Genomic DNA, 98,655 nt, shown 5'->3' with positions numbered 1-98,655 from the left:
ACGGGTGGGCTGCTGAGTACGCACGCCACCCCACTGGTTGAGGGCGTCCTCATTCTCGGTGGCCGCCTGACGGTGGAAGCGGATTGTCTGTGGCGAGACCGGTTGGCAGGTGTCGACGTCGTCGGTAATGACCAGGCGGTGGCCATCGAAGGATTGGCCATCGTTAGCGCTCGCCCCGTTGCCGGACGCCACCTTGCCGCTGTTGTCGTCGTCGTCATCATTGCCGTCATCGTTGCCGGCGTATTCGAAGTAGTACCACAGACCTTCTTCTTCCAGCAGGCGACTGATGAAGTTGAAGTCGCTCTCGCGGTACTGCACGCAGTAGCTGCGCGCGGGATAGTCGCGGCGCAGGTCGAAGCGGTAGCAGCCCTGGGCCAGGGCATGGCCCTCGAACACCTGGGTGAGCACGTCGACCACCGAGCGATCCTGGAAGATGCGGCTGTCGCGGCCAAGCTTCAGCATCGCCAGCCACGGCACCAGGGTGAGCTGGTAGTAGGTGACGCCGCCGTCTTCGCCCAGCAGCGCCGCCTCGGCAACCAGGCCATGCAACTGGCGATAACCGCCATCGGCCTGCAGAATCGACAGCCTCGCCGGCTGCGCCATCAGCGTCTTGAGTTCGAGATCATTCTGCTGGGAGATGCAGTCGAGAGTATAGCTGAAGGGTTCACTGACGCGCTCCTCGCCGACCAGCCGATGCGGCAGCAGCGATGCCCCGGCGATGTCCAGTGTTAGCAGCCGCTGCGACGGCAACAGGTCGATATCGAAGGTGTCGAAAAGCGCCTCTGACATGGCATCGTCCCTGAAGGTCATGCATGGCACGAACGCACTCAAACGATCGTCGCTTGCCAGACGCGTGCCACGCTTATGTGGAGGGGACCTAATTTAACATGGATAAAAGTGAAACGTACCCCAGCGACACCGCTGTTCTGTGAGGGTTTGTTTCTGACGAAGGGGCTGGGGACAAGCAGTGCGGATAAATACGCCTGACTTTTACTTCCATCTTTTCATCTTCCCATCCTGCCCCTGCTCTATCACTGACACGCGTCTCTGGCTACCATCCACGCATTCATTCAGGAAACGACATAGGGAAGCACCATGCGTGATGGATTCCACTTCTACGAGCCGCACCAGGGCCACGGCTTGCCCCACGACCCGTTCAATGCCATCGTCGGGCCACGCCCGATCGGCTGGGTTTCCTCCCAGGATCGCGACGGCCACCTGAACCTGGCACCTTACAGCTTCTTTAACGCCTTCAATTACACGCCGCCGATCGTCGGGTTCTCCAGCATCGGCTACAAGGACAGCGTGCGTAACATCGCTGCCACAGGCGAGTTTTGCTGGCACTTGGCGACCCGCCCGCTCGCCGAACAGATGAATGCAAGCTGCGCGGCCGTCGCGCCCGAGGTGGATGAATTCGCGTTGGCCGGCCTCACGCCGCGCACTTCCCAGGTCGTTGACGTACAACACGTCGCCGAAGCGCGCGTCGCCTTCGAGTGTCGGCTGAGTCAGCTGATTCAGCTCCACTCCGCCGCTGGCGAGTCGCTCGAAACCTGGCTGGTGATGGGCGAGGTTGTCGGTGTGCACATCGACCAGTCACTGCTACATGACGGCGTCTATCAGACCGCCGAGGCGCGTCCCATCCTGCGCGGCGGCGGCCCCGCCGATTACTTCGAAGTCAGCGCCGAGCAGAACTTCAAGATGGCACGCCCCGGCTGATATCCCTGCTCATCTCGGTGGCTCGCGAAGGCTGGCCACCGAGCGCCCTCACATCCACAGTGCTCGCCGGGACGCGTGCCTCAGCGTGATACACTAGCGCCCAATTCCGTATTCGCAACGCAGGACACCCACATGTCCCTCGAAGACCTTCACCTGAATCTTCGCAATCTGACGCCCGAGGACTACCCACAGCTCAAGACGCTGATGGACCGGGTCTATCACGACATCGGCGGCGCCTGGCCCAAGCGCACCATCGAGCGACTGATCAGCGAGTTCCCCGACGGCCAGATCGTCATCGAGGACGATGAGACGCTGGTCGGCGTGGCTCTGACCGCGCGCGTCGACTACGAGGAATTTTCCAACCCGCATCGCTATGACGATCTGATGGATCAGCGGGAGATCATTCTCAACGCTCCCAAAGGCGACGCCATGTATGGCCTGGATGTGCTGATCGATCCGGCTTATCGCGGTTACCGGCTCGGCCGACGCCTCTACGAAGCCCGCAAGGATCTGTGTAAATCACTGAATATGCGGGCCATTCTCGCCGGCGGCCGAATTCCCAACTATCACCAGCACGCCAGCGAAATGTCGCCGGCCGAGTACCTGGATCAGGTCTCGCGCAAGGAGATCCACGACCCCATCTTGTCCTTCCAACTGGCCAACGATTTCCAGGTCAAGCGGCTGTTGCGCAAGTACCTGCCCGAGGACGAAAAGTCCCAGGGCTACGCGACCCTGCTGGAGTGGAACAACATTCTCTTCGAGCCCGCCGAGTCGGTGCTCGATACCCGCAAGACCCAGGTGCGAGTGGGCGCGGTGCAATGGCAGATGCGCGAGTTCTCCTCGGTGGAGGCGGTACTGCAACAGGCCGAGTACTTCGTCGATGCGTTGTCGGATTACCAGAGCGACTTCGCGGTCTTCCCGGAGCTCTTCAATGCGCCGCTGATGGGCCTGCAGGATCGTGCCGCCCAGCAGGATCAAATCGCGGCCATCCGTTTTCTGGCCAGCTTCACCGAACACTTCAAGACCGAGCTGTCACGCATGGCAGTGTCCTACAACATCAACATCATCGCCGGTTCGATGATCGAGGAGCACGACGATGGGCACCTCTATAACATCGCCTATCTCTTCCATCGCGACGGCGAGATCGAGGCACAGGCCAAACTGCACATCACCCCCCAGGAGCGCCGCGACTGGATCATCGAGGGCGGCGACGACTTGCGCGTCTTCGACACCGATGCCGGTCGAATCGGCATCCTGATTTGCTACGACGTCGAGTTTCCGGAGCTTTCGCGGCTACTCGCCGATCAGAGCATGGATATCCTCTTCGTGCCGTTCTGGACCGACACCAAGAACGGCTATCTGCGCGTGCGTCACTGCTCTCAGGCACGCGCCATCGAAAACGAATGCTACGTGGTATTGTGCGGCAGCGTCGGCAACGTGCCGTCGATCGAGAACATGGAGATTCAGTACGCGCAGTCCTCGGTGTTCTCCCCCTCGGACTTCGCCTTCCCCCACGATGCGGTGCTGGCCGAAACCACCCCCAATACCGAGATGATCATGTTCTCGGATCTCGACCTGACGCGTCTCACGGTGGTGCGCAACGAGGGATCGGTGACCAACTTGAAGGACCGGCGTCAGGATCTGTTCGACCTGCGCTGGCGCGACTGGTCATGGAAGTCGGGGGGCCGGCCATCTGGCTCGCGCCAGGAAGATACCTGAGTCGCTGGAGACGCGGGCAACGGCGGAGAGGAGCTCGACGATGAAATGGTGGAATGCCTGGCGCAGCGAGCGCCATCCCTTCCCCGCCGAAGCCTGGGACGAAGGCAAGGCGCGAGTGCCGTTATTGATGGCGCTCCCCGAGGACGACGCCCGGCGCCTCGGAGAGCGCGCCTGGGCGTTTCTACGCCGCAAGCGGCTTTCGCTCTTCGACGATGAATTGTTCGACCTGCCCGCGCGGCTGGCGCTGGTCGCCCAAGCCTGCCTGATGACGCTCTACTGGTCGGAGAGCGACGCCCGCGAGGCCTTCGCCAACGTCCATGAGATTCTCGTGCTGCCGGAGGCCTTCCGCCGCAAGGTCGAGGAGATGGACGAGGCTGGCGTAGTCCACGAATATGAAGACGAGCGCGTCGGCGAGACCTGGCACCAGGGCCCCATCGTCCTCGCCCTGTCGGATATTCAGGAAAGTGGCGGCTGGGGCGGCTTCAATGTCGTCATTCACGAATTCGCCCATAAGCTGGACATGGGCAACTCGCTGGACGCCGACGGCTTTCCGCCCCTGCCGCGCGATATCGACCCGCGCGACTGGCACCGTGTATTCACGGATGTATGGAACGACCTCCAGGCGCATCTCGAACGCGGCGAGGCCACACCCATCGACGACTACGCCGCCACGCATCCCGGCGAATGCTTTGCGGTCTGCTGCGAAGCATTCTTCACTGCCCCCGACGTCCTCAACAGCGCCTACCCCGAGCTCCACGCACTGCTGGGACGCTACTTCCGGCAGGATCCGCTGAAGCGCTACCCGCCACACTGAGTGCTCATGAAGCCTTGGATCCATCACGAAAAAGGCCTCGCCGCACGCATGCGGCGAGGTCTTTTGCATTGACCTAGGCAGTCGATTTACGGCGTCATTACTACCTTGATGCAACCATCCTGCTTGGCGTTGAAGTTGGCGTAGGCTTCAGGCGCCTGAGATAATGAATAGCGATGAGTGATGATGAACGACGGATCGATCAGGCCCTGCTCTACCGTTCTCAACAGGGGTTTGAGATACCGCTGCATGTGGGTTTGCCCGCTCTTGACCGATAACGACTTGTTCATCAACGCGTGCAGCGCGACGCCGTCAACCTTGTCGGTATACACGCCCGGCAGCGACAGCCGGCCGCCCTTACGCACCGACATGGTCATCTCGTTGAACGCGTTGGGGTGGTTTGCCTCGCCTGAATCCGCGCTACGGCGCGCGGCCTCGGGGTCACCCTGCCCGTGAGCTTCGGCACCGACACAATCGATACCGCAATCCGGGCCACGACCGCCGGTCATCTCGAGTAGCTTGCTGTAGACGTCGTCCTTCTCGAAATCGATAACCTCGGCGCCGGCTTTTTCGCTGGCCAGCTTCAGACGTTCCGGCACGCGATCGATGGCGATCACCCGTCCCGCGCCGCGCATCCAGGCGCTGCGGATGGCAAACTGGCCGACCGGACCGCAGCCCCAGATGGCTACAGTATCGCCGGCTTCCATGTCGCAGTTGTCGACCGCTTGATAACCCGTCGGATAGATGTCCGAGAGGAACAGCAGTTGATCATCGCGCAGATCGGATTCGACCTTGATCGGGCCGACGTCCGCGTAAGGCACGCGCACGTATTCGGCCTGACCACCGGGGATGCCGCCGAGCATGTGCGAATAGCCGAACAGCGCGGACGGCGAGTGGCCCATGGCACTGGCGGCCATCTCAGCGTTGGGGTTGGACTCATCGCATAGCGAGTAAAGGTGCTTGTTGCAGAAGAAGCAACTGCCACAGGCGATAGTGAAAGGCACCACCACACGATCGCCTTTTTTCAGGTTGTTCACCGCCGAGCCGGCTTCCACGACCTCGCCCATGAACTCATGACCGATGATGTCCCCTTCCTTCATACCCGCCATCAGGCCATTGTAGAGGTGCAGGTCGGAACCGCAGATCGCGGTTGCGGTGATCTTGATGATCGCGTCGCGCGGCTCTTGTATCGTGGGATCATCGACATTGTCGACGCGAACGTCGTGAGTGCCGTGCCAAGTCAATGCTTTCATGGTGACTCCTTGTCACTAGCTGACTCCGTGTCTGCAGCCCCCATCCGGCTGTCACTCACCGCTCAGGCGCCTGCACGAAGAAAAAATCCTTTAATTTCATACATTTAAATATTCATTAAACGTATTAGGCGTTTCTTCAAGCTAGAAAGGGGCTACCAGACTGTCAAGCGAACCGAAGCACGAACGTTACCGATCATATTTACCTTGAATTCCTCGACGCCGACGCGGACCACCGGCATCGAGCCCAGGCAAGCGGCCGACACGCTCACTGGCGAGTGCGGGCACGTTCGTAGATCGCTGGGGCGTCCTCGCCGTCTTTGTCACCTTCGCTGCCCTCATTGCTCTCGCCATCGGCAGCCGACTCGGCATCGTCCGAGTGACTGTCATCACCGTCGCCGACCACCTCGGAGAGGGTTTCCAGTGGCGATGACACCAGGTTCTCGAGCGCCTCGCGGATCGCCTGACCGACAACACTGCCAAAATCCACCGATCCAGGGTCATCAAGCGGTAAGCTCATTGGAATGTCGAGCTCTATGACGCCGTCGTCGCTCTTCAAGACACCGACCAGCGTCTTGAGCGGTAGGTCGGTAGCCGAGGCGTCGACCTCCTCGCCTAGCTCGAGGCGATGCAAGACGAGATGATTCTGAGAGTCTAGACTGCCCTGCTCGAGCCGGTAGTCAAGATCCAGCGTCGCCTGGCCACGCTCGACAGCGTAGCCACCGAACTCGCGCAGATAAGGATCTAAGGTCTCGAGATCGAGGCGCTCGAAGTGCAAGTTCAGGTTACCGTTCAGAGCGTCGCCGAGCGGATCGAAATCGCCCTCGATGCGCAGCGGAGAGCCATCGGCCACCTGCCCCTCGAGCGATAACTCACCATCGCCCGTCTGGTCCGAATTGAGCTGTCGCCACTCGCCATTCAGCGCCGAGAACTCGAGCTCGAACGGGCGCGGCAGGTGACGATCGCTGAAGGCCACCTCACCACGCTCGATGGCCAGGGTATCGAGTGCGTAGTGCATGCCTCCGTCTTCGGATCCACCATCTTCGGAACCACTATCTTCAGAACCACCCTCATCAGAATCACCGCTCGATGACGGCGGGCGCCAGGCGGTGAGATTGGTACCGAGTTGTTCATCAATCGTCACATCGATCCAGGGTGCCGCAAGCGACACCCGCTCGGCACTTAGTTCAGGCTGCGCGCTGGCAAACGTCAGCCCCTCCACGGCGAAGCGTTCGACACGGGCAATGGACTGGTCCTTCTCAGGGTCACGCATCTCGAGCCCTTCGATCGCACCCTGACCGTTGACGCGCATCCCGCCTTCATCTTCACTGGCCTGCCCCGCCCGTACGCGAATCTGCGCGCCCAGCGACCCCGCCGTTGGCTCGGCGCGAATAACGTGCGCCAGATAGCCCGACAGCGTGGTCAGCGGCACCTGGTCTACGTCGAGATCGATATCCACCGTCCATGGCGAAAAGCCCATCTCGCCCTCGGCATCAAGCGTGCCGCCATTCCAGTCCGCCTGACCGTTCAAGTCGAAGGGGCTCTGGGAAGTGTTGTCATAGCCGTGGAGCTTGAGATCGAGGTCTTCCAGACTCAGCGTCAGCGGCTCGTCGGGGCGTCGGTTGATCCAGTCGAGCCGGGCGTCGCTGGCGTTGAGTTGGTCGATGCGCAGCGGCATCGTCTCACCACCGCTGCCGCCATCGCCACCGAACAGTTGAACCAAGTTCCATTCACCACTCGAGCGCCAGATCAATTGCAACCGCGCCGCGTTGAGATCGATCCGCTCGAAGCGCCAGCCCGATGCGAACAGCGAGTGCCAGTCGAGGGTCGCCACTACCCGCTGGCTCGAGAAAACCGGCGTATCGGCCTGACCAGCAATACGTACCCCATCGAGAGTCACCTGGTGGCGCCACGGGGTGAGGGTGACGTTCTCGATGGTCACCTGGCGACCGCTACGCTCGGCCAGCGTCTGGGTGAGGCGCTTGTCGATATATGCCGGCAACGCCCACAACCAGGCGACCAGAAAGAGCAGCACCAGCACCGCGAGCACACTCAGCACCACGCCGAGGCGACGCTTGCGGACCGGTCGCGACGTGCTGCGATGGGAATGCGACATGTCAGTTGTCCGTTTTGTCAGCTGATGGATGAATACTCATCAGCGTGACATCGTCAGCGTGTACTCGCCAGTCGCAAGCCAGGCTAGCGGCAACGCCGGCTCATCGTTACAGTCGCTTTCGAGCATGGCGCGGCATGGATACTGCAAGAAACCAGAAAGGTATTAACCATTTCTGCGACTCATAGGATGTATCAACCATTTTGGCTCTATGTCGAATATCCATGTCGAATAGCAGCAGTAGCTCAATCACCTCCCAGGAGTGTTTCGTGGTCGATTTTACGCCCTCATCCTTGTTCTCCACCGAACGCCTGTCTCGATTGCACAGGGCTTTGACCGACATCAACGACGATGTTGTTCATCTAACTGCGCTTCCGGACACCGGCCTGGCGCATGATCATGTATGGATCTCTCGCGACACGGGCCCCGATTGGATAGCAAGACTTCCCAAGCAGAGCCAGATGCAGCTCGATCCGGAAACCAATCTAGACTATCAAGCGAACTGCTTTCGACGCGCCGCACAAAGCGGCCATACCCCGGACCTTCACGGTATCCTGCCGATCAGTGCCGACTTTCCCCGAGGCGGCTTGCTGGTCAGCGCCATCGAGGGACGGCCGGCAAAGTTGCCCGACGACGTGCCGGCAATCGGTGAGGCACTAGCAAACCTTCATGAGATAGCCTTGCCCCCGGTCGATGCGCGTCCACCCTTGGCCAGCCCGCGTTCGCCCTGGACGGCTATGCGCGACGAGGTGCTGGCCCAGGCCGCCTATCTTGATGACGCGCCGATTGATGAGGCGACAAGGCGGCGGCTCGACACCGAACTGACACTCTTCCACGATGATCGTGAATTGGCCGAGCGTATCGATGCCCAGCGCTGTCTGATCAGCTTCGATACGCATCCGGGCAATTTCCTTATCACGCCCGAAGGGCAGGCGGTACTGGTCGACCTGGAGAAGTGCCGTTACGGCCACCCTGGACTGGATCTAGCCCATGCGTCGCTGTATACGTCCACGACCTGGGACCCGGCGAGTCACGCCGTGCTGGATACCGCAAGCGTAGTGGACTTCTATCGCCACTGGTGGGCGGCACGCGCTACCAGCGATGACGCGATGGACATCGAGGCCCTGGTGGCCACGCGGCGCGCCATGTGGCTATGGTCGACCACCTGGTGCGCCAAGTGGCTGACACTTCACCACCAAGAACGGGATTCACTGGCACAAGGCGAGGACTGGTCCGCTGCCTTGAGCGAGGACCGGTTGATTGCACATGTAGAAGACCGAGCTCGACACTATCTTTCTGAATCCGTCATCAAACGGGTCAGCGACGACAATCATCGGCTTTCCCGCGAGCTGGCACAGACGTAAAAGCTGGCGTAAAACCGATTGCCGGATCGTGGATGCCACTTCCATGGCGTGTCATGAACACCCATTCGTAAGAGCACCATGTAAGGAACACCACCACGTGGCGACCAAGGCACGGGAACGCAAAGGGAAGGGAGCGCACATCGCATGAGAGATATTCGACGCTGGCTGGTAGCGGCGCTGGCACTCTTGCCGACGCTGGGTCACGCCTACGAGTTGTCCGACTGGGAATCGGTGACCCAGGCTGCCCGGGGGCAGACCGTGTACTGGAACGCTTGGGGCGGTGACCCGCGTACCAATGCCTATATCGATTGGGTGGCCGACCGGGTCGAGCAGCGCTACGGCATCGATCTGGAGCATGTCAAAGTAGGCGATACCGCCGAGGCCGTGACCCGCGTCGTGGCAGAGAAAGCGGCCGGCAACGAGGCTCAAGGCGCGGTCGATTTGATCTGGCTCAACGGCGAGAATTTCGCTGCAATGAAAGGCAATGAGTTGCTCTATGGCCCCTGGGCCGAACAACTGCCCAATTTCTCACTGACCGCACCCAAGCAGCATCCCGAGGTGCGCGAGGACTTCACGCTACCGGTCAATGGCTATGAATCTCCCTGGGGCCGCGCGCAGATCACCTTCTATTACGACAGCGCGCGTGTCGATGAGCCGCCGCGCAGCATGCCCGCACTGCTCGACTGGGCCAAGGCACATCCAGGTCGCTTCACCTATCCCCAACCCCCGGCCTTTTTGGGTACGACTTTTCTCAAGCAGGCGCTGCTGGCATTGACCGAGAAGCCCGAGGCACTCTATGAACCCGTCGACGAGGCGGATTTCGAGGCCGTCACCGCGCCGCTGTGGGAGTACCTGGATCGCTTGCACCCTTATCTATGGCGCGAGGGCAAGAACTTTCCCGCAGGGGGGCCGCAAATGCGCCAGCTCATGGGTGACGGCGCGTTAAGCCTGGCATTCACATTCACGCCCTCGGCACCGGCCGCCGCTGTGCTCGATCATCAACTGCCGCCGACTACGCGCAGCTATATACTCGACAACGGTACACTAGGTAACGTGCATTTCGTCGCCATTCCCTACAATGCCCAACACAAGGCCGGCGCGTTGACGGTCGCCAACTTCCTGCTGTCGCCCGAGGCCCAGGCCCGCAAGCAGGACCTCTCGATGTGGGGCGATGCCACAGTACTGGACATGTCGCAACTGAGTGCGTCACAGCAGGGGGCATTTGAACGCGATGGGCAGACGGCCGACAGCCTGCCGCCGCAGTCGCTGGGTGAAACATTGCGCGAACCCCATCCTTCCTGGATTGAACCGCTAGAGCAGGCTTGGCGGCAGCGTTACGGCGCCCAATGAGTCGAGCGACGAGTTATCGGTTTACTATCGGCGTGTTGCCCTGGCTGACCATCGCGTTGCTCAGCCTACCCGTGGTCAGCGGCGTGCTGGGTGCCATGGCACCCGCCTTCGGTTACTTGCCCGTACTGGGCGGCGATAGCCTGACATTGGCGCCCTGGCGACAGCTTCTCGAGGTGCCGGGCCTTGCCGACATGGCGCGACTCAGCTTCGTCACCGGCTTGGCCAGCGCGGCACTCTCGCTAGGTCTCGTGGTGCTCTTCTTGGGAAGCTTCCTGCATACCGCCCTGTATCGACGCATACAGCGCTGGTTATCGCCGCTGTTAGCGGTGCCCCACGCAGCGGCGGCGATTGGCCTGGCATTTCTGCTGACACCATCGGGATGGGTGGCGCGAGGCCTCTCACCGTGGGCAACCGGTTGGCAATATCCACCGGATTTTGCATTTCCCGGCGACCCTTGGGGGCTATCGCTGATTTTGGGTCTGGTCATCAAGGAAGTGCCCTTCTTGCTGCTGATGAGCCTGGCGGCGTTAGTGCAGTGCCAGGCTCACGAGCGCCTGAAAGTGGCCCGAAGCCTGGGTTATCGTCCCTTGACGGCATTTCTCAAGGTGGTTATGCCCGGGCTCTATCCCTTGCTGCGTTTGCCCATCTACGCGGTGATTGCCTTCGCTACCTCGACGGTGGATGTCGCCATGATCCTGGGACCTTCGACACCGTCCACGCTGGCAGTCTCGGTAGTCGGTTGGCTCAATGATCCCTCGCTATCGATGCGCTTCATGGCCTCGGCAGGGGCAATGTTGCAAATGCTGCTAACCCTGGCGGCGTTGTTGACCTGGTGGTTGCTGGAGCGGCTGGTGGCGCTCGTGAGCCAGAGTTGGTGGCGAGATGGGCGTCGTCAATGTGGCGAGCGGTGGCTAGGCGGCATGGCGCTGACGGCGATGCGTCTGGTATTGGGCTTGATGGTGGCAGGACTGGCCGGGCTAGCATTGTGGTCGGTGGCGGGCTACTGGCCATTTCCCCATTTTCTGCCGTGGCCGCCGACCGCACACAATTGGCAGGCGGCGGCGGACGATCTGGTCGCCCCAGTGTGGCAATCGCTGAGTGTCGCGTTTGCCGCCACTCTGCTGTCGGTGGTGCTGGTACTGGGTTCGCTGGAAGCGGAAACCCTGAAGCAGCGACCGCTACGGCCCTGGGCGCAAGTGGTTCTGTACCTACCGCTGCTGGTGCCGCCAGTGGCGTTCCTGTTCGGCCTGGTCATGATGCAAGCGCAATTCGGCATCCGCCCGGGCATGGCGGCGGTCATCGCGGGCCATGCGGTGTTCGTATTGCCTTATGTCTTTCTGTCGCTGGCAGAAAGCTATCGGCGCCTGGACCCGCGCTGGAGCCAGCAGGCGCGTAGCCTCGGCGCCGGGCCATGGCGGGTTTTCCTGCGCGTGCGTCTACCGCTGCTGTTGGCGCCGATCCTGACAGCGGCGGCGGTGGGATTCGCGGTGAGTATCGGCCAGTATCTACCTACCGTGCTGATGGGCGCCGGGCGCGTGGCGACGGTGACGACCGAAGCGGTCAGCCTGGCCAGTGGCGGCGACCGGCGACTCACCGCCATCTTCGCCCTGGCGCAATTGCTGTTGCCAGCACTGGGGTTCCTGCTGGCGATGCTCGTGCCGCGATACCTGTTTCGACGGCGGCAAGGGTTGCTGCCACGTGCTGATTGAAGGAAGGAGCAACACCATGGCGTCATTGATTCTCGACGACATTGTCATTGAACAGGACCAACGCCCCTTGCTGAGCCTGGATACCACGGTCGCGCCTGGAGACGTGGTCACCGTCATGGGTCCCTCCGGCGTCGGCAAGTCCACCTTGCTGGCCTTCATAGCAGGTTTCTTGAGCCCCGCCTTCACGCCCCGAGGGCGCATTCTGCTCGGCGAGACACGCCTCGATACCTTGCCTGCGGAGCAGCGTCACGTCGGGCTGTTGTTCCAGGATCCGCTGCTTTTCCCGCATCTCGACGTCGAGGGCAACCTCGCCTTCGGCATGGTACGCGAAGGCAGCCGACGACAACGCCGCGAGCGAATTCATGAGGCGCTGACATCGGTCGGACTGGAGGCATTCGCCAAGCGCGACCCCGCAACGCTCTCCGGCGGCCAAAAGGCACGGGTTGCCCTATTGCGGGTATTGCTGTCACAGCCGCGCGCTATCCTGCTCGACGAGCCTTTTTCCAAGCTGGACGCCGAACGTCGCGACGAGATTCGTCACTGGGTCTTCGAACGCGTGCGTCACTACCGACTGCCCACGCTTATGGTCACCCACGACGAGGCCGATGCCAGGGCGGCGGGTGGGCGTATCATCACGCTGGGTGACACCCCATGAGGCCGCCTCGCGAACTGCTTAGCGGCCCTATACCGAACGACACCCCCTTGCTCCTGGAAGAAAATACCAAGCTCCTCGAGTGCCTGGCATCGGCACTCGAGGCATCTGACCGGTTCGACGGGGTGAAGGACATGCAGCCGATGGCCGACACCGGCCTGGCGGTACTGGTCGACCTGGAGAAGTGCCGTTACGGCCTGCCCGGCTTCGACCTGGCCCATGCCAGCTTCTATACCTCGACGACCTGGGATCTGGTCAGTCGCCACCATCGTGAAGGTGCAACACGAATTCCGCGCGCTCGAGACGGCACTCACCGACTAATGATAATCGATCGAGGACAAGACTCGAACGCGCCCAGGGATCACTTCGACTTCTAATGCGGAAACATCACCATGGCCGAGACAGGACTAAGTCTGATCGTTGTGACCCTCAACGAGGCCGATATCATCGATGAAACCCTGGGTCGATTGCAGGGGCTCCGACATGCTGGCAGCGAATTGATAATCGTCGACGGCGGCAGCCAGGATGATACTCTCACCCGCGTCACACCGCTGGCCTCCCGGGTGATCCAGAGTCCACCAGGCCGGGCGCGGCAGATGAACGCCGGCGCCGATGCCGCGCGAGGGAACCACCTGGTTTTCCTGCATGCCGATACCCAACTGCCGCCGCATGCCGACCGGCTGGTTATGAACGCCCTGTCGCGAGATCACCGCTGGGGGCGTTTCGATATCCGGCTCCAGGGTCGTCACCCGATGCTGGGGGTGATCGCCTTTGCCATGAACCATCGATCGCGGCTGACCGGTATTGCCAGCGGCGACCAGACGCTGTTCATGACCCGCGAGGCCTTCGACACGGCCGGCGGTTTTCCCGATCAGCCATTGATGGAGGACATCGAGATGTCACGACGTTTAAAACGGCTTTCTACGCCCGCCTGCCTGCGCGAAAAGGTGACCAGTTCGGGCAGGCGTTGGGATCGAGACGGTGCCTGGACGACGATACGGCTGATGTGGCGGCTGCGCTTTCGTTATTGGCGCGGCGAGTCGCCGGAAACCCTGGCAAGGGAGTATCGCCATGTGCGCTGATACGCCCGACGACTTTCCGCTGGCGATACTGGCCAAGGCCCCGTTACCCGGCAAGGCCAAGACGCGACTAATACCGGCACTCGGGACACAGGGCGCGGCGCAACTGCAGGAACGCCTGGTACGCCATACGCTATCCATTGCGCTGGCGGCCACCACGGCTCGACGCATCGTCCTGTGGACAGCGCTCGATCACGCCCATCCGCTTTTTCGGGAACTGGCCGAGCGTCACGACATCGAGTGTCGCGCCCAGCCGGAGGGGAGTCTCGGCGACCGCATGCATTACGCTTTCCTCGAAATGGGCGAGCCGGGGCTACTGATCGGCAGCGACTGTCCGGCACTCACTCCCGCCCTATTGAAGCGCTGCCACCGCGTCCTGGCGGATCATGAAGTGGTCCTATTGCCGGCGGAAGACGGGGGCTATGCACTCATCGGCCTTCGCGAACCAGACAGCCAGCTCTTCTCCGGCATCGACTGGGGAACGGCAGCCGTCATGGATCAGACCCGGCAGCGGGTGGCCCGGTCAGGCGCCAAGTTGGCCTGTCCGGCACGGGTCTGGGACGTCGACCAGCCTGAGGATCTCGACAGGCTGGACGACGAATTTCTCACCCTATGACAAGACATGATGAACGACCACCATGACGCCCCGCCTTCACGGGGCTGTTGCCGGTCGCGCCGAAATCCTATGTAGTACCCGACGTTATGGACCCGCCGATATAGACAGAGTAAAAACGCCGCAACGCCTGGGTTTCAGTCGCGCTGAAGTCAACGAACTACGGCACAGTGAATTTCCTGTAAGGATATCGACCCAGGACACGACTCATGCGTATGAAAATCAGACTGACAAACAAGGTAGTATGGGCGTGCAGCTTGACACTCGGGATACAGACAGCTTTGGCATCCGATATCGAATTTTCAGCCCGCGACATGGCCGCCTGGTCGACGCGCGCTTTTGAAGGAGAGACGCGTTATTCGATAGTCCAGGATGACGGCGTCGAGGTGCTTCAAGCAAATGCGCAAGGCCAGGCCTCTGCCAAGTATCTGGAACGCGAGATCGATCTGCGCAAGACACCGTACCTGCACTGGTGCTGGAAGGTGGATACCCGCTACTCGGGACTCGATGAGCGCACTCAGGCCGGCGATGACTACCCTGCCCGATTCTATGTCGCGCGCAAGACGGGCTTTCTTCCGTGGCAGGTGCAATCCGTCAACTATGTATGGTCATCCAACCAATCTGTCGGCGCCAGTTGGGAGAATGCCTTCACGGATCGTGCCATGCTGCTGGCTCTGCAAGGTGAGCAGTCGCCACTCGGCGAATGGCGAGCGGAAGTCCGCGATGTCGGTGGCGATTTCGAGGCACTTTTCGGTGAGTCGGTCACCAGTATCGATGGCGTCGCCTTGATGAGCGACGGCGACAGCGCAGGCGGCAATGCCACCGCCTGGTATTACGCCGCTGGCTTTTCCGACTCGCCGGCCCCTCCCGACTGCCCGAATTGATACCAGGAGATTCATCATGTGGCATCTTATTTCGCGACTGATGAAAAGCGAGGCAACCGCTATCGAACGCACGGCGCAAGCGCAGCAGGAAGTGGACCGACAAGCCCAATACCTCGCGCTCTATCACTTCGAGGGGTGCCCTTTCTGCACCAGAGTGCGACGCGTCCTGCAGAGGCTGAATGTCGAACTTGCCTTGCACGATATCAACAGGGATCCCGAGGCGAGACAGGCGCTGATCACTGGCGGCGGCAAGAAGACCGTCCCCTGCTTACGCATCGAACGCGATGGAGCGATCACCTGGCTTTACGAATCCCGCGATATCATCGATTACTTGGAAAAAAGATTCGCCGCGATAGAGTGAATCGCGTATCGGCCTTCAAGACAGAGATACTACAGCCTTGAACACTTTGCTTCTCTGGACGCTGTGACATAAAAAAGATAGCGTGCCCAATGGTCGAGCCGGCGTTTTATTGCCATGATAAGCGATGATCATCGACCGGGAGATTCAGCATGGCGTCATGGCCCGATTCGTCACAAAGCGACACCTCAAAGCCATCCGCTGAACGCCAGCGCCGCCTGGCGGCAGTGCGTCCGCGTCTGCTTGCCTTCGCGCGTTTGCAGCTTCGCGATGCCTCTGAAGCGGATGACGTCGTCCAGGAGGCGCTGATTACCGCCGTCGAGAAAAACGCTCGCTTCGAAGGAAAATCCGGCTACGAGACCTGGGTATTCGGCATTCTAAAAAACAAGATCCTGGATGCACTGCGAGCCCAGAAGCGCCATGGGAAATGGCAACCCTGGTCCGACGACGGCGTCGAGGCAGCCATCGAGCAGCAATTTCAAAGTTCGGGAAGATGGACGGATGTTGCACGCCCCAGCAGTTGGGGCGATCCCGAAAACACGTTATTCAGCGAACGCTTCTGGCAGGTCTTCGATAGCTGCATGATTGCACTCCCCGATAACATCGCCAAGATTTTCACCATGCGTGAACTCATGGGACTTTCTACACATCAGATATGCGAGGAAGCAGGGATCAAGGAAAATAACTGCTGGGTCATCCTTCATCGCGGCAGACTTTTATTGAGAGCATGTCTGGAGAAAGGATGGCTATCGGAGGCCAATAAATGAGAATGGTGATGTGTCGCGAAGCCACGCGTCTCATGTCGAAGAATCTTGATGCACCGCTTGGATTTCAGGAACGAATGTCGTTGAAATTTCATCTGGCCATGTGCGGCGCCTGCAGGAAATGCAACCAACAATTCCAGTTGATTCATGATGCAGGAAAAGCATTCGAAGAAAAGGCATCGTCACCGCCATTCGACACGAACGATCAGACGACATGACGCTGCATGAAAGCGATGACATGCTTGCCGGTGATCCTCTGACGGCATTATTGCAGCCCGTTTTCATGGGTAGTGATTTCCACCATGCCGCCAAGCAATGCGGCGACTGGTTTCTGTCTCACGAACATGCGATAGCCCCGAGCTTCCACCTGGTCACCGAAGGCCGCTGCCGACTCACCTGGCACGATGGAGGTGAAGAACGCCTGCAGGAAGGAGACCTCGTATTCTTTCCCGGCGATACGCCGCATCGTCTTGCGCCAGAGTACGTATCTGGCTCCGAGTCGCAGCAAATAGTCTCGCTGAGTAGCACGACGACCGGTGTCGGATTGATCTGCGGACATTTCCGCTTTCTGCACGATGTGCCGCCGGCCTGGTTCAATGTACTACCGCGTAGCGTGATCATTTCTCGGCAAGCGCGTGGATGTGCCTTCGACAATGTTGTCGAAGCACTCGCCGAGGAGATGTCCGAGACGCAAGCAATTGGCCATGCATTGACCACGAACGCCCTGGCCAATGTGCTATTGACCCTGATTCTTCGGCATTGCCTGGAAACGGCATTGCTGGAAACACGCACCTTGAGGGCGTATCTGGATCCGCCGGTGAGAAAAGCCCTCAAGCGATTGCATGAAGCGCCGCAGCGTGACTGGACGCTTCAAGAACTGGCACATGAGGTAGGGCTCTCCCGTTCGAGCTTCAGCGAACGCTTTCACCACATCGTGGGCACGACTGTTGCTCGTTACCAGGGGCAATTACGCATGATGCTGGCCGACCAGGCCCTTGCCAATGGTGAGAGCATCGTCGGCGCCATGCTGGCCAGCGGTTATCGCTCGGAATCCACCTTTCGCAAGGCCTATAAAAGAATCAGGGGCGTACCGCCGGCGCGGATCAAGACGCTGTAACATACTGCCTTACGTCACATTGGGGATACGTCCGCGATCAATTGCCGACTCAACCCAGTGAGTGAGTCGTCTTGCCAATCGGGCTGAAAAAGTTGCGGGTCGATGACCTTTCCGCGACGCGCGATGAAACCTGTCTTGCAGCCCGCGCTGGCGGCACCGATCAGATCCCACCCATGGGCGGCAATCATGACCAGTTCGCGGGTCGACACTTGCCAGTGGTCAGCGACGTATTGATAGGCGGGCTGGCCCGGCTTGTAGGAGGCTATCGAGTCGATACTGAGAATGACGTCGAAGGCCGCGTCAAGCTCGGCATGCGCCAACTGATGCTGCACTGCCTTGAGAGTGCCGTTGGTCAGTGCCGTCAGCCGATACCCCTTGGCACGTAGCTCGGCAAGAGCAGGCGCGACATCGGGGTGCGCAGGTAACGTCGTCAGCATGTCGATAAGTTGCCCTTGACGGGCTTCGCTTATCTCGACGCCATGTCGCCAACCGGTCTGACGCAAGGCACTCTTGGCCAATTGCCCAAAGGGGTGGTAGCGGCCCGCCAGCGTTGCCGTCATCCAGGTCTCCTCCAGGGTCAGAAACCACTCGCCGCGCACCGCTGCCTCCCCAAAGACCTCTTCGAAAAACGGTGCCAGCGCAGCCGTATCGAGCAAGGTCTCATTGACATCGAATACTAAGATCATAGGAATTCCTTTCTGAACTATTGATTGAGTACTTTCCACTCAAGCATTTCCAGGCGTACCAGACAGCCACTTTTTCCTGATTTTGTACGCTGCGACATGAAATAGAGACGTTGAGCGGCGGTTCTCAGGTTGTTTGCCTACTAGGCTAAGAGATGTAAACGCTGACCACAGAAGGAGAAGCTCATGACAGAATTTACCTTGCATACGGTCGACAGCGCGCCCCAGGAAGCCAAGGCGCGCCTCGAAGGGGCACAGCAGAAGATGGGGTTCTTGCCCAATCTGTTCGCCAAGATGGCCGAGGCACCGGCGCTGTTGGAAGCCTATCAGACGCTCGACGAGATCTACTCGCGGACCAGCCTTACCCCGGCACAGCAGCAGGTGGCGCTGCTCGCCATCAGCTCAGTCAACGGATGTAAATTCTGTGTAGCGGCACATACCGGAGGCGCACAGGCCGCCAAGGTACCCGAAGGTGACATCGAGAAACTTCGTGAGCTCCAGAACCCCGACGATCCCAAGCTCAATGCCGTGGCACGCTTCGCCAAGCACCTCGTCCAGGCGCGCGGCTGGGCGAAGGACGACGAAGTCAAGGCCTTCCTGGAAGCCGGTTTCGAGAAACAGCAATTGCTCGAACTGGTGATTGCGGTCAGCCTCAAGACGCTGTCCAACTTCACCAATCACATCGCCGGTACACCACTCAACGAGGAACTCAAGTCTCTCGAGTGGCAGGATCCGCGTGATTGATGTGAGCGCAGAACGTTAGATGCACCGTGCGAGCGTAGTGGGCGATATGCCGGTTTCGGTATATCGCCTTTTTTCATGGTCCCGATGGTAGTGACGTGTAAGGATCACACTACAATCTCGACTCATTAAGCGATCGTTTGGCATTCGGCCATGACATCTGGATGCACGAAGGCAACAACCTGCCAGGCCACCTGCTGTCAGGTCCGACTAACAAGCCACTTAACTACGTCAATGTCCGCTGACCAGCGTGGATAAAAGGGGGACGGGGTGAAACATTACCGCATACTGATTCTGGCTGTCGTCCTGGTGGCGATCGTGGCGTTCTTCGTGGGCGGCGTTGACGATTACCTGACGCTCGAGTCCATCAAGGCGCTGCAAACACGGTTCGATCAATGGTTCGCGGCGTCTCCCTGGCTGGTCGCTGGCGGCTTTTTTCTCATCTATGTGCTAATCGCCGCCCTCTCGCTGCCCGGCGCGACATTGCTGACCTTGCTCGGCGGCGCGTTATTCGGGCTGGGATGGGGATTCTTGATCATCTCCTTCGCGAGCAGCATTGGCGCTACGCTAGCCTTTCTCGTCTCCCGCATCTTGTTCAGGTCCGCAGTAGAGCATCGCTTTGCTCGATATCTGGACACGATCAATAAGGGCATTGAGCGTGACGGCGCCTTGTATCTATTCAGTCTGCGACTGGTGCCGCTTTTCCCGTTTTTCGTCATTAACCTGGTGATGGGACTGACTCGGCTGCGTACCTGGGTGTTCTATATTGCCAGCCAGATCGGCATGATTCCCGGCACGCTGGTCTATGTGAACGCCGGCCAGCAGCTCGGCGAACTGCAGTCGCTGGGTGGCGTCGTCTCACCGTCGTTGTTGCTGTCCTTCGCTCTCTTGGGGGTCTTTCCGCTAATCGCGCGTTGGGTCGTCGACTGGCTGCAACGCCGCAAGCGCTACCGGGGATACGCCAAACCCCGGCACTTCGATTACGACATCCTGGTGGTCGGCGGCGGCTCGGCGGGTCTGGTTACCAGTTACATCGCCAGCGCGGTACGCGCCCGGGTCGCGCTCGTCGAGAGTGGCGCCATGGGCGGCGACTGCCTCAATACCGGCTGCGTGCCCTCGAAGGCGCTGATTCGCGCCGCACGCGCCGCCCAGAATATTCGCGACGCCGAGCACCTGGGCGTGCATGCCGGGGAACCGCGTGTCGACTTCGGCGCGGTCATGGGCCATGTACGGCGTGTCATCGAGGAGGTGGCACCCCACGACAGCGAGGAGCGTTATACCGGGCTGGGCGTCGACGTTCAACGCGGCACGGCACGGCTGACATCTCCCTGGGCCGTCGAAGTCGACGGCAAGCAACTCACGGCCCGGCATATCGTCATCGCCACCGGCGCCACACCCAAGGTACCGTCGATCCCCGGCATCGAGCAGATCGACGTACTGACCTCCGAGAACCTATGGACGTTGACCGAGCAACCGCAGCGCCTGGTGATACTGGGCGGCGGCGCTATCGGTTGCGAGCTCGGCCAGAGTTTCGCCCGCCTGGGCAGCCAGGTGACGCTGGTCGAGGGCACCGGGCAATTGCTGGGGCGCGAGGATGACGAAGTCGGCGATCTCGTCACCCACCGACTCGTCGCCGAAGGCGTCGACGTCATGACAAGCACAAAGGCTATCGCAGTGAGCGTCGAGGACGGCGAAAAACATCTCCTCGTCGAGAAAGCCGACGGTGGGCAAACGCACATTCCCTTCGACCGCCTGTTGGTCAGCGTCGGGCGTCAGGCCAACGTCACAGGGCTCGGACTGGAAGAACTGGGGGTGGAAACCCGCGACAACGGCACCCTGGAAGTCAACGAGCAGCTCCAGACCAAACTACCCAATATCTGGGCCTGCGGCGATGTCGTCGGTCCCTATCAATTGACACACGCCGCCGCACATCAGGCCTGGCACGCTGCCGTCAACGCACTGTTCGGCGAGTTCAAGCGCTTCAAGGTCGACTACCGCATCATGCCCGCGGTGACGTACCTGCAACCCGAAGTGGCACGCGTGGGACTCAACGAGCGCGAGGCCACCGCCCAGGGCCTCGCCTATGAGGTGACCCGTTATGAGATGGCCGAAAGCGATCGGGCGATCGCCGAGCGCGCCACTACCGGCTTCGTCAAGATTCTCACCGTGCCGGGCAAGGATCGCATCCTGGGCGCGACCCTAGTCGGCGAGAACGCCGGTGAATGGCTGGCGGAGTTGACGCTGGCGATGAAACACAATATCGGGCTCAACAAGCTGCTGGGGACGATTCATCCCTATCCGACACTCTCGGAAGCCACCAAGGGTGCCGCCGGCGCCTGGAAAAACGCCCACAAGCCCGAGCGGGTGCTCGACTGGTTAGGGCGTTATTTTCGTTGGCGGCGCGGCGGCTGAACGTCTGTCGTTGAGCTCAACCCCCCAGGCGGCTGGCGAGTTCGTCGAGATCGCTCACTGTCATGTCGGGCTCGTCGCCCCAGGGGTCGAAGGGCGCTTCGGCGCTGCGTCGCACCCAGGTCGCGTGCAAGCCGGCGTATTTGGCCCCGATGATGTCGAAGGGATTGCTGGAAATCAGCCAAGTATCGGCGGCGCTCGACTCGGTGCATTGGCGCAAATAGGCGTATACGGCGGGGTCGGGCTTGAAGCGCTTGATGTCGTCGACGCTGACGATGGCATCGAAACGCTCGCGAATGCCCGCCTGGGCCAGCAACCCCGTCACGGCCTCCCGGGTGCCGTTGGAAAACGCCACGCAGCGCATGCCGGCATTGCTCAGGCGCGCCAGCCCTTCGGCGACATCGGCAAACGCCGGCAGCCGCCCATAAAGCGCCATTAGCCTGTCCTTGGCGACCTCCGAGAGCTGGCTGCCCATGGCGCGGTCGGTGAATTCCAGCGCATCGCGCGTGCAATCGGCGAAGCTGGCATAGGCACCCATCAGCGAGCGGCGGAAGGCAAATTCAAGCTGCTTATCCCGCCAACGCTGCGAAAAAGGCAACGCCATCTCGGCATCGCCCAGTTCCACGTTCAATGCCTCCACCACGCCGTGGGTGTCGATCAAGGTGCCATAGACATCGAAAGCCAATACACGCTTGTTCATATGTCGTCCTTATCACGCTTTTCTAAGTGGATGGCGGGTAGTCCCAAGCTCTCTCAGACTGGTCGTTTTTGTGGATCACGACAAGCGGATTCAAGCCCACAAACATGACAGCGCGACCGCAGCGCCGCACAATGGAGGACGATACGCTGACAGCGTACTGTCGGCATGCACGAACCCGGTCAACGAGGCGACGAATTTCCCATGGCATTCAAGGTATACGTAGACGGTCAGGAAGGCACTACTGGGCTGCGGCTGCTGGATTATCTCGAAGCACGCAGCGACATCGAACTGCTGCGCATCGACAGCGATAAGCGCAAGGATGCCGCCGAGCGCGCACGTCTGCTCAATGCCGCTGATGTAGCCTTTCTATGCCTGCCCGATGCCGCTTCTCGCGAGGCCGCAGCGCTACTCGACAATCCCCAAACCTGCCTGATCGACGCCAGCACGGCTTTTCGCACCGATGCCGAGTGGACCTACGGCCTACCCGAACTAGCGCCGGGCCAGCGTGGCGCCATTCGCGCCAGCAAGCGCATCGCCAACCCGGGCTGCCACGCCAGCGCCTTCATCATGCTCACCCGGCCACTGGTCGACGCCGGCCTGCTGCCCGCCGGCACGCCGTTGACAGCGCATTCGATCACCGGCTACAGCGGCGGCGGCAAGAAGCTGATCGCCGAGTACGAGGCCAGCCACGACGACCGTCTGGCCGCGCCACGTCCCTACGCCATGGGGCTGACTCACAAACACCTGCCGGAGATGCGCGTGCACGGCGGGCTCGAGCGGGCACCGGTCTTCCAGCCAATCGTCGGCCCCTTTCTCAAGGGCCTTTCGGTGACGATTCCTCTGCACGTCGACCAGCTTGGTCCCGGGGCCACGGCCGAGGCACTTCGCGAGGCCTACGCCGCCCACTATGCGGGCGAGACCTTCGTTCGCGTCATGCCCCTTGAGGATCCGGCCAATCTCGATGGCGGCTTCTTCGAGGTGCAAGGCTGCAACGACACCAATCGGGTCGACCTGTTCGTGTTCGGCAACCATGAGCAGGTCTCCCTCGTCGCCCGGCTGGATAACCTCGGCAAAGGGGCGGCCGGTGCCGCCGTGCAGAGCATGAACCTGCATCTCGGCGTGGACGAAGCCAGCGGCCTGTCGGCGTAAGCGCGGCGGTTTCCGCGATCACCGTACGTTCGCCGGGCGGTGATCGCGCCGTTTACATGGCGTGCTTGATGCCGCGATCGATCAATACCCAGTTGGCTGGATAGGACGTCGCGAAACCGATCAGCATGGCGATCTGCATCATGAACCAGAACGTCACCGAGAAAGCGTTCATCTCGCCCATCCAGCCGTGGATGGCGATTAGCATCCAGACGTACATGCCGGCCTGAAAGGCGATCAACGAGAACGTATCCGCCTTGATGGCATCGATCAGGGCTTTACGCGGACCGCTATCGCTCATGCCGCGAATCGGCAAGTATTGAAACAATATGCCGAAGAGATACGCCCCGATGAAGGCCAGCACGAAGTGTCCTAATACCGCCGATCCAAGCAGGGCGAAACCGGTCAGCGTCGCCAGCGGCGCGGTGACGACATCGCCTGCGGTGCAACCGCCTCCGCAGTGCGTGGCGGAGACGAACACCCCCTGCCACTTGGGCTTGTCATCATGATGGTGGTGAGCATGACCATGCTCATGACCTTCACCATGATTATGCTGACTCTCATGACCAGCCTCAGGCGCGGCGCGGCCCATGCGCGCATACGCCCACCAGCCAAAGACAGGCATATAGAGGCCAGTAATCGGCCAGGTCACGTTCATGATCGCCATGGGCTGCGGACGTTTGGCCACATCCAGTGCAATGACCAATGCCGTGGCCACGCCCAAGGCGATGAATAGCCAGGAAACGAGGGTCAACATGCGACAACTCCTTGTCCGCGTTGAAATAGAGACTTGCCCCTTAGAGGGTGTTTACAAAATAGGCGAGCGAAGTCAAGACAAGGCAAAATCGGGCGAAAACGCGGAGTTTACATGGGGTAAATGAGTATTTTGAGGCCGATTTTAACGCCGAATTGTCGAGCGCAGCCCTTTTGTAAACATCCTCTTAGGTATAGGGAAAGATTACGCCTAACTCAACCTTGGCCCTGCCCAAAGGTTGGCGAACGCGAAATGGGCTCACGACTCGCCGTGATACCAGCGGGGCGTAATCCCCCGGGAGCACAACGCCAGACGATGCCACCCGCGATCCCCACGCAGACCATGCCCAGCACGGTGGGCATATCAGGCGTCGCATCGAATAGCCACCAGCTCCATACCGCCGCGAAGATGAGATAGGCATAGTCGAACACGCCGATCAGTGCGGCCGGGGCCGCTTGATAGGCCTTGGCCACCGTGCTGCTGGCCAGCACGAAGAGTACCGCCAGTCCCGCCAGCAGCCACCAGGTATCGGCTGGAAGCGAACGCCAAGGCGCCGTCAGGAAGCTCGGTGTGGCGCCACCCACCGGCAGTTGCCCCTGCAGCAGCATCCACAGACAGCCCGCCGCGCCCAAACATAGAAAGCCCAGATTCATCGCCCCGGAAAGCACCAGCGGCGCCTCGTCACGGCAATGAACACGCGTCACCACGCAGGCCAGGGCATAGCACACCGCTGCCAGCAGCGGCAGTAACACCGTGGGCTCGAAATGCGTCGTTCCCGGGCGCAGGATCAACACCACGCCGGCGAATCCCAGAGCGATTCCCCACCAGCCGCCCGCCGATAGCCGTTCGCCAGCCCACCAGGAGGCGAACAGGGCAATGAACAGCGGCGAGGTGTACAGCGCCACCGCCGCCATGGACAGCGTCAACGTCGGTAACGCGGCATAAAAAGCCAGCCACATGGCCATCAACAAGCCGGTTCTCACCAGCACCCAGCGACGGCGCAGCGCCCACCCCAGGCGCACCACGCCGCGACGCCCAAGTACCAACCCCAAGAGCGGCGACGCTAACAGCGCACGCAGCACGTACAACTGCCAAATACCCACGTCATCGCTGATATACTTAACCAGAGCGTCGGACATCGAGAGACAGAAAACCGAGACGACGATACAACCGATGCCTGGCCATGCCGAGGCTTGCGCTTCAATGATTGGCTTCATGAACGTTCTCCCTGAGCAAGAAGCCGCTCAAGGGTGCGCCCCTCAGGCAGGCGCGACAAACGAGTTATACGTCACTTTCCATGAGCTGTGATTATGAATCGCATATGAACCGACTAGGCAAAGCCCTGCCCCCACTCGCCAGCCTGATGCCCTTCGAGGCTGCCGCGCGCCTGGAAAGCTTCTCGCGTGCCGCCGAGGAATTGCATCTCACCCAGGCCGCCGTCAGCCGCCAGATTCGAGCCCTGGAAGACAACCTCGGCGTGGCGCTATTCGAGCGTCGTAACCGGGGCGTCTTCCTTACCGCTGCCGGCCGCGAGTTCGGGCGCACAGTGAGTACCGCGCTGGAAAGCGTCGCAACGCATGCCAATACCTTGCGAGAGGAAGTGCATGACGGCGTGGTAGTGCTGTTCTGCCAGCTCTGCGAAGCCTTCTACTGGGTCATGCCACGCCTCGCCGCGTTCAACCGGCGACATCCGGAAATCGAGGTCCGCCTGGTCACATCGACGCGCCCGGTGGTCGAGAATCACGACTATTTCGACGTCGCGCTACAGACCAGCGGGCGCCCCAGCGGCAGCCACACGCTGTCCTTCACCGCGTCCGACGAGATCTTTCCGATTTGCAGTCCCGACTATCTCGCCGCACAGCGCCACCCCATCACGCTGGCGAATCTCGCCAAGCACCGTTTGCTTCACCACAGGGCAGATGTACCGGACTGGTTCGAGTGGGATAGTTGGCTACGCGCCATGGGGAATTCCGTACCCACCCTGGGCAACGGCATGGTTTTCGATAGCTATCCGTTGGTCCTGCAATCGGCGCTTGCCGGGCACGGTATCGCCTTGGGCTGGCGACGCACGGCCGAGCGTCTGGTACAAAACGGCCAGCTCGTGCGACCGGTCGATGCGTCGCTGCCACTCAGCGACGCGCTCTCGGTGTATACACGTCAAGGCGCTCAATCACGGGGGGAGACGCTGGCACTGCTGGACTGGCTGCAGCACGAATTTCACGCCGATCATGGCGGTGAGGCAGCATTTTGAAGGTAGGTATCACAACAAGGCGTAAGCTACTCCGCCGACCGTCCCTCCGGTGAGGATCAGCGCCAGCAGCGCCCAGAGACCGTCGTTGGCCATCAACGACAAGCCGAACATCATCAAGGCCAGCCCCGCGCCATTGGCCGAGAAAGGCACCACCTCCATCAGCGGCATCGCCAGAGCAATGAGGAAGCAGAAAAGCGCCACGAGATAGGTACCGGCGCGCTGGGTCAGCCAGGTCAGGCGCGGTTTCAACAAACGGTCGATGGCCCGCGCCGGCTTGCGCATCCAGGTCACCGCCTTGTCCAGCTTGGCGCGCGAGACCGAGCGCTTCAAAAGCCAGCGCGGCAGCCAGAACGTACGGCGCCCTACCAGCAACTGCCCCGCCACCAGCAGGACCAATATCGCCATCAACGTGGGCACACCGGGGATATCCCCCACCAACGGCAGCAGCGTGATCACCCCCGGTACCAGCAGCAAGGAACCAAACGACCCCTGCCCCACCGCCGTCAGCATATCGCCCAATTGGACACGCTCATCATCGCGCCGGGGCGCCTGCCCGATGCGTTCGAGCAAGTGATCCAACCCCGCGAGTTCCTGTTGCTGCCTCTCCGTCATGCGTGCTTCCTGCCCTCCGTCATCAAGCTTGCAGCGTAGCAGGACGCGCACGGCCTGCCGAGACGGAGGAGCGTCTATGCCGTCTCCGGCGTCAATTGCTGGCGATGCAGCGTGTTGCCGGCGGCATCCATAAGGCTCACGGTCAATGCCTCGCTGTCGCCGTCGAGATCGATCTGGCCGAAGAATTGATAGCCTCGAGATGGCGGCAAATTCGACTCGCCTTTCGGCGGGGCTTTTTGAAAGACCACCTCGGGGCCGAAGGTCGTATCCAGCTCGCCGGGGCCAAAGGTGCCCGCATGCAGCGGACCGCTGACGAATTCCCAGAAGGGCGTGAATTCCTGGAAACTGGCCCGCTCGGGTGAGTAGTGATGCGCCGCCGTGTAATGCACGTCCGCCGTCAGCCATACCACGTTTTTCACATTGTCATCGCGGATCGCCCGCAAGAGTCTGGCGATTTCGAGTTCGCGCCCCAACGCCCCGCCAGCCTCGCCATTGGCGATGGCTTCATACGCGTCACCATCGCTGACGACCAGGCCGATGGGCATGTCCGCAGCGATGATCTTCCACGTCGCCGTGGACTCTTTCAGCGAACGTCGCAGCCAGGCGAACTGGTCCTCGCCGAGAAACGCCGTTTGTGCAGAGCGCTCGGTTTGCCGGTTGCGACTGTTGGCGCCGCGATAGGTGCGCATATCGAGCATGAAGACTTCCAGCGACGGCCCATATGCAAACCGCCGATGAATACGCTCTGGCGATGTCGGCAGTTGGCGTAGCGGCGTGTGTTCGAGAAAGGCCTGGCGAGCCCGAGCCGCCAGCAACGCCACATTTTTCTCAGTGTAGCGCTCGTCCTCGAGCCACTCACCGGGATACCAGTTGTTGGTCGTCTCGTGATCGTCCCATTGGGCGAGCATGGGCACTTCGGCATTGAAGTGCCGCAGGTTGGCATCAAGAAAGTTGTAGGTATGCTGGCCGCGAAACTCATCGAGCGTTTCCGCCACCTTGCGCTTGGCCGGGGTGACCAGATTGTGCCAGGTATCGCCGTTAGCCAGCGCCACGCGCTCTTCCAGAGGGCCGTCGGCGTAGACGGTATCGCCGGAGTGAATGAAGAAATCGGGGCGCTGACGGCGCATGGTGTCGTAGATCGTCATGCCGCCACGTGATTCATCGATGCCCCAGCCTTGCCCGACCGTATCGCCCGACCACACGAAGCGCACGTCGCGCGCCTCGGACGGAGGCAAGCGTAAACGCCCTTTGACGGGCTCGCTCAAGGCATGTGGGTCGTCCAATGCGGCGAAACGTACACGGTAGTGCAGCGTCTCGGTATCGCCGAGCCCCGCGACATCAAGCTTGCCGATCAACCCGCTGCTGGGCAGCACCTCGGGGCCACGCACTTGGCGGACACCACGAAACGCGGGATTGTCGGCCACTTCAACGAGCATCCGCGCGGGACGATCGCTGCGCGACCAGAGCATCGTGCGGTCGCTCAGCATGTCACCGCTCATCACTCCCGAGGTCACTTGCGGGCGCCGTGACTCGGCCAACACGATCGACGGCGCCACCGACGCTGCGCCTAATGCCGCGCCAGCCTTGACGCCCCATCCCAATACATCACGACGGGAATATCGCATCGCCAACTCTCCACTGAGTGTCCATGATCCTCTCAGCATCTCGAGCACGCATGACGACGATGTGGCAACCGCATGACGATTGAATGGCACGACACGTCAGGGCGCACCAGTACCTCGATGTTCAGGCTTTCAGCCGCTGCAAAGCGTAATCGGCAATCGCCGTGTCCTGCACGCCGGTGCCGGTGAGATCGCACACGGTGATGCCAGCGCCAGAGAGACGCAGCGTCAGACTGCTATCGATCACCTGGCCGAGCTCGAACACCTTGAACGGCACATTGGCCACCGCCTCGCCGGATTTGACGAAGGCCTTGAGTTCGCCGTTGTGCTCACTTTGCGCACGGGTATCGCAGACGAAGGCATCGGCGCGCGTCATCACGCTATCGTCGAGCTCGCGCTTGTCCGGGCTGTCGGAGCCCATCGCCGTGACGTGCACCCCCTCGGGGAGGTCGGCGGCTTCGAGAATCGGCTGTTGCGACGGCGTCGCGGTGACGATGATATCCGCTTCACGACACGCCGCGTGGACATCATCGTGAACGTTGACCGTCAGGTCGCGCTGGCGCAGCCGCTCGGCATAGGACTCGGCGGCTTCGCGCCGACGCGCCCAGACATCGACGGTGTCGATATCGCGCACCAGACGCAGGGCATCGATCTGCAGCTCGGCCTGTTCGCCGGCGCCGAGGACCGTCACGCGACGGCTGTTTTCACGCGCCAGATACTTGGAAGCCAAGGCTCCGGCGAGTGCCGTGCGCACCGCCGTCAGATAGCCCTCATCGAAGAGCACGGCATCCACCAGCCCGGTGCGGGCCGAGAACATCATCATCAGGCCGTTGAGACTAGGTAACCCCTGCTTGGGATTGTCGAAGAATCCCGAACTCACCTTGATGGCAAAGCGCTCGAAACCGCGAATGTGAGCGGTTTTGACGTCGACCTCGCCATTGGCCTCCTCGATGGCCATCGACAGGATCGGGGGCTGCACGGCCTCGCCACGCCCCAGGGCCGCGAATCCCGCTTCGATGACAGCCAGGGCGTCCGTATCCAGTTGAACGGCGGCTTCGATTGCGTCGCGTTGATGGAGCTGCATGACGTCCTCCAGACGAAGAGAGAAGAAGGGAAAAGAGGATTCAGGCTCCCGCCAATGCCCGGGCGCGGTCAAACGTTTCCAGCGCCACGCCGTTCCCGGAGACGATCAATGCCACCCGCTGGCCCCGGATATCGAGACCATGTTCGTCGAGCGCCGCCAACCCCACGGTCGCCGCGCCTTCGACCAGCATTTTCTCGGTGTCGAGCAAGTCGACCATGGCCCTGGCGATGGCGGATTCCGAGACCTGGTAATGGTCATCCATCACCTCGCGCACCAGCGCGAAGGTGCAGCGATTGTCCAGCCCAATGCCGCCGCCCAGCGAATCACCGAGACTCTCGACCTCCGCCACATTGACCGGATGCCCGGCCTGAAGGCTTTCCCACATCGCCGCACCCTGAGAGAGGCTGATGCCAGTCACCCGCGTCGCCGAACGAATCGCCTTGACCGCTGCACCGATGCCGCCCAACAAACCGCCGCCGGAAAGCCCGACGAGGACCCGGTCGAGCGCGGGCTGATCCTCCATCAACTCGAGCCCGATGGTGCCCTGCCCGCTCACGATCAACGGGTCGTCGAAAGGCGGGATCGCCGTCATGCCCGAGGCCACCAGCCGCTCGACCTCGTCGAAGGCATCGTCCTGGCTCTCACCGACTCGCCGCACCTCGGCGCCCAAGGCCTCGATAGCTGCGGCCTTGTTGTCGGGCACCAGTCGCGACAGACAGATGACGGCGGGAATCCCCAACTGGTGCGCGGCGTGGGCCACGGCCCGACCATGATTGCCCGTCGAGGCCGTGGTCACGCCGTGCGCCAAGGCCTCGCGTCCGTCACGTTCGATCAGCGCAGCGATCATGTTGGTCGCGCCGCGCAACTTGAACGCTCCCGTCGGCTGGTGGGTTTCCAGCTTAAGGAACACGTCGGCCTCGAAGCGTCGCGACAACGCCGGCGAACGCACCAGCGGCGTGCGCGCGACCTGCCCTTGCAGGCGGGCGCGCGCGGCATAGAGCGAGGCCAGCGTCACGCCGTGGTTAGGTTGATTCATGCGGATCAGCCTTTACGGTTATTCGCGAATGAATTCGCTCCCACAAAAACCAAGCAAAGTGGCAGGGGTCTCGGTGGGAGGGACTTCAGTCCCGATGATTTCAGATGCTCTTGATCGCGAATGAATTCGCTCCCACGAAAACCAAGAAGTGGCAGGGGTCCCGGTGGGAGGGACTTCAGTCCCGATGATTTCAGATGCTCTTGATCGCGGATGAATTCGCTCCCACGAAAACCAAGAAGTGGCAGCGGTCCCGGTGGGAGCAGATTTATTCGCTATTTTCGCAGTATCAGCCTGACTTGGGACAATAGGTCAGGCCTTCAAGTCTCCCGAGCGAGACAACTCGTCGGTCACCTTGTCGACGGCACGCTTGGCGCGGGCGACGATGTCGTCGACTTCATCGCGAGTCGTCACCAATGGCGGCGCGAAGCCGAGAATGTCACCTTGCGGCATGGCGCGTGCGATCAGGTTCTCGCTCAACGCGGCGGCACTTACGCGCGGCCCGACCTTGAGTGCCGGGTCGAAGAACGCCCGCCGAGCCGGATCGGGCGAGAATTCCAGTGCCGCCAGCATGCCCACGCCACGCACGTTACCCACCAGCGGATGCTCGCCGAATGTCTGCAGCATTTGCTGCTGCAGATAGGCGCCTGTCTCGGCGGCGTTGGCGGTCAGCCCTTCGCGCTCGATGATGGCCAGGTTGGCCAGGCCGGCGGCACACCCCAGCGCATGCCCCGAATAGGTCCAACCATGGCCGATGGGGCCGTATTCACCGGCGCCCTGCTCCAGCACCTGCCACACGCGATCGCCGACGATGACGCCGGACAGCGGCTGATAGGCGCTGGTCAGGCCTTTGGCGATGGTAATCAGGTCGGGCTTGAGGGCGTAGTGATGGCTGCCGAAATCGGTGCCGATGCGCCCGAAACCACAGACCACCTCATCGGCAATCAGCAGCACATCGTACTTGTTCAACACCGCCTGGATCGCCTCCCAGTAGCCCTCGGGCGGCGGCACGATACCGCCAGTGCCCAGCACCGGCTCGCCGATGAAAGCCGCCACGGTGTCCGGACCCTCGGCGAGGATCATCTCCTCGAGCTTGGCCGCGCAGTGGCGAGAGAACTCGCGCTCGCTCATGCCTTCCTGTTCGGCGGCGCGATGATAATAGTACGGTGCCTCGGTATGCAGGATGCCGTCGATGGGCAGATCGAAATGATCGTGAAACGCCTTGAGCCCGGTCAACGAACCCGAGGCGATGCCGGAGCCGTGATAGCCGCGCTGCCGCGAGATCACTTTCTTCTTCTGCGGCAGGCCACGCACGTTGTTGTAATAGCGCACGATCTTGAGCTGCGTCTCGTTGGCGTCACTTCCCGACATGCCGTAGTAAACCTTGGACATGCCCGGTCCTGCCAGCTCGAGAATCTTCTCGGAAAGCTGTATCTGCGGCTCGTTCGAATGGCCGACATAGGTGTGGTAGTAAGACAGCTCCAGCGCCTGGTGATAGATCGCCTCGGCGACTTCGGTGCGGCCGTAGCCGATATTGACGCAATAAAGGCCGGCGAAACCGTCGATGAACTCGCGGCCGTCCTTATCGACGATATTGATGCCCTGACCGCCGGTGATCACGCGCCCCGGCACATCGCCATGCGCAAAATCGCGCAGATGCGTGGACGCATGAAAAGTGACCTTGCGATCGCGATCGATCAGGTCTTGGTGCTGACTCATATCTGGCTCCTAAAAATGATCGTAAATAACAGAGAGGGGGCACAAAACTAGAGAGCTCTGCGAGCGACGGCCTGACCAGGCGGGCCCGACGGAGAACAGCGGAGTTTACTGGCCGTAAATGAGCATGTTCGATGTCGGGCCCAACGCCGCCAGGCCGAGCGCAGCCTAGCTCCCGGTAAAGCTAGCTCCCGGTAAAGCTAGCTCCCAGAGACAGAGCCCAAGGCACCCAAACAATAAAACTTCGTCTCCAGATATTCCTCGATGCCGGCGGTGCCGCCCTCACGACCCAGGCCGGACTGCTTGACGCCACCGAAGGGTACCGGCGGACCGGTCATCTTCACCGAGTTGATCGCCACCATGCCGTACTCCAGAGCACGCAGCAGCTTCCAGATACGGCGGATATCGTGGGTATAGACATAGGCCGCCAGACCGTACTCGGTATCGTTAGCCAGCTTGATGACTTCATCGTCATCCTTGTAGGCGGTGACTCCTGCTACCGGCGAGAAGCTCTCTTCGCGCCAGGCCTTCATGTACGGCGTCACGCCGGTCAATAGCGTGGGCATGAAGAAATTGGGCCCCGGTGCCATGGACTGATCGCCATGCACCAGCGTCGCGCCGCGCGAAATGGCGTCATCAACGATGCTCGAGGCTTTCTCCACCGCCTGCTGATGAATCAGCGGTCCGATATCGATATTGGTCACCAGGCCGTTGCCGACCTTGAGCGTTTCCATGCAGGCAACGAACTGCTCGACGAACTCATCATGGATCGACTCGTGCACCAGGATCCGGTTGGCGGCCAAGCAATCCTGCCCACCGGTCTGGAACTTGGCGGCGACTGCAGCGCGCGCGGCCTCGGCGGGGTCCATGTCAGGGCCGACGATGAACGGCGCGTTGCCGCCCAACTCCAGCGAGACACGTTTGACGTTATTGGCGGACTGCTCCAGCAGCAACCGCCCCACGCGGGTGGAGCCGGTGAACGACAGCGCCTTGACGCGCTCTTCTTCGCACAACAGCTTGGAGACCTCGGCGGGCTCGCCCAGCACCACGTTGAAAACTCCGGCGGGGATCTCGGCGCGTTCGGCGAGTTCCGCCAGCGCCAGAGCCGAGAACGGCGTCTCGCCGGCCGGCTTGACGATGACCGTGCAACCGGCAGCCAACGCGGCACCGGCCTTGCGCGTGATCATCGCCAGCGGGAAGTTCCAGGGCGTGATCAATGCCGCTACACCCACCGGTTCCTTGAGCGAGCCCAGAGCGGCGTTGGGGATATGGCTGGGAATGGTCTGCCCGAAGGTGCGCTTGCCCTCTTCGGCGAACCATTTGATGAAGCTGGCGCCGTATTCGATCTCGCCGCGTGAGTCGGGCAACGGCTTGCCCTGCTCGCGCGTCATGATGACTGCCAGATCCTCGCGATGCTCGATCAGCAGGTCATACCACGCCTGAAGACGCTCGGCGCGCTCATCGGCACGCAGCGCCCGCCACTGGGCGAAGGCGGCATCCGCAGCATCCACCGCCTCACGCAACTGCGGGGCTTCGAGCCAGGGGATATGGCCCAGCACCTCGCCCGTGGCGGGATCGACGACCGCTTCTTCGCGACCGCCGTCGCCGTGGGTCCATTTACCGTCGATATAAGCGTACTGACGCAATAGACGCGGATCGTTGAGTTTCATGCGCTACTTCTCCCAAAAAACGAACCGGGCCTGGATTTACAAACATTGGGCCCGGATAGGTCGCGGCGGATGGCGTTCATCCGATATGCATAGGATAAAGCAGCACAAGGCAGGAGAGTTTTTGTCCGGCAGGGTAGTCGGTATCGGTTTTTTTCGAGTCACGCCTCAGGAAAGGCGTTTTTTTCTGCGCTGGCCCGCCGCCGCGAGCAGGGGCGGCGGCGGGCGTGATGCGTCTCAACGCAACACAAGCATGGCACACGGCGAATTCAACAACATCTCCGTCGTGGTACTACCCACTAACCAATGGCGAAGGCGCGAGTGTCCATACGCCCCCATGACCATCATGTCGATATCATTATCGAGGGCGTGCTGTTGCAACGCTTCAGTCGTGTTGTTGGCCTTTATCAAATGGGTTCGGACCGGCACATGACCGTCTTCCAGGGTATTCTTGGCCCATTCCATCTGCTCATGATGCTCATCGGTGCCGCCGCCAATCATGACGATATCGCACTCGATGCCATTGAGTAGCGGACTTTCCGCTACCATTCGCACGCCCTTGACCGTGCTTACACTGCCATCGAATGCCAGCATGATGCGTCGTGGCTGCTCAAAGGTTTGCTGAACGACAAGAACCGGATGGCGTACCACCCGAATCACCTGCTCAAGACGACTGCCGAGATGGCCGTTGAGGGAGGTATCGCCACGCTTGCCGATGACCATCATCCTCATTTCATCGTCTAGCCCCTCCAGAATATCGATCAGATTGCCTTCTCGGATGCGACTATTGGCGTCTGCTACGGAATGATCCTCGAGACGCGTCACGGCTTCCTTCATGATTTGCTGGGCATGCTCATGCATCAGCTCTAAACGCTGCTTATCCAGCGTATCCATTTTTTCGCGTAGCGCATCCCCCTTGTTCGTCTTGGGCGATTGAGAACGATCTTTCTCGATCACGTTCAATAACGTCGAAGGCACGGCCAGGCGATTGCTAGCCCATGCCGTCGCATCACATACGGATTCAATAAACGGCGCCCTGCCACCTACACAAGAGAATATTTGTCGTGTCATCAAACTATTACCCCACTATCCATTGTTGCACCCATATACAACCAATAAAGATTATTCGGTTCGACCGCGACATACCCTCAATACGAACCTTTATTGTCATATTCCTTCTTTTGAGAAATAGATTCCTGCATATTTTTCAACAAGGAAATCTGTTCGCGACTATCAGAATGTTGCTGACGACGAACCTCATCCAATTGATTGGCAAGGGTATCGACACGCTCTTGCAAACGAGCATTGGACGCCGAGATTTCGCTCAAGGCATGTTTCGAACTGCTGCGAGCCAGCCACCTCTTGAGCCCTGAGAAGTGCAAACCACGCTCGACGAACATCAGGATGGCAACGAATACTAGCGCCAGCGCCATGACGGAGTAGGAATAATAAACGCTACCATTACCGAAGATTTTCGATATTTCGTCCAGCACGATGGGAGAGATGAACTGCCCTAGATAGATACTACTGACCAGAATGGCCGTGGCCATCGAGCGTGCTGCCCCGGTGGTAATCTTGGTAGCCCCGTCGAAAATGACCGGCACGGTACTACCGTAGCCGAAGCCCAATATCAATACGCCCAGACCAAGTAGCACGATATACTGATTCAAGAAAGCAATAAGCACAAAGCCGATAGCCATGTAGACCACTTGCAGCGGCACGAAGAACGACTTGAGCACACGGCGGAAGAACGCCACCGACATACCGCCCGCGAAACCACCGACAGAACAAATCGCGATGATAATGCCATTGACGACCGTATTCGTGATATCGATCTCGCTCAAGAAAAGCGACATATTGGAAGGAATGCCGAAGAAGACGACGAACGTCAGTATCATATAGATGGCAAGCAGGAATACACGGGCGTCAAAATTGCTTTCTTCGGCTTCGCCTTCAGCTGACTTGGCTGGTGCCTTTCTAGGCAGGAAAAAGAAAACAAGCACAAGTGCCAGAATAGCCAAACCATACGCCAGGAAAGAATAACGCCAGCCTTGTGCTGCCAGAAAACCGGACACAACGATGGCGATGATGCCCCCCAGGTTTGTGGCGGCACTTTGCAGACCCAGCGTCCGAGTACGCTCTTCACCTTCATAATAGTCGGAAATAAGCGTAATCGATAGTGGAATCATCAGGCCTATCGAAATACCCAGAACGACACGCGTGGCCAGCATGAACCACATGCTATCGGAGAGCGACCCGCCGATCCCGCCAATGAGATAGAGAATCAGCGATACAATTAAAATATTTTTCTTGGGTATATAGCGCACCAGATATCCAGAAATAAAGGAAAACGGCACGACAAGCCCTGCGTGCAGGGATGTTAGCAAGCTAATCTGAAAGGAGCTCGCGTTGGGAAAAGCCGCCGCAATCGAGGCAATGGCAGGTGCAATCATGGCACCTGCCATCACAGTGATCAACGACACCGATAATATTGCGTATTTTAGCACCGACGAATCTCCGTTTACTTAATTAAATCGCCAATGACGACTAAAAAGTAAAGATAAGACCCGGAGTTTTCAGGGGAGTATCCGTACTACGAGGGAACTCGCTGGACAAATAGTATTTAAGCAGTGAGCATTGCACTCAAGCTATCAATTGCATCAAGCGAATTTAACGAAAGTATGATACCATTTGCCAAAGCTTATTGCCAAGTGGGAAGCCAGTTAAAGCACGTTTTTACGACCACTTTACAATGGCTTCCCGACCCTCGCTTGAGGTATGCCACGCAGGTGCTTGAAGTGGCATCTTACGCATCAAATATCGTGACGCGGCAACAAATGCAGCTTGCGCAGGCGCTCATGGGAGTCCAGATATTCCTCGGCGGGCACCGCACGGTACACATTCTCATGGGCGACATGCTTCACCAGCACACGGCGTTCACCGGCGGAACAGCTCGCACCCTTGCCATGCAGAGTCACGACAACATCGGAGTCGCTTTCCAGCGTCGCCTGGCAGCGCCCTTCGCTGTCGCTGGCCTCGCGCACGACAACGGTTTCGCCCAGCAACCAGCGCGGCGACGCCCGGCGCGAATGGTGGAAACGCCGCGCCAGAGTGTGACACGCGGCAACACTCGGTGACGCCGCCAATGCGAAGGCTGCCCAGATGACCAGAAAGCCCAGCGGCAGACGCAGCAGGCCCAGCGGCAGCCATTCCAGTACCAAACTCAACGCGAATGCGATGGGCGTGGCGGTGACGAACAAGGCACTCAGCGCGAATGACGCCGGTACTCCTGCAAAGCCCAGAGAAATCAAGGTACTCGCTAGATGATCGTCACGCAGGCTGTCATGGTCGAAGCACGAGACGCGTATTACGCGCAGCCCGACCAGCAGCCAGTAGACGGCCACCAATGCCAGCAAAGCGAGGAAAAAAGCGAATGGAAACCCCAATGCAGTCTGGATGAAGAGTTCCATGACGGCACCTCCCGGGTGATCCCGTTGAGTTGAGCGGCGTGCCCCCTGAGTGCAGGAGGGGCGTTAAAGGCGTCGTCCGAATGTTTTGTGTAATGCCAACTTATGTGGCGACGCTTATGTAGTATTTAACAGCATAGCGCCGCGACACCGGTTATGCGTCTCAACTTTGGTCGTACGGCACGTATCGCCAGCGCCTCAGGCGATTCGCTGGTTCGGCTCCAGACGCACCGCGACCGCCTTGGAGGTGGGCGTATCGGTGCCCACACCGACGCTTTCCAACGGCACTAGCGCATTGGTTTCGGGATAGTAGGCGGCGGCACACCCTTCGGGTGTCGCGTAGTCGACGATCCTGAATCCCGGGGCGCGGCGGGGCTCACCCTCGTGATCGAGCCCCACCAGATCGATCCACTGGCCGCTTTCGAGCCCCAGCCGCGTGAGATCGGCGGGATTGACGAACACGACCCGCCGCTGGCCCTTGACGCCTCGGTAACGGTCGTCGTAACCGTACACAGTGGTGTTGTACTGATCGTGGCTGCGCAGCGTCTGCAGTGTCAGCCAGCCATCATCGCGGCGTGCGTGCAGACGTTGATGCATCACCGCCGTGGGTAGCGGTGCGGCACAGAACGTCGCCCGCCCGGATGACGTATTGAAGCGGCGTTGGCTGGCGGCGTTTTCCAGCCAGAAGCCACCTGCCTGCCCCAGACGCGCATTGAAGTCCTCGAAACCGGGAATGACGGCCTCGATCTCGTCGCGAATGCGGTCGTAATCGGCCACCAGCGCGGCCCAATCGACCACGCCCGTGTCGATGCCTCGACGCGGCAGTACCCGTGCCAGCGTGGCCTCGGCAATCCCCGCAATGATCGCCGGCTCCGAGCGCAGCCATTCGGAAGCCGGTGCATGAATGCCGGCACTGCCGTGCACCATCGACATCGAGTCCTCGACGCTGACCTGCTGCGACGCACCCGCCTCGCCCTGGCGATCGATCTCAGTGCGCCCCAGACACGGCAGGATCAACGCGTCACCACCGGTGATCAGGTGGCTGCGGTTGAGCTTGGTGCTGATCTGCACATTGAGCCCCAAGCGGCGAAAGGCGCGCTCAGTGCGGTGGCTATCCGGCGTGGCCCGGGTGAAGTTACCTCCCAGCCCAATGAAAACATCGGCCTCGCCGAGTTCCAGAGCACGAATGGCCCCCACGGTGTTGTGACCCGGGGTACGCGGCATGGTCACGCCGTAACGACTTTCCAAGGCGTCGATCAGCCCCGCAGGCGCCGCCTCGTCGATACCCATGGTGCGATCCCCCTGTACGTTGGAGTGACCACGCACCGGGCACGGCCCCGCGCCGTGGCGCCCGATATGGCCACCTAACAACAGCAGGTTGACCAGCTCACGAACGGTATCCACCGAATGCTCGTGCTGGGTAATGCCCATCGCCCAGGTGATGATCATGCGCTCGGCGCGGGCAACGATATCCGCTACCTCCTCCATATGAGTACGCGTCAGGCCGGCCTGATCCTCGATCTCCGCCCACGGCGTGGCCTCGACCTGGGCCCGCCACGCGTCATAGCCGGCAGTGTGCGACTCGATGAAGGCGCGATCCGGCGTGAAGCGCCCCTGTGCCTCGAGTGCGAACAATGCCTTGGCGATGCCGCGTACCGCCGCCATGTCACCGCCCATCTTGGGCTGATAGTAATGCGAGGAGATGCGATGACTCCCCTGAGTAAGCATCTCGCGCTTGTTCTGCGGATCGGCGAAACGTTCCAGGCCGCGTTCCTTGAGCGGATTGAAGCTGACGATACGCGCACCACGCTCCGCCGCACGCCGCAAGTCACCGAGCATCCGGGGATGATTGGTGCCAGGGTTCTGGCCGAACACGAGGATGGTATCAGCGTGCTCGAAATCCTCCAGTTGAACGGTGCCCTTCCCCACACCGAGGCTAGCCTGCATGCCCACGCCACTGGCCTCGTGGCACATGTTCGAGCAGTCGGGAAAATTGTTGGTGCCGTAGAGGCGCACGAACAACTGATACAGATAGGCCGCTTCGTTGCTGGCACGCCCCGAGGTATAGAACAGTGCGCGGTCAGGATCGGGTAACGCCGCCAAGTGTTCGGCGATCAGCGCGAAGGCCCCCTCCCAGTCGATGGGGACGTAGCGGTCGCTGGACGCATCGTAGCGCATGGGCTCGGTGAGCCGGCCCTGGTCCTCGAGGCGAAAGTCATCCCAACCGCGCAGCTCGCTCAGCGTGTGGCGCTCGAAGAAACGCCGCGTGACGCGCTTCTTGGTGCTTTCCCAGGCCACTGCCTTGACGCCGTTTTCGCAGAACTCAAATGACGAGCCGTGCAGCGGATCGCCCCACGCGCATCCCGGGCAATCGAAACCATGCGGCTGGTTGGTGGACAGCAACGCCCGCGCGCCCTTGAGTGGCGCCTGGCTGCGCTTGAGGTGGCGCCCCACGCTTTGCATCGCGCCCCAGCCACCTGCCGGGCCGGTATAGGGTTCGATACTCGGCACGCGCGTCAGGGTCGCGTCCGCCTCGGGGAGACGTTCCCCGGTTTCGCTTGCGGAAGGTGCCTCGCGGTCGTCGGATAACGGAGTCTGGTGATGGGAAGCCATAGCATCCTCGATGACGTAGTGGGTAAAAATAGAGGAAAATGACGCGATGAACGTGGTAAATACCCGGGAAACGGAGCGGGCAGAACTCGAAGGCTATGCCGGACCACTCAAGCGTTCGAGATGTCGGCCACGATGACAACAGATCAAGTTGAGGTCGCAGGCGCGTGCGATTTCTACCGCCAAGGCAGAGGGCAATGACAGCGTGGCCAGGGTAGCAATACCGGCACGCACGGTCTTCTGCACCAGTTCCATGCTACAGCGACTGGAAAGCAACACCGCCGCCGGCATCTCACCACGGGACAATGCCTCGCCGATGACCCGATCCAAGGCATTGTGGCGTCCGATATCCACGCCGCGCGCCAGCACCTCGCCATCACCGTCGAGGGCCAGCGCCATATGCAGCCCGGCGCGGGCGTGACGCTGTAGACTCTCCACGCCACGCATCAAGGCCTCGGGCGCCAAGGGCGGGCGCGCCGGCAAACGTCTCAGGCCCTGCATCAACTGCGACTCCTCGGCCACGCCGCAGGCGCCGCAGCTCGACACCGAGGCCCCGGCGCGTTGCAAACCAGCGGCGCGCGCTTCGGTCTGCGACGAAACCGCCAGCCGCACCAACAGCCCGTGACGCAATCGCGACATTTGAATGTCCTCGACCTGCTCGGCGCGCTCGATCCAACCCGCCGTGAAGGCATGCCCCAGCGCCAGCGGTTCGAGGGCGTCGGGCGTCGCCAGCAACGTCACCATGGCGGTATCGTTGAGCGACAGGGTCAGCGGCTGTTCCTGCGGACCATCGAGCGTCCGCAAAGGCCGGTCGCGCTGGTCATCATAGCGCGAGGCAGCGGAAAATGAATGCGGTGTCACCACTTCTGACGGCATATAAAGGTCCAAACGGGAAATCAAATAACCCACATCCCCGGAAAAACGCTATACAGCGTCCTCATGCAGGCTTGCTCAAGGCAATCGCTCCACGGCCATCCGCGGGTCTTGAAAGGCGTTCTAACGACTACCCTAGCGCGCCGACCGCCTTCAGACCAATCGAGCTAAGCGATGCCTCGATAGAGCGGCTCGATCAAACCGAGCTAGGAAGCGGCCTGCCACAGATCGAGTACTGCTTGCAGGCGTTTTCCACGCGGCATCCCCTGTCGCCATAGCAAGCCAACACGATCGCCCGCGTCGGGAAGGCGGCGTGCCACGAGAGCCGACGTGCCATCGCCCTCCTGAAGCCAATAGCGGCGTATGAATTGCTCGGGCAGGATCGAGACGCCCAGTCCTGCCAGCAGCCACTCGCCAAGGGCAGCGGTGGCATCGGTTTCGAGAACGGGCAGCAACGACAAGCCATGGGCCGCCAGACGCGCCTCAAGCAAGTGGCGTTGATGCATTTCCGGAGTCAGCAGACACAGTGGGTACTCGGCGAGCTGCGCCCACTGCGGCGCTTCGGGCAAGGCAAAGTGCTCAGGGGACGCCACTAAGGCGGGATGCTCATCGAACAAACGACGATGCGCGAACCCCGCCATTGCCGGCGCATCCAGATAGCCGATACCTAGATCGAGACCGCCATCCTCCAGGCCCTGCGCCAGCATGGGGGTGGCGAGTTCACGCACGCGCAGCACGAGCCCGGGATGCGCGGCACGCAACGACGGTAACAAGGCAGTGAGCGCGTTCAGTGCAGTGGGGATCACGCCCAGCGTTAGACGGCCGACCAGCGGCGCATGCGGTGCCAAGTCACCGCGCAGGGCCTCGAATTCACCGAGTATGCGACGGGCATGCGCCAGTACACGCTCCCCCTCGGTGGTGAATCCTTCGAAACGATGGCCCCGACGAATCAACGGTGTGGCCAGTTCTTCCTCGAGTTGGCGCAAGCGCGCCGAGAGGGTCGGCTGAGTCACGTGGCATGCCCTGGCGGCGCGTCCAAAATGGCGTTCACGCGCCAGGGCACATAAAAACGCGAGCTGACGATGATCCATGACCCGCTACGAGACCTCGTCGTGCAAGTCCAACGGAGGCGTGGTGCGTTTCACGGTCTTGGTGACGATATAGGTGAAGTAGCGCTCGATCCCCAGGCCGTCCACCAGCCAGGCATCGATCGTGCGCTGATAGGCATCGATGGAGTCGGCCTCGAACTTGACCAGATAATCGACGCCGCCGCCCACCGCGACGCACTCGGTCACCTCCGGCGTCTCGGCGACGGCTTTCTCGAAACGTGCGAAACTCGCCGCCTGATGGGTCGCCAGCTCGATCTGCACCCAAACCGGCGTGCGCTTGACTACCATCGCGGGATCGATCCGGGCGCCATAGCCTTCGATGACGCCGGCTTTTTCCAGGCGCCGCACACGCTCCCAACAAGGGCTGACAGAGAGGTTGATCGCCTCGGCCAGTTTCGACTTGGTGATGCGCCCATCGCGCGACAGGATGTCGAGAATCTTGAGGTCGTAGCGGTCGAGTTTCATGTGGTGTGCCGGCCCATCCTCAACGCTCGAGACTATCGACGACTTCCGCGATCACCGCAATCGTATCGCCCATGTTCACCTGCGCCGGAAAACGCCGCGCCACCAGCACGCCATCGCGCTGAGCATGATAGACGACTGGCTCGCTACCGGTGCGCGTCATGTCGTAGATCCGCGCGATCACATCACCGCGCCGCACCGTCTCGCCCAGCGCGAAGCTCAACTCAAGCAGGCCGCTATGCTCGCTCTGCACGTAGCAAGAGGCATCGGGCATGTCCACGTACACCTGCTGGCCGGCCGGAGACTCCAGTTGCCCTTCGATCAGCCCGTAGTGAATCAGGAAATTGCGTACGCCACGTTCGGCGATGGCCATGCGCTCCGGCGTCGTGGTGCCGCCGCCGCCCAATTCGGTAGTCACGAAGGTCTTGCCCTGGGATTCCACGGCTGTGTCGTAGAGCTGGGTAGCGTCAAGCTCGAACATCATCATCGCCACCGGCGCGCCAAAGGCCACCGCGCCGGCCAGGCTTTGCGCTTCCTGGGTAGAATCGTCGAGACGGTGCGCCGCAGCGAAGGGCAGAATATCCAGCGTCCGGCCACCGGAATGCAGATCCAGCGCCACGTCGCACATCGGTACCAGTTCACGCGTGAAGTAATCGGCGATCTGCTCGGTGACGCCACCGTTCGGGTCGCCGGGAAAGCTGCGATTGAGATTGCCGCCATCCAGTCCTGAGGTGCGCTTGCCGGCAGTAGCGGCGGGCACGTTCATGATCGGCACGATGATCACGCGACCACGCACATCCTCGGCGCGCAGCGTGTTGCTGAGCTTGAGAAGCGCGTTAATGCCTTCGTATTCATCGCCGTGGTTGCCGGCGGTGAGCAGCGCCGTGGGCCCCGCGCCGTTGTTGATCACGGTGATGGGAATCATCACCGCTCCCCAGGCCGATTCATCGGTGGAGATCGGCAACTTGAGAAAGCCGTGCTGAATGCCGTCGGCATCGAAATCGACGGTGGGTGACACCGGGCTGGGTCGCTTGCTCATATCATGTTCTCCTCGTCTCGCGTCCCACGGCTCAGCACACGAACAGCTGGCGTGGAAAGTTGGCCAGCGTCTCGCAGCCAGTCTCGGTAATCAGAATGCTTTCGGTGATCTCCAGGCCCCAATCGTCCTCCCAGAGCCCCGGCATGAAATGAAACGTCATCCCCGGCTCGAGAATGGTGTCGTCGGAAGGGCGCAGGCTGATATTACGCTCGCCCCAGTCCGGCGGATAGCTGATGCCGATGGAATAGCCACAGCGCGCCCCGCCACGATCAAAACCATACTTGTCCATCGCCGTGCCCAGCGCCAAGGCAATATCGGCGGCACGATTGCCCGGTTTGGCCACCGCCAGGCCGTTGTCGATACCTTCGAGCAGTGCCGATTCGGCACGCAGGAACTGGCTCGGCGGCGTACCCAGAAACACCGTGCGCGACAGCGGCGCATGATAGCGCTTGTAGACGCCGGCAATCTCGAAAAAGGTACCCTCGCCCTTGCGAAACGGGGTGTCATCCCAGGTCAGGTGCGGTGCGGCGGCATCTTCGCCGGTCGGCAACATGGGCACGATGGCCGGATAGTCGCCGCCATAGATACGCCCTTGCGGATCGGTCCAGCCCTCGATGCCCACGCGGTAGATCTCGGAGACAACCTTGCTCTTGGGCACCCCGGGCTGAATGACTTCGAGGATACGCGAATGCATGCCCTCGACGATTCGCGCCGCGATGCGCATGTACTCGACTTCCTGCGGCGACTTGATGATCCGGCACCAATTGACCAGCGAATTGGCATCCGCGAAACGCGCGTGCGGCAACTCGCGCACGAGGCTCAAATACGCCTTGGCAGAAAAGTAGTAGTTATCCATCTCCATGCCGATGGTACCCTCGTGCCAACCACGATCCGGCAGGATCGACTGCGCCAGGTACTCCATGGGATGCATATCGGGATTTTGAACGTAATAATCCGGATAATAGGTAATGTTGTCCGGATGGATCCAACAGGTGCGTAATGCCCCGTTGGCATCCATGCGACGCCCATACCAGACCGGCTCGCCTTCCAGACCGAGCAGCACGCACTGATGCACATAGAAGGACCAACCATCGTATCCCGTCAACCACGCCATATTGGACGGATCGCTGACAATCAGGACGTCGATCCCTCGATGAGCCATGGCCGAACGCACCTTGTGCAGCCGGCTGGCGTATTCCTCACGAGTGAAAGGCAGGGAAACCTCAGACATGGCACCACTCGCCCGATAGAATTGCTCATCCCTGATCTCCCGGACGGGAGGCAGGACCCTGCATTCGATGAAATAAATTGTACTGATACAAGGAAGGGAAAAATCAGTACAATTGTCGATCAATGCGTTGTCGACGATACTAGCATTCACGCGCTGAGTGCCGTCAAAGGCTTTATTGTGTCATGACAATTGACCTGACACCCTATCTCCCGGCCCATGGGCCCAAGTACCTGGCCATCGCCCGAGCACTTGCCGAGGCTATTCGCCAGGGCGAGCTCACGCCCGGCACACGTCTGCCGCCACACCGCTGCCTTGCCGAGACATTGGATGTAAGCGTGCAAACCGTCTCGCGCGCCTACGCCCAAGCGGAAAAGATGGGCTTGGTGCAGGCCCGCGTGGGCAGCGGCACCTGGATCAACGCGCTCGATGACGGCCAGGAGGCCGAGTATCTACGCAGCGCCAACATGGCCATGGACGCCTCCCCCGTGGATCTGTCCATCGCGCATCCAATATGTCCGCCCGGGCATCATCTACGCTTTCGCGAAACGCTTCGCGACGTGGCGGACAGCGCGCATCCCGATGTCATCGATGCCTGCCGTCCCATCGCAGGACTGCCCCATCAACGCGAGCGCGCCAGTCAATGGCTGCACGACACGCTCGGCGTGCCCGGCACGCCCGATGACCGAGTGCTGTGCAACGGCGCCGCCCACGGCGTGATGCTGGCCATCGCCACACTGGTTCAGCATGGCGACGTGGTATTGACCGAGGCGCTGACGGACCACGGCTTGATCGCCTTATCACGCACACTGGGCTTGCAGCTGCGCGGCGTGGCCATCGACGAACAAGGGGTGATTCCCGAGGCCCTCGACGCCGCATGCCGGCGCTACCGACCGCGTGCCGTGTGCCTGACGCCCACCCAGCTCAACCCCACCGGCGCGACCATGGACAACGCACGCCGCGATGCCGTGGCCGAGGTGCTGGCGCGACACGGCACCTGGCTGATCGAGGACGACGTTCACGCCCTGCTCGAACCGCCGGGATTGAGCCCGCTGACAGCGCGTCTCCCACGCCAGAGCTTTCATGTCACCAGCCTGACCAAGGCCACCGTCTCGGGGCTACGCGCTGGCTATCTCAGCGTGCCACGCGGGCAGTTGCATCACACCCTGCCCCGGTTGCGCGCCACCAGTTGGATGGCCACACCGCTGGTCTTCGAGATCGCCGACCGCTGGCTGGCCGATGGCACCGTCGACGCCCTGGCCAGCGAGCAACGACAACTGCTCGCCGAGCGCCAACAACTGACCCGGACACGCCTCGTGGGGCACGCCATGGCCTCGCGCCCCACCGGCATGCATCTGTGGCTCGCCCTACCCGGCGCATGGCGTGCGGAAGAACTGCAACAACAGGCGCTTCAGGAAGGCTTGGCAATTTCCACGGCGCAGTCGTTCATGGTCGATCAAGGACCACCACCTCGGCGTATTCGCTTGAGCCTGGGGGGCGAAAACGATCTCGAACGCTTCGATCAGGGATTGACGATTCTCGGACGTTTGCTCGGCGAAGCACCGCCACCGATGCTACAAATCGTATAGCGCGATGGGCGCGCAGCAACGCCGCCCCTCATTCATCATTCACAACTACCTCATGAGGATCTCATGCGCATCTTGATCCATGCCGACGACGCCGCGCTCTGGAAAGACAGGCTCGCTTCGCGTTTACCCTCCGCGGAGTTCGCCATCAGTGGCGAAACGAGCGATTTCCAGGCTGACTACCTCGCGGCATGGAAGCCTCCAGCGTCACTGTTCGAGGCCCAGCCAGCGCTCAAGGGCATCGTCAATCTCGGCGCCGGCGTGGATGCGTTGCTCAACAACCCCGCACTGCCCCGCGACATCCCCATCGTCAAGCTGCGCGATGCCGGCATGGGCGAGCTGATCGCCGACTACGTGCGCTATGGCGTGCTGCATTTTCAACGCGACTTCGACCGTTACCGCCGCCAGCAACATCATGCGACCTGGCGCGAACACGCGCTCACGCCCAAGCGTGAATGGGGCATCGGCATTCTCGGGCTGGGTGCCATCGGCCGTCATGTCGCCCGCCAGCTCGCCGCCGATGGCTACCCCGTGCACGGCTGGAGCCGCTCGCCCAAGGCGCTCAAGGGCATCACCTGCCACCACGGCGACGACGGCCTCCAGACACTGCTCGGCAAGGTCCACACCCTGGTTACGCTGCTACCCGATACGCCTGCCACGCGCAGGATCATCGACCGCGATGCCCTGGCCGCATTACCCGACGGCGCCAGCCTGATCAATCCCGGACGCGGCACGCTGATCGACGAGTCCGCGTTGCTCGAGGCATTGGGTAACGGCGAAGAGGAAAACGGCCGACTGCGCGGTGCGCTGCTCGATGCCTTTCCCACCGAGCCGCTACCCGACGACAGCCCGCTATGGCCGCATCCACGCCTATGGATCACCCCGCACATGGCCGGCCCGACCCCCATCGACGAAGCCGCCGACCAGGTCGCCAAGGCCCTCACCGCCATGCACGCCGGCGAAGCCATCGACACCGTCGACCCCACGGCCGGTTACTGACAGGCCTGGGCATTGCCGACCTCTCCTTCGAACGGCGCCCGCCAACGTACGTGAAGCAAAAAAAGACCCGCCAAGTGGCGGGTCGGAAGAACAGCATCAGCTGTCGAGAGAGAAATGGTTGCCTGCTCAATAGCAAACAGTCTTAGTGATGAAAGCGTTCGGCGGCCTGGCGCGCCAGTTCGCGAATGCCGTCCCAGTCTTCGTTCTCGACCAGAGCATTGGGCGTCAGCCATGAGCCGCCCACGCACATCACGTTGGGCAGGCTGAGGTAATCGTCGGCGTTGTCCACGGTAATACCACCGGTCGGGCAGAAGTGGGCGTCGGGAATCGGACCACCAATAGATTTGATCGCCTTGACGCCGCCGCTAGCCTCCGCCGGAAAGAACTTGAAGCGCCGATAGCCGTACTGCCAGCCAGTCATCAACTCGGAGACCGTGGCCACCCCCGGCAGCATCGGCACCGCGCTTTCCACACCGTAGCGATAAAGCGCCTCGGTCGTACCGGGCGTAACCACGAAATCGACACCGGCCTCTTCGGCCAGCCGATATTGGGCGGGCGTCAGCACAGTGCCGGCACCGATACTCACGCCTGGAAGCGCGGCCCGCATGCGCCGAATGGCGTCCAGTGCACAATCGGTGCGCAGGGTGATCTCGAGTACGTTGAGACCGCCCTCGACCAAGGCACGCGCCATGGGCACGGCATCCTCGAGGCGATCGACCACCAACACCGGAATCACCTCCACCTTCTGGCAGATGCTGTCGAGTTCCGTCGTGCGGGTGGAAGGAAGCTGTTTGTCGATAGTCATGGGATGCTCCGGATGTTCGTAAACGCAGGGCTCAGGGCGCCCAGTACGTCGCGATCGGTTGAGAGAGGAAAGTGCGAATCGGCAGTTGCCGGGCATCATCGCCCCCCAACGCGTTGGCCAGGACACGACGCTTGTCCTCGCCGGTCATGTGCAGGACATGCAGATGGGCATCGGCCAGGCGCGCGGCGCTCAACGTGATGCGTGCCTGCGGTACACTGGGCGCATGCACCGCCACCGCCGCCTCGGATGTCTCAAGTGCCGTGGCCAGTTGTTCGCTATCGGGAAACAGTGAGGCCGTATGCCCATCGCCGCCCATGCCGAGGACGACCACACTGGCCGGCCACGGCAACGCCGCGACGCGTGCCGAGACCGCCTCGACGCCGTCCTCAGGGGTAGCGTCATCGGTGGTCAGGGAATGAAAACATGCCTCGGCAGCCGGACCGACGAGCAGCGTCTCGCGAACCAGACGTGCATTGCTGTCGGCATCGTCGTCGGCTACCCAGCGCTCATCGGCCAGCGTCACATCGATACGTGACCATGGCAGCGCCTTGGTGGCCAGGGCACTGAAGAACGGCTTTGGCGTGGAGCCGCCGGAAACGACCAGCAGCACCCGCTCGCGACTGGCCAAGTCGGCTTCGAGCGCCTTGGCCACGGTATCCGCGAGGCGCTCGGCCAGGTAACGACGGCCTTCCTCGATGCTTTTCATAATGGGCTGCCTATCCAATCAATAATCTTCATACCAGGAGCGCCCGTCCTGGGTAATCATGGCGATCGACGCCACGGGGCCCCAGGAGCCGGCCGGATAACGCCGCGGCGACATGTCACGTGCCTCCCAGCCGGCGATCAACTGATCCACCCACTTCCAGGCGTACTCCACTTCGTCGCGGCGCACGAACAGGTACTGCTGGCCCTTCATCACCTCGAGCAGCAAGCGCTCGTAGGCATCGGGAATCCGCGTCTTGGGGAAGGCGTGATTGAAATCCAGATGCAGCGGCCCGGGGCGTAGACGCATGCCCTTGTCGAGTCCGCTGTCTTTAGTCAGTACCTGCAGCGCGATGCCTTCTTCCGGCTGCAGACGGATGACCAGCTTGTTGGCCGCGATTCCGCGTTGGTCGGGATCGAAAATGTAGTGCGGCTGCTGACGGAAGTGGATGACGATCTGCGACATCTTTTCCGGCATGCGCTTGCCGGTGCGCAGATAGAACGGCACGCCGGCCCAGCGCCAGTTGGCAACCTCGAGTTTCATGGCGACGAAGGTCTCGGTATGGCTCGAGGTGTTGGCGCCTTCCTCGTCGAGATAGCCCGGCACACTCTCGCCGTCCACGGAGCCGCCGATGTATTGCCCCCGCACCACGTTGCGCGACAGCTCTTCACCTATCATGGGCTTGAGTGCCTTGAGCACCTTGACCTTCTCGTCGCGAATGGCGTCGGCGTCGAGATTCGACGGCGGATCCATGGCGATCAGACACAGCAACTGCAGCAAGTGGTTCTGGACCATGTCGCGCAACTGCCCCGCCTCGTCGAAGTAGCCCCAGCGGCCTTCGATGCCCACCTTCTCGGCCACGGTGATTTCCACATGCGAAATCTGGTTCTGGTTCCACTGATTGCCGAACAAGGGATTGGCGAAGCGCAGCGCGATCAGGTTCTGGACCGTCTCCTTGCCCAGGTAGTGGTCCATGCGATAGATGCGCGACTCGGGGAACACATCGCCGATGGCATCGTTGATCTGAATGGAGGATTCGAGATCGTAGCCGATGGGCTTTTCGACCACCACACGGGTCTCGTCATCGAGGCTGCCACTGGCATGCAGGTTGGCGCAGATATCACCGTAGATGCTGGCTGGCACCGCCAAGTACACGACCATGGGGCGCTGGGTAGCGTCATGCCAATCGCGAATGGCGTCGTACCCCTCGACGGTGGCAAAGTCGAGTTGCTGGTAGTCGAGACGCGCCAGGAACCGATCGAGACAGGCCTTTTCCAGCTCGTTGGGCTTGAGTCGCTTGTTAAGGGCTTCCTTGACGTTGGTGCGGAAGCCATCGGCATCATGTTCATGGCGCGCCAACCCCAGAATCCGCGTGGTATCGCCAAGCAACCCTTCGCGATCCAAGTGGTACAATGCCGGGTACAATTTGCGCAGCGCCAAATCGCCAAGCGCCCCGAAAAGGGCCAGATCGACATCGGGCGTAGTATCTCGACTCATGACGCGGCCCCCCAAAATCTGGTTAACTTACCTATAAAATAAGCCATATCAGGGCTCCTCGGCAAATATATTATGTAAATTTACTACCATGGCGACACGCGTTTGATCCCATTCGCGAACGACTTGGCTTGGCGACCCTGCGCCACCACGCTAGGATGCCTTTCTAACACAACGTAGTTACTTAATACGTGGTTACGTGACAACGTCGTTAATTGACCACCTTTCGACACCCTTGGCAGACAGAGACTCTCATTACGCATGCCAGCCTTCGATCTGATCGACCGTATCCGTTCCCGCTTGGACGAACTCAATCGTTCCGAACGCAAAGTGGCCGACGTGATTCTCCACGACCCGGCCGCCGCCACCGGCATGAGCATCGCGACGCTGGCGCAGACCGCGGCGGTCAGCGAACCGACGGTCAATCGCTTCTGTCGCAACTTCGACGCCAAGGGCTATCCCGACTTCAAGATCAAGCTTGCCCAAAGCCTAGCCGGCGGCACGCCCTATGTCAGTCGCAGCGTGGAACGTGACGATGGCGCCGCAAGCTATGGCGAGAAGATCTTCGGCGCCACCATCGCCGCCCTCGATGACGCCCGCCGCACGCTCGACGCCCAACGCGTCGAGCGCGCCGTCGATTATCTGATCCAGGCCAAACAGATCAGCTTCTTCGGCCTCGGTGCCTCGGGGCCTGTGGCCCAGGACGCGCAGCACAAGTTCTTTCGCTTCAACCTGCCTGTCACCGCCTACGAAGACGTGCTGATGCAACGCATGGTTGCCGCCGCCACTCATACCGGTGATGTCATCGTCATCGTCTCCTACACCGGCCGCACTCGCGAGCTGGTCGAGATCGCCCGTGTGGCACGTGACAATGGAGCCATCGTGCTCGGCATCACCGCGCCCGACTCGCCACTCGCCCACGAGTGTACCGAAACGCTCGAAGTCATCACCCCGGAAGACACCGATGTCTACATGCCGATGACCTCGCGCATGATCCACCTGGCCTTGATCGATGTACTCGCGACCGGCGTCACGCTGCGTCGCGGCGAAGACTTCCTACCGCACCTCAAGAAGATAAAGGACAGTCTGCAAGCCACGCGGTTTCCGATTCACGACGAGTAATCGTCGCGGCCGCGCTTGCCGCCACACCGCGCAGTCACGACAATAAGCGTCTCACCACTCTCATTGAGCCGCTTTTATTGAAGCCGTCTTTATGCAAACAGGAGTATGTCCATGCGCTGGCTCGTCGCCTGCCTGTTGATTCTCGTCAGCACCGCCGCATCGGCGGAAACGTTTCGCTTCACGGCCATTCCCGATGAAAACCAGTCGCGGCTCGAGGAGCGCTTCGACAAGGTCGCCCATTATCTTGAGGATCGACTGGGCGTGGAAGTCGAGTACGTGCCGGTCAAATCCTATAGCGCCGCTGTCTCGGCCTTCCGCAACGATCAGGTGCAACTGGCCTGGTTCGGCGGCCTGACCGGCGTGCAGGCACGCCGCCTGGTGCCCGACTCTCGCGCCATCGCCCAGGGCAAGGAAGACGCCGAATTCCGCACCTACTTCATCGCCCACCATGATAGCGATATCGACACGCAAGGCGATGACCTGCCCAAGAACGTGCAGGGCAAGGCGTTCACCTTTGGCGCCAAGACTTCCACTTCCGGGCGCCTGATGCCGGAATATTACATCCGCAACCAGTTCGGGGCGCCACCCAAGTCGCTGTTCTCGCGCGTCGGCTTTTCCGGCGACCATACGCGCACCATTGCCCTGGTCGAGTCCGGCACTTACGACATCGGCGCCGTCAACTTCAAGGTCTGGGATGCCGCCGTGGCCGATGGACGCGTGGACACCGACAAGGTCGACGTGATCTGGAAGACGCCGACCTACCCCGACTATCAATGGACCGTGCGTGGCGATGTTGACAGTCGCTATGGCGACGGCTTCACCGACAAGGTGCGTCAGGCACTGCTCGATATGCACGATCCCGAGCTGCTCGAGAGCTTCCCCCGTGAGGGCTTCATCCCCGCCGACAACGACGACTATCAACCCATTGAAGACGTCGGCGAGAAACTAGGCCTGCTGCGGTGAGTGTGGAGGAACTCGTTCGCTTCAACGGCGAGGCGCTGGGTCATGCACGCCATACCGTCCTCGCCGAGCTCACGCTAGGACTTCAGGCCGGCGAACGCGTGGCCTTGCTGGGCCCCAGCGGAGTGGGAAAATCGACCCTGCTGGCCGCCTTGCGCCAGCGCCTCGGGTATCGTGCGGCCTGGTGTCCGCAGGAGCACGGCCTGGTGCCGCCATTGTCGGTCTATCACAACGTTTATATGGGCCGCCTGGAACGCCATTCCGCGCTCGCCAACCTCCTGAATCTAATCCGCCCGAGGCGTGATGCCTGGCACGAGATTCAAGCGCTATGCGGTGAGCTAGGTCTTGAGGGGCTGCTCAAGCGCCCCGTGGCACAGCTCTCCGGAGGGCAACGCCAGCGCGTGGCCATCGCCCGGGCGCTCTATCAGGCGCGCGAGGTATTTCTCGGCGACGAACCGGTCGCCAGCATCGACCCGCACCAGGCGCGCCGCCTGCTGCATAGGGTGCAGAATCAACACACGACCTGTGTGATTGCCCTGCATCAGCGCGAGCTCGCGTTGACCCATTTCGACCGCGTGTGGGGACTGCGCGACGGCCGACTGATGCTCGATGCGCCGGCGCGCGAGCTGACACTTGACGATCTCGACACGCTGTATCCCGACGCCCACTCGTCCGATCCCCAACCGGAGCCGGCATGAGGGAAGAACGCGCGCCAGGCCTGCTCGCCGGTGACTCCCTCAATCTGCGCCTGGCCCGACGCTCGCTGGGGCTGATTGCACTGTGTCTGGTATTGCTGCCCTTCGCCGACCTGGCGATCACCACTCACGATCCTTGGGCCGAGCTGGGGCGCATGCTCTCCGGCCTGCTGCACCCCGACATCCTGGCGACCGAGTCACTGCCCCATGCCATCGCCCTGACCATCGGTTTTGCGCTGTGGGGCACATTGCTCGGTATGCTGCTGGGATTCCCGCTGGCTTTGCTCTTCCCGCACTCGCGCTTGCTACGCGGTGGTTGCGCGTTCGTGCGCGCCATCCACGAGCTATTCTGGGCGCTGCTTCTGCTGCAGGTCTTCGGCCTTTCGGCGGTCACCGCCATCGCCGCCTTGACGATCCCCTACGCCGGCATTTTCGCCAAGGTCTACGCCGAGATTCTCGAACTCACGCCGCGCGCGCCGGTCGATGCGCTGCCCGAGGGCGTCGGGCGTCTGTCGCGTTTCGTGTATGCCGAACTGCCCATGGTCTGGTCGCGGCTTTCGAGCTATACCCGCTATCGCTTCGAGTGCGCCATGCGCTCCAGCGTGCTGCTCGGGTTCGTGGGCCTGCCGACGCTCGGCTTCCATCTGGAAAGTGCCTTCCGCGAAGGACGCTACCCCGAAGCCGGCGCCTTGCTGTGGCTGTTCTACCTCATGATCGCCTCGCTGCATCTATGGGGGCACCGCCGCCTGCTGCCGTGGATCGCACTGGGGAGTCTGTTCCTGCTCGGGCCCTGGCCGGACATCGACGGCGCCCTGCTATGGCGATTCGTGAGTGTCGATCTATGGCCGCAACCCTTGCTCGAAGGGAACTGGAGCGGACTCTGGCAATGGTTCGGCGAGATCCCCGACCTGCTGCCCGCCATCGGCAACACCCTGCTACTGGGACTGATGGGCACCGCCGGCAGCCTGGTGGTCGCCTTGCTGCTGTGGCCGCTGGCCAGCCGGCATTTCGGCAACCGCCCCACCCGCATGGCAGGCAAGGGCGTCTTGATCCTGATGCGCTCGACGCCGGAACTGATGCTGGCCTTCATCTTCCTGTTGATGCTCGGCCCCTCGATGCTTCCCGCCTGGCTGGCGTTGTCGCTACACAACGGCGCACTGATCGCCTTTCTGGTAGCGCGACATGCCGATGCCATCGTGCCGGGTAGCCACGCACTGCCCGCGTCCGGGCGTTATGCCTACGAACTGTTGCCGCGCCTCTATGGCGGCTTGCTGGCACTGCTGTTCTACCGCGCCGAGACGATCATTCGCGAGACCGCGCTGCTGGGTATGCTGGGCATCGCCACGCTGGGCTTTCACATCGACTCCAGCTTCGCCTACATGATGTTTGATCAAGCCTTCGTACTGCTGTTGATTACCGCCGCGCTCAACATCGGCGTCGACGCCCTGGCGCGCCGCTACCGACCGCGCGAAATCGCCGAGACCCCAGGCCAGCACGACCGCCCCGCGGGAGAAGCCCCATGCTGATCACGACACTGCTGTTCATCGTCACCGCTCTGGCGGAAATCATCGGCTGCTACCTGCCCTGGCTGTGGCTTCGCCAGCAAGGCTCGCCCTGGCTGCTGGTCCCGGCGGCCGCCAGCCTCGCATTGTTCGCGTGGCTATTGACGCTGCATCCCGCCGCCAGCGGACGTATCTATGCCGCTTACGGGGGCGTCTACGTGGTCTGCGCCCTGGGCTGGCTGTGGGCCGTCGATGGCGAACCGTTGCAACCCACCGACTGGATCGGCGCCGGTCTCGCGCTTGCCGGGATGGGCGTGATCGCCAGTGGGTGGCGATAAGAAAACACCGCAGAAGATTACGTTTTGCTGCGCTGTGTTGCGCGTGAACCTGCTAATGTCTGGAAACGATGTGCCGCCCCATGGAGAGGGGGCATCGCCAGTGACAGGCCGACTGCCTGATCCCGTGTCGCTAACGTGTTCCATTGACGAGGTTCACATGACCACACCGCCACACCCGCCGATCAAGGACGAAGAGACGCCGCCCCCAACATCGCCTTCTTCAACGCCAAAACGCAGCACCGGCAATTTCGCCAACGACCCCGGGCGCGCCGCCGAGGCCGGGCGCAAGGGCGGCCAGGCCAGCCCCACCAACTTCAAGCATGACCCGGGGCGCGCCGCCGAGGCAGGCCGCAAGGGCGGCCGCGAGAGCCCCGGCAACTTCAAGCAAGACACCAATCGCGCGCGTGAGGCGGGTCGCAAGGGTGGGCGCCAACGCTCACCCCATACCTCGTGACGAGCACCGCGTGCATAGCCAGTCGCTTGCGCCACCCCGCAAGCATTACCTACGTCGTTCGCCGCCATGACTGACAGCCAGTCACGCGACGCTGACATAGACTGACATCTGACAGCACACAGATTCACGCGCGCCACACATCAGCGCCACGTGCCGTTTCCCTGCACCCGCAAATGCGGGTTTGGCCTCAGGCCGGACCGCCCGCCAGGGCGGTCATTTTTTACTCCCCATCCTCGCCTCACAGCCCCGTTGTCGGCGGCCCGAGACAGTAGCCATCATGCTACGACTCGGGTAGGGTAAACGCCTGTATACGTTGTTATTCACCCCACGAATCGAGCCAGCGGCATTCGCCGACGAAACGGAAACGACTGCATGACGACACCGGCCATGATGTACGTGCATGACTGGCGCGCCTGGCAGCCCGGCCGCCGCGATACCTCGCAGCCCCGCCTCAGCGTTGCGGAAAAACCCGCCGGCGGCCATGTGCCGGCCATGTTGCGACGCCGTTTGACCGGCATCGGTCGCGCACTCTGCGACATGCTGGCCGAACTCGATGTCGACGCCGACTGCCCCCTGCTGTATGCCTCCCGCCATGGCGACGGCGAACGCACCCTGGAAATGCTCAATGCCCTGGCAGAAGAAGCGCCATTGTCGCCGGCACGCTTTGGGCTCTCGGTGCATAACGCCATCCCCGGCGTATATTCGATCGGACGCGGCAACCGCCGCACCCAGCAGGCAATCGCCGCCTCGGGCGACGAATTCGCCGCACTGCTCGTCGAAGCCCGTGGCTATCTGGCACAGGGCGAGCCGGCAGTCATCATCGCCTTCGCCGAGCAAGCGATCCCCGCACGTTTCACCGCGCACTTCACGACCCCGATCGAAACCGCCGCCGTGGCACTGCGCGTGTCGTTAACGCCGACGCAAGACGCCTGGGCGCTGACACCACGCCCACTGACGAGCGACGACACCGCCGAGAGCCACCCCCAGCCCAGCGATCTCATCGACTGGCTATGCGGCACACGCGACGAACTCCATTGCCATCGGCCACGCCAGGCATGGTCATTGGTGCGCGGCGAATAATGCATGGACGAGATCACCCCGATGAACGTCGACGCCCTGCCCTATAACCGCTTACACCCTGTATCATAGGCCAGCCGGTATAGTGCGCCCCGCCGTCGGCAACGTTTACGCACACGACATACGCCTTATGCTGCATCGACGAGAATGGAGTCGCCCATGACGAGCGAATTGGAACACGAGCTCAAGCATCTCATCATCGACACCCTCGAACTCGAGGACGTCACGCCGGAGGATATCGATCCCGACGAGCCGCTGTTCGTCGAAGGTCTCGGCCTGGACTCCATCGACGCCCTGGAGCTGGGGCTCGCTCTGCAGAAGCGCTACGGCATCAAGCTGGAAGCTGATAGTGACGAAACACGCCACTACTTCCGCAATCTGCGCACACTCGCTGCGCTGGTCGAGGAGCGTCGCACCGCGTAGAGCCCAGCATGAATTCCCATACCCCATCGTCGACCGCACCGCGCTCGGCCCTGCTCAATCTGCTCTTCGTCATCCTGGCATTGGGATGGCCGTTGGCCGTGCACATTTTGCTGCCGCGTCTGGGCGCCTGGCCACTGCTGATCGCCCTCGTCGCACTGGCTTGGTGGCGGCTACCCGCCGCGCGCCGGGGATGGGGCTGGGGATTACTGATCGTCGGCGGGGGCCTGCTCGCTGCCGGCCACGCCGAACTTGGGGTACGCGCCTGGCCGGTGCTTCTCAATACCGCCATGCTAGCTGCCTTCGCTTACAGTCTGGCGCGGCCACCCAGTGCCATCGAGCGCCTGGCGCGGCGCCGCGAACCCAACCTCGGCCCGCGCGGTGTGCGTTATACGCGCCGCGTGACTCAAGCTTGGTGCGTATTTTTCGCCATCAATGGCAGCATCGCGCTATGGACCGCACTCTACGCCGACCTGGCCATGTGGACGCTCTACAACGGGGGCATCGTCTATACCCTGCTGGCGATGATGTTCGGCGGCGAATGGCTGATCCGCCGCCAGGTGAGGAAAACGCCCGATGACGAATGACGCAGCGCACGGCCCACTGCTGGCCACCCCGTGGCGCGACCGCGACCCTGCACGCGCCGTGGCCTGGCAAACCGACGCTTACGCCGAGGCGCCCTGGCACACGCTGGCGACATTTCAGGCCGACGTCGGCGCCTGGCAGGCGGCCCTGGACGCGCATACTGAGTCTCCCGATTACTGGATGCTGAGCACGCACGACCCTTACCGATTCGTCTGTGCGCTGATCGCTGCCTGGGAGCGCGGCGACCGTGTCATCCTACCGGCCGACACGCGCCCGGCGACACTCGAGGCCCTCGATGCCCTGGGTGCCGCGCGCCTGGGGGATATTCCCGGCGGCCTGACGCCGAGCGCTTCCCCACGCACGCCGCGCTGGGGCACGCTCGAGGCGGAGCGCATCGCCGTGAGTCTCTATACCTCCGGCTCCACCGGCGAACCGCAGCGCCTCGACAAGACGTTCGCCCAGCTCGACGCGGAGCTTGGCATGCATGCCGCACTATGGCCGCTCGAGGCACGCCTGACGCTGAGTCAGGTGAGTCATCAGCATATCTACGGGCTGTTGTTCGGCATACTGCGCCCGTTGTGCGAACGCAGCCCCTTCGCCAGCGAGGTATGCCGCTATCCCGAAACCCTGCATCAGTGGTTGGCGCACTGGCATGCGCAAACCCGGCGCGAGGCGGTGCTGATCAGCGCCCCACCAACTCTTGAGCGGCTTCCAGAGACACTCGACTGGTCGGCGGTCGACGGCGTTCTAGCACGCATTCATTCTTCCGGCGCGCCCCTGCCGCGCGATGCGGCCGAGCATGCCCAGCGCCTGCTCGGCGCCGAGGTACGCGAAGTCTATGGTAGCTCCGAAACCGGCGGCATCGCTTGGCGCGTTCAATCCCGGGATACTGGCTGGACGGCATTTCCCGACGTCGAGATAAGTGCCGATAGTGAACACCAATTGTGGCTACGCACACCATGGCTGGCCGACCCAGCGACCTGGACCCTGCAGGCCGACCGCGTGGCCGTCGACGACACCCGTTTTCAACTGCTCGGGCGCAGCGACCGTATCGCCAAGGTCGGCGGCAAGCGTGTCTCGCTCACCGCCTTCGACCGCGCCCTCGTCGAACTGCCCGACGTGCGCCGTGCCCATTGCGCTCCCCTGCCGAGGCGCGATGGCCGTCTGGGCGCCATCGTCGAGCTCACGCCCGAGGCCGTGCCGCACGATCATGCCACGCGTCGGCGATTGATCCAGACGCTGCGCGCCGCCCTGGCGCCACGCTTCGAAAACGTCGTGCTGCCACGCTACTGGCGCTTCGTCAAGGCCTGGCCCCGCGATGCCCAGGGCAAGCTTGGTGCTGCATGCCTATCACGCCTGTTCGCGGATCTCGACGATCCCCGCGCACCGCGCTGGCTGGGCGAAACGCTGGACGGTCCGCAAAGCGCACGTCTGACCCTGGAAGTGCCCGAACGTCTCGCCTATGTCGAAGGCCATTTCGCCACGCAGCCGGTAGTACCGGGCGTAGTCATGGTGCGCTGGGCGCTTCACGCCGCACGCGAAAGCCTCGGTCTGCATGGCGTGTGCCGCGACATGACCCGCATCAAGTTTCCCCTGCTGCTGCTACCGGGGGAGCGCGTCACCCTGACGCTCGACGCCACGTATGACAGCTCGCATGAAACCGCTCATGACGATACTCATAACAACGCCATGACGATCCGGCTACGCTTCACGTTCACCAGCCAGCGCGGTACTCATGGGACCGGCACGCTGACGCTGACGCGGCCGGAGGGCGCATGCCATGCGTGACGACGCCCGTGCCTGTGTCATTATTCCAGTCTACAACCACGCCGACGCGGTGGGGCGTACATGCCAGGCGCTACGCCGTCTGGAGGTCCCCTTGTTATTGGTCGATGACGGTTGCGAGCTCGCCTGTGCCGCCGTTCTCGAGCGCCTCGCCAGCGCACCACGCACACATCTGCTCAAACTGCCGCACAACCAAGGCAAGGGCGCGGCGGTCAAGGCCGGCCTGCGCGAGGCACAGCGGCTGGGCTTCACGCACGCCCTGCAAGTCGATGCCGATGGCCAGCACGACGCCGACGATCTACCGCCGTTTCTCGCTGACCTCAATGCCGACGACACCACGCTGCGCATCGGCTATCCACGTTTCGATGCCAGCGTGCCGCGCCACCGCTTCTATGCCCGTTATCTGACCCATTCGCTGGTGTGGCTGAGCACTCTTTCCTTCGCGCTGCGCGACACCATGTGCGGCGTCAAGCTGTATCCGGTGGCGGCGACCAATCGCCTGGTCGCGCGGCATTCCTGCGGGGACCGCATGCAGTTCGACACCGAGTTACCCGTGCGCTGGATATGGGCAGGGTGGCCGGTCGAGAACCTGCCCGTACGGGTCAGTTATCCCCTCGACGGCGTCTCGCATTTCGCCATGTGGCGCGATAACCGCCAACTCACCGCGATGCATTTACGCTTGCTCGCCGGTATGCTGCGGCGGCTGCCACGCCTGCTATGCCGCCATGCGCGAATAACAAGGAGTACCGGATGACCCCCAGCGACGACGACACGCAACGCGACGCACAGCACTGGTCGCGCGTTCAGGAGTCCGGCACCTTGGCCGGCATGCGCCTGATGATCTGGATTCGCCGCCACCTGGGACGCTGGCCGTTTCGGCTCATGCTGGTGCCGGTCATCCTTTACTACTATGCGATACGCCACATTCCCCGCCAGGCGTCGCAGGATTATCTCAAGCGCATCTGGCCACTCTATGCCGGGCGTGCGCCGCGCTGCGTGCACTGGTTGAGCCTGCGCCATTTCCTGGTCTTCGGCGGCATGCTGATGGACAAGATTGATGCCTGGAGCGGGCGCACGCTGGAAGCGCGTGTCGACGGCGAAGACCGTGCCCGCCTCGACGCCGCCATCCGCAGCGGGCGCGGCGGCCTGGTACTGGTCTCGCACGTCGGCAACCTGGAAATATGCAGCGCCATGCAGGAACGTCGCGACGACTTCCACGTGGTGCAGATCATGCACACCCGCAACGCCAGCAAGTTCAACGAGCTGCTGGCCCGCAGCAACCTGCGCCGCGCGCCGGAGATCATCGAGGTCAGCGAGATCACCCCGGCCACCGCCATGCTGCTCGCCGAGCGCATTCAACAAGGGCACTTCGTGATGATCGCCGCCGACCGCGTGCCACTTCACGACGGTGGCCGCACCCAGACGCTCGACTTCCTGGGCGCGCCCGCTGCCTTTCCCGAAGGCCCGTTCCATCTGGCCACCCTGCTGCGCTGCCCGCTCTACACGGTGGCCTGCCTGCGTGACGCCGAGGGCTACCGAGTGGAATTCAATGACTTCGACGACACTACCCACGTCAAACGCGTCGAGCGCGATGCCTGGCGCGAACAAGCCATGCGCCGTTACGTACAGTGGCTGACCGATCAATGCCAGCGCCAGCCACTGCAATGGTTCAACTTCTTCCCTTTCTGGGCTTCTTCGACAACGCACAAAGACGACGACTAAGTTTCATCGTCGCCTCATCTCGACACGGGAGAAAGCACATGATGCGCCGCTTGATCGCCTACGCCTGCCTGGGGCTCGTCGGGCTGCCGCTCGCCGCGCACGCCTTCGACCGCCAGGCACTGCAGGAACGTCTTGAGCAGACCCCGGCGTTGGAAGGCCACTTCACGCAGACCCGTTGGCTCGCCGATGTCGATACGCAGCTCGAAAGCCAGGGGCGCTTCGCCTATGTGCGCGACGAGAAGGTCGTCTGGCAACTGGAAACGCCCGTGGAGGACACACTGGTACTCACACCGGCCGATGCCGATGACGCCACGCAGTCGGAAAGCGCCCGTCAGGCGGGTCGCGAGCAGATCGCCGCGCTATTGCTGCGCCTGCTCGGCGGCGACTGGTCGGCGCTGGACGCACGCTTTACCCAGACCCTCGAAGGCGACGCCGACGACTGGCGAGTCGAGCTCACGCCCCGCGACTCGGCCCTCGCCGAACGCATCGGCGAGATTCGCCTGACCGGCGGCCGCTACGTCGAGCATCTGGAGATGCACACCGCCGATGGCGACCGCCTGAGCGTCGACTTCAGCGACCAGGCGCCGCTGACGCCTGAAGCGATCGACGCCCTCCCCGACGCCGATACCCGCTGACCGGATCGAGAGAACCCCTCATGCCGCCCTTGCCCACCGCCACGCGCGCCCCCCGTTACCTTGCCTGGGCCTGGCTGGTTGCCCATCTCGTGTGCCTGGTGGCACTCGGCTGGCTGCTGCGCGACGGTCTACCTGCGGACACCCGGCTGACCGCCATGCTGCCGGAGGACCGCCAGGCTCCACTCGTGGAACGCGCCAGCGCCAAGCTGGGCACGAGCTTCGAGGACCGTTTCGTGCTGCTGGTGCACGCCGACGATCTGTCGAACACCACGCCCGCGCTGGCCGAGGCACTCAGCGGGGATAGCGACGCGGCGTCGGTGATCGACACCCTGACCTGGCGCGACACCGACCTGCTCGACGACGATCCTCAGGCGGCACTCGACACCTATCGCTATCGCCTGCTGACCCCCGAGATACGCCAGGCCATCGATGCCGACGGCGGTGAATCACTGGTCGAGCCCGCACTGCAGGCGCTTTTCTCGCCCGCCGCACGCCCGGATCCGCGCCGCGACCCGTTCGGGCTGCTCGATGCCTGGCTCGAGGAACGCACCACGAGCCGCGTCACCCCGCGCGACGGCCGTTTGAGCGTCGCTATCGACGACCAGCGTTTCGATCTGCTGATCGGCGAGCTCGCCGCCTCGCCCTATGCCCCGGACGCCCAACAGCCTCTGACCACGGCATTGGCGGATTTTCAGGCCGCCCACCCCGAGGCGACGCTATTGCGCTCGGGGCTGATCTTTCATGCCGCGGCCGGCGCCGAGCAAGCCAAGCACGAGATCTCGACCATCGGCCTGGGCGCATTGCTCGGTCTGGTCGCGGTACTGCTGATCGTCTTTCGCTCGCCGCGCGTGCTGCTTGCATTGCTGTTGCCGCTGGGCAGCGGCCTGTTGATGGCGCTGACCCTGACGCTGGCCTTGTTCGGCAGCCTGCACTTGCTGACGCTGGCCTTCGGCGCCAGCCTGATCGGCATCGCCATCGATTACGCCCTGCATCTGCAGAGTCATCGCGCCATCGCGGGTCGCGCCTTTCGTCTCCGCGCCCTGCTCCCCGGACTCGCGCTGGGCCTGGCATCGAGCCTGGTCGCGTATCTTGCCCAGACCTTCACGCCGCTACCGGGACTGCGTCAGATGGCGGTCTTCGCCGCGCTGGGGCTGCTGGGCGCCTGGCTCTCGGTGGTACTGTGGCTACCCCGCCTGCGCCTGCCCATCTCGCCGGCCACCGCGCGCCTGGCGACGCGCTGGGAACGCCTCACTCGCTCACCGTGGCGCCTCAAGCCCGGCATCGTCGGCGTGGTCGCAATGATCCTGGTGGCGGTCTGTATCTGGCGCCTGCACAGCGACGACAGCCTGCGGCTGCTCAGTTCATCGCCCGATGCCTTGCTCGAGCAGGAGCGCATCGTGCAGCGACACTTCGGCAACGATACCGGCACGCACTACCTGCTGGTGCGCGGCGACGATGAGGCCGCGTTGCTCTCGCGGCTCGACGCCCTGCACACGCCGCTGGACGCGCTAGAAGACCAGGGCGTGATCAGCGGACACCTCGATCTTGCCGACAGCGTGCCGCCGCCCGAGCGACAAAACGCCGACCTGGCGCGTGTCGAACGCCTTTACCAGACCCCGCTCGAGACCCTCTTCGCACGTGCGAACCTGCCGGACACGCTGGCCGAACGCGCCCGCGCGCGCCTCGATGAGAGCCCGCTGCTGGATGTCGCCACCTGGCTCGACTCGCCGCTCGGGGAGTCTCAACGCCGCTTGTGGCTGGGCGAGACCGAGGACGGCGACGTCGCCGCCAGCGTGGCGCTTCAAGGCGTCGCGGATGGCGACGGCGAGGCGCCTTTGCGGCAACTCGCCGCCGATACGCCCGGCGTCACCTATGTCGATCGCATCGAACGCCTGTCGGGGCTCCTCGGCGAGCTACGCACGCATATCGCCGAATGGCTGGCGCTGGGCCTGGTTTTGCTGGGCGTAGGGCTGAGCCTGCGCTATCGTCGGCGTACCTGGCGAGTGCTGGTCCCTCCGCTGGGCGCTACGCTGATCGTATTGACGAGCTTCGCGGTAACCGGTATTCCGCTCAACGTTTTCAGTCAGTTGGGGCTATTGCTGGTCTTGGGCATCGGCCTCGATGCGGGTATCTTCAATGCCGAGCATCCCCGCCAGGCCGCCGCCTGGCTGGCCATCAGCCTGTCCACGCTGACCAGTCTGCTGGCCTTCGGGCTGCTCGCGTTCAGTGCCACCCCGGCGCTTCACTATCTCGGCCTGACGTGCCTGATCGGCCTGGCCGCGGTGTGGGGGCTGGTCTACTTGCTCAGGCCCGGTCCACGAGGAGACGCTTGATGAACATGCACACCGACGCATCCCCGCATGCCACCGACTGTGATGTCGCCATCATCGGCGCCGGGCCCGCCGGCGCGGCCGCCGCCGCGCGCCTGAGCCGCCTCGGATGGCACGTACATGTCATCGAACGCAGCCATTTCCCGCGCTTTGCCATCGGCGAAAGCCTGCTGCCGCAGAGCATGGCCTATCTCGAGGCGGCCGGTTTGCTGGAGACGGTCCAGGCTGCTGGCTATCAGTCCAAGAACGGCGCCGCCTTCACCCGCCACACGCGGACCACTACCATCGATTTCCGCGAAAAATCGACGCCCGGCTGGGGCACCACCTATCAGGTCCCACGTGCCGACTTCGATCAGCGCCTGATCCACGCCGCCGAGGCCCAGGGTGCGACACTCGAGTTCGGCACGACGGTCACCGCATTCGACGCCGATGCCGCGCGCCCCGTGTTGCAACTCGAGGACGAACAGGGGGCAACGCGCTCCTTGAGCGCGCGCTTCGTGCTCGATGCCAGCGGCTACGGTCGGGTATTGGCGCGCCTGGAAGCGCTTGAACGCGATCCACGTGCCGAACCGCGCATGGCGATCTTCAGCCATGTCGAGGACGGCATCGATGACGCCGATTACGACCGCGAGAAGATCCTGATCGGCGTGCACCCCGAGGACGCCGGCATCTGGTACTGGTTGATTCCGTTCGCCGACGGACGCGCCTCGGTGGGCGTCGTCGGCGACATCGACACCCTCACCGCGCATGGCGACAGCCCAGAAACGCGCTGGCAAACCTTGATCGACCGGGAGCCGCGCTTTCGCCAGCTTCTGCACCAGGCGCAGCGCGTGCGCGAGGTCAACGAGATACGCGGTTACGCGGCCAGCGTCACGCGCCTGCACGGCCCCGGTTACGTGCTGCTCGGCAACGCCGGGGAATTTCTCGACCCGGTGTTTTCCTCCGGCGTCACCATCGCCCTGCATTCGGCGCACCTCGCTGCCCCGCTCGTCGACCGCCAGCTACGCGGCGAAGAAATCGACTGGCACGCTGACTTCGAGACGCCACTACGCGCCGGCGTGGAGACCTTCCGCGCTTTCGTCGAGGCGTGGTACGCCGGCACGCTGCAGACCATCGTCTTTCACGAAGCGCCGCCGCCGCGCTTCAAACGCTGGATCAGCGGCGTGCTCGCCGGTTACGCCTGGGACCGTGACAACCCTTTCGTCACCGCCTCACGACGCCGCCTGGCGACACTTGCCGAAGTCTGCGAACAACGCGACGAGGTGCGCTCATGAGCCTGGCACGATATCCACTCGCGCTCGCGCTATGTAGCCTGATGCTGCTCGGCGGCTGCTCGCTGGCGCCGCCCATTGCGCCCCATCCGGCGCTGGATCAGGCCGAACGCTCGGAGACACTTACTCGACGCCTGACCTTCATCCCCGACGACGCGGACGCAGACAAACAAACCCTGATCGCCGTGCTGCGCCTCGCCCCGGACGAATTGCGCGTGGTCCTGACCACGCCCTACGGTCAGCGCCTGACGACGCTGGTACGCGACGCCTCGGGCAGCCGCTTCGAGCAGGGCGATGCCCCACGCGAGGATGCTCTACCGTTTCCGCCGGACTGGCTGGCGACCCGACTGGAATGGTCGCTGTGGCCCCGCGCGGCGCTCGAAGAGGCCTTCGCCGATAGCGACTGGACGCTCGACGAGAATCGCCGAGAGCGCCTGATCGTCTATCGCGGCGAGCGTGTCGCGCGTATCACGCCGCCCCCCGCACAACGCGGGGCGGATAGTGACAGCGGCGTATTGCTGGAAGATTTTCAAGGCGACTACCGACTGCGCATCGCGCCGCTCGATTCGTCCACCGACCACGAGGCCTCGCGATGAACCTATCCGCCGACCGCCAACCCTGTCGTCTGTCGCGTCCCGGCGTGGTGTGCAGCCTCGGCGACGACCTGGAGACCATCGCCGACGCCTTGTTCGCAGGGCGACGCGGACTGACGTCCAGTGCCGCCTTCACCCCTGAACGTGCGCTACCGTTGGGCATGGTCACATGCGAGCTCCCCGACTGGGACGCCTGGCCGCCCGAGCAGCGCAGCCGCAACAACCGCTTGTTGGCACTCGCCATGCACCGCCTGCATGACGCACTCGAACATCTATGTAATTCGGTATCGCCCGAGCGCATCGGCGTGGTCATCGGCACCAGTACCTCGGGCATCGGCGAGACCGAACGCGCCATCGCCGAGGTGGGACCCGAGGGGCCGCTACCCGAGACATTCCGCTATGCCAATCAGGAACTCGGCGCACCGGCACACTTCGTCGCCGAGCGCATCGGGGCCCAGGGGCCTGTGTATGCGCTGTCCACGGCGTGCAGTTCCAGCGCACGGGCGCTGGCCAGCGCGCGACGCCTGCTCGCCAGCGGGACATGCGACGCGGTCGTCGCGGGGGGCGCAGATAGCCTCTGCCGCTTGACCGTCAACGGCTTCGCCAGTCTGGAAGCGATCAGCGAGCAGCCTTGCATGCCGTTCTCCGCACAGCGCGACGGCATCAATATCGGCGAGGCGGCGGCACTGTTCGTGGTCACGCCGGAAGCCGGCGGCATTCAGCTCAGTGGCACGGGCGAGTCCAGCGACGCCTATCACGTCTCAGCGCCGCGTCCGGATGGCAGTGGCGCTTACGAAGCGATGCGCCAGGCCCTGGCAATGGGCGGCTGCGCGCCCGAGGCGGTGGATTATCTCAACCTGCACGGCACCGGTACCCGCCACAACGACAGCATGGAAGCCCAGGCAGTCGCAACGCTGTTCGCCACCTCGCCGCCCTGCAGCTCGACCAAGGCCTTGACCGGCCATACCCTGGGCGCCGCCGGGGCGCTGGAAGCCGCATTTTGCTGGTTGGCGCTCCACCGCGGACGCCTGCCAGTGCATGTCTTCGACGCCGTGCCCGATCCCGAATTGCCGCGCCTCGACTATGTTATGTCTCCGGTTACGCCCGAACCGCGTCCGCTCAAGCAGGCGCTGAGCAATTCTTTCGCCTTCGGCGGCAATAACGCCGCGCTGCTGATGACCCGCGATGAGGCATGACATGAGCCTTCAGCTTCCCTGTGAGGTAAGACCGTTCGTCCCCCATGACGGCGCGATGTGTCTGCTCGACACGCTGCTGGATTACGACGCCGAGGGCGCCACTGTCGAGATCATCCCCCAGGCCGACGATCTATTCGTCGAGGACGGGGCGATTCCCGCCTGGGTCGGCCTCGAATGGATGGCTCAGGGCGTCGCCGCCTGGGCCGGGGTCTGGGCGCATATCGACGGCGCACCGCCTCCGCCCGGTTTCCTGATCGCCAGCCGGCGCTACCATGCCCATGTGGATAATTTTTCTCTCGGCGAGCCGGTGCATATTCAGGTGACGCGGGAATTCGTCGCCGACAACGGCGTGCGCGCCTTCACCGGCACACTGTCGACGGCGGCGGGCCAGTGCCTCGCCGAAGGACGCCTGAGTATCTTTCAGCCACCGCCGGACGCTTCTTCTTCCCCTACAGAAAGGCCAGACGCTCGATGACCGACACTATCCTGGTGACCGGTGCCAGCCGTGGCATCGGTCGCGCCACCGCCCTGCGCCTGGCGCACGACGGCTTCGATATCGTGCTGCATTACCGCTCGCGCGAGCAGGAGGCTGCAGGCGTCGCCGAAGAAATTCGCGCACTAGGCCGCGAGGCACGCCTTATGTGTTTCGACGTAGCCGATCGCGAACAGGCACGCACCTCCCTGGAAGCAGACATCGAGGCTCACGGCACGTATTTTGGCGTGGTCTGCAACGCCGGTATCACCGCCGATAACCCGTTCCCCGCGCTCACCGGCGACGACTGGGACAGCGTGGTGCATACCAATCTCGACGGTTTCTACAACGTGCTGCATCCGCTGGTCATGCCGATGATCCAGCGTCGCAAGCCGGGGCGCATCGTCACCATCGCCTCGATGTCGGGGCTTATCGGCAATCGCGGCCAGGTCAATTACAGCGCCGCCAAGGCGGGGATCATCGGCGCCACCAAGGCGCTGGCCATCGAACTGGCCAAACGCCATATCACCGTCAACTGCGTCGCCCCCGGCTGGATCGACACCGATATGACGCACCACCTGCCCCGGGAAGAGGTGCTCAAGATGATTCCGATGCGTCGCACCGGCCAAGTCGAGGATATCGCCGGCGTGGTGAGCTTTCTATGCTCAAAGGATGCCGCTTATATGACGCGCCAAGTGTTGCCGGTGAATGGCGGCATGTGCTGAGAGGCTATCTCCAAAATGCCTGCACTCGGCAATACGGCGTTGAAATTGACCTTAAAATGCTCATTTACATCTCGTAAACTGCGCTTCTGCGCTCAATTTCGCCTTGTCTTGCCTTCGTTCGCCTATTTTGTAAACAACCTCTGGACTGTTTTGTAAACGCCCTCTGGGGAGGAGGTCGCTCACCACCATCAAGCTTGGCGCGACGGGGCCGATAATGAGGCATACGCTTGAGGCAATGGATACGACTCGATGAAACGCTTGGCTCTGATACTTGCCATACTCCTCGCTATCGCCCTGCTGGGGGGTGTACTGCTGTCGGCCACCGATCTCGCCTGGCCGCTGCCGCCCTCGGCGCTGATTCCCCTGGGTGCGTTCGTGCTTGCGCTTGGTGCGCTGGCGATCTTGGCCCTGCTGGGCCTGGCGTTGTGGCAACAGCTTTCCCAGCAGCAGCGCGCCCTGCACGACAGCCTCGAGGCGTTGTCCCATCACGGACGCACGCAGACCACGGCACTGCTGGCCGAGCATTTCATGCAGCATGCCGAACGTTTGCTGGAGAAAGAAGGGCTGGATCCCAACAAACGCAACGTGCTGCGCTGTCTGTCCATCGACGCCCTGCGCGGCAATAGTGGGCGCGGTGATCCCAACTATGCGCGCCTGGCACGACTCTTCGAGTGGTTCAACGGCGAGGCCCGCGCCACTAGCGGCGACAATGCCGAGCGGCAACGCCTGCTGGTACCAGTCTTGATGCAGTATGCGGAGATCGCCGTCCAGCTATGCCGTGTCGGCGAAAGCGAGCCGGAGCGTGTAGGCGAGTTTCTGAATCATCAGCCGCCGGCGGCGACCCACAACGAGGAAGAAGAGGCGCCGTCGACGTGACCGACGCCTTACACAGTGCGACTCACTGGCCTTTGACCGCCGCCGTCACGGTCACTTCCACCTTGAGATCGTCGGCAGGCATCGGCGCGGTGATACAGGTCCGCGCCGGCGCATGACCGGCGGGCACCCAGGCGTCCCACACCGCGTTCATGGCCGCCACGTCCCCACCATCAGCCAAATAGACCGTCGCCGTGAGCAGGTGCTCGCGGTCCGAGCCGATTTCTTCGAGCAAGGCGTCGACGCGCGCCAGCATGCTCTCGGTCTGCGCGACAATATCGCCGTGTCGAGCATCCGGGCCAGCCACCTGGCCGCATAGATAGGCGACACCGTTGTGAATCACGGCCCGGCTCATGCGGGCCTTGGTGTCGTGGCGTTGAATGATCATGGCGTGTCCTCGGGATGTACGGCGCTTAACGCAACAGCAGCAACGGCACCTTGGCGCGACGAATCATCGCCGTGGTAGTGCTGCCCACCAGGAACTGACGAATGCGTGAGTGCCCATAGGCCCCCATGACCAACAAGTCGATGTCGTGCTCATGCTGATAGTCGCACAACACCTTCTCGACCTCGCCGGCGATGATTTGCGTATGCACGGCGCTGCTGGTCGGCGCCATTTGCTTCTCCGCCCAGGCTAGTTGCTCGCGGTGCTCATCGGTATCCGCCCCTACCAACACCAGGTGACATTCCAGGTCGCGCAGCAACGGCCGTTCCGAGAGCAGTTCGACCATCTTGCGCGTGGTCGGGCCGCCATCGAAGGCGATCAGGTAGCGCTTGGGCGTGGTGAAGGACTCCGGAATCACCAGAATCGGGCGATGCAGCCCGCGAATCACACGCTCGAGGTTGCTGCCCATGTGCTCCGGCGAGGTATCCGCCGATTCACCGCGCTTGCCCAGCACGATCAGGCGCGCTTCTTCTTCGATCTCGGTCAAGGCCTCGACCAGCTCGCCGTTACGCTGGCGAGTCTCGACGTCTGCCACGCCGGCGGCTTCGGCACGCTCACGCGCCGCGCTCAACATCAAACGGCCATGCTCTTGTGCAAGCTTGCCACGCTGCTCATCGAGACTCGCGAGCTCTTCGAGAAGGTTCTCGCGCGAGCCGAGTCCGATGTTGCCGCGTGGATCGAACTGGCTCGGCGCCTGATTGCGATCCAGCACGTGCACGAAGGATAGCGGAACATCCATGCGTTGGCTCGACCAGACCGCAGCATCGCTCACGGTTTCCGAATAACTCGAGCCATCGATACACGCCATGACGTGAGGTGCTTTCATGTGGCGGGCTCCTTGTGATGATCTTTCGGGTCCCATCGCAATGGGGCTAAATACATGATACCCAGAGAGGGGGAGGCCTGTCGTCTCCCCCTTAAGGCGTAGGCCGCGACTCAGTGGCCCATGAGCTTTTCCACGGCGTCGGGCTTATCGTGCACCGCGAAACGGTCCACCAGCGTGGCACTGGCCTGATTGAGACCGGTAATCTCCACCTCGGTACCCTCGCGGCGGAACTTGATAACCACCTTGTCGAGCGCGCCCACGGCGGTGATATCCCAGAAGTGCGCACGGGTCAGGTCGATATGCACGCGCTCCACGGTTTCCTTGAAGTCGAAGGAATCCACGAAACGGTCCGCCGAGGTGAAGAATACCTGGCCGACGACGCGATAGACACGCGTCTGGCTCTCCTCGTTCATCTCGCTGCCCACGTAGAGGATCTGGCCGACCTTGTTGGCGAAGAACAACGCCGCCAGCAGCACCCCTACCAGAACACCGATGGCTAGGTTGTGAGTCGCCACCACGACGATGACCGTCGCCAGCATGACGATATTGGTCGACAACGGATGCTTGCGCAGGTCGCGCAGCGATTCCCAACTGAAGGTCCCGATCGCCACCATGATCATCACCGCCACCAACGCTGCCATGGGAATCTGCGCCACCCAATCACCGAGGAAGACCACCAGAAACAGCAGGATGACCCCGGCACACAGCGTGGAAAGGCGCGTACGCCCGCCGGATTTGATGTTGATCACCGACTGCCCGATCATCGCGCAACTCGCCATGCCACCGAGGAAGCCCGTCGCCATGTTGGCGATCCCCTGGCCCTTGCATTCGCGGTTCTTGTCGCTAGGCGTATCGGTGAGTTCGTCGACGATGGTCGCCGTCATCAGCGACTCGAGAAGCCCCACGATGGTCAACGCCAGTGCATACGGGAAGATGATCGCCAGCGTCTCGAAGTTGAGCGGCACATCCGGCCACAGGAACATCGGCAAGGTATCCGGCAGCTCGCCCATATCGCCCACGGTGCGCACCATGGAGAAATCGCCCAGCATATAGATCGCGGTGAGTACGATGATGCAGACCAATGGTGACGGCAGTGCGCGACCGATGACCGGCACATAGGGAAACAGGTAGATGATCGCTAACCCACCGAGCGTCATGGCGTAGACATGCCAGGTCACGTCGGTCAGCTCCGGCAACTGCGCCATGAAGATCAGGATCGCCAGGGCGTTGACGAAGCCCGTGACCACCGAGCGCGAGACGAAACGCATCAGCGCGCCCAGGCGCAGGTAACCAGCCACGATCTGCAGTAACCCCGTCAACACGGTGGCCGCGAGCAAGTATTCGACCCCATGCTCCTTGACCAGCGTCACCATGAGTAGCGCCATGGCACCGGTAGCGGCGGACACCATGCCGGGACGGCCCCCGGTAAAGGCGATCACCACCGCCATGGAGAAGGAGGCATAAAGCCCTACCTTGGGGTCGACCCCAGCGATGATCGAGAAGGCGATCGCCTCGGGAATCAGCGCCAGCGCCACCACGGCGCCGGCTAGAACGTCCGAACGGACGTTCGAAAACCAACGTTGTTTGATGGATGCGTACATGTTGTCGTCCAGTCGATGTGAAGGCGCAGCCGACGCGGCATCGCCCATGGCTTACATGGCCGTCATGGCACGGCCTCACTCGTCAAACGCAACACGATCACTGATACCGACACGTCTCCATCATGCACGATCATTCATGCCAGGAGGCGCCCCAAGGCGGCAGAAGACGGCGTCAGCCACGGTCCATGCGGTTTGACGAGTGGCGGGCGCGGCCTCTTAGCGTGCCGCTCGCCCCATGCGGGGCGCCCAGGAAGCGCGGGATTCTATCAACTCGATGTCGTACTTGCACCTTTCGTCGTAGACGGACGTGCCTCACGCCAGTCGAACACCGGCCAGCCGCGTTGCTCGGCGATGCGCGCCAGGCGAGCATCGGGCTGCGTGGCGTGGGCATGATCGACACGCTCGAGCAGCGGTAAATCGTTGTGTGAGTCGCTATAGCCCCAGAGAACGTCGGGGCACGCAGCCAGCGCCTCGCGTTCCGCGAGCCAGGCATCCAACGCCGTCAGCTTGCCCGCTTGATAGGTGACGATGCCGGTCGGCTCGCCGGTGAAGCGCCCCTCGGCATCGAAAGCCGGGCGCGTGGCCAACGCCTCGTCGGCGCCCACCGCGTCCGCGATGGGCGCGACCAGATGATGCATCGATGCCGAAATGATCAAGGTGGCGTGGCCCTGGTCACGGTGCCAGGCCAAGCGTTCCAGCGCACCGGGGATCAAACGCGGACGAATCCAGGCCTCGACGAAGGCCTCCACCTCATGACGCACTACCTCGTGCGAGCGCGCAACCAGTGGCGCGAGCACGAAGCGCAGATGCGCCTGCATATCCAGCGTACCGGCTTGATACGCCCGATCGTGACGCGCCACCTGTTCCATGAAGGCCTCGCCGTCTTCCACCCACTGGCGGCGCACCAACCAAGCAATCCACAGCCCGGTACAGTCACCATCGAGCAGGGTGTCGTCGAGATCGAAAATCGCCAGATGGCGGCTGTCAGCGGTCATGGCGCCTGGCTCCTGATGAAAACGAGGCGCCATTCTAACCGCTCGATATGACAGCCGTCTGTCACGCCTCGTTGCCCGGCATCTCGTCATTGGGTGACGAACGGCTCGACGACGTATCTGACGAGGCACTACCCGGCGCTTCATTGCCCGTCGACGCGGCCCCCGCCTTGTTCAGTTGGCCCTTGAAGGCATCCATGATGTCCATCGGCAACGGAAAGACGATGGTCGAGGCGTTCTTGTTGCTCATGTCGCTGAGCGTCTGCAGATAGCGCAACTGCAGCGCCGCCGAATTGCTGGACATGACATCGGCAGCCTCGACCAGCTTGTGCGAGGCCTGCAGCTCACCCTCGGCATGGATCACCTTGGCGCGCCGTTCGCGCTCGGCCTCGGCTTGCCGGGCGATGGCGCGAATCATGCTCTCGTCGAGGTCGACATGCTTGATCTCGACATTGGCGACCTTGATGCCCCAGGCCTCGGTCTGGGTATCGAGGATCTCCTGGATATCGTTGTTGAGACGGTCGCGCTCGGAGAGCATCTCGTCGAGGTCATGCTTGCCAAGTACCGAACGCAAGGTAGTCTGTGCCAACTGGCTGGTGGCAATACCGAAATTCTCGACCTGGATGATGGCCTTCTCGGGATCGACCACGCGGAAATAGAGCACCGCGTTGACGCGCACGGTCACGTTATCCTGCGAGATGACGTCCTGTTCCGGCACATCCAGCGTCACGGTGCGCAGATCGACGACCTGCATCTTCTGAATGGCTGGAATCAGAAACAACAGCCCCGGCCCCTTTACCGCCTGAAAACGGCCCAGGAAGAACACCACGCCGCGCTTGTACTCCGGCAGGATGCGTATTGCCGCGAACAGCAACAGCACGACCAGGACAATCGGCACTAGATAGGCATAACTGGCGTACATGGCGTGACTCCTTCTCGTTTTCGCTTAGCGTTGGCGTGCCCCGCATAAGGACTAGGGGGTTGCCGTGATGGGCTCGACGACCAGCGTCAAGCCTTCGTTGGATACGATTCGCACCCGCTGGCCGCGTGCCACGGGCGATACACAGCGCGCCCGCCAGCGCTCGCCGTGTACCATAACCTTGCCCTGTCCTTGGAAGTCCGCCAGCACCGTGGCCTCCTGGCCGATCATTTCCTCCTGGCCGCCCTGAGGGCGACGTTGGCGCATCCCCAAAAAGCGCGTCACCACCCACAACAGGAAGCCGGCAGCCACCAGCGCCACACCGCCTACCAGAGGCCATGCCAGCGCCTGATGCGTGTCATCCATCAACATCACCGAGCCGGCGACAAAGGCCGCCAGTCCACCGAAGCCCAGCACCCCGACACTGGGCACGAACGCTTCGGCCACCACCAGCGCCATACCCAGGAAAATCAGCACTAGCCCCGCATAACCCACCGAGAGCATCTGGAAGGCGTACATGGCCAACACCAGGCTGATGGCGCCGATTACACCGGGAAACAGCGTGCCCGGGCTGAGCAGCTCGAAGATCAGCCCGTAGAAGCCGATGATCATCAGGAAATAGGCAACGTTGGGATTGGTGATGAACGCCAGCACCTGGGCGCGCCAATCCGGCGGCTGACGCTCGAGCGTCATGTCCTGCGTGGCAAGCGTGCGTTCGCCATCGGCCATGACCACGCGCCGTCCGTCGAGTTGCGTCAACAAGTCGTCGAGATCGCTCGCCACGACATCGGCGACATTGGCTTCCAGAGCCTCGCTGGCCGTGAGATTGGCCGCTTCGCGCACCGCGCGTTCGGCCCACTCAGCGTTGCGTCCATGGCGCTCGGCCAGCGAGCGAATCGTGGCCACGGCATCCTCGAGGACCTTGCGTTCCATCGCCGAGGAAGACGCCTGGGCGTCATTGCCATCCTCGCCCGCTTCACCGCCACCTTCGCCCTCTTCACGCACTTGATCGTTATCGCCACCGCCACCCCCCAGTTGTACCGGCGTCGCCGAGCCGAGGTGCGTCGACGGCGCCATGGCGGCGACATGACTGGCATAGAGCAGATAGGTACCCGCACTGGCGGCACGCGCCCCGGCGGGCGTCACATAGCTCACCACCGGCACCGGCGAGGCCAGCATCGCGCGGATCATGTCGCGCATGGAGGCATCCAGACCGCCCGGTGTGTCGAGTTCGAGAATCACCAGCGAGGCACCGGCTTCGTCGGCACGCTCGAGACCGCGCTGAAAGTAATCGCTGGTAGCCGGGCCGATGCTGCCGTCGATGCTCAGGACCACGCCGTGGGACGCGTCACCCGCGTCGGATTGCGCGCTCGCTAGCCACGACAGCCCCAGCCCCGCGAGGACCAAAAAGGCCCACATCAGGCAGCGGCGCATCGCGACGCCATCATTGCGGCGTTGCATCGCGGCTCTCCGGGGTCGTGGTCGAAGCACAGGGCGTAGGGCGCGTCGACCAGGTAGCGCCGCCATCGTCCCCGCGACATACACGGCTACCTTGGGACGTTTCAGCGCGCGTTTCGATGTCCGGCGACGATGACACGCTGGGCTGCAATATGATCGACGGGTGTACATCGATGCGCTGGCGTCCTTCTCGCCATCCCCCCTTATCCCATCCATGGCCGACGTGACGCTTGCGGTCGTGGCGTCTGTCTTCATGCCCGGCCGGGTACGACTCGAGCGGCAGCAAGCGCCCGCTACCAGGATCGTAGACCTTCACGCCGTCCGCGCTGGCCGTCGTGATTCCCCCCACCAGCAGCAAGGTAATGCCCATGGCGACAAGTATTGAATGACTCGCGTACCGATGCCTCATCATGCGCGTCTCCTCGGGCTCGCTAGCCCCATTCATGGGCCACTCATATCAGTCTAGTTCACGTGCATCGCGCAACCATGCCCATAATGCCTCGCATGCCGGACGCAGTACCCGCGCCTTGGGGCGCACCAACCAGAAGGCCTCGTCGGTGGGCATGCACAATTCAAAGGGCGCCACCAGATCGTCGCGTCCCTCGAAGAGCCGCCGGTGAGTCAAGGCGATACCCGCCCCGCGTGCCGCCAACGCCAGCGTGGCGACCTGGGTATCGCAAATGAACGAAGCACAACGCGCTTCCAGCCCTTCGGACCCGGCCAGCGCCAACCAACTCGGCCAGCCCAGCGCAAAACCGGCGGCATGCAAGAGAGTATGCCCGGCCACGTCTTCGGGCGTTTGCAACTCACGAGCCAACTCCGGCGAACACACCGGTAGCATGACCTCCTCATTGAGCAGCACCGATTCCATGTCGGCCCAGTCCCCCTGGCCGTAGCGGATCTCCATGTCCACGCCCTCAGCGCCGAAGTCGCCGGGCCATACGGCACTCACCAAGCGCACCGTGACATCGCGATGCCGATGATGAAACTGCGTGAGCTCGGTGGCCAGCCAACCATTCTGTACTGCGGGAGTCGCACGCAGTGTGACCGGCGCGTCGGGATGCGGCCCGAAGACCTCAGCGGTGCCTTCGGCAATGCGTGTGAAGGCCTCCTGAATGCTCGGCAACCAGGCCTGCCCGGCCGGTGTCAGCGTCAGGCTGCGCGGGTGCCGCACGAACAGTGCCTGGCCGAGACGGTCCTCGAGCAAGCGAATCCGCTGACTGATGGCCGATTGCGTCACGCCCAGCTCGCGCCCGGCCTGGGTGAAACTCAACGTGCGCGCGGCAGCTTCGAAGGCTTGCATCCACAGAATCGGTGGCAGGGACATGGTGACCTCGAGGGTGATGGAAGTCCGCCCATGATCATCAATAAGCCACCCATTAGCAAAACTTGGCCTTAGGTCCGAGATTCATCGTTTGTCTAATGTCGCCATGAGGCGACATGCTAGAGGCCGATTCGCACGACCCAACATCAGGAGGCCGACATGCAGTCCCAGAGCCAATCCCCCGCCGTCGAAATGAGTGAACTCTCTCCCTATGCGCAAGGCCCCGCGCTACGTGCCTGCGATGCTGGCGATAAGGCGCTGGAGGTAACCTGGGAAAACGCCGATAGTGCGCGTTACAGCTATCGTTGGCTGCGCGATCACTGCGCCTGCCCCGAGTGCCGCCACTCGATTACGCGTGAACGCCTCTACATGCCGCTCGAGGACGATGCTTTCCTCAACGCGCACCCCGAAGCAGCCATCGAAGACGGCGTATTGGCCCTGCGCTGGGCCGACGGCCACCAGTCGCGCTTCGACGCCGGCTGGCTGCATCAGCGTCGCCCCGAGGCGCGTGCCGACGACGGCGTTCCGCTTGCCGAAGCCTGGCGCGAAGACTTTACCCCCGTGCATGTATCGCATGCCGAGATGATGGCCGGCAGCGACGGCCGTCGCGAATGGCTGACCGCCCTGCTGCGCGACGGCCTGGTGCTGCTCGACGACGGCCCGCGCGAACTCGAGGAAGTCGTGCGTATCACCGAAATGTTCGGGCCGATGCGCGCCACCAACTTCGGCGCTCGTTTCGATGTTCAGTCCAAGCCCAATCCCAATAACGCCGCGTATACCGCCATCGGTCTCGAGCTGCATACCGACCTGCCCAACTGGCGCCATCCGCCGGACATTCAGTTGCTGTATTGCCTGGAAAACGAAGCCGAGGGCGGCGCATCTCTGTTCGCCGACGGTTTCGCCGTGGCCGAAGCCATGCGCCACGAAGTACCGGAAGCCTTCCTGCGTCTGCGCGATACGCCCATCGATTTCCGCTTTCAGGACGAGGACAGCGATATCGCGGTCCGCGCCCCGGTCATCGACGTCGACGCCACAGGCCGCATCCGCGAAGTTCGCTTCAACAACTGGATTCGCGACACCCTGCGCCTGCCGCCGGAAGAAGCCGACGCCTGGTACGAAGCGTATCTGATCTTCTGGCAACGTCTGCGCGAGCCGCGTTTCCGCGTCGACTTCGCGCTCGAATCCGGACAGATGGTGGCCTTCGACAACCGTCGCGTGCTGCACGGTCGTGGCGCCTTCGATCCCAATACCGGCCGCCGTCACCTGCAAGGCACCTACCTGGATATCGACCACCTCGAATCGCATCTACGCGTGTTGGCGCGCCACGCCTCTACCGCCGCGCCCGCTACTCCGACAACATCCACCAATGAAACGGGAGTTTCCTAATGTCTCATTCGCTTCGCCCCATACTCGTCGGACTACCGCTAGCCGCCGGTATCGGCCTGGCACTGCCGGCTCAAGCAGCCGACACGGTGCGCTTCGGCGTGCCGTCGTGGCCCGGGATTACCGTCAAGACCGAGATCGCCAGCCAGCTGTTGGCGCCCCTCGGCTATCAGTCGAAAACCGATGACATCGGCCTGCAGGTCATCTACCAGGGCATGGAAAGCGGCGATGTAGACGTTTTCCTGGGCGGTTGGCTACCGGCGCAAGAGCCGATGCTCACCCCCATGGAAGACAAAGGAAGCGTGACGCGTATCGCCAATAACGTCGATGGTGCGCAAATGACGCTGGCGGTGCCCGAGTATGTCTACGAACAAGGTGTGACCTCGTTCGAAGATCTAGACGAGCACCGCGACATGTTCGACGGCAAGATTCATGGCTTCGGTGCCGGTTCCGCCGCCAGCGAGATCCTTAACAAGGCGATCGACAACGATTCCTGGGGACTCGGCGACTGGCAACTGGTGGATACCAGCACCGTGGGCATGCTTAGCGCGGCACGCGATGCCGTCTCGCGCGAGGAGCCCATCGTCTGGGTCGGCTGGACGCCGCACTGGATGAACCTCGAGCTACCGATGCGCTATCTGGACGACAGCAAGAACCTGTTCGGCGAAGGCAACGGCGCCAGCCAGGTGCTCACCCTGATGAGCTCGGAATACGCCGACGACAACCCCAATCTGACGGCGTTCTTCGAGAACTTCAGCTTCACCGCCGAGCAGCAGAGCTGGATGATCAAGGCCTTCGGTCTTGACGAGAAAGAGCTCGATACCGTGGCCACGACCTGGATCGAGGATCATCCGGATCGCGTCGAGGAAATGCTCGACGGCGTGACCACGACCGATGGCGACGCAGCCTGGCCAGTGGTGAAAGAAGCGCTGTCGCTGGAAGACTGATCCGCGTTCGACACGGCACGCAAGGTGCCGTGTTTCCCCCGTGCGGGCTCTCACGTATGCTTGGCGCAGTTCACGCTTAGAGGGTCCGCATGTCTCGTTCTCTCGGAATTCTGTTCATCTTGCTCGGTGTCATGCTCGGCTGTGGCCTGCTCTGGCAATGGCTCGCCATGCACGACATCCTGACCCCGCAAGCGCTGCTCAATCTGCTGCAAAATGCCGCGTCATGGCGCGACGCCCCCTGGGCGCCACTGGCCATCATGGGCGTGTATGCACTCACGTCCCTAGTCGTCTTTCCATTGAGCATACTAGTCGCCGCCACCGGCCTGATCTTCGGGCCCGGCTGGGGATTCGTCTACGCCATGCTAGGGACGCTATCGGCGTCGATCGCCACTTATTGGGTAGGACGAGCTCTGGGGCGCGATGCCCTGCTACGTCACGGCGGCAAGAAACTCAACGGCCTCGCCCGCCTTCTCGCGGGACGCGGCATACGCACCATGGTGCTGTTCAACCTGCTGCCGTTGGCGCCCTTCACCCTGACCAATATGCTGGCCGGGGCCTGCCATTTACGTTTTCGCGATTACATGCTCGGCTCCACCCTGGGGATCGCCCCGGGACTGCTCGGCGTCACCCTGCTGGGCAGCCAGTTGGGGTCGCTGGTCACCGCAGAAAGCCACGAGGGATTGCTGATTGCCGCTGGCGGCATCATCGTCGCGGTAGGACTTCTGTGGGGACTCAAGCGTTATGCCGAGCGTCGCGGCAAACGCGTTTAACGCTCACCCCGTGAGCGCTCACTTACTAGGGACTTCTTCCGTTGGCTGGACGCCATCGCTTTGTGGCAAGGTTTGAAACACTGAGCGCAAGACCCTGCCGCGATGCCGCAGCAAGCGCCACTCCCCTTCGAGACGCCCGCGCACCTTCTCCCAGGCACCATCGTCACGCTCCGCCGCGCTCGCCTCGGCCTCGAGCACCTGACGATAGATACTCAAGCAGCGCTCGGCACAACGTCGCTCATCGAGCTTATGTGCGCTGTCTAACGCCCCCTGGCGCAACCTGGCACGCAACGCCGGTTCTTGAAGCGTTTCCAGCGCTTTTGCAAACGTCTCGACATCGTCGTTCGGCAGCATGATGCCGTTCAAGCCATCGCTCAGGACTTCGCGCACGCCACTGGCGTCGACCGCCACCACCGGCAGCCCCGTCGCCATGGCTTCGGCGATGACCATACCCTGGGTTTCACTATGCGAGGCGAAGGCAAAGGCATCCATCGCATGGTAGGCATCGATCAATGCCTGGTCGTGCAGCTTGCCGGTGTAATGGAAACGGTCCGCCACGCCCTCGCGGGCGGCATGGTCGTGCATCACCGTGCGTGCCTCGCCCTCGCCGACGATCAAGGCTCGGGCCTGGGGATGACGCGCCAGGAAACGCGACAACGCCGCCGCCAGAAAGCCGAGGTTCTTTTCCATGGCCAGACGCCCCACGTGGCCCACCACCATGGCATCCTCGGGGATGCCGAAACGTTGACGCCAGCGCGATCCATTGCCCTGCCCAAAGGCTCGCGTATCCACGCCGCTGGGAATCACGCGCACCTTATCGGGCACTACGCTCCGCTGGGCCAATAACTCGGCGATGCTCTCGCTGGGGGCGATCACTGCATCGCACAAGCGCGTGTATTCGCTGGACAGGGCAATGGCGAAACGCTGCATGCGCGGCGAGTCACCGGGCACGTAATGGGTGTAATGCTCGTAAAGCGTGTGATGGGTAAAGATCAGCGGCAGGCCATAGGTTTGCGCCACACGTGCCGCCGTATCGCCCAGCAGGAAGGGATGGTGAGAATGCACCAGGTCGGGCTCGAACTCCTCGAGGGCCTCGTAAAGCTGGCCGGGCACCGGCACGGGAATAGAAAAATCACTGCCGTTGAAACGCTGCATGGCCACCACGCGCACTACATCGCGCTCGAAACGCGGCTGACCGTCCAGTTTTGGCGCCACGACCAATACGCTATGCCCCTCACGTTGCAGACACCGCTTGAGACGCTGAACGGATTCACTCACCCCACCCACGATCGGACAGTAGGTATTGGTGAACATCAGGATATTCAATCCCTCGACTCCCTATGACCTCGAAAGCGCGACGCGGACCTGGCCCGCCGCAAGGCGGCACATCATAGCAGATAGCATGGCACCAAAGGCCACAGGGGGCGTTAATATGATGCCTCGGGCAACTCGGGCACGCGTCCCCGCATGCCATCCTGCAGATGTTCGACAAATGCCCTCAGGCGCGCACCGGCATGGCGACGCGGCTCATGCACGGCATAGAAATCCGCGCGTAAGCCCTGCCATTCCGGCAACAAGGGCACGAGTTCACCTTGCGACAAGGCAGCGTGCACATCCCACCACGAACGCAGCAGAACCCCCGCCCCTTCCCGCGCCAGGCAGGTGACCACTTCGCCATCGTTGCTGGCCAAGTGGTCACCGACTCGTACCGAGCGCACCTCACTCTGGCGTTCGAAGCGCCACAGCGCGAAGTCGCTGTCGTTTTCGCGTATGACCAGGCAGGTATGCCGCGCCAGGTCTTCCGGCCTTTGTAAGGGCGGCGCTCGCCGCAAGTAGTCAGGCGAGGCGCAGAGGATACGGCGGTTGGCGAGAACCGGATGCGCCACCAGATGCGCATCGGGCGGCTCGCCGACGCGAATACCGAGATCGAAGCCATGATCGGCGAGGCTCAAGGGGAAGTTGGTCAACTCCAGCCAGATATCCACACCCGGATGAAGTGCGGTAAAGGTCGCGATCAACGGCGCCACATGCCGCCGCCCGAAGCCAAAGGTGGCATTGATGCGCAGACGTCCGGACAGATCGCCGCGGCGGTCACGCAATTCGCTTTCTAGCTCGCCAAGGTCGGAGAGAATCGTCGCCCCACGCGCCAGATAACGTTCCCCTTCAGCGGTCAGGGTCAATCGCCGCGTGGTGCGTGTGGCAAGCGACACATCGAGTCGCGCTTCCAATTGCATGAGGCGCTTGCTCACCGCCGACAGCGACAGGCCGAGCTCACGCGAGGCACCGGTCAAGCTCCCAGAACGCGCCACCTGCTGAAAGAAGGCCAGATCGTCGAGCGGCGTCACGTCATTCTCCACTTTTATTCAAGAGTAGCTTGCATTATAGCCTGATTATCATCGCGCTGCCGCGCGCTAGACTCAAGGGACGCACCAAAGACGTACCGTCTCACCCGATTATTCAAGGAGCCTTTCATGAGCACACACAACATCGCCGTCATTCCCGGTGACGGCATCGGCACCGAAGTCACGCCGGAAGGCGTCCGCGCGCTGCAGGCCGCGGCGCAGCGCTTCGACATCGACCTCACCTTCGAAGACTTCGACTTCGCTAGCTGCGACTATTATCTCACCCACGGCCAGATGCTGCCGGACGATTGGAAAACCACGCTGTCCCGCTTCGACGCCATCTTCTTCGGCGCCGTGGGCTGGCCCGAAAAGGTGCCCGATCACATCTCGCTATGGGGCTCGCTGCTGCAGTTTCGGCGTGAGTTCGATCAGTACATCAACCTGCGCCCCTGCAAGCTGATGCCGGGTATCAAGAGTCCTCTGGCCGATCGCCAGCCCGGCGACATCGACTTTTACGTGGTCCGCGAGAATACCGAAGGCGAGTATTCGAGCATCGGCGGCAAGATCTTCGAGGGCACCGAGCGCGAAACGGTAATGCAGGAAACCGTGATGACCCGCACCGGCGTCGACCGCGTGCTCAAGTACGCCTTCGAGCTGGCCAAAAAGCGCCCGCGCGGTAAGCTCACCTCAGCCACCAAGTCCAACGGCATCTCGATCACCATGCCCTACTGGGACGAACGCGTGAAAGCCATGCACGCGTCCTACCCGGAGATCGACGTGGATCAATTCCACATCGACATCCTCACCGCCAATTTCGTGCTCCACCCCGACTGGTTCGACGTGGTCGTTGCCAGCAACCTGTTCGGCGACATCCTCTCCGACCTGGGCCCTGCATGCACCGGCACCATCGGTGTCGCGCCCTCGGCCAATATCAACCCCGAAGGCGCCTTCCCCAGCCTCTTCGAACCGGTCCACGGCAGTGCGCCGGATATCGCCGGCCAAGGCATCGCCAACCCCATCGGCCAGATCTGGTGCGGCGCCATGATGCTCGATCACCTGGGTCACGAAGATGCCGGCAAGGCCATGCTCGACGCCATCGAGTCGGTACTCGCCAAGGCCGACCCCAGCGTGCTGACGCCCGACCTCAAGGGGCAAGGCACGACGCGGGACCTGGCCCAGGCCATCATCGAGGCGATCTAAAGAAACGTAACTGGATTAAAGGTCGGCTTGTGGAATTCATTCAGAAAAACAGGAAGGTGACGTAGCCTGCAATCATCGCCATCGCAAAGATGATAGCCACAAAAGCCGCCAAAAGTTTGAGTGTAAACAGTGAGCGCAGCAGGATCAGCTCGGTCAGGCTGGCACCGGCACTCCCGATGATCAACGCCAACACGGTGCCGGCGCCCACTCCTTTGGCCATTAACGCTGCTGCCAGCGGTATCACCGCCTCGGCACGTATATACAGCGGCACACCGATGACAGCAGCAACCGGAATGGCGAAGGGATTGTCCGGGCCGGCATACTGTTCCAGAAGGCCCGTGGGCATATAGCCATAGATCAAACTGCCAATGGCAATACCGATGAGCAGATATGGCAGAACGTCCACGAAATCCGACCAGGCTTCCCGCCACAAACCGCTGTATTTGCCTTTACTTGCCGCAGGTGCAGAGGGCTGCGCGGCGCAGCACCCATCGGACGGAGCACTCGTTGTTCCATCAGTGCCGCAGGAAGCCTCCGCCGGATTACTGCCACATCGCCTGATGTCGCTACTTGATACAGCCGGATTGGCGTTGCAGCTACTTCCGGAGGCTCCACATCCCCTCGTCTGTTGGTCTGTCTCACGGCGGATATAACGTTCAAACCCTAGCGTTTGCAGTAACCATCCGGCGCCGAGTGACACCACGAGCGCCGCGAGCACGTAGATAGCGGTGAGAGTCAACCCGAAGGTAGCAACCAATAAGGCGACGATGATGGGGTTCAGTAAAGGAGAGGCGAATAGAAACACCATCATTGGCCCAAATCCGGCACGTGCACGAATCAAGCCTTTCAGCATGGGGATGGTCGAACAGCTGCAAAAGGGCGTGATTGCGCCTAGCCCCGCCGCCAGCAAATAGCCTGTGCGTCGGTTGGAACTCATTAAAGCTTCTATCTTGGATTGCGGGATATGACGTTGAAGAACGCCGACCAGCAGGCTGATACCAATGAACAAGACCGATAGTTCGATGGCGAGAAAGGCAAACATGCCTAGCGCGTCTTGCAGTTGAGATGACATCTTATACTCCTATATTTCTAGTTTAGTCGAAATAATATTGATCAGGTTAGGTTGCCGCTCTCGGCCATGTCAACTAATATTCTAGAAATATAGAATCGTTAATTACGAGGATGATCATGGATCATGAAAGGGTTGCAGCCAGCCTGGCTGAACTAGGAAATAGTCATCGACTGTCAGTGTTTCGCTTCCTGGTCAAGGCTGGCTATGGCGGGGCTTCCGTCGGGGAGATCCAGAAAGCCTTGGGCATTCCGGCGTCAACGCTTTCGCATCACCTGGCACGCATGGCCAAGGTAGGCCTGATCCGGCAGGAGAAGCATAGCCGTACCATTGTCTGCATACCTGAATATCAACACCTGGAAAATGTGATCGACTTCTTGCGGGAAGAATGTTGCGAAGGCATCGCGCCCAACCCTACGGCGAAAGCGCAATAGCGGCTCTATGCGACGTTGCGTTACCCGATACCCACCATCGCTTTTGATCAGCCACCATCCAAAACAATGCTCAATACGAAATTAGCGAAAACGCCACTCGCGGTGATCGTGATCTCCCAGCTGTTCGGGACTTCATTGTGGTTCAGCGTCAATGGGGTAGGCCCCGCACTGGTCAACGCCGTTGACCTCAGCGATACCGATCTAGGGCTACTGACCATGGCGGTACAGGCCGGATTCGTCGTCGGGACGCTGCTGATCGCCATCACCGGCCTGGCGGACCGTGTCCGCGCCAGCCGACTGTTCGCCATGGCCGCGATTGCCGGGGCCGCCATCAATGCCGGGTTCATTCTCGTGGCAGGCGACCCATACGCCGGAGCACTGGCGCGCTTTCTCACCGGCCTTTGCCTGGCCGGTATTTATCCGCTGGGCATGAAGTTAGTGGTCAGCTGGACGCCGCGCTATGCAGGCGCGGCCTTGGGCTGGCTGGTGGGCATGCTGACCCTGGGCACCGCCCTGCCGCATCTGTTGCGCGGTGCAACCTTCAACCTGCCCTGGCAATGGCCGCTGCTGCTGGCCTCAGGCCTGGCCCTGATAGCCGCCTTGCTTATCTACACTCTGGGCGATGGCCCACAACTGCCGCGGCCCACCACGTCGAGCCGCCCCTGGGCGGGTCTGGCGGCATTCCGCCAGATTAACTTTCGCGCGTCGACCTTTGCCTACTTCGGCCACTGTTGGGAGCTATATGCCTTCTGGACACTGACGCCCTTTATGGTCAGCCGTGAGATAGCGCGACTGGGCGGGCATTCCGCTTGGCTACCCTGGCTGGCCTTTCTTGTTATCGGCTTAGGGTTGCCCGGTTGTGTGTTGGGCGGTCGCATCAGCCGTCGGGTCGGCAGTTTCAACGTGGCGCGCAGCGCGCTAGCGATCTCCGGCACCCTGTGCCTGTTCTATCCGCTACTCGGCGACGCCTCGCCGATCATCCTGCTGGCACTGCTGGCGCTATGGGGCATGGCCGTGATCGCCGACTCGCCCCAGTTCTCCGCCCTGGCCTCGGCCACCGCGCCGCGTGAACGACTGGGCGCGGCGCTGGCCATCATGAACGCCATCGGGTTTGCCGTGACGATTCCGGCAATTGCTCTCACGACCCACTTCTGGGCGCAACAGGAACTGCATGTCATCTGGTGGCTACTGCCCGGGCCGGCACTGGGCCTACTGGCCCTGCACCGCATGAATCGACGCACGTTGCGAGAAATATAACGCGATGAGTGCACACACCCGGCGCGTCGCTTAAGGTAGGTGACACGTGGCGCGACAAGCCACGGCCAAGACCGTGAACGATCTAGGGAGAGGATCATGACGATATTCGAAGCACTGCGCGAAAGCCACGACAGGCAGCGCACCTTGCTCGATCTGCTGGTCAAGACGCACGGCGACAGCGATGGCCGCGATGAGCTGTTCAAGCGTGTGCGCGCCGAGCTGGAACATCATGCGGGGGCGGAAGAGCGCGCGCTCTACATACCCATGATGGAACACGACATGACGCAGGAAAAAGCCCGTCATAGCGTGGCCGAGCATCACGAGATCGACGAGTTGATCGAGACCCTGCAACAGACCGATTACAGCTCACCGGGCTGGCTAGCAACGGCGCGCCAGCTGCAGGAGATGGTCACCCATCATCTCGACGAGGAAGAGCAGGAAGTCTTCCAGTTGGCCGGGCGCGTCTTCGACGACGCGACCAAGCAGTCGCTGGCCGACACCTATCAGGAAGAGATGCAACGCCTGGCGTCTTGAAGTGTGAGACTGGAAGCAAGCAACCGTGAGCCGCGCCATAACGCGAATGCCCGGCGAGAATATTCTCGCCGGGCATTCGTGTCTTTCGCCATCGCCGGTCGCGAGGCGAACCTTACAGGACCGGTTTCAGTGCTCCGATGATACGCGGAAGCGCACCACGGCCTGATAAAGATCGCCAGCTTGCGTTTCGAGCGAACCGGCAGCGCCAGCGGCCTGCTGTACCAGGGCCGCGTTTTGCTGGGTGACCTGATCCATCTGCGCGACGGCCTGGTTGACCTGTTCGATCCCCGAGGACTGCTCCTGCGAGGCGGCGGAAATCTCGGCCATCAAGTCGCTGACACGCTGGGCACCCTCGCGGATCTCGCCCATGGCGCTATCGGCCTGATCGACGAGTTCGGCGCCGGCGTTGACATGCCCCACCGAGCCTTCGATCAGTGACTTGATATCGCGCGCCGCGTCCGCGCTGCGACTGGCCAGATTGCGCACTTCGCTGGCGACCACCGCGAAACCACGGCCCTGCTCGCCGGCTCGCGCCGCTTCCACCGAGGCGTTGAGCGCCAGCAGATTGGTCTGGAAGGCGATGTCATCGATCATCGAGATGATATCGGCCACCTTGCGGGAGCTGCTGCGAATCTCGCCCATGGTGCTCACGACCTGGGAAATCACTTCCTGACCATGCGCCACTGACGCCGTCGTGGCATCCGAGACCTTATTGGCTTGATCGGCGTTTTCCGCGTTCTGCCGCACGGTGGCCGTCAACTCTTCCATGCTCGACGCGGTCTGTGCCAGTGACGCCGCCTGCTCCTCGGTCCGGGCGGACAGATCGTTGTTACCCGTGGCGATCTCTCGCGAGCCCCGATCGATGGCTTCCCCGGATTCCCGAATACGCGCGATCGTCTTGCTCAGTTCGAGACGCATGCGTTCGATGGCATACATCAGACTGTGCGTATCGCCTTCACGCAACGCGGTGGGCGTGGTCAGATCGCCTTCGGCAATACGCCCCACAACACGCGCGGCTTCATCCGGCTCGCCGCCCAGGCTGCGATACACATTGCGAATCACCAACAAGAAAGCCGCCGTCAGGAGACCGCCTGCCACCAGCAAGACCAGCGCGTACTGCCAGAGCTTGTCGATGAAAGCCGACTGAATGTCGTTGGTGTAGACACCCGCCGCCATGTTCCAGCCCCAGGGCTCGAAGCGCTCGACGTAGCTAAGCTTGGGAAAGAGCGCATCGCTGTTGGCATCGCGCGAGGAATACGGCAGATAGCCGCCGTCCTCTTGGCCGAGCGAGGCCAGATCGCGATATACCGCCACCCCGTTGGGATCCTCATAGTCCGCCATGCTCGTGCCCGCGTCACGACGCGGGTGATAGACGAGATCCGCATCGGCATCGAAGACGAACACATAATTGTCACGATCGGCACCAAAGCGCATCGCGTCGAGATCCTCGGTGGCCCGCGCCTTGGCCTCATCTACGCTCAAGTCGCCCGACTCGACTCGCTCGGCATACCCCTCCAGCAGGGTATGCACCATACCGATGGTGTTGGAAAGCGCCGCCTGACGCTCATCGAACATCACATTCCGGCTCTGCCACGCCATGCTGACCACGATAGCGATCATCACCAGCCACATCAGCGCCAGCGTCAGCCACAACTTGCGCTTGAGTGTCCACTGCGTACGTGTCGTCGCCGCATGAGCACCGTGCGATAAAACCGGCGCCGACGGGTCGCCCGCGTGAGCGACCACGCTCGAATTAGCCATTAACCCCCCCTTGACCCTTATTGCGTATGCAAAATCGATGACAAAGGGGTTATCGGCCATTCGCGGCAATTCTTGATAGGCACGATTCACGATGAGTGCCCACTTTTTACCGAAGGACTCACCCGAAGGACTCGCCGGCCACGTCTCGGCCATTAGTCGAATAAGTTCAACATACGCGTACATTAGTTCTACATTTAAAAAGCCAGGGAGGCCGTCACACATCACAATCAACGAATTCAAAGGATCTTCACGCCATGCAGATGGGACGTCGCCAATTTCTCACCACTTCCAGCGCTCTTGCCGCCACGGCCACGTTTGCGCCGACGCTATTGGCACAAACCACAGGGGCCGGCACGCCACAGCGTTATCCTGACAAGACTTGGGAAGTGCTCGATGATCGTTTCAAGCCTTATTACGTCTTCAACACGCCGCTCGAGCGACAATGGACCGGGGGCTTATGGCTCGAAGGCCCCGCCTGGAACGCCGTGGGCCGCTACGCCGTGTTCAGTGACATCCCCCGCGCCCGGCAGATGCGCTGGGATGAAGCCAGCGGTGAGGTCAGCGTGCTACGTGAAGGCGTCGGCCACTCCAACGGCAACACCTTCGACCGCTGGGGGCGGCTGATAGCATGTGAGCACTCACCCGCACGCGTAGTGCGCTATGAGTGGGACGGCAGCGTCACGACTCTGGCCGACCAGTTCCAGGGCAAGCGCTTCAATGCCCCCAACGATTTGGTCGCCCTGGATAACGGCGGCATTCTATTCACCGACCCCGGCTACGGCGCGCACGTGGATTATGAAGGCCACAAGCGCGAACTCGAGCTCGACCCGGCGATCTACTACATCGACGACGACCTCGACGAGCCACGCTTATTTTCCGATGAGCTCTACAAACCCAACGGCATTGCGCTGAGCGCCGACAAGCGCACGCTCTACGCCAGCGATACCGCGCCGTCGCACTATCCCGACCAGCCGGCCACGATTTCGCGTTGGCGCCTGTCAGAAGACGGCACCACGCAAGGCGATCGTGAAACGGTGATTTCGAACAAGGACGAAGGCTATGACGGCATCAAGCTAGACCAGGACGGCAATATCTGGGCCGGCGTGTCGGGCGGAGAAGGCAAGGACGGTGTTTCGGTTTTTACTCCCGACGGCGAGCGCCTGGCGCGCATTCTGCTTCCGGAAGTCTGCGCCAATCTGTGCTTCGTGGGCGAGGACCGCAACCGCTTGCTGATGACGGCCAGCCAGTCGATCTACACCCTCTATACGGGTGCTCGCGGCGCCTGAGCAGCGTCTCCAAAATCTGCCCGGTTTCCCTCATGAAACCGGGCATTTCGTGTTATCCGGCAACGCGCGATAAGCTCAAAGAGGATCTCAGAAACTCGCCTTGATCGTAGTGCCGGCAACCCAGGCGTTGTCGACCGAATCCACCGCCGACGGATTGACCACGTACTGCAGGTTGGGACGCAGCGCCAAGTAGTCGGTCAGGTTGAAGCTGTAGTAGACCTCGGCGTCGTACTCGTGGCCCTGGCGTGGCAGCGGCGAGGATAAACCGACCGGTGTGGCGTTGTAGTAGTCGACGTAATCGTTGACGTCGTCATTGACGTGGAGATACGCCAGACCGATGCCGGCGTCGTCCTGCGGACGCGCAGCGAATGGCCCTTCGTAGGTCGCACCAATCGAAACGTAACGATCGATACCCGCCGTATCGCCGTGGTTGGCATTGCCCATGCTGAACAGCGTCAGCCCGCGATCGGGATTGCCGCCGCGTGTCGTCACCTGCTGCTGAACCACGTAATAGAGCCCAGTATTGGTGTCGCTGGTATCCGTTGCCGGGCCAGCGCCATAGGCGCGATTCTCGACATTCTGTGTGTAGAAGCCCAGCTTGTAGGCGCCGTCCATGCCATTCAACGTCGGGGTATATCCTAGCTCCACCGGGAAAAGCGTGCCTTCGGTGCCACTGGTGCGCAGATCGAAGCCGTTGTCGTTCTCCAGATTGCTGTCATTGATATTGAAAGCCCCCAACTGGGCATACCAATCGGACGCGAAGTTGGTACGGATCACCGCCGCCCACTGCGAGATCGGCCAGTTATAGATATTGTTGCCCCAGTTGCCCGGCTGCGCCCCGCCGAACGCCAGGTTCTGGAAGTTGCTGTCGATGGTGGCGAAGTCATCGCCGAAGGGAATCCGCCCCAGTTTGATCGACAAGGCATCGTCGAAGAACCGCTGGCGGTACCAGAACTGCGTCAGTCGCGTGACCGGCCCGCGCCCCTGCACTTCCTGCACATTGGAACCCCCGACCGTCGCGTCCGGGTCGCTGAGCCGGTCGTTGGCCGTATGGCCATTGCGATTGACCATCGTCACCTGGAACTCGGCGTCCGGAATGCCGGCCAGCTTGTCGAGGTCGAAGTTGGCCCCGACGGCGAACTGATCGGAGTACTTGGTCACGTGGCTGTCGCGGTAACCGCCGTCGAGAATGGAGGCGGCTTCACCGACGTAGTCAAAGCTGAAGGCAACGCCGGCATCTTCCAGCGCCGTGCGCTCTCCTCCCCAATCACCGAACATATAGGGGGAATCCGGCGCGAAGGCCGAGTAGGCATTGGCCGTGCCGGCGATCAGGAAACTGCCGATGATGACGAGCGGCGCGCCACCTGCGTGAAGTCTGCCGAACGTGCTCAAGGTCATGATGTACCCATCCTCTTTTATTTAGCGTGTTATCAATAGCAGGATAATAATATGCCCAAACACCGCTTCACGAAAGCCTCGCTTGCTCCAGCCGCCTGTCTGCTCCAGACATCGTCGATTATCGCCAGCGACCTGGTTTTCATCATGAGACCGGGCATTTTCATTACGCCGACCTCCCCTCTTGTGGTCGTGCGAACGGCTCGTAATGTAGAGCCATCAACGGTACTAATGCCGTATTAGCAATACTTGCAGCCACGACTCGTCCGCTCACGACGCTTGCAACGGCACGAAGCTTGAAACGGGGCGGGCCTCGCAATAACGCGTACCTCACAACAACATAAGAGGCGCACGACATGACCAACCAGGAATTCTTCGTTCCCTACGAATCCACCGATGTGCGCGGCGAGCGCTCCGCGGGGCGTTGAACATGCTCGACGAGTGGCTCGCCTCGAGTCTCGACGCTGACTCCGTCGAGCCGCGCGAAGGACGCGAAGGGCCCGAAGGAAAAGTCCCCGGCGGGCGTTATCGCCTGCACGCGCCCGGCGTGCTCGAACTGCTTCCCGATGAGCTCGCCCCCGAGGCACAGGCATGCGTCGTCTCGGCGGGCATCCACGGCAACGAGACCGCGCCCATCGAGCTCGTCGGCGCGTGGCTGGCGCGTCTCGAGGCCGGCCAGCTCAGGCTCGGCGCGCCGGTGCTGGTGATCCTCGGCAACCTCGAGGCGATTCGACAAGGCGTGCGTTTTTGCACCACCAACCTCAATCGCCTGTTCCAGCGAGACCTGGACCTGGAAGGCGACGAGCCCGACCGCGCCCGCGAGCTGATGGCCGTCGTCGACGCCTTCTTCGCACGCCATGCCCTGCCCCACGTGCACTACGACATGCACACCGCGATTCGCGACAGCCGCTACCCGCGCTTCGCCGTCGAGCCCTTCGCCGACGCCAAGACCGATCCCGCGCAATGGCATGGGCTGGCCGCCGCCGGCATGCAGGCGGCCTTGCATCAGCATCGCCACAGCTGGACCTTCTCGCATTATTCCAAGCATTATCACGCGGCGCAGGCGTTCACGCTGGAGCTCGGCAAGGTGCGCCCCTTCGGAGAGAACGACCTCGACGCGCTGTCCGGGATGCGCACACTGCTCGAGGCATTGCTCGAGGGCCGTCAGACACCCTCGGGGAATCTCGAAGAGGTGCGTTTCTTCCGCGTCGTCACCGAGCTGATGCGTCAGTCGCAGGACTTCGCGCTGTGCTTCTCCGAGGAAACGCCCAACTTCACCGAGTTCGCCGTGGGCACCCGGCTGGCGCATGATGGCCAAGCCGGCGACACCGTCGTCGAAGAGGCGCCGGTGGCGGTGGTGTTCCCCAATGCTCAGGTGGAACTCGGCGCGCGCGCGGCGCTGCTGGTACGTGCGTGCCCACCACCGAAATGACGCTCTTGCATTTCCGCACAACACTCAATGACAACAACGACAGGACGACCTTCATGCACAAGACGACGCATCCATGCGACAAACGTCGTATCATCGGCCGCCAAATCGAGCCTGCTCGGTCGCCCGCGGCCTGCTAGAATCGCTCCCTTTTCGCGCTAGCCGCCCCAGGTCACCACACCGCGCTCCCTGGCTTCTTCATCGCCGCCCGGTGTGCCGACCGTGACTTACCGCCACGTTTGGAGCTTTTCATGGCTGATACGCCCATTCCCCTCGAAGTGCGAGACATCACCAAGCGCTTCGGTGACACCGAAGTCCTCAAAGGGCTCTCTCTCAAGGCCCACAAGGGTGATGTCATCACCTTGATCGGCGCCTCCGGCTCCGGCAAGAGTACCTTTCTGCGCTGCATGAACCTGCTCGAACAACCCAATGAAGGCGAGCTGATCGTGCATGGTGAAAACATCGCCTTCAAAACCACTCGGCATGGCCGCGAGCCCGTCGACTGGAAGCAGGTCGAGCGCATTCGCGCCAAGCTCTCGATGGTGTTCCAGAGCTTCAATCTCTGGGCCCACATGACGCTGCTGGAAAACGTCATCGAAGCGCCCATCCACGTGCTCGGCAAGTCGAAGCGAGACGCCATCGAACACGCGCGCCAACTCCTCGACCGCGTGGGGCTGCTCGATCACGCCGACTACTATCCGGCGCAGATGTCCGGCGGCCAGCAGCAACGCGGCGCCATCGCCCGCGCCTTGGCCATGGACCCGGAAGTGATGCTGTTCGACGAGCCGACCTCGGCACTCGACCCCGAACTCGTCGGCGACGTGCTCAAGGTCATGCGCGATCTCGCCGAAGAGGGCCGCACCATGATCGTGGTGACCCACGAGATGAGCTTCGCCCGCGACGTCTCCTCGCAAGTGATCTACCTGCATCAGGGCATGGTCGAGGAAGTCGGTCCGCCGAAGGAGGTCCTCGACAATCCACAGTCGGATCGCCTCAAGCAGTTCCTGGCGCCTAAGCACTGACGCCCCGACGGGAGAAAAACGCATGATCGACCTGCAGGGCTACGGCCCCCGGCTTCTCGAAGGCGCGCTGGTCACCGTGGAAGTCGCTTTGCTGTCGTTGCTGCTGGCCTTGATCCTGGGCCTGCTCACCGCCAGCGCCAAGCTGTCTCGCCACTGGCTGTTCCATCGCATCGCCACGCTCTACACCACGCTCATTCGCGGGGTGCCCGATCTCGTCTTGATGATGCTGCTGTTCTTCGGCGGCCAGATAGGCGTCAACATGTTCACCGACTGGCTCTACTACCAGTTCGATGTGGATATCTTCATCAACATCAACGAGTTCATCGCCGGCGTCGTGACTATCGGCTTCATCTTCGGCGCCTACATGGGCGAGACGTTTCGTGGTGCCTTTCTCGCGGTGGAAAACGGACAGATCGAAGCCGGACGTGCCTACGGGATGTCCAGCCGGCTCATTTTCCGGCGTATTCAGTTTCCGCAGATGATGCGTCACGCCCTTCCCGGGCTGGGCAATAACTGGATGGTACTGCTCAAGACCACCGCCCTGGTCTCGGTGATCGGCCTTTCCGACATGGTGCGTATCGCCGCCGAAGCGACCAAGGCCACGCACGAACCGTTCCTGTTCATGATTCCGGTGGCGATAATCTACCTGTTGATCGCCAGTGTCTCGGAATGGATCGTCGCGCGGCTGCAAAAACACTATAACGTCGGTTTCGGGGAGGCAGACGAATGGAACAACTAAACGCCTGGTTCACCGAGCTACTTGCGGACAACAGTATCTTCACGGCCGACACCCTGGGCTACTACCTCGATGGGCTGGGCAGCACCGTGCGTCTGGTGTTCTTGTCCCTCATCATCGGCTTGATGCTGGCGGTGCCACTGGCCATTGCGCGCGGCTCGCGGCGCAAGTGGATCAAGTGGCCCATCTTCCTCTACACCTATGTGTTTCGTGGCACGCCGCTGTTGATCCAGCTATACCTGATCTATTACGGCGTGGTGTTCATCGAGGGCATTCAGGACACCTTCCTCTGGGCGGTCCTCCAGGACGCCTTCTATCCGGCGTTGATCGCCTTCACGCTCAACACCGCCGCCTATACCACCGAGATCTTCCACGGCGCGATCAAGGCCACACCGCGTGGCGAGATCGAAGCGGCACGCGCCTATGGCATGTCACGCGCGCGAATGATGCGGCGCATCATCATGCCCAGCGCCTTCCGGCGTGCCCTGCCGGCCTACGGTAACGAGGTAATCTTCATGCTCCACGCCAGCGCCATCGCCAGCGTGGTCACGATCATGGACCTCACCGGGGCGGCGCGATTCGTCTATGCACGCTTCTACGCGCCCTTCGACGCCTTCCTCTTCGTGGCGGCGATTTACCTGTGCCTGACCTTCGCCATCCTGTATCTCTTCCGCTATCTGGAAAAGAAACTCCTGGCGCATCTCAAACCGATTAATGGGTGACATCCGGCGTGCCGAACAATATTCCAATGAGGTTTACCATGAAAAAGCTCCTGGCGCTGACCCTACTGGGCGTAGTCATCACGACCGCCACCGCTCAGGCACGCGATACCGACGAAGTACGTCTGGCCATCGACGTGCCCTACGAACCGTTCGTCTACCGCACCGCGGGCGGTGAGTTGGAAGGTTTCGAGATCGATCTCGGCAACGAACTGTGCAAGCGCGCCAATCTGGAGTGCACCTGGGTCGAGCAATCCTGGGATGGCATCATCCCCGGCCTGCTTTCGCGCAAGTACGACGCCATTCTCTCCTCGATGGCCATCACCCCCGAGCGTGAAAATCAGGTGCTGTTTTCGATCCCCTACTACAACACCCCCAGCGTCTGGATCACGCGCCGCGATCGCGACATCGACATCAACGACAAAGAAGCGCTTGAGGATCTATCCGTCGGCGTGCAGCGCGGCACCATCCGCGATAGCTATGTCACGCAGATGTACGGCGACACCCTCGATATCCGCCGCTATTCATCCTCTCAGGACGTTGCCAACGACCTGATCTCCGGGCGCCTGGATTTGTCCTTCGAGGACTATCCCCTCGCCGTGGATACCTTTCACTTCCAGGATGACGACAGCGACTTCAAGAAAATCGGTGAGAACATCAAAACGCCCACCTCGATCTTCGGCAAAGGCGCTGCCATGGCGTTTCGCAAACGCGACCGGGAACTGGCCGAGGAATTCAACCAGGCCATTCGCGACGTCTATGCCGACGGCACCTACGAAAAGCTGATGAAGCAATACTTCGACTACGACATCTCCCTGCCCGTCGGCAAACAATGACCGATTGCCGGCGGTAAAACGTACCGCCGGCCTTTACGAGGACACTTCATGCAGCATCGCACGCATCCCTTGTTGAGCCCGGTTCCCGGCACGCAGCGCAGCCTGGAGAGTTTTCACTTCGGCCCCGCCGAGGCGGAAAAGCGTGTCTACATCCAGGGTTCGCTGCATGCCGACGAGCTACCCGGCATGCTGGTCGCCTGGACACTCAAGCAGCGCCTGAAAGCGCTGGAAGAGGCCGGACAGCTCAAGGCCCACGTCATCGTCGTGCCGGTCGCCAACCCCATCGGGCTCGACCAGCAACTGATGGACATTCCACTGGGGCGCTACGACTTCGAAAGCGTGAGCAACTTCAACCGAGGCTATCGCGACGTCACCGACACTGTCGCCGAAGGGCTGGAAAGCGCGCTAACGCAGGATGCCGAGCACAACCGGGCCGAGATTCGTCGGCGCTTCATTGCCGCCCTCGATGCACAACCGGCCACCACGGCCTACGCGTCCCTGCACCTGACGCAGCAACGCCTGGCCTGCGACGCGGACTTCATCCTCGATTTGCACTGCGATTTCCACGCCGTCGAGCATCTCTATACCACCCCGGCGGCATGGCCCGACTTCGAGCCCCTGGCGCGTTATTTCGGCGCCAAGGCCAGCATGCTCGCCACCGACTCCGGCGGCGGCTCGTTCGACGAATGCTTCACCCTGGTCTGGGAGCAACTGCGCGAGCGCTTCGGCAACCGCTATCCCATTCCCTACGGCAGCCAGTCGATCACCCTCGAACTGCGCGGCCAGCAGGACGTCGCCCGCGACATCGCCGAACGCGATGCCGACGCGATTCTCGACTGGATGCGCTACCACGCCCTGATCGACGGCGAAGCGCCGCCGCTGCCCGCGCTGGCGTATCCCGCTACCGAGCTCGCCGCCATGGACTTCCTGCGCGCCCCAGCGGGCGGCGTCGTGGTCTTCCATCGCACGCCGGGAGAAGAAGTCAAAAGCGGCGACCTGATCGCCGAGATCATCGACCCCATCAGTGACGCCGTACACCCCGTGCGTGCCGAGCAAGACGGCATGTTCTACGCCCGTACCCAGCGCAGAATGGCCACCGCCGGGATGATCGTCGCCGACGTCGCCGGCCACCACGCCCACCGCAGCGGCTACCTGCTCGCGCCGTGAAATACGGCTACTCCACGAATGTATCGACAAGACGGCAACGTTGAGCGACGGCAGATATGTGCGGTTACAGATAGAGCATCATGTGACAGTCGATTGTAGCCAGGCTCCGCTTTCACATTTCAGGCGTTTTGCGTCAATGCTGCCGCTTACGCGTGCATTGGAGAGCACGATGGCTTGATCCGTGGCCACGAGCTGGCCGATGACACTTCCGGCAACGCAAACCGTACGCGCCTCGATACGCGGAGATACGCTGCCCGCTTCGTTAACCATGACAGAATGTTCCCAGGCCGTGACGTTGCCTACGACGGCGCCACTAATGACCAGCGTTTCATGAGCACTCACATCACCGTCAATACGCAGCGTCGAACCAATCAGGCTTCCGCCGGACGCGGACAAGCATTGGGGGGTCTCTGTCGGTGGAGACGTCGGTAAATCAACCTTGGCTGGATTTTGCGACTGACTCGGCAGATTGGAGGCTTCTTTGGAGGGAGATTGACGCTGTTGCAGACGCCAGGAAGTCGGCTGGGCTGCGGAGGTACGCTTTTTGATACGCCTCTTGCCGTCCAGCACAATGATGATGAGCGCTATCAAGCTCAAGACGAAAAATACATCCCCGCCCCCCATAATTGCCCCTTGGTCAGTATAGAATGTACGAGTATAGGCAGGTCTCTACACACTGAGAAAACACGACTAACAGGCCTTTTCGTCAGCTACTCATCCTTTTGATCTCGAGCCGACAAGGCAATATTTCCAGGTACCATTGTTTTTTCTCACGCGACTTGGACCTTCCCCTATGTTCAGCAAGCACAAACCCGACAGTGTTCCTGCCGACCATACGGTGCCGCCTCCCGCCTCACCCCAAAGCACCACCCAAGCGGACGTGCCACGAGATAAGACCGGGCGATCCGCTATCATCGGCGCCCAAACCAGCATTAAAGGTAACGTCATCGGTGAGGAAGAACTGGTTATCGATGGCCAAGTAGTGGGCACCGTAGAGTTCAAGCGCAATACGGTCAGCATTGGCAATGCCGGCCGCGTGGAAGGGGATATCTATGCCCAAACGCTACACGTAGCAGGGCATGTCGAAGGGCGACTGATCGCCTCTCACAAAATTTCTATCCATCATACGGCATATATCGTTGGCACCATCATCACCCCTTGCCTGGTGCTGGAAGACGGCGCCGTCTTCCAAGGCAGCATCGATATGGACGCCGAGAACGAAGTCCTGCTCTCCGCATTTGAAGGAGACGTTGGCAAGTCGACGCCTCATCACGCCCAGGACCAAGAAGACGCGGTGGATGATGTTGATAACGCCGACGCGACAACGCCGCCCGCTGAGGAAGATATATATCACGAGGATAAATCTTGAAACCTTGCCTCCGCGCAGCAACCGCCACCGACAACGGGTAGCCCAAGCTACCCGTTGCTTTTCGAGTAAGCTAATACTCACAAACTGACTCCTCAATAATCGGAATATTCGCCAAACCATGAACTGCATCGATAAGTGACGCCTTATCCGCTTTGCTGACAGACCTCATCCCGCCTAGTATGAATCTCTAAGGCCGCTTAGACGGCTCGAAAAATAACCACTACGCATGGGACTACCGCATCAACACAATATGCAGTGGCTTTAGCGATAGCGTGCCTGACCGACGGCTCCGCATCTCACCGCAACGCCAAATGGGTGATGAAAACCGGCAAAAGAAGCAGGCACACGAATTCTACATAACGCGCCGAATTATCCTTAAATTTATTT

The 98,655-nt window shown here is 62.0% G+C and carries 94 protein-coding genes and 1 pseudogene; 56 read left to right on the top strand and 39 right to left on the bottom strand.

Features of this window, described 5'->3' with window-relative positions; translation table 11 throughout:
• A partial coding sequence (locus L1071_RS14995; protein ID WP_246976505.1) for a type VI secretion system Vgr family protein occupies window positions 1-789 on the bottom strand: 789 nt, incomplete at its 3' end.
• A gap of 306 nt (window positions 790-1,095) precedes the next feature.
• Between L1071_RS14995 and L1071_RS14990 the strand changes: the two genes are divergently transcribed.
• The 3 genes from L1071_RS14990 (at window position 1,096) to L1071_RS14980 (ending at window position 4,249) form a co-directional block, all read left to right on the top strand.
• Window positions 1,096-1,716 (top strand): flavin reductase family protein, encoded by a 621-nt coding sequence (locus tag L1071_RS14990; protein WP_246976502.1) that lies wholly within the window; start codon window positions 1,096-1,098, stop codon window positions 1,714-1,716.
• 132 nt (window positions 1,717-1,848) lie between these two features.
• Complete coding sequence (locus tag L1071_RS14985; RefSeq protein ID WP_246976499.1) at window positions 1,849-3,435, top strand: carbon-nitrogen hydrolase family protein; 1,587 nt, start codon at window positions 1,849-1,851, stop codon at window positions 3,433-3,435.
• Between the two features lie 40 nt (window positions 3,436-3,475).
• Complete coding sequence (locus L1071_RS14980; RefSeq protein WP_246976496.1) at window positions 3,476-4,249, top strand: M90 family metallopeptidase; 774 nt, start codon at window positions 3,476-3,478, stop codon at window positions 4,247-4,249.
• A gap of 86 nt (window positions 4,250-4,335) precedes the next feature.
• On the opposite strand, the gene L1071_RS14975 is transcribed toward L1071_RS14980, so the two are convergent.
• Together L1071_RS14975 and L1071_RS14970 are read right to left on the bottom strand one after the other, a co-directional pair.
• Window positions 4,336-5,499 carry a zinc-dependent alcohol dehydrogenase gene (locus L1071_RS14975; RefSeq protein WP_246976493.1) on the bottom strand — a complete coding sequence of 388 codons (1,164 nt, stop codon included), beginning with the start codon at window positions 5,497-5,499 and terminating at the stop codon, window positions 4,336-4,338.
• Between the two features lie 265 nt (window positions 5,500-5,764).
• Window positions 5,765-7,612 (bottom strand): DUF748 domain-containing protein, encoded by a 1,848-nt coding sequence (locus tag L1071_RS14970; protein WP_246976490.1) that lies wholly within the window; start codon window positions 7,610-7,612, stop codon window positions 5,765-5,767.
• Between the two features lie 266 nt (window positions 7,613-7,878).
• Here L1071_RS14970 and L1071_RS14965 point away from each other — a divergent pair, with 266 nt between their 5' ends.
• The 12 genes and pseudogenes from L1071_RS14965 to L1071_RS14910 all read left to right on the top strand — a co-directional run bounded on the left by L1071_RS14965 (window position 7,879) and on the right by L1071_RS14910 (window position 17,499).
• Window positions 7,879-8,973: a phosphotransferase gene (locus L1071_RS14965; RefSeq protein ID WP_246976488.1), complete on the top strand. Its 1,095-nt coding sequence runs from the start codon at window positions 7,879-7,881 to the stop codon at window positions 8,971-8,973.
• Between the two features lie 144 nt (window positions 8,974-9,117).
• Entirely contained in the window at window positions 9,118-10,323 is a 1,206-nt protein-coding gene (locus L1071_RS14960; protein WP_246976486.1) for an ABC transporter substrate-binding protein, read from the top strand.
• Complete coding sequence (locus tag L1071_RS14955) at window positions 10,320-12,032, top strand: ABC transporter permease (protein WP_246976483.1); 1,713 nt, start codon at window positions 10,320-10,322, stop codon at window positions 12,030-12,032. Before L1071_RS14960 ends, L1071_RS14955 begins: the two co-directional genes overlap by 4 nt.
• Before the next feature lie 16 nt (window positions 12,033-12,048).
• Complete coding sequence (locus L1071_RS14950; protein WP_246976480.1) at window positions 12,049-12,687, top strand: ATP-binding cassette domain-containing protein; 639 nt, start codon at window positions 12,049-12,051, stop codon at window positions 12,685-12,687.
• Between the two features lie 146 nt (window positions 12,688-12,833).
• Window positions 12,834-12,947, top strand: a pseudogene (locus L1071_RS14945) (aminoglycoside phosphotransferase family protein); the annotation flags it as partial.
• Between the two features lie 129 nt (window positions 12,948-13,076).
• Window positions 13,077-13,766: a TIGR04283 family arsenosugar biosynthesis glycosyltransferase gene (locus tag L1071_RS14940; protein ID WP_246976476.1), complete on the top strand. Its 690-nt coding sequence runs from the start codon at window positions 13,077-13,079 to the stop codon at window positions 13,764-13,766.
• The gene (locus L1071_RS14935; RefSeq protein ID WP_246976473.1) at window positions 13,756-14,379 is read left to right on the top strand and encodes a TIGR04282 family arsenosugar biosynthesis glycosyltransferase; all 624 of its coding nucleotides are present in this window, start codon (window positions 13,756-13,758) and stop codon (window positions 14,377-14,379) included. Before L1071_RS14940 ends, L1071_RS14935 begins: the two co-directional genes overlap by 11 nt.
• 206 nt (window positions 14,380-14,585) lie before the next feature.
• Complete coding sequence (locus tag L1071_RS14930) at window positions 14,586-15,260, top strand: DUF3047 domain-containing protein (RefSeq protein ID WP_343316045.1); 675 nt, start codon at window positions 14,586-14,588, stop codon at window positions 15,258-15,260.
• Between the two features lie 16 nt (window positions 15,261-15,276).
• The gene (locus tag L1071_RS14925) at window positions 15,277-15,621 is read left to right on the top strand and encodes a glutaredoxin family protein (protein ID WP_246976470.1); all 345 of its coding nucleotides are present in this window, start codon (window positions 15,277-15,279) and stop codon (window positions 15,619-15,621) included.
• A gap of 149 nt (window positions 15,622-15,770) precedes the next feature.
• Complete coding sequence (locus L1071_RS14920) at window positions 15,771-16,385, top strand: sigma-70 family RNA polymerase sigma factor (protein ID WP_246976466.1); 615 nt, start codon at window positions 15,771-15,773, stop codon at window positions 16,383-16,385.
• Window positions 16,382-16,600 (top strand): zf-HC2 domain-containing protein, encoded by a 219-nt coding sequence (locus L1071_RS14915; RefSeq protein ID WP_246976463.1) that lies wholly within the window; start codon window positions 16,382-16,384, stop codon window positions 16,598-16,600. Before L1071_RS14920 ends, L1071_RS14915 begins: the two co-directional genes overlap by 4 nt.
• A complete protein-coding gene (locus L1071_RS14910) occupies window positions 16,597-17,499 on the top strand; it encodes an AraC family transcriptional regulator (RefSeq protein WP_246976459.1) in 903 nt (300 codons plus the stop codon). The genes L1071_RS14915 and L1071_RS14910 overlap by 4 nt, the downstream gene beginning before the upstream one ends.
• A gap of 14 nt (window positions 17,500-17,513) precedes the next feature.
• Here L1071_RS14910 and L1071_RS14905 read toward each other — a convergent pair whose 3' ends face one another.
• Complete coding sequence (locus tag L1071_RS14905) at window positions 17,514-18,185, bottom strand: haloacid dehalogenase type II (RefSeq protein ID WP_246976456.1); 672 nt, start codon at window positions 18,183-18,185, stop codon at window positions 17,514-17,516.
• 183 nt (window positions 18,186-18,368) lie between these two features.
• On the opposite strand from L1071_RS14905, the gene L1071_RS14900 reads away from it, so the two are divergent.
• Both L1071_RS14900 and L1071_RS14895 read left to right on the top strand, forming a co-directional pair.
• Window positions 18,369-18,926 (top strand): carboxymuconolactone decarboxylase family protein, encoded by a 558-nt coding sequence (locus tag L1071_RS14900; RefSeq protein WP_246976453.1) that lies wholly within the window; start codon window positions 18,369-18,371, stop codon window positions 18,924-18,926.
• A 267-nt stretch (window positions 18,927-19,193) separates the two neighbouring features.
• A complete protein-coding gene (locus tag L1071_RS14895) occupies window positions 19,194-21,335 on the top strand; it encodes an FAD-dependent oxidoreductase (RefSeq protein WP_246976450.1) in 2,142 nt (713 codons plus the stop codon).
• A 16-nt stretch (window positions 21,336-21,351) separates the two neighbouring features.
• Here the strand turns inward: L1071_RS14895 and L1071_RS14890 are convergent, their stop codons facing one another.
• Window positions 21,352-22,032: a haloacid dehalogenase type II gene (locus L1071_RS14890; protein ID WP_246976446.1), complete on the bottom strand. Its 681-nt coding sequence runs from the start codon at window positions 22,030-22,032 to the stop codon at window positions 21,352-21,354.
• Between the two features lie 201 nt (window positions 22,033-22,233).
• Here L1071_RS14890 and argC point away from each other — a divergent pair, with 201 nt between their 5' ends.
• Window positions 22,234-23,181: an N-acetyl-gamma-glutamyl-phosphate reductase gene (argC, locus tag L1071_RS14885; RefSeq protein WP_246976441.1), complete on the top strand. Its 948-nt coding sequence runs from the start codon at window positions 22,234-22,236 to the stop codon at window positions 23,179-23,181.
• A gap of 52 nt (window positions 23,182-23,233) precedes the next feature.
• Here the strand turns inward: argC and L1071_RS14880 are convergent, their stop codons facing one another.
• Both L1071_RS14880 and L1071_RS14875 read right to left on the bottom strand, forming a co-directional pair.
• Complete coding sequence (locus tag L1071_RS14880; RefSeq protein ID WP_246976438.1) at window positions 23,234-23,935, bottom strand: DUF4396 domain-containing protein; 702 nt, start codon at window positions 23,933-23,935, stop codon at window positions 23,234-23,236.
• Window positions 23,936-24,147: 212 nt separating this feature from the next.
• Entirely contained in the window at window positions 24,148-25,149 is a 1,002-nt protein-coding gene (locus L1071_RS14875; protein WP_246976436.1) for a DMT family transporter, read from the bottom strand.
• 104 nt (window positions 25,150-25,253) lie between these two features.
• Here L1071_RS14875 and L1071_RS14870 point away from each other — a divergent pair, with 104 nt between their 5' ends.
• The gene (locus L1071_RS14870; protein ID WP_246976433.1) at window positions 25,254-26,183 is read left to right on the top strand and encodes a LysR substrate-binding domain-containing protein; all 930 of its coding nucleotides are present in this window, start codon (window positions 25,254-25,256) and stop codon (window positions 26,181-26,183) included.
• A gap of 9 nt (window positions 26,184-26,192) precedes the next feature.
• Here the strand turns inward: L1071_RS14870 and L1071_RS14865 are convergent, their stop codons facing one another.
• The 15 genes from L1071_RS14865 to doeA form a co-directional block, all read right to left on the bottom strand.
• Window positions 26,193-26,795, bottom strand: coding sequence for an exopolysaccharide biosynthesis protein (locus L1071_RS14865; RefSeq protein WP_246976430.1), 603 nt, complete (start codon window positions 26,793-26,795; stop codon window positions 26,193-26,195).
• 74 nt (window positions 26,796-26,869) lie between these two features.
• Complete coding sequence (locus tag L1071_RS14860; RefSeq protein WP_246976427.1) at window positions 26,870-28,420, bottom strand: alkaline phosphatase D family protein; 1,551 nt, start codon at window positions 28,418-28,420, stop codon at window positions 26,870-26,872.
• A gap of 121 nt (window positions 28,421-28,541) precedes the next feature.
• Window positions 28,542-29,501: a cyclodeaminase gene (locus tag L1071_RS14855; protein WP_246899890.1), complete on the bottom strand. Its 960-nt coding sequence runs from the start codon at window positions 29,499-29,501 to the stop codon at window positions 28,542-28,544.
• Between the two features lie 40 nt (window positions 29,502-29,541).
• Complete coding sequence (gene eutB, locus L1071_RS14850; RefSeq protein WP_246976424.1) at window positions 29,542-30,537, bottom strand: hydroxyectoine utilization dehydratase EutB; 996 nt, start codon at window positions 30,535-30,537, stop codon at window positions 29,542-29,544.
• Between the two features lie 309 nt (window positions 30,538-30,846).
• Window positions 30,847-32,253, bottom strand: a complete 1,407-nt coding sequence (locus L1071_RS14845) for an aspartate aminotransferase family protein (protein ID WP_246976421.1) — start codon at window positions 32,251-32,253, stop codon at window positions 30,847-30,849.
• A 197-nt stretch (window positions 32,254-32,450) separates the two neighbouring features.
• Window positions 32,451-33,920, bottom strand: a complete 1,470-nt coding sequence (locus tag L1071_RS14840) for an NAD-dependent succinate-semialdehyde dehydrogenase (RefSeq protein WP_246976418.1) — start codon at window positions 33,918-33,920, stop codon at window positions 32,451-32,453.
• Between the two features lie 234 nt (window positions 33,921-34,154).
• Window positions 34,155-34,988, bottom strand: coding sequence for a universal stress protein (locus L1071_RS14835; protein ID WP_246976415.1), 834 nt, complete (start codon window positions 34,986-34,988; stop codon window positions 34,155-34,157).
• A 77-nt stretch (window positions 34,989-35,065) separates the two neighbouring features.
• A complete protein-coding gene (locus tag L1071_RS14830; protein ID WP_246976412.1) occupies window positions 35,066-36,424 on the bottom strand; it encodes an MFS transporter in 1,359 nt (452 codons plus the stop codon).
• A gap of 306 nt (window positions 36,425-36,730) precedes the next feature.
• Complete coding sequence (locus L1071_RS14825; protein ID WP_246976409.1) at window positions 36,731-37,387, bottom strand: hypothetical protein; 657 nt, start codon at window positions 37,385-37,387, stop codon at window positions 36,731-36,733.
• A 195-nt stretch (window positions 37,388-37,582) separates the two neighbouring features.
• The gene (locus L1071_RS14820; protein WP_246976406.1) at window positions 37,583-39,997 is read right to left on the bottom strand and encodes an FdhF/YdeP family oxidoreductase; all 2,415 of its coding nucleotides are present in this window, start codon (window positions 39,995-39,997) and stop codon (window positions 37,583-37,585) included.
• 93 nt (window positions 39,998-40,090) lie between these two features.
• The gene (locus tag L1071_RS14815; protein ID WP_246976403.1) at window positions 40,091-40,870 is read right to left on the bottom strand and encodes a formate dehydrogenase accessory sulfurtransferase FdhD; all 780 of its coding nucleotides are present in this window, start codon (window positions 40,868-40,870) and stop codon (window positions 40,091-40,093) included.
• Window positions 40,871-41,073: 203 nt separating this feature from the next.
• Complete coding sequence (locus L1071_RS14810) at window positions 41,074-41,958, bottom strand: LysR family transcriptional regulator (RefSeq protein ID WP_246899903.1); 885 nt, start codon at window positions 41,956-41,958, stop codon at window positions 41,074-41,076.
• A 6-nt stretch (window positions 41,959-41,964) separates the two neighbouring features.
• Window positions 41,965-42,441, bottom strand: coding sequence for an Lrp/AsnC family transcriptional regulator (locus L1071_RS14805; protein ID WP_246976400.1), 477 nt, complete (start codon window positions 42,439-42,441; stop codon window positions 41,965-41,967).
• 19 nt (window positions 42,442-42,460) lie between these two features.
• A complete protein-coding gene (doeB, locus tag L1071_RS14800) occupies window positions 42,461-43,477 on the bottom strand; it encodes a N(2)-acetyl-L-2,4-diaminobutanoate deacetylase DoeB (protein WP_246976397.1) in 1,017 nt (338 codons plus the stop codon).
• A 31-nt stretch (window positions 43,478-43,508) separates the two neighbouring features.
• Window positions 43,509-44,708 (bottom strand): ectoine hydrolase DoeA, encoded by a 1,200-nt coding sequence (doeA, locus tag L1071_RS14795; protein WP_246976394.1) that lies wholly within the window; start codon window positions 44,706-44,708, stop codon window positions 43,509-43,511.
• A gap of 182 nt (window positions 44,709-44,890) precedes the next feature.
• Here doeA and ehuR point away from each other — a divergent pair, with 182 nt between their 5' ends.
• The gene (ehuR, locus tag L1071_RS14790; protein ID WP_246976391.1) at window positions 44,891-46,294 is read left to right on the top strand and encodes a MocR-like ectoine utilization transcription factor EhuR; all 1,404 of its coding nucleotides are present in this window, start codon (window positions 44,891-44,893) and stop codon (window positions 46,292-46,294) included.
• 63 nt (window positions 46,295-46,357) lie between these two features.
• Window positions 46,358-47,290 (top strand): 2-hydroxyacid dehydrogenase, encoded by a 933-nt coding sequence (locus L1071_RS14785; RefSeq protein WP_246976388.1) that lies wholly within the window; start codon window positions 46,358-46,360, stop codon window positions 47,288-47,290.
• 142 nt (window positions 47,291-47,432) lie between these two features.
• Here the strand turns inward: L1071_RS14785 and L1071_RS14780 are convergent, their stop codons facing one another.
• From L1071_RS14780 to zwf, 3 genes are read right to left on the bottom strand one after another with little or no spacing between them, the layout of a single operon-like run.
• The gene (locus tag L1071_RS14780) at window positions 47,433-48,095 is read right to left on the bottom strand and encodes a bifunctional 4-hydroxy-2-oxoglutarate aldolase/2-dehydro-3-deoxy-phosphogluconate aldolase (RefSeq protein WP_246976385.1); all 663 of its coding nucleotides are present in this window, start codon (window positions 48,093-48,095) and stop codon (window positions 47,433-47,435) included.
• A gap of 31 nt (window positions 48,096-48,126) precedes the next feature.
• Window positions 48,127-48,801, bottom strand: a complete 675-nt coding sequence (gene pgl / locus L1071_RS14775; RefSeq protein WP_246976382.1) for a 6-phosphogluconolactonase — start codon at window positions 48,799-48,801, stop codon at window positions 48,127-48,129.
• 18 nt (window positions 48,802-48,819) lie between these two features.
• Window positions 48,820-50,295 carry a glucose-6-phosphate dehydrogenase gene (gene zwf / locus L1071_RS14770; protein ID WP_246976379.1) on the bottom strand — a complete coding sequence of 492 codons (1,476 nt, stop codon included), beginning with the start codon at window positions 50,293-50,295 and terminating at the stop codon, window positions 48,820-48,822.
• A gap of 258 nt (window positions 50,296-50,553) precedes the next feature.
• Between zwf and L1071_RS14765 the strand changes: the two genes are divergently transcribed.
• From L1071_RS14765 to L1071_RS14670, 20 genes are all read left to right on the top strand, one after another.
• Entirely contained in the window at window positions 50,554-51,414 is an 861-nt protein-coding gene (locus tag L1071_RS14765; protein ID WP_246976376.1) for a MurR/RpiR family transcriptional regulator, read from the top strand.
• Window positions 51,415-51,525: 111 nt separating this feature from the next.
• Window positions 51,526-52,377, top strand: a complete 852-nt coding sequence (locus L1071_RS14760) for a putative selenate ABC transporter substrate-binding protein (RefSeq protein WP_246976373.1) — start codon at window positions 51,526-51,528, stop codon at window positions 52,375-52,377.
• Complete coding sequence (locus tag L1071_RS14755; protein WP_246976370.1) at window positions 52,374-53,072, top strand: ATP-binding cassette domain-containing protein; 699 nt, start codon at window positions 52,374-52,376, stop codon at window positions 53,070-53,072. Before L1071_RS14760 ends, L1071_RS14755 begins: the two co-directional genes overlap by 4 nt.
• Window positions 53,069-54,595, top strand: a complete 1,527-nt coding sequence (locus tag L1071_RS14750) for a PhnE/PtxC family ABC transporter permease (protein WP_246976367.1) — start codon at window positions 53,069-53,071, stop codon at window positions 54,593-54,595. The genes L1071_RS14755 and L1071_RS14750 overlap by 4 nt, the downstream gene beginning before the upstream one ends.
• Window positions 54,589-54,909 (top strand): YnfA family protein, encoded by a 321-nt coding sequence (locus L1071_RS14745; RefSeq protein WP_246899933.1) that lies wholly within the window; start codon window positions 54,589-54,591, stop codon window positions 54,907-54,909. The genes L1071_RS14750 and L1071_RS14745 overlap by 7 nt, the downstream gene beginning before the upstream one ends.
• Window positions 54,910-55,066: 157 nt before the next feature.
• Window positions 55,067-55,363, top strand: a complete 297-nt coding sequence (locus L1071_RS14740) for a con-10 family general stress protein (protein WP_246976364.1) — start codon at window positions 55,067-55,069, stop codon at window positions 55,361-55,363.
• Between the two features lie 372 nt (window positions 55,364-55,735).
• Complete coding sequence (locus L1071_RS14735; protein WP_246976360.1) at window positions 55,736-56,443, top strand: beta-ketoacyl synthase chain length factor; 708 nt, start codon at window positions 55,736-55,738, stop codon at window positions 56,441-56,443.
• 156 nt (window positions 56,444-56,599) lie between these two features.
• Complete coding sequence (locus L1071_RS14730) at window positions 56,600-56,863, top strand: phosphopantetheine-binding protein (protein WP_246976357.1); 264 nt, start codon at window positions 56,600-56,602, stop codon at window positions 56,861-56,863.
• A gap of 8 nt (window positions 56,864-56,871) precedes the next feature.
• Window positions 56,872-57,447 carry a COG4648 family protein gene (locus tag L1071_RS14725; protein WP_246976354.1) on the top strand — a complete coding sequence of 192 codons (576 nt, stop codon included), beginning with the start codon at window positions 56,872-56,874 and terminating at the stop codon, window positions 57,445-57,447.
• Entirely contained in the window at window positions 57,437-59,233 is a 1,797-nt protein-coding gene (locus L1071_RS14720; RefSeq protein ID WP_246976352.1) for an ApeI family dehydratase, read from the top strand. Before L1071_RS14725 ends, L1071_RS14720 begins: the two co-directional genes overlap by 11 nt.
• Window positions 59,226-59,984, top strand: coding sequence for a glycosyltransferase family 2 protein (locus L1071_RS14715; protein WP_246976348.1), 759 nt, complete (start codon window positions 59,226-59,228; stop codon window positions 59,982-59,984). The genes L1071_RS14720 and L1071_RS14715 overlap by 8 nt, the downstream gene beginning before the upstream one ends.
• The gene (locus L1071_RS14710; RefSeq protein ID WP_246976345.1) at window positions 59,981-60,952 is read left to right on the top strand and encodes a lysophospholipid acyltransferase family protein; all 972 of its coding nucleotides are present in this window, start codon (window positions 59,981-59,983) and stop codon (window positions 60,950-60,952) included. Before L1071_RS14715 ends, L1071_RS14710 begins: the two co-directional genes overlap by 4 nt.
• Window positions 60,953-60,990: 38 nt before the next feature.
• Window positions 60,991-61,587, top strand: coding sequence for a LolA family protein (locus tag L1071_RS14705; RefSeq protein WP_246976342.1), 597 nt, complete (start codon window positions 60,991-60,993; stop codon window positions 61,585-61,587).
• A 20-nt stretch (window positions 61,588-61,607) separates the two neighbouring features.
• The gene (locus tag L1071_RS14700) at window positions 61,608-63,920 is read left to right on the top strand and encodes an MMPL family transporter (RefSeq protein WP_246976339.1); all 2,313 of its coding nucleotides are present in this window, start codon (window positions 61,608-61,610) and stop codon (window positions 63,918-63,920) included.
• Window positions 63,920-65,191 carry an NAD(P)/FAD-dependent oxidoreductase gene (locus L1071_RS14695; protein ID WP_246976336.1) on the top strand — a complete coding sequence of 424 codons (1,272 nt, stop codon included), beginning with the start codon at window positions 63,920-63,922 and terminating at the stop codon, window positions 65,189-65,191. The genes L1071_RS14700 and L1071_RS14695 overlap by 1 nt, the downstream gene beginning before the upstream one ends.
• Complete coding sequence (locus L1071_RS14690; protein WP_246976334.1) at window positions 65,188-65,784, top strand: DUF3261 domain-containing protein; 597 nt, start codon at window positions 65,188-65,190, stop codon at window positions 65,782-65,784. Before L1071_RS14695 ends, L1071_RS14690 begins: the two co-directional genes overlap by 4 nt.
• Window positions 65,781-66,977: a beta-ketoacyl-ACP synthase gene (locus tag L1071_RS14685; RefSeq protein ID WP_246976332.1), complete on the top strand. Its 1,197-nt coding sequence runs from the start codon at window positions 65,781-65,783 to the stop codon at window positions 66,975-66,977. The genes L1071_RS14690 and L1071_RS14685 overlap by 4 nt, the downstream gene beginning before the upstream one ends.
• 1 nt (window position 66,978) lies before the next feature.
• Window positions 66,979-67,452 carry a hotdog family protein gene (locus L1071_RS14680; protein WP_246976329.1) on the top strand — a complete coding sequence of 158 codons (474 nt, stop codon included), beginning with the start codon at window positions 66,979-66,981 and terminating at the stop codon, window positions 67,450-67,452.
• Entirely contained in the window at window positions 67,449-68,174 is a 726-nt protein-coding gene (fabG, locus tag L1071_RS14675) for a 3-oxoacyl-ACP reductase FabG (RefSeq protein WP_246976328.1), read from the top strand. Before L1071_RS14680 ends, fabG begins: the two co-directional genes overlap by 4 nt.
• 249 nt (window positions 68,175-68,423) lie before the next feature.
• The gene (locus L1071_RS14670; protein ID WP_246976325.1) at window positions 68,424-69,050 is read left to right on the top strand and encodes a hypothetical protein; all 627 of its coding nucleotides are present in this window, start codon (window positions 68,424-68,426) and stop codon (window positions 69,048-69,050) included.
• Between the two features lie 22 nt (window positions 69,051-69,072).
• Here L1071_RS14670 and L1071_RS14665 read toward each other — a convergent pair whose 3' ends face one another.
• The 8 genes from L1071_RS14665 to L1071_RS14630 form a co-directional block, all read right to left on the bottom strand.
• Entirely contained in the window at window positions 69,073-69,435 is a 363-nt protein-coding gene (locus L1071_RS14665) for a RidA family protein (protein ID WP_246976321.1), read from the bottom strand.
• A 25-nt stretch (window positions 69,436-69,460) separates the two neighbouring features.
• Window positions 69,461-70,318 carry a universal stress protein gene (locus tag L1071_RS14660; RefSeq protein ID WP_246976318.1) on the bottom strand — a complete coding sequence of 286 codons (858 nt, stop codon included), beginning with the start codon at window positions 70,316-70,318 and terminating at the stop codon, window positions 69,461-69,463.
• A 110-nt stretch (window positions 70,319-70,428) separates the two neighbouring features.
• Window positions 70,429-71,919, bottom strand: a complete 1,491-nt coding sequence (locus L1071_RS14655; protein ID WP_246976315.1) for a SulP family inorganic anion transporter — start codon at window positions 71,917-71,919, stop codon at window positions 70,429-70,431.
• A gap of 266 nt (window positions 71,920-72,185) precedes the next feature.
• The gene (locus L1071_RS14650; RefSeq protein ID WP_246976312.1) at window positions 72,186-72,914 is read right to left on the bottom strand and encodes an HAD family hydrolase; all 729 of its coding nucleotides are present in this window, start codon (window positions 72,912-72,914) and stop codon (window positions 72,186-72,188) included.
• Window positions 72,915-72,975: 61 nt separating this feature from the next.
• Complete coding sequence (locus tag L1071_RS14645; protein ID WP_246976309.1) at window positions 72,976-73,833, bottom strand: slipin family protein; 858 nt, start codon at window positions 73,831-73,833, stop codon at window positions 72,976-72,978.
• 51 nt (window positions 73,834-73,884) lie between these two features.
• Window positions 73,885-75,291, bottom strand: coding sequence for an NfeD family protein (locus L1071_RS14640; protein WP_246976306.1), 1,407 nt, complete (start codon window positions 75,289-75,291; stop codon window positions 73,885-73,887).
• Window positions 75,275-75,700, bottom strand: a complete 426-nt coding sequence (locus tag L1071_RS14635) for a hypothetical protein (protein ID WP_246976303.1) — start codon at window positions 75,698-75,700, stop codon at window positions 75,275-75,277. Before L1071_RS14635 ends, L1071_RS14640 begins: the two co-directional genes overlap by 17 nt.
• Window positions 75,701-75,745: 45 nt before the next feature.
• Window positions 75,746-76,615, bottom strand: coding sequence for a LysR substrate-binding domain-containing protein (locus L1071_RS14630; protein WP_246976300.1), 870 nt, complete (start codon window positions 76,613-76,615; stop codon window positions 75,746-75,748).
• A 156-nt stretch (window positions 76,616-76,771) separates the two neighbouring features.
• Between L1071_RS14630 and L1071_RS14625 the strand changes: the two genes are divergently transcribed.
• The 3 genes from L1071_RS14625 (at window position 76,772) to L1071_RS14615 (ending at window position 79,712) form a co-directional block, all read left to right on the top strand.
• Window positions 76,772-77,998, top strand: a complete 1,227-nt coding sequence (locus tag L1071_RS14625; protein ID WP_246976297.1) for a TauD/TfdA family dioxygenase — start codon at window positions 76,772-76,774, stop codon at window positions 77,996-77,998.
• Window positions 77,998-78,942, top strand: a complete 945-nt coding sequence (locus tag L1071_RS14620; protein ID WP_246976293.1) for an ABC transporter substrate-binding protein — start codon at window positions 77,998-78,000, stop codon at window positions 78,940-78,942. The genes L1071_RS14625 and L1071_RS14620 overlap by 1 nt, the downstream gene beginning before the upstream one ends.
• Window positions 78,943-79,031: 89 nt before the next feature.
• A complete protein-coding gene (locus L1071_RS14615; protein WP_246976290.1) occupies window positions 79,032-79,712 on the top strand; it encodes a TVP38/TMEM64 family protein in 681 nt (226 codons plus the stop codon).
• Window positions 79,713-79,730: 18 nt separating this feature from the next.
• Here the strand turns inward: L1071_RS14615 and L1071_RS14610 are convergent, their stop codons facing one another.
• Window positions 79,731-81,038, bottom strand: coding sequence for a glycosyltransferase (locus L1071_RS14610; RefSeq protein ID WP_246976287.1), 1,308 nt, complete (start codon window positions 81,036-81,038; stop codon window positions 79,731-79,733).
• A gap of 101 nt (window positions 81,039-81,139) precedes the next feature.
• Entirely contained in the window at window positions 81,140-82,057 is a 918-nt protein-coding gene (locus L1071_RS14605; protein ID WP_246976284.1) for a LysR substrate-binding domain-containing protein, read from the bottom strand.
• A 126-nt stretch (window positions 82,058-82,183) separates the two neighbouring features.
• Between L1071_RS14605 and L1071_RS14600 the strand changes: the two genes are divergently transcribed.
• Window positions 82,184-83,254, top strand: coding sequence for a tartrate dehydrogenase (locus L1071_RS14600; protein WP_246976281.1), 1,071 nt, complete (start codon window positions 82,184-82,186; stop codon window positions 83,252-83,254).
• Window positions 83,255-83,294: 40 nt separating this feature from the next.
• On the opposite strand, the gene L1071_RS14595 is transcribed toward L1071_RS14600, so the two are convergent.
• Window positions 83,295-84,326: a permease gene (locus L1071_RS14595; RefSeq protein WP_246976278.1), complete on the bottom strand. Its 1,032-nt coding sequence runs from the start codon at window positions 84,324-84,326 to the stop codon at window positions 83,295-83,297.
• Between the two features lie 116 nt (window positions 84,327-84,442).
• Here L1071_RS14595 and L1071_RS14590 point away from each other — a divergent pair, with 116 nt between their 5' ends.
• The 3 genes from L1071_RS14590 (at window position 84,443) to L1071_RS14580 (ending at window position 86,548) form a co-directional block, all read left to right on the top strand.
• Window positions 84,443-84,757 (top strand): ArsR/SmtB family transcription factor, encoded by a 315-nt coding sequence (locus tag L1071_RS14590; RefSeq protein ID WP_246976275.1) that lies wholly within the window; start codon window positions 84,443-84,445, stop codon window positions 84,755-84,757.
• A 66-nt stretch (window positions 84,758-84,823) separates the two neighbouring features.
• On the top strand, window positions 84,824-86,014 hold the full coding sequence (locus L1071_RS14585) for an MFS transporter (RefSeq protein WP_246976272.1): 1,191 nt from the start codon (window positions 84,824-84,826) through the stop codon (window positions 86,012-86,014).
• A 96-nt stretch (window positions 86,015-86,110) separates the two neighbouring features.
• The gene (locus L1071_RS14580) at window positions 86,111-86,548 is read left to right on the top strand and encodes a hemerythrin domain-containing protein (RefSeq protein ID WP_246976269.1); all 438 of its coding nucleotides are present in this window, start codon (window positions 86,111-86,113) and stop codon (window positions 86,546-86,548) included.
• A gap of 126 nt (window positions 86,549-86,674) precedes the next feature.
• On the opposite strand, the gene L1071_RS14575 is transcribed toward L1071_RS14580, so the two are convergent.
• Window positions 86,675-88,309 carry a methyl-accepting chemotaxis protein gene (locus L1071_RS14575; RefSeq protein ID WP_246976266.1) on the bottom strand — a complete coding sequence of 545 codons (1,635 nt, stop codon included), beginning with the start codon at window positions 88,307-88,309 and terminating at the stop codon, window positions 86,675-86,677.
• A gap of 254 nt (window positions 88,310-88,563) precedes the next feature.
• Between L1071_RS14575 and L1071_RS14570 the strand changes: the two genes are divergently transcribed.
• Window positions 88,564-89,595, top strand: a complete 1,032-nt coding sequence (locus L1071_RS14570; protein WP_246976263.1) for an SMP-30/gluconolactonase/LRE family protein — start codon at window positions 88,564-88,566, stop codon at window positions 89,593-89,595.
• Between the two features lie 87 nt (window positions 89,596-89,682).
• Here L1071_RS14570 and L1071_RS14565 read toward each other — a convergent pair whose 3' ends face one another.
• Window positions 89,683-90,993 (bottom strand): carbohydrate porin, encoded by a 1,311-nt coding sequence (locus tag L1071_RS14565; protein ID WP_246976260.1) that lies wholly within the window; start codon window positions 90,991-90,993, stop codon window positions 89,683-89,685.
• A gap of 427 nt (window positions 90,994-91,420) precedes the next feature.
• On the opposite strand from L1071_RS14565, the gene L1071_RS14560 reads away from it, so the two are divergent.
• The 6 genes from L1071_RS14560 (at window position 91,421) to L1071_RS14535 (ending at window position 96,899) form a co-directional block, all read left to right on the top strand.
• The gene (locus L1071_RS14560; RefSeq protein WP_246976256.1) at window positions 91,421-92,422 is read left to right on the top strand and encodes a succinylglutamate desuccinylase; all 1,002 of its coding nucleotides are present in this window, start codon (window positions 91,421-91,423) and stop codon (window positions 92,420-92,422) included.
• A gap of 248 nt (window positions 92,423-92,670) precedes the next feature.
• Entirely contained in the window at window positions 92,671-93,441 is a 771-nt protein-coding gene (locus L1071_RS14555; RefSeq protein WP_246976253.1) for an ABC transporter ATP-binding protein, read from the top strand.
• Window positions 93,442-93,463: 22 nt separating this feature from the next.
• Window positions 93,464-94,180, top strand: a complete 717-nt coding sequence (locus tag L1071_RS14550; protein ID WP_246976250.1) for an ABC transporter permease — start codon at window positions 93,464-93,466, stop codon at window positions 94,178-94,180.
• Window positions 94,168-94,899, top strand: coding sequence for an ABC transporter permease (locus L1071_RS14545; protein WP_246899989.1), 732 nt, complete (start codon window positions 94,168-94,170; stop codon window positions 94,897-94,899). Before L1071_RS14550 ends, L1071_RS14545 begins: the two co-directional genes overlap by 13 nt.
• 38 nt (window positions 94,900-94,937) lie before the next feature.
• Window positions 94,938-95,732, top strand: a complete 795-nt coding sequence (locus tag L1071_RS14540) for a transporter substrate-binding domain-containing protein (protein WP_246976247.1) — start codon at window positions 94,938-94,940, stop codon at window positions 95,730-95,732.
• Between the two features lie 48 nt (window positions 95,733-95,780).
• On the top strand, window positions 95,781-96,899 hold the full coding sequence (locus tag L1071_RS14535; protein ID WP_246976244.1) for a succinylglutamate desuccinylase/aspartoacylase family protein: 1,119 nt from the start codon (window positions 95,781-95,783) through the stop codon (window positions 96,897-96,899).
• Window positions 96,900-96,977: 78 nt separating this feature from the next.
• Here the strand turns inward: L1071_RS14535 and L1071_RS14530 are convergent, their stop codons facing one another.
• Window positions 96,978-97,523 (bottom strand): bactofilin family protein, encoded by a 546-nt coding sequence (locus L1071_RS14530; RefSeq protein ID WP_246976241.1) that lies wholly within the window; start codon window positions 97,521-97,523, stop codon window positions 96,978-96,980.
• 169 nt (window positions 97,524-97,692) lie between these two features.
• Here L1071_RS14530 and L1071_RS14525 point away from each other — a divergent pair, with 169 nt between their 5' ends.
• Window positions 97,693-98,268, top strand: coding sequence for a bactofilin family protein (locus tag L1071_RS14525; protein ID WP_246976238.1), 576 nt, complete (start codon window positions 97,693-97,695; stop codon window positions 98,266-98,268).
• Window positions 98,269-98,655 lie beyond the last annotated feature (387 nt).

Source organism: Chromohalobacter sarecensis (assembly GCF_023061135.1).
GTDB classification, from domain to species: domain Bacteria; phylum Pseudomonadota; class Gammaproteobacteria; order Pseudomonadales; family Halomonadaceae; genus Chromohalobacter; species Chromohalobacter sarecensis.
Note: the sequence above shows the minus strand (reverse complement) of the source record. Positions and strands in the feature narration are given on the sequence as shown.

Bases quoted from the DNA above. Each gene is read 5' to 3' on its own strand.
- L1071_RS14990 (WP_246976502.1), top strand. From the start codon at position 1,096: ATGCGTGATGGATTCCACTTCTACGAGCCGCACCAGGGCCACGGCTTG.
- L1071_RS14985 (WP_246976499.1), top strand. From the start codon at position 1,849: ATGTCCCTCGAAGACCTTCACCTGAATCTTCGCAATCTGACGCCCGAG.
- L1071_RS14980 (WP_246976496.1), top strand. From the start codon at position 3,476: ATGAAATGGTGGAATGCCTGGCGCAGCGAGCGCCATCCCTTCCCCGCC.
- L1071_RS14975 (WP_246976493.1), bottom strand. From the start codon at position 5,499: ATGAAAGCATTGACTTGGCACGGCACTCACGACGTTCGCGTCGACAAT.
- L1071_RS14970 (WP_246976490.1), bottom strand. From the start codon at position 7,612: ATGTCGCATTCCCATCGCAGCACGTCGCGACCGGTCCGCAAGCGTCGC.
- L1071_RS14960 (WP_246976486.1), top strand. From the start codon at position 9,118: ATGAGAGATATTCGACGCTGGCTGGTAGCGGCGCTGGCACTCTTGCCG.
- L1071_RS14955 (WP_246976483.1), top strand. From the start codon at position 10,320: ATGAGTCGAGCGACGAGTTATCGGTTTACTATCGGCGTGTTGCCCTGG.
- L1071_RS14950 (WP_246976480.1), top strand. From the start codon at position 12,049: ATGGCGTCATTGATTCTCGACGACATTGTCATTGAACAGGACCAACGC.
- L1071_RS14940 (WP_246976476.1), top strand. From the start codon at position 13,077: ATGGCCGAGACAGGACTAAGTCTGATCGTTGTGACCCTCAACGAGGCC.
- L1071_RS14935 (WP_246976473.1), top strand. From the start codon at position 13,756: ATGTGCGCTGATACGCCCGACGACTTTCCGCTGGCGATACTGGCCAAG.
- L1071_RS14930 (WP_343316045.1), top strand. From the start codon at position 14,586: ATGCGTATGAAAATCAGACTGACAAACAAGGTAGTATGGGCGTGCAGC.
- L1071_RS14925 (WP_246976470.1), top strand. From the start codon at position 15,277: ATGTGGCATCTTATTTCGCGACTGATGAAAAGCGAGGCAACCGCTATC.
- L1071_RS14920 (WP_246976466.1), top strand. From the start codon at position 15,771: ATGGCGTCATGGCCCGATTCGTCACAAAGCGACACCTCAAAGCCATCC.
- L1071_RS14915 (WP_246976463.1), top strand. From the start codon at position 16,382: ATGAGAATGGTGATGTGTCGCGAAGCCACGCGTCTCATGTCGAAGAAT.
- L1071_RS14910 (WP_246976459.1), top strand. From the start codon at position 16,597: ATGACGCTGCATGAAAGCGATGACATGCTTGCCGGTGATCCTCTGACG.
- L1071_RS14905 (WP_246976456.1), bottom strand. From the start codon at position 18,185: ATGATCTTAGTATTCGATGTCAATGAGACCTTGCTCGATACGGCTGCG.
- L1071_RS14900 (WP_246976453.1), top strand. From the start codon at position 18,369: ATGACAGAATTTACCTTGCATACGGTCGACAGCGCGCCCCAGGAAGCC.
- L1071_RS14890 (WP_246976446.1), bottom strand. From the start codon at position 22,032: ATGAACAAGCGTGTATTGGCTTTCGATGTCTATGGCACCTTGATCGAC.
- argC (WP_246976441.1), top strand. From the start codon at position 22,234: ATGGCATTCAAGGTATACGTAGACGGTCAGGAAGGCACTACTGGGCTG.
- L1071_RS14880 (WP_246976438.1), bottom strand. From the start codon at position 23,935: ATGTTGACCCTCGTTTCCTGGCTATTCATCGCCTTGGGCGTGGCCACG.
- L1071_RS14875 (WP_246976436.1), bottom strand. From the start codon at position 25,149: ATGAAGCCAATCATTGAAGCGCAAGCCTCGGCATGGCCAGGCATCGGT.
- L1071_RS14870 (WP_246976433.1), top strand. From the start codon at position 25,254: ATGAACCGACTAGGCAAAGCCCTGCCCCCACTCGCCAGCCTGATGCCC.
- L1071_RS14865 (WP_246976430.1), bottom strand. From the start codon at position 26,795: ATGACGGAGAGGCAGCAACAGGAACTCGCGGGGTTGGATCACTTGCTC.
- L1071_RS14860 (WP_246976427.1), bottom strand. From the start codon at position 28,420: ATGCGATATTCCCGTCGTGATGTATTGGGATGGGGCGTCAAGGCTGGC.
- L1071_RS14855 (WP_246899890.1), bottom strand. From the start codon at position 29,501: ATGCAGCTCCATCAACGCGACGCAATCGAAGCCGCCGTTCAACTGGAT.
- eutB (WP_246976424.1), bottom strand. From the start codon at position 30,537: ATGAATCAACCTAACCACGGCGTGACGCTGGCCTCGCTCTATGCCGCG.
- L1071_RS14845 (WP_246976421.1), bottom strand. From the start codon at position 32,253: ATGAGTCAGCACCAAGACCTGATCGATCGCGATCGCAAGGTCACTTTT.
- L1071_RS14840 (WP_246976418.1), bottom strand. From the start codon at position 33,920: ATGAAACTCAACGATCCGCGTCTATTGCGTCAGTACGCTTATATCGAC.
- L1071_RS14835 (WP_246976415.1), bottom strand. From the start codon at position 34,988: ATGACACGACAAATATTCTCTTGTGTAGGTGGCAGGGCGCCGTTTATT.
- L1071_RS14825 (WP_246976409.1), bottom strand. From the start codon at position 37,387: ATGGAACTCTTCATCCAGACTGCATTGGGGTTTCCATTCGCTTTTTTC.
- L1071_RS14820 (WP_246976406.1), bottom strand. From the start codon at position 39,997: ATGGCTTCCCATCACCAGACTCCGTTATCCGACGACCGCGAGGCACCT.
- L1071_RS14815 (WP_246976403.1), bottom strand. From the start codon at position 40,870: ATGCCGTCAGAAGTGGTGACACCGCATTCATTTTCCGCTGCCTCGCGC.
- L1071_RS14810 (WP_246899903.1), bottom strand. From the start codon at position 41,958: ATGGATCATCGTCAGCTCGCGTTTTTATGTGCCCTGGCGCGTGAACGC.
- L1071_RS14805 (WP_246976400.1), bottom strand. From the start codon at position 42,441: ATGAAACTCGACCGCTACGACCTCAAGATTCTCGACATCCTGTCGCGC.
- doeB (WP_246976397.1), bottom strand. From the start codon at position 43,477: ATGAGCAAGCGACCCAGCCCGGTGTCACCCACCGTCGATTTCGATGCC.
- doeA (WP_246976394.1), bottom strand. From the start codon at position 44,708: ATGTCTGAGGTTTCCCTGCCTTTCACTCGTGAGGAATACGCCAGCCGG.
- ehuR (WP_246976391.1), top strand. From the start codon at position 44,891: ATGACAATTGACCTGACACCCTATCTCCCGGCCCATGGGCCCAAGTAC.
- L1071_RS14785 (WP_246976388.1), top strand. From the start codon at position 46,358: ATGCGCATCTTGATCCATGCCGACGACGCCGCGCTCTGGAAAGACAGG.
- L1071_RS14780 (WP_246976385.1), bottom strand. From the start codon at position 48,095: ATGACTATCGACAAACAGCTTCCTTCCACCCGCACGACGGAACTCGAC.
- pgl (WP_246976382.1), bottom strand. From the start codon at position 48,801: ATGAAAAGCATCGAGGAAGGCCGTCGTTACCTGGCCGAGCGCCTCGCG.
- zwf (WP_246976379.1), bottom strand. From the start codon at position 50,295: ATGAGTCGAGATACTACGCCCGATGTCGATCTGGCCCTTTTCGGGGCG.
- L1071_RS14765 (WP_246976376.1), top strand. From the start codon at position 50,554: ATGCCAGCCTTCGATCTGATCGACCGTATCCGTTCCCGCTTGGACGAA.
- L1071_RS14760 (WP_246976373.1), top strand. From the start codon at position 51,526: ATGCGCTGGCTCGTCGCCTGCCTGTTGATTCTCGTCAGCACCGCCGCA.
- L1071_RS14750 (WP_246976367.1), top strand. From the start codon at position 53,069: ATGAGGGAAGAACGCGCGCCAGGCCTGCTCGCCGGTGACTCCCTCAAT.
- L1071_RS14745 (WP_246899933.1), top strand. From the start codon at position 54,589: ATGCTGATCACGACACTGCTGTTCATCGTCACCGCTCTGGCGGAAATC.
- L1071_RS14740 (WP_246976364.1), top strand. From the start codon at position 55,067: ATGACCACACCGCCACACCCGCCGATCAAGGACGAAGAGACGCCGCCC.
- L1071_RS14735 (WP_246976360.1), top strand. From the start codon at position 55,736: ATGACGACACCGGCCATGATGTACGTGCATGACTGGCGCGCCTGGCAG.
- L1071_RS14730 (WP_246976357.1), top strand. From the start codon at position 56,600: ATGACGAGCGAATTGGAACACGAGCTCAAGCATCTCATCATCGACACC.
- L1071_RS14725 (WP_246976354.1), top strand. From the start codon at position 56,872: ATGAATTCCCATACCCCATCGTCGACCGCACCGCGCTCGGCCCTGCTC.
- L1071_RS14720 (WP_246976352.1), top strand. From the start codon at position 57,437: ATGACGAATGACGCAGCGCACGGCCCACTGCTGGCCACCCCGTGGCGC.
- L1071_RS14715 (WP_246976348.1), top strand. From the start codon at position 59,226: ATGCGTGACGACGCCCGTGCCTGTGTCATTATTCCAGTCTACAACCAC.
- L1071_RS14710 (WP_246976345.1), top strand. From the start codon at position 59,981: ATGACCCCCAGCGACGACGACACGCAACGCGACGCACAGCACTGGTCG.
- L1071_RS14705 (WP_246976342.1), top strand. From the start codon at position 60,991: ATGATGCGCCGCTTGATCGCCTACGCCTGCCTGGGGCTCGTCGGGCTG.
- L1071_RS14700 (WP_246976339.1), top strand. From the start codon at position 61,608: ATGCCGCCCTTGCCCACCGCCACGCGCGCCCCCCGTTACCTTGCCTGG.
- L1071_RS14695 (WP_246976336.1), top strand. From the start codon at position 63,920: ATGAACATGCACACCGACGCATCCCCGCATGCCACCGACTGTGATGTC.
- L1071_RS14690 (WP_246976334.1), top strand. From the start codon at position 65,188: ATGAGCCTGGCACGATATCCACTCGCGCTCGCGCTATGTAGCCTGATG.
- L1071_RS14685 (WP_246976332.1), top strand. From the start codon at position 65,781: ATGAACCTATCCGCCGACCGCCAACCCTGTCGTCTGTCGCGTCCCGGC.
- L1071_RS14680 (WP_246976329.1), top strand. From the start codon at position 66,979: ATGAGCCTTCAGCTTCCCTGTGAGGTAAGACCGTTCGTCCCCCATGAC.
- fabG (WP_246976328.1), top strand. From the start codon at position 67,449: ATGACCGACACTATCCTGGTGACCGGTGCCAGCCGTGGCATCGGTCGC.
- L1071_RS14670 (WP_246976325.1), top strand. From the start codon at position 68,424: ATGAAACGCTTGGCTCTGATACTTGCCATACTCCTCGCTATCGCCCTG.
- L1071_RS14665 (WP_246976321.1), bottom strand. From the start codon at position 69,435: ATGATCATTCAACGCCACGACACCAAGGCCCGCATGAGCCGGGCCGTG.
- L1071_RS14660 (WP_246976318.1), bottom strand. From the start codon at position 70,318: ATGAAAGCACCTCACGTCATGGCGTGTATCGATGGCTCGAGTTATTCG.
- L1071_RS14655 (WP_246976315.1), bottom strand. From the start codon at position 71,919: ATGTACGCATCCATCAAACAACGTTGGTTTTCGAACGTCCGTTCGGAC.
- L1071_RS14650 (WP_246976312.1), bottom strand. From the start codon at position 72,914: ATGACCGCTGACAGCCGCCATCTGGCGATTTTCGATCTCGACGACACC.
- L1071_RS14645 (WP_246976309.1), bottom strand. From the start codon at position 73,833: ATGTACGCCAGTTATGCCTATCTAGTGCCGATTGTCCTGGTCGTGCTG.
- L1071_RS14640 (WP_246976306.1), bottom strand. From the start codon at position 75,291: ATGCAACGCCGCAATGATGGCGTCGCGATGCGCCGCTGCCTGATGTGG.
- L1071_RS14635 (WP_246976303.1), bottom strand. From the start codon at position 75,700: ATGATGAGGCATCGGTACGCGAGTCATTCAATACTTGTCGCCATGGGC.
- L1071_RS14630 (WP_246976300.1), bottom strand. From the start codon at position 76,615: ATGTCCCTGCCACCGATTCTGTGGATGCAAGCCTTCGAAGCTGCCGCG.
- L1071_RS14625 (WP_246976297.1), top strand. From the start codon at position 76,772: ATGCAGTCCCAGAGCCAATCCCCCGCCGTCGAAATGAGTGAACTCTCT.
- L1071_RS14620 (WP_246976293.1), top strand. From the start codon at position 77,998: ATGTCTCATTCGCTTCGCCCCATACTCGTCGGACTACCGCTAGCCGCC.
- L1071_RS14615 (WP_246976290.1), top strand. From the start codon at position 79,032: ATGTCTCGTTCTCTCGGAATTCTGTTCATCTTGCTCGGTGTCATGCTC.
- L1071_RS14600 (WP_246976281.1), top strand. From the start codon at position 82,184: ATGAGCACACACAACATCGCCGTCATTCCCGGTGACGGCATCGGCACC.
- L1071_RS14595 (WP_246976278.1), bottom strand. From the start codon at position 84,326: ATGTCATCTCAACTGCAAGACGCGCTAGGCATGTTTGCCTTTCTCGCC.
- L1071_RS14590 (WP_246976275.1), top strand. From the start codon at position 84,443: ATGGATCATGAAAGGGTTGCAGCCAGCCTGGCTGAACTAGGAAATAGT.
- L1071_RS14585 (WP_246976272.1), top strand. From the start codon at position 84,824: ATGCTCAATACGAAATTAGCGAAAACGCCACTCGCGGTGATCGTGATC.
- L1071_RS14580 (WP_246976269.1), top strand. From the start codon at position 86,111: ATGACGATATTCGAAGCACTGCGCGAAAGCCACGACAGGCAGCGCACC.
- L1071_RS14575 (WP_246976266.1), bottom strand. From the start codon at position 88,309: ATGGCTAATTCGAGCGTGGTCGCTCACGCGGGCGACCCGTCGGCGCCG.
- L1071_RS14570 (WP_246976263.1), top strand. From the start codon at position 88,564: ATGCAGATGGGACGTCGCCAATTTCTCACCACTTCCAGCGCTCTTGCC.
- L1071_RS14565 (WP_246976260.1), bottom strand. From the start codon at position 90,993: ATGACCTTGAGCACGTTCGGCAGACTTCACGCAGGTGGCGCGCCGCTC.
- L1071_RS14560 (WP_246976256.1), top strand. From the start codon at position 91,421: ATGCTCGACGAGTGGCTCGCCTCGAGTCTCGACGCTGACTCCGTCGAG.
- L1071_RS14555 (WP_246976253.1), top strand. From the start codon at position 92,671: ATGGCTGATACGCCCATTCCCCTCGAAGTGCGAGACATCACCAAGCGC.
- L1071_RS14550 (WP_246976250.1), top strand. From the start codon at position 93,464: ATGATCGACCTGCAGGGCTACGGCCCCCGGCTTCTCGAAGGCGCGCTG.
- L1071_RS14545 (WP_246899989.1), top strand. From the start codon at position 94,168: ATGGAACAACTAAACGCCTGGTTCACCGAGCTACTTGCGGACAACAGT.
- L1071_RS14540 (WP_246976247.1), top strand. From the start codon at position 94,938: ATGAAAAAGCTCCTGGCGCTGACCCTACTGGGCGTAGTCATCACGACC.
- L1071_RS14535 (WP_246976244.1), top strand. From the start codon at position 95,781: ATGCAGCATCGCACGCATCCCTTGTTGAGCCCGGTTCCCGGCACGCAG.
- L1071_RS14530 (WP_246976241.1), bottom strand. From the start codon at position 97,523: ATGGGGGGCGGGGATGTATTTTTCGTCTTGAGCTTGATAGCGCTCATC.
- L1071_RS14525 (WP_246976238.1), top strand. From the start codon at position 97,693: ATGTTCAGCAAGCACAAACCCGACAGTGTTCCTGCCGACCATACGGTG.